This window comes from Reyranella sp. CPCC 100927 (genome assembly GCF_007859315.1).
Taxonomy (GTDB): domain Bacteria; phylum Pseudomonadota; class Alphaproteobacteria; order Reyranellales; family Reyranellaceae; genus Vineibacter.
On the sequence record NZ_VOHA01000020.1, the window covers coordinates 1 to 115,343 of the forward strand.

102 protein-coding genes (1 of these 102 running past the window's edge) are annotated in these 115,343 nt (G+C 66.3%); 52 read left to right on the plus strand and 50 right to left on the minus strand.

What is annotated here, in order from left to right; translation table 11 throughout:
• Positions 1–212: 212 nt before the first annotated feature.
• Positions 213–1,091, minus strand: coding sequence for a transcriptional regulator GcvA (gene gcvA, locus FQU96_RS32805; protein WP_146545618.1), 879 nt, complete (start codon positions 1,089–1,091; stop codon positions 213–215).
• Between the two features lie 112 nt (positions 1,092–1,203).
• Between gcvA and FQU96_RS32810 the strand changes: the two genes are divergently transcribed.
• Both FQU96_RS32810 and FQU96_RS32815 read left to right on the plus strand, forming a co-directional pair.
• Positions 1,204–2,958, plus strand: coding sequence for an acyl-CoA dehydrogenase family protein (locus tag FQU96_RS32810; RefSeq protein ID WP_146545619.1), 1,755 nt, complete (start codon positions 1,204–1,206; stop codon positions 2,956–2,958).
• A gap of 143 nt (positions 2,959–3,101) precedes the next feature.
• Entirely contained in the window at positions 3,102–4,094 is a 993-nt protein-coding gene (locus FQU96_RS32815; protein WP_146545620.1) for a tripartite tricarboxylate transporter substrate binding protein, read from the plus strand.
• A gap of 98 nt (positions 4,095–4,192) precedes the next feature.
• On the opposite strand, the gene FQU96_RS32820 is transcribed toward FQU96_RS32815, so the two are convergent.
• The 5 genes from FQU96_RS32820 to FQU96_RS32840 form a co-directional block, all read right to left on the minus strand.
• Positions 4,193–5,692, minus strand: a complete 1,500-nt coding sequence (locus tag FQU96_RS32820) for a sugar ABC transporter ATP-binding protein (protein WP_146545621.1) — start codon at positions 5,690–5,692, stop codon at positions 4,193–4,195.
• Positions 5,689–6,786, minus strand: coding sequence for an SMP-30/gluconolactonase/LRE family protein (locus tag FQU96_RS32825; protein WP_146545622.1), 1,098 nt, complete (start codon positions 6,784–6,786; stop codon positions 5,689–5,691). Before FQU96_RS32825 ends, FQU96_RS32820 begins: the two co-directional genes overlap by 4 nt.
• Positions 6,783–8,900, minus strand: coding sequence for an SMP-30/gluconolactonase/LRE family protein (locus tag FQU96_RS32830; protein WP_146545721.1), 2,118 nt, complete (start codon positions 8,898–8,900; stop codon positions 6,783–6,785). Before FQU96_RS32830 ends, FQU96_RS32825 begins: the two co-directional genes overlap by 4 nt.
• A 187-nt stretch (positions 8,901–9,087) precedes the next feature.
• Positions 9,088–10,113, minus strand: a complete 1,026-nt coding sequence (locus FQU96_RS32835) for a sugar ABC transporter substrate-binding protein (protein WP_146545623.1) — start codon at positions 10,111–10,113, stop codon at positions 9,088–9,090.
• 42 nt (positions 10,114–10,155) lie between these two features.
• Complete coding sequence (locus FQU96_RS32840) at positions 10,156–11,127, minus strand: ABC transporter permease (protein ID WP_146545624.1); 972 nt, start codon at positions 11,125–11,127, stop codon at positions 10,156–10,158.
• Positions 11,128–11,596: 469 nt separating this feature from the next.
• Between FQU96_RS32840 and FQU96_RS32845 the strand changes: the two genes are divergently transcribed.
• Together FQU96_RS32845 and FQU96_RS32850 are read left to right on the plus strand one after the other, a co-directional pair.
• The gene (locus FQU96_RS32845; RefSeq protein ID WP_255468682.1) at positions 11,597–12,004 is read left to right on the plus strand and encodes a MarR family winged helix-turn-helix transcriptional regulator; all 408 of its coding nucleotides are present in this window, start codon (positions 11,597–11,599) and stop codon (positions 12,002–12,004) included.
• Positions 11,997–13,532, plus strand: coding sequence for an MDR family MFS transporter (locus tag FQU96_RS32850; RefSeq protein ID WP_218574971.1), 1,536 nt, complete (start codon positions 11,997–11,999; stop codon positions 13,530–13,532). Before FQU96_RS32845 ends, FQU96_RS32850 begins: the two co-directional genes overlap by 8 nt.
• A 3-nt stretch (positions 13,533–13,535) precedes the next feature.
• On the opposite strand, the gene FQU96_RS32855 is transcribed toward FQU96_RS32850, so the two are convergent.
• Positions 13,536–14,492 (minus strand): alpha/beta hydrolase, encoded by a 957-nt coding sequence (locus tag FQU96_RS32855; protein ID WP_218574972.1) that lies wholly within the window; start codon positions 14,490–14,492, stop codon positions 13,536–13,538.
• Positions 14,493–14,601: 109 nt separating this feature from the next.
• Here FQU96_RS32855 and FQU96_RS32860 point away from each other — a divergent pair, with 109 nt between their 5' ends.
• The 10 genes from FQU96_RS32860 (at position 14,602) to FQU96_RS32905 (ending at position 23,503) form a co-directional block, all read left to right on the plus strand.
• Positions 14,602–15,579: an ornithine cyclodeaminase family protein gene (locus FQU96_RS32860; protein ID WP_146545626.1), complete on the plus strand. Its 978-nt coding sequence runs from the start codon at positions 14,602–14,604 to the stop codon at positions 15,577–15,579.
• 154 nt (positions 15,580–15,733) lie between these two features.
• Entirely contained in the window at positions 15,734–16,276 is a 543-nt protein-coding gene (locus FQU96_RS32865) for a hypothetical protein (RefSeq protein WP_146545627.1), read from the plus strand.
• Positions 16,277–16,351: 75 nt separating this feature from the next.
• The gene (locus tag FQU96_RS32870; RefSeq protein WP_146545628.1) at positions 16,352–16,900 is read left to right on the plus strand and encodes a GNAT family N-acetyltransferase; all 549 of its coding nucleotides are present in this window, start codon (positions 16,352–16,354) and stop codon (positions 16,898–16,900) included.
• 197 nt (positions 16,901–17,097) lie between these two features.
• Positions 17,098–18,114 carry a putative 2-aminoethylphosphonate ABC transporter substrate-binding protein gene (locus FQU96_RS32875; protein ID WP_146545629.1) on the plus strand — a complete coding sequence of 339 codons (1,017 nt, stop codon included), beginning with the start codon at positions 17,098–17,100 and terminating at the stop codon, positions 18,112–18,114.
• 17 nt (positions 18,115–18,131) lie between these two features.
• Positions 18,132–19,253 carry a putative 2-aminoethylphosphonate ABC transporter ATP-binding protein gene (locus FQU96_RS32880; RefSeq protein WP_146545630.1) on the plus strand — a complete coding sequence of 374 codons (1,122 nt, stop codon included), beginning with the start codon at positions 18,132–18,134 and terminating at the stop codon, positions 19,251–19,253.
• A gap of 19 nt (positions 19,254–19,272) precedes the next feature.
• Entirely contained in the window at positions 19,273–20,979 is a 1,707-nt protein-coding gene (locus FQU96_RS32885) for a putative 2-aminoethylphosphonate ABC transporter permease subunit (protein ID WP_146545631.1), read from the plus strand.
• Positions 20,976–22,133, plus strand: a complete 1,158-nt coding sequence (locus FQU96_RS32890) for a TIGR03364 family FAD-dependent oxidoreductase (RefSeq protein ID WP_146545632.1) — start codon at positions 20,976–20,978, stop codon at positions 22,131–22,133. Before FQU96_RS32885 ends, FQU96_RS32890 begins: the two co-directional genes overlap by 4 nt.
• Positions 22,134–22,144: 11 nt before the next feature.
• Positions 22,145–22,945: a phosphonoacetaldehyde hydrolase gene (gene phnX / locus FQU96_RS32895; protein WP_146545633.1), complete on the plus strand. Its 801-nt coding sequence runs from the start codon at positions 22,145–22,147 to the stop codon at positions 22,943–22,945.
• A gap of 106 nt (positions 22,946–23,051) precedes the next feature.
• The gene (locus FQU96_RS32900) at positions 23,052–23,351 is read left to right on the plus strand and encodes a CopG family ribbon-helix-helix protein (RefSeq protein WP_146545634.1); all 300 of its coding nucleotides are present in this window, start codon (positions 23,052–23,054) and stop codon (positions 23,349–23,351) included.
• Complete coding sequence (locus FQU96_RS32905) at positions 23,348–23,503, plus strand: type II toxin-antitoxin system RelE/ParE family toxin (RefSeq protein WP_255468683.1); 156 nt, start codon at positions 23,348–23,350, stop codon at positions 23,501–23,503. Before FQU96_RS32900 ends, FQU96_RS32905 begins: the two co-directional genes overlap by 4 nt.
• Before the next feature lie 57 nt (positions 23,504–23,560).
• Here FQU96_RS32905 and FQU96_RS32910 read toward each other — a convergent pair whose 3' ends face one another.
• Positions 23,561–24,535 carry a LacI family DNA-binding transcriptional regulator gene (locus tag FQU96_RS32910; RefSeq protein ID WP_178130848.1) on the minus strand — a complete coding sequence of 325 codons (975 nt, stop codon included), beginning with the start codon at positions 24,533–24,535 and terminating at the stop codon, positions 23,561–23,563.
• Positions 24,536–24,692: 157 nt separating this feature from the next.
• Between FQU96_RS32910 and FQU96_RS32915 the strand changes: the two genes are divergently transcribed.
• A complete protein-coding gene (locus tag FQU96_RS32915; protein WP_146545637.1) occupies positions 24,693–25,568 on the plus strand; it encodes a phytanoyl-CoA dioxygenase family protein in 876 nt (291 codons plus the stop codon).
• Positions 25,569–25,642: 74 nt separating this feature from the next.
• Entirely contained in the window at positions 25,643–26,971 is a 1,329-nt protein-coding gene (locus FQU96_RS32920; protein WP_146545638.1) for an MFS transporter, read from the plus strand.
• Between the two features lie 12 nt (positions 26,972–26,983).
• Here FQU96_RS32920 and FQU96_RS32925 read toward each other — a convergent pair whose 3' ends face one another.
• Both FQU96_RS32925 and FQU96_RS32930 read right to left on the minus strand, forming a co-directional pair.
• The gene (locus FQU96_RS32925; protein ID WP_146545639.1) at positions 26,984–27,646 is read right to left on the minus strand and encodes a 2-dehydro-3-deoxy-6-phosphogalactonate aldolase; all 663 of its coding nucleotides are present in this window, start codon (positions 27,644–27,646) and stop codon (positions 26,984–26,986) included.
• Positions 27,646–28,599: a 2-dehydro-3-deoxygalactonokinase gene (locus FQU96_RS32930; RefSeq protein WP_146545640.1), complete on the minus strand. Its 954-nt coding sequence runs from the start codon at positions 28,597–28,599 to the stop codon at positions 27,646–27,648. The genes FQU96_RS32925 and FQU96_RS32930 overlap by 1 nt, the downstream gene beginning before the upstream one ends.
• Before the next feature lie 113 nt (positions 28,600–28,712).
• Between FQU96_RS32930 and FQU96_RS32935 the strand changes: the two genes are divergently transcribed.
• The gene (locus tag FQU96_RS32935) at positions 28,713–29,687 is read left to right on the plus strand and encodes a hypothetical protein (RefSeq protein ID WP_146545641.1); all 975 of its coding nucleotides are present in this window, start codon (positions 28,713–28,715) and stop codon (positions 29,685–29,687) included.
• 7 nt (positions 29,688–29,694) lie between these two features.
• On the opposite strand, the gene FQU96_RS32940 is transcribed toward FQU96_RS32935, so the two are convergent.
• Both FQU96_RS32940 and FQU96_RS32945 read right to left on the minus strand, forming a co-directional pair.
• Entirely contained in the window at positions 29,695–30,363 is a 669-nt protein-coding gene (locus tag FQU96_RS32940) for an O-methyltransferase (protein ID WP_146545642.1), read from the minus strand.
• A 9-nt stretch (positions 30,364–30,372) separates the two neighbouring features.
• Positions 30,373–31,563: an MFS transporter gene (locus FQU96_RS32945; protein WP_146545643.1), complete on the minus strand. Its 1,191-nt coding sequence runs from the start codon at positions 31,561–31,563 to the stop codon at positions 30,373–30,375.
• Between the two features lie 252 nt (positions 31,564–31,815).
• Between FQU96_RS32945 and FQU96_RS32950 the strand changes: the two genes are divergently transcribed.
• Positions 31,816–32,556, plus strand: a complete 741-nt coding sequence (locus FQU96_RS32950) for a helix-turn-helix transcriptional regulator (protein WP_255468684.1) — start codon at positions 31,816–31,818, stop codon at positions 32,554–32,556.
• A gap of 19 nt (positions 32,557–32,575) precedes the next feature.
• On the opposite strand, the gene FQU96_RS32955 is transcribed toward FQU96_RS32950, so the two are convergent.
• Together FQU96_RS32955 and FQU96_RS32960 are read right to left on the minus strand one after the other, a co-directional pair.
• On the minus strand, positions 32,576–33,940 hold the full coding sequence (locus tag FQU96_RS32955) for an FAD-dependent oxidoreductase (RefSeq protein ID WP_178130850.1): 1,365 nt from the start codon (positions 33,938–33,940) through the stop codon (positions 32,576–32,578).
• Positions 33,941–34,214: 274 nt separating this feature from the next.
• A complete protein-coding gene (locus tag FQU96_RS32960; protein ID WP_146545646.1) occupies positions 34,215–36,950 on the minus strand; it encodes a valine--tRNA ligase in 2,736 nt (911 codons plus the stop codon).
• A gap of 348 nt (positions 36,951–37,298) precedes the next feature.
• Between FQU96_RS32960 and FQU96_RS32965 the strand changes: the two genes are divergently transcribed.
• A complete protein-coding gene (locus FQU96_RS32965) occupies positions 37,299–37,679 on the plus strand; it encodes a TadE/TadG family type IV pilus assembly protein (protein ID WP_255468685.1) in 381 nt (126 codons plus the stop codon).
• A 43-nt stretch (positions 37,680–37,722) separates the two neighbouring features.
• Complete coding sequence (locus tag FQU96_RS32970) at positions 37,723–39,426, plus strand: pilus assembly protein TadG-related protein (RefSeq protein WP_146545647.1); 1,704 nt, start codon at positions 37,723–37,725, stop codon at positions 39,424–39,426.
• 12 nt (positions 39,427–39,438) lie between these two features.
• Here the strand turns inward: FQU96_RS32970 and FQU96_RS32975 are convergent, their stop codons facing one another.
• A complete protein-coding gene (locus FQU96_RS32975) occupies positions 39,439–42,627 on the minus strand; it encodes an AsmA-like C-terminal domain-containing protein (RefSeq protein ID WP_146545648.1) in 3,189 nt (1,062 codons plus the stop codon).
• 221 nt (positions 42,628–42,848) lie between these two features.
• On the opposite strand from FQU96_RS32975, the gene FQU96_RS32980 reads away from it, so the two are divergent.
• Together FQU96_RS32980 and bcp are read left to right on the plus strand one after the other, a co-directional pair.
• Complete coding sequence (locus FQU96_RS32980) at positions 42,849–45,815, plus strand: bifunctional [glutamine synthetase] adenylyltransferase/[glutamine synthetase]-adenylyl-L-tyrosine phosphorylase (protein ID WP_146545649.1); 2,967 nt, start codon at positions 42,849–42,851, stop codon at positions 45,813–45,815.
• Entirely contained in the window at positions 45,812–46,276 is a 465-nt protein-coding gene (bcp, locus tag FQU96_RS32985; RefSeq protein ID WP_146545650.1) for a thioredoxin-dependent thiol peroxidase, read from the plus strand. Before FQU96_RS32980 ends, bcp begins: the two co-directional genes overlap by 4 nt.
• A 38-nt stretch (positions 46,277–46,314) precedes the next feature.
• On the opposite strand, the gene FQU96_RS32990 is transcribed toward bcp, so the two are convergent.
• The 8 genes from FQU96_RS32990 to FQU96_RS33025 all read right to left on the minus strand — a co-directional run bounded on the left by FQU96_RS32990 (position 46,315) and on the right by FQU96_RS33025 (position 53,747).
• Positions 46,315–47,127, minus strand: a complete 813-nt coding sequence (locus tag FQU96_RS32990) for a nitroreductase family protein (RefSeq protein ID WP_178130851.1) — start codon at positions 47,125–47,127, stop codon at positions 46,315–46,317.
• Positions 47,128–47,170: 43 nt separating this feature from the next.
• Positions 47,171–47,644 carry a DUF1772 domain-containing protein gene (locus FQU96_RS32995; protein ID WP_146545652.1) on the minus strand — a complete coding sequence of 158 codons (474 nt, stop codon included), beginning with the start codon at positions 47,642–47,644 and terminating at the stop codon, positions 47,171–47,173.
• 71 nt (positions 47,645–47,715) lie between these two features.
• A complete protein-coding gene (locus FQU96_RS33000) occupies positions 47,716–48,438 on the minus strand; it encodes a GntR family transcriptional regulator (protein ID WP_178130852.1) in 723 nt (240 codons plus the stop codon).
• Positions 48,439–48,606: 168 nt separating this feature from the next.
• Positions 48,607–49,602: a tripartite tricarboxylate transporter substrate binding protein gene (locus tag FQU96_RS33005; protein ID WP_146545654.1), complete on the minus strand. Its 996-nt coding sequence runs from the start codon at positions 49,600–49,602 to the stop codon at positions 48,607–48,609.
• Positions 49,603–49,732: 130 nt separating this feature from the next.
• Positions 49,733–50,266 (minus strand): RNA polymerase sigma factor, encoded by a 534-nt coding sequence (locus FQU96_RS33010; RefSeq protein WP_146545655.1) that lies wholly within the window; start codon positions 50,264–50,266, stop codon positions 49,733–49,735.
• A 246-nt stretch (positions 50,267–50,512) separates the two neighbouring features.
• Positions 50,513–51,622, minus strand: a complete 1,110-nt coding sequence (locus FQU96_RS33015) for an LLM class flavin-dependent oxidoreductase (RefSeq protein ID WP_146545656.1) — start codon at positions 51,620–51,622, stop codon at positions 50,513–50,515.
• A 186-nt stretch (positions 51,623–51,808) separates the two neighbouring features.
• Complete coding sequence (locus FQU96_RS33020) at positions 51,809–52,804, minus strand: tripartite tricarboxylate transporter substrate binding protein (RefSeq protein ID WP_146545657.1); 996 nt, start codon at positions 52,802–52,804, stop codon at positions 51,809–51,811.
• Between the two features lie 25 nt (positions 52,805–52,829).
• Positions 52,830–53,747 carry a TauD/TfdA family dioxygenase gene (locus FQU96_RS33025; RefSeq protein WP_146545658.1) on the minus strand — a complete coding sequence of 306 codons (918 nt, stop codon included), beginning with the start codon at positions 53,745–53,747 and terminating at the stop codon, positions 52,830–52,832.
• Positions 53,748–53,866: 119 nt separating this feature from the next.
• On the opposite strand from FQU96_RS33025, the gene FQU96_RS33030 reads away from it, so the two are divergent.
• Positions 53,867–54,586, plus strand: coding sequence for a GntR family transcriptional regulator (locus FQU96_RS33030; protein ID WP_255468699.1), 720 nt, complete (start codon positions 53,867–53,869; stop codon positions 54,584–54,586).
• A 6-nt stretch (positions 54,587–54,592) separates the two neighbouring features.
• On the opposite strand, the gene FQU96_RS33035 is transcribed toward FQU96_RS33030, so the two are convergent.
• The 5 genes from FQU96_RS33035 to FQU96_RS33055 form a co-directional block, all read right to left on the minus strand.
• Entirely contained in the window at positions 54,593–55,543 is a 951-nt protein-coding gene (locus tag FQU96_RS33035; RefSeq protein ID WP_218574973.1) for a tripartite tricarboxylate transporter substrate binding protein, read from the minus strand.
• Between the two features lie 97 nt (positions 55,544–55,640).
• Positions 55,641–56,891: a CaiB/BaiF CoA-transferase family protein gene (locus FQU96_RS33040; protein ID WP_146545661.1), complete on the minus strand. Its 1,251-nt coding sequence runs from the start codon at positions 56,889–56,891 to the stop codon at positions 55,641–55,643.
• A 34-nt stretch (positions 56,892–56,925) separates the two neighbouring features.
• A complete protein-coding gene (locus FQU96_RS33045) occupies positions 56,926–58,641 on the minus strand; it encodes an amidohydrolase family protein (RefSeq protein ID WP_146545662.1) in 1,716 nt (571 codons plus the stop codon).
• A 231-nt stretch (positions 58,642–58,872) separates the two neighbouring features.
• Positions 58,873–59,850: a D-2-hydroxyacid dehydrogenase gene (locus FQU96_RS33050; RefSeq protein WP_255468692.1), complete on the minus strand. Its 978-nt coding sequence runs from the start codon at positions 59,848–59,850 to the stop codon at positions 58,873–58,875.
• Between the two features lie 68 nt (positions 59,851–59,918).
• The gene (locus tag FQU96_RS33055; protein ID WP_146545663.1) at positions 59,919–60,392 is read right to left on the minus strand and encodes a cupin domain-containing protein; all 474 of its coding nucleotides are present in this window, start codon (positions 60,390–60,392) and stop codon (positions 59,919–59,921) included.
• 99 nt (positions 60,393–60,491) lie between these two features.
• Between FQU96_RS33055 and FQU96_RS33060 the strand changes: the two genes are divergently transcribed.
• Positions 60,492–61,337 carry a hypothetical protein gene (locus FQU96_RS33060; RefSeq protein WP_218574974.1) on the plus strand — a complete coding sequence of 282 codons (846 nt, stop codon included), beginning with the start codon at positions 60,492–60,494 and terminating at the stop codon, positions 61,335–61,337.
• Here FQU96_RS33060 and FQU96_RS33065 read toward each other — a convergent pair.
• Positions 61,334–62,053, minus strand: coding sequence for a hypothetical protein (locus FQU96_RS33065; protein ID WP_146545664.1), 720 nt, complete (start codon positions 62,051–62,053; stop codon positions 61,334–61,336). The genes FQU96_RS33060 and FQU96_RS33065 overlap by 4 nt on opposite strands.
• Before the next feature lie 126 nt (positions 62,054–62,179).
• On the opposite strand from FQU96_RS33065, the gene FQU96_RS33070 reads away from it, so the two are divergent.
• Positions 62,180–62,674: a MarR family winged helix-turn-helix transcriptional regulator gene (locus FQU96_RS33070; protein WP_218574975.1), complete on the plus strand. Its 495-nt coding sequence runs from the start codon at positions 62,180–62,182 to the stop codon at positions 62,672–62,674.
• Between the two features lie 48 nt (positions 62,675–62,722).
• Here FQU96_RS33070 and FQU96_RS33075 read toward each other — a convergent pair whose 3' ends face one another.
• The 4 genes from FQU96_RS33075 to FQU96_RS33090 form a co-directional block, all read right to left on the minus strand.
• On the minus strand, positions 62,723–63,334 hold the full coding sequence (locus FQU96_RS33075; RefSeq protein ID WP_146545665.1) for a hypothetical protein: 612 nt from the start codon (positions 63,332–63,334) through the stop codon (positions 62,723–62,725).
• Between the two features lie 50 nt (positions 63,335–63,384).
• Positions 63,385–64,504 (minus strand): peptide chain release factor 2 gene (gene prfB / locus FQU96_RS33080; RefSeq protein WP_146545666.1). Its coding sequence is split into 2 segments (ribosomal slippage): positions 63,385–64,434 and positions 64,436–64,504, totalling 1,119 coding nucleotides; the frame shifts between segments, so codons are not numbered across the junction.
• 30 nt (positions 64,505–64,534) lie between these two features.
• Positions 64,535–67,054, minus strand: coding sequence for a penicillin-binding protein 1A (locus tag FQU96_RS33085; RefSeq protein WP_146545667.1), 2,520 nt, complete (start codon positions 67,052–67,054; stop codon positions 64,535–64,537).
• Between the two features lie 70 nt (positions 67,055–67,124).
• On the minus strand, positions 67,125–68,012 hold the full coding sequence (locus FQU96_RS33090; protein WP_178130854.1) for an N-acetylmuramoyl-L-alanine amidase: 888 nt from the start codon (positions 68,010–68,012) through the stop codon (positions 67,125–67,127).
• A 543-nt stretch (positions 68,013–68,555) separates the two neighbouring features.
• Here FQU96_RS33090 and FQU96_RS33095 point away from each other — a divergent pair.
• Positions 68,556–71,411: an Rne/Rng family ribonuclease gene (locus tag FQU96_RS33095; protein ID WP_146545669.1), complete on the plus strand. Its 2,856-nt coding sequence runs from the start codon at positions 68,556–68,558 to the stop codon at positions 71,409–71,411.
• A gap of 97 nt (positions 71,412–71,508) precedes the next feature.
• Here the strand turns inward: FQU96_RS33095 and FQU96_RS33100 are convergent, their stop codons facing one another.
• The 3 genes from FQU96_RS33100 to FQU96_RS33110 form a co-directional block, all read right to left on the minus strand.
• Positions 71,509–72,132, minus strand: coding sequence for a hypothetical protein (locus FQU96_RS33100; protein WP_146545670.1), 624 nt, complete (start codon positions 72,130–72,132; stop codon positions 71,509–71,511).
• Between the two features lie 72 nt (positions 72,133–72,204).
• Positions 72,205–73,272: an acyl-CoA dehydrogenase family protein gene (locus FQU96_RS33105; protein WP_146545671.1), complete on the minus strand. Its 1,068-nt coding sequence runs from the start codon at positions 73,270–73,272 to the stop codon at positions 72,205–72,207.
• A 12-nt stretch (positions 73,273–73,284) separates the two neighbouring features.
• Positions 73,285–74,442, minus strand: a complete 1,158-nt coding sequence (locus tag FQU96_RS33110; RefSeq protein ID WP_146545672.1) for an acyl-CoA dehydrogenase family protein — start codon at positions 74,440–74,442, stop codon at positions 73,285–73,287.
• Between the two features lie 132 nt (positions 74,443–74,574).
• On the opposite strand from FQU96_RS33110, the gene FQU96_RS33115 reads away from it, so the two are divergent.
• The 3 genes from FQU96_RS33115 (at position 74,575) to FQU96_RS33125 (ending at position 76,892) form a co-directional block, all read left to right on the plus strand.
• Positions 74,575–75,375 (plus strand): crotonase/enoyl-CoA hydratase family protein, encoded by an 801-nt coding sequence (locus tag FQU96_RS33115; protein ID WP_146545673.1) that lies wholly within the window; start codon positions 74,575–74,577, stop codon positions 75,373–75,375.
• Positions 75,376–75,408: 33 nt separating this feature from the next.
• Positions 75,409–75,876 (plus strand): nuclear transport factor 2 family protein, encoded by a 468-nt coding sequence (locus FQU96_RS33120; protein ID WP_146545674.1) that lies wholly within the window; start codon positions 75,409–75,411, stop codon positions 75,874–75,876.
• A 167-nt stretch (positions 75,877–76,043) separates the two neighbouring features.
• The gene (locus FQU96_RS33125) at positions 76,044–76,892 is read left to right on the plus strand and encodes a hypothetical protein (protein ID WP_146545675.1); all 849 of its coding nucleotides are present in this window, start codon (positions 76,044–76,046) and stop codon (positions 76,890–76,892) included.
• Positions 76,893–76,986: 94 nt separating this feature from the next.
• Here FQU96_RS33125 and FQU96_RS33130 read toward each other — a convergent pair whose 3' ends face one another.
• The 3 genes from FQU96_RS33130 to FQU96_RS33140 form a co-directional block, all read right to left on the minus strand.
• Positions 76,987–77,271, minus strand: a complete 285-nt coding sequence (locus FQU96_RS33130) for a hypothetical protein (protein WP_146545676.1) — start codon at positions 77,269–77,271, stop codon at positions 76,987–76,989.
• Between the two features lie 186 nt (positions 77,272–77,457).
• Complete coding sequence (locus tag FQU96_RS33135) at positions 77,458–78,606, minus strand: pyridoxal phosphate-dependent aminotransferase (RefSeq protein WP_146545677.1); 1,149 nt, start codon at positions 78,604–78,606, stop codon at positions 77,458–77,460.
• A gap of 15 nt (positions 78,607–78,621) precedes the next feature.
• Complete coding sequence (locus tag FQU96_RS33140) at positions 78,622–79,761, minus strand: gamma-glutamyltransferase (RefSeq protein WP_178130855.1); 1,140 nt, start codon at positions 79,759–79,761, stop codon at positions 78,622–78,624.
• A 175-nt stretch (positions 79,762–79,936) separates the two neighbouring features.
• On the opposite strand from FQU96_RS33140, the gene FQU96_RS33145 reads away from it, so the two are divergent.
• The 3 genes from FQU96_RS33145 (at position 79,937) to FQU96_RS33155 (ending at position 83,003) form a co-directional block, all read left to right on the plus strand.
• On the plus strand, positions 79,937–81,313 hold the full coding sequence (locus tag FQU96_RS33145) for a M48 family metalloprotease (protein WP_178130856.1): 1,377 nt from the start codon (positions 79,937–79,939) through the stop codon (positions 81,311–81,313).
• An 82-nt stretch (positions 81,314–81,395) separates the two neighbouring features.
• On the plus strand, positions 81,396–82,124 hold the full coding sequence (locus tag FQU96_RS33150; RefSeq protein ID WP_178130857.1) for a DsbA family protein: 729 nt from the start codon (positions 81,396–81,398) through the stop codon (positions 82,122–82,124).
• Positions 82,125–82,136: 12 nt separating this feature from the next.
• Complete coding sequence (locus FQU96_RS33155; RefSeq protein ID WP_146545681.1) at positions 82,137–83,003, plus strand: hypothetical protein; 867 nt, start codon at positions 82,137–82,139, stop codon at positions 83,001–83,003.
• On the opposite strand, the gene FQU96_RS33160 is transcribed toward FQU96_RS33155, so the two are convergent.
• Together FQU96_RS33160 and FQU96_RS33165 are read right to left on the minus strand one after the other, a co-directional pair.
• A complete protein-coding gene (locus FQU96_RS33160; protein WP_178130858.1) occupies positions 83,000–83,422 on the minus strand; it encodes a GNAT family N-acetyltransferase in 423 nt (140 codons plus the stop codon). The genes FQU96_RS33155 and FQU96_RS33160 overlap by 4 nt on opposite strands.
• A gap of 31 nt (positions 83,423–83,453) precedes the next feature.
• Positions 83,454–84,329 carry an alpha/beta fold hydrolase gene (locus tag FQU96_RS33165; protein ID WP_146545682.1) on the minus strand — a complete coding sequence of 292 codons (876 nt, stop codon included), beginning with the start codon at positions 84,327–84,329 and terminating at the stop codon, positions 83,454–83,456.
• A gap of 102 nt (positions 84,330–84,431) precedes the next feature.
• On the opposite strand from FQU96_RS33165, the gene FQU96_RS33170 reads away from it, so the two are divergent.
• The gene (locus FQU96_RS33170; RefSeq protein WP_218574976.1) at positions 84,432–85,379 is read left to right on the plus strand and encodes a GlxA family transcriptional regulator; all 948 of its coding nucleotides are present in this window, start codon (positions 84,432–84,434) and stop codon (positions 85,377–85,379) included.
• On the opposite strand, the gene FQU96_RS33175 is transcribed toward FQU96_RS33170, so the two are convergent.
• The 5 genes from FQU96_RS33175 to FQU96_RS33190 form a co-directional block, all read right to left on the minus strand.
• Positions 85,380–88,550 carry an efflux RND transporter permease subunit gene (locus FQU96_RS33175; RefSeq protein ID WP_146545684.1) on the minus strand — a complete coding sequence of 1,057 codons (3,171 nt, stop codon included), beginning with the start codon at positions 88,548–88,550 and terminating at the stop codon, positions 85,380–85,382.
• Positions 88,547–89,512, minus strand: coding sequence for an efflux RND transporter periplasmic adaptor subunit (locus FQU96_RS33180; RefSeq protein WP_255468694.1), 966 nt, complete (start codon positions 89,510–89,512; stop codon positions 88,547–88,549). The genes FQU96_RS33175 and FQU96_RS33180 overlap by 4 nt, the downstream gene beginning before the upstream one ends.
• Complete coding sequence (locus FQU96_RS42885; RefSeq protein WP_255468695.1) at positions 89,509–89,664, minus strand: hypothetical protein; 156 nt, start codon at positions 89,662–89,664, stop codon at positions 89,509–89,511. Before FQU96_RS42885 ends, FQU96_RS33180 begins: the two co-directional genes overlap by 4 nt.
• A 219-nt stretch (positions 89,665–89,883) precedes the next feature.
• Positions 89,884–91,404, minus strand: a complete 1,521-nt coding sequence (locus FQU96_RS33185; protein ID WP_146545685.1) for a hypothetical protein — start codon at positions 91,402–91,404, stop codon at positions 89,884–89,886.
• Positions 91,405–91,469: 65 nt separating this feature from the next.
• Positions 91,470–93,005: a S10 family peptidase gene (locus tag FQU96_RS33190; RefSeq protein WP_146545686.1), complete on the minus strand. Its 1,536-nt coding sequence runs from the start codon at positions 93,003–93,005 to the stop codon at positions 91,470–91,472.
• Positions 93,006–93,276: 271 nt separating this feature from the next.
• On the opposite strand from FQU96_RS33190, the gene FQU96_RS33195 reads away from it, so the two are divergent.
• Positions 93,277–93,831 carry a peptidoglycan-binding domain-containing protein gene (locus tag FQU96_RS33195; RefSeq protein ID WP_146545687.1) on the plus strand — a complete coding sequence of 185 codons (555 nt, stop codon included), beginning with the start codon at positions 93,277–93,279 and terminating at the stop codon, positions 93,829–93,831.
• Between the two features lie 42 nt (positions 93,832–93,873).
• Here FQU96_RS33195 and maiA read toward each other — a convergent pair whose 3' ends face one another.
• Together maiA and hppD are read right to left on the minus strand one after the other, a co-directional pair.
• On the minus strand, positions 93,874–94,530 hold the full coding sequence (maiA, locus tag FQU96_RS33200; RefSeq protein ID WP_255468696.1) for a maleylacetoacetate isomerase: 657 nt from the start codon (positions 94,528–94,530) through the stop codon (positions 93,874–93,876).
• 151 nt (positions 94,531–94,681) lie between these two features.
• Entirely contained in the window at positions 94,682–95,776 is a 1,095-nt protein-coding gene (hppD, locus tag FQU96_RS33205) for a 4-hydroxyphenylpyruvate dioxygenase (protein ID WP_218574978.1), read from the minus strand.
• 122 nt (positions 95,777–95,898) lie between these two features.
• On the opposite strand from hppD, the gene FQU96_RS33210 reads away from it, so the two are divergent.
• The 7 genes from FQU96_RS33210 (at position 95,899) to hpnK (ending at position 102,733) form a co-directional block, all read left to right on the plus strand.
• Positions 95,899–96,372, plus strand: a complete 474-nt coding sequence (locus tag FQU96_RS33210) for a MarR family winged helix-turn-helix transcriptional regulator (protein ID WP_146545688.1) — start codon at positions 95,899–95,901, stop codon at positions 96,370–96,372.
• 274 nt (positions 96,373–96,646) lie between these two features.
• On the plus strand, positions 96,647–97,099 hold the full coding sequence (aroQ, locus tag FQU96_RS33215; protein WP_178130859.1) for a type II 3-dehydroquinate dehydratase: 453 nt from the start codon (positions 96,647–96,649) through the stop codon (positions 97,097–97,099).
• Positions 97,100–97,138: 39 nt separating this feature from the next.
• Positions 97,139–97,597 (plus strand): acetyl-CoA carboxylase biotin carboxyl carrier protein, encoded by a 459-nt coding sequence (accB, locus tag FQU96_RS33220; protein WP_146545689.1) that lies wholly within the window; start codon positions 97,139–97,141, stop codon positions 97,595–97,597.
• Between the two features lie 55 nt (positions 97,598–97,652).
• Complete coding sequence (gene accC, locus FQU96_RS33225) at positions 97,653–98,996, plus strand: acetyl-CoA carboxylase biotin carboxylase subunit (RefSeq protein ID WP_146545690.1); 1,344 nt, start codon at positions 97,653–97,655, stop codon at positions 98,994–98,996.
• Between the two features lie 159 nt (positions 98,997–99,155).
• Entirely contained in the window at positions 99,156–100,301 is a 1,146-nt protein-coding gene (gene hpnI / locus FQU96_RS33230; protein WP_146545691.1) for a bacteriohopanetetrol glucosamine biosynthesis glycosyltransferase HpnI, read from the plus strand.
• Positions 100,302–100,312: 11 nt separating this feature from the next.
• Entirely contained in the window at positions 100,313–101,740 is a 1,428-nt protein-coding gene (gene hpnJ / locus FQU96_RS33235) for a hopanoid biosynthesis associated radical SAM protein HpnJ (RefSeq protein ID WP_146545692.1), read from the plus strand.
• Between the two features lie 150 nt (positions 101,741–101,890).
• Entirely contained in the window at positions 101,891–102,733 is an 843-nt protein-coding gene (gene hpnK, locus FQU96_RS33240) for a hopanoid biosynthesis-associated protein HpnK (RefSeq protein WP_146545693.1), read from the plus strand.
• 3 nt (positions 102,734–102,736) lie between these two features.
• Here hpnK and FQU96_RS33245 read toward each other — a convergent pair whose 3' ends face one another.
• Positions 102,737–103,681, minus strand: a complete 945-nt coding sequence (locus tag FQU96_RS33245) for a LysR substrate-binding domain-containing protein (RefSeq protein ID WP_146545694.1) — start codon at positions 103,679–103,681, stop codon at positions 102,737–102,739.
• 188 nt (positions 103,682–103,869) lie between these two features.
• Here FQU96_RS33245 and FQU96_RS33250 point away from each other — a divergent pair, with 188 nt between their 5' ends.
• The 11 genes from FQU96_RS33250 to FQU96_RS33300 all read left to right on the plus strand — a co-directional run bounded on the left by FQU96_RS33250 (position 103,870) and on the right by FQU96_RS33300 (position 115,189).
• Positions 103,870–104,514, plus strand: a complete 645-nt coding sequence (locus tag FQU96_RS33250; RefSeq protein ID WP_146545695.1) for a hydrolase — start codon at positions 103,870–103,872, stop codon at positions 104,512–104,514.
• 44 nt (positions 104,515–104,558) lie between these two features.
• Complete coding sequence (locus tag FQU96_RS33255; RefSeq protein ID WP_146545696.1) at positions 104,559–105,248, plus strand: hydrolase; 690 nt, start codon at positions 104,559–104,561, stop codon at positions 105,246–105,248.
• 207 nt (positions 105,249–105,455) lie between these two features.
• Entirely contained in the window at positions 105,456–105,893 is a 438-nt protein-coding gene (locus FQU96_RS33260; RefSeq protein WP_146545697.1) for a YqaA family protein, read from the plus strand.
• A 447-nt stretch (positions 105,894–106,340) separates the two neighbouring features.
• Positions 106,341–107,324 carry a lysylphosphatidylglycerol synthase domain-containing protein gene (locus tag FQU96_RS33265; RefSeq protein WP_178130860.1) on the plus strand — a complete coding sequence of 328 codons (984 nt, stop codon included), beginning with the start codon at positions 106,341–106,343 and terminating at the stop codon, positions 107,322–107,324.
• Positions 107,321–108,319: a hopanoid-associated sugar epimerase gene (hpnA, locus tag FQU96_RS33270; protein ID WP_146545699.1), complete on the plus strand. Its 999-nt coding sequence runs from the start codon at positions 107,321–107,323 to the stop codon at positions 108,317–108,319. The genes FQU96_RS33265 and hpnA overlap by 4 nt, the downstream gene beginning before the upstream one ends.
• Positions 108,316–109,464, plus strand: coding sequence for a glycosyltransferase (locus tag FQU96_RS33275; RefSeq protein ID WP_146545700.1), 1,149 nt, complete (start codon positions 108,316–108,318; stop codon positions 109,462–109,464). The genes hpnA and FQU96_RS33275 overlap by 4 nt, the downstream gene beginning before the upstream one ends.
• A complete protein-coding gene (hpnC, locus tag FQU96_RS33280) occupies positions 109,461–110,342 on the plus strand; it encodes a squalene synthase HpnC (RefSeq protein ID WP_146545701.1) in 882 nt (293 codons plus the stop codon). Before FQU96_RS33275 ends, hpnC begins: the two co-directional genes overlap by 4 nt.
• 26 nt (positions 110,343–110,368) lie before the next feature.
• The gene (gene hpnD / locus FQU96_RS33285) at positions 110,369–111,202 is read left to right on the plus strand and encodes a presqualene diphosphate synthase HpnD (protein WP_146545732.1); all 834 of its coding nucleotides are present in this window, start codon (positions 110,369–110,371) and stop codon (positions 111,200–111,202) included.
• The gene (hpnE, locus tag FQU96_RS33290) at positions 111,199–112,446 is read left to right on the plus strand and encodes a hydroxysqualene dehydroxylase HpnE (protein WP_146545702.1); all 1,248 of its coding nucleotides are present in this window, start codon (positions 111,199–111,201) and stop codon (positions 112,444–112,446) included. Before hpnD ends, hpnE begins: the two co-directional genes overlap by 4 nt.
• 35 nt (positions 112,447–112,481) lie before the next feature.
• Entirely contained in the window at positions 112,482–114,422 is a 1,941-nt protein-coding gene (shc, locus tag FQU96_RS33295) for a squalene--hopene cyclase (RefSeq protein WP_146545703.1), read from the plus strand.
• Positions 114,423–114,529: 107 nt separating this feature from the next.
• On the plus strand, positions 114,530–115,189 hold the full coding sequence (locus tag FQU96_RS33300; protein WP_146545704.1) for a phosphorylase: 660 nt from the start codon (positions 114,530–114,532) through the stop codon (positions 115,187–115,189).
• Here FQU96_RS33300 and hpnH read toward each other — a convergent pair.
• On the minus strand, positions 115,133–115,343 hold the final stretch of the coding sequence (hpnH, locus tag FQU96_RS33305) for an adenosyl-hopene transferase HpnH (RefSeq protein WP_146545705.1). Its footprint extends 938 nt past the window's final position; the window shows 211 of its 1,149 coding nt (coding positions 939–1,149); its start codon lies off the right edge, out of view; its stop codon occupies positions 115,133–115,135. The two genes, FQU96_RS33300 and hpnH, sit on opposite strands and share 57 nt — an antisense overlap.

A 115,343-nucleotide genomic window follows, 5' to 3' on the forward strand; every position in this document is an offset into this window, starting at 1 on the left:
CTCGGGGTCGTTACCATCGCCGCCATGACCTTGTGGTGGCGGTAAATGTCAACACAACCTAGTACCCACTATCGCTCAAGTGTGACTCGGAACCGTCATCCCGAGCGGAGCGAGGGATCTTTTGATGCAGGCGCACCCGTGCATCACTTGCAGAAGATCCCTCGCTCCGCTCGGGATGACAGTCGCGACTCGCATTCGAGCGATAGCCGGTACTAAGCTTCGGCCTCGGCCGCGAGGAAGGCACGGAACGCCGCCAGCCGCGGATCGGACTGCCGCGACAGGGGATACACCAGATGGAACTCGCGCCGGCTGCGATGGGTGAATGACAGCGACCGCACGAGGCGACCCAGCGCGAGGTCCTCCGCCACCAGGCAGCCCACGCCCATCGCCACGCCGACACCTTCGATCGCGGCCTGGAAGGCAAGACTCATGGTCTCGAAGCGCGGGCCGCGCGTGGCATCGATACCGCCGGCGCCAACCGCCTTCAGCCAGCGCGGCCAGTCGTCCGGCCGCGGATCGTTGTGGATCAGCACATGGCGGCGCAGATCGGCCGGCTGGCGCAACCGGGCAGCCAGTTGCGGGCTGCAGACCGGGAAGACCTCGACCGGCGCCAGCCACACCGCGCCATGACCGGGCCAGTTGCCGTCGCCGATGCGCACGATGGCGTCGAAACCGTCGCGCGCCATGTCGACCGGCGCCAGCGACGTGGTGAGTTGCAGGTCGATGTCGGGATGCTGATCGTGGAAGCGTCGCCAGCGCGGCATCAACCAGCGCATGGCGAAGGTCGGATAGGCGCAGATCGACAATGGACCGTGCCGATCGCGCCCGCGCACCTGCTCGGTGGCCAGCACCAGCCGGTCGAAGGCTTCGCGTACCTCGCGCGCATAGGTCCGTCCGCGCGCCGTCAGCTCGACATTGCGATTGCCACGCACGAACAGCGTCACATCAAGGATTTCCTCGAGCGCCTGGATCTGCCGGCTGACGGCGCCCGGCGTCACGGCCAGATCATCGGCGGCGCGCGCGAAGTTCAGCCGGCGCGCGGCCGCATCGAAGGCCCGCAGGGCGGTCAGCGGGGGCAGTTTGCCAGCCATGTCAGCGTTGATGTCAGATCAACTCAGACAGCGCAATAGTCGATTGTCGCGCCGCCGTCCGTGGGCCATGCGTGAACGTGGATTTCACCAGAACGAAGCCGAGGCAACGACCATGAACGCCATCGCCAAGCCCGCCGCTCCACGCCCGAAATCGGGCTCCGATTTGATCGCGCCGGATTGCCGTGGCCTCAACTTCTGGTCCATCGACCGTTCGCTGCGCGACCTGCTGGCGCTGCATCTCGATCAGGCGGCGCTGGCGCATTTCGCGCCGCACTTCGAGCGGCTGGGCGGCCTCGCCGGCGGTCGCCTCGACGAACTCGCAATGCAAGCCGACAAGCGCACGCCGATCCTGCATTACCGAGACCGTTTCGGCCGCGACGAGGACTGGGTGGAGTATCACCCGGCCTATCGCGAGATGGAGAAGATCGGCTTCGGCGAGTTCGGCCTGCACGCCATGTCGCATAAGCCGGTGCTGGGCTGGTCGACACCGGTGACGCCACTGGTGAAGTACGCCTTCCAGTACCTGTTCGCGCAAGCCGAGTTCGCGTTGCTCTGCCCGCTGTCGGTCACCGACACCTCCACCATGCTGATCCAGAAGTACGCCGATGAGTCGGTGAAACGCCGCTTCGTGCCGCGCATGACCACGCAGGACATGGACACGCTGCTGAAGGGCGCGCAGTTCATGACCGAGAAGGCCGGCGGCTCCGATGTCTCGGGCAACGCGCTCACGGCGAAGCCGGCCGGCGACCACTGGGAACTGTGGGGCGACAAGTGGTTCTGCTCCTGCGTCGATCATGACGTGGTGCTGCTGCTGGCGCGCTGTGAAGGCGCGCCGGCGGGCAATGCCGGCCTGTCGCTGTTCGCCATGCCGCGGCGGCTCGACGACGGCAGCCGTAACCGCTACCGCGCGGTGCGGCTGAAGGACAAGATGGGTTCGCGCTCGATGGCGGCGGGCGAGACCATCATGGAGGGCGCCGTCGCCTATCTGCTGGGCGAACAGAACCGCGGCCTGAAGCAGATGATGGACCAGGTGAACCTGTCACGGCTGTCGCACGGCTTCCGCGCCGCCGGCATGATGCGGCGCTGCCTCAACGAAGCGCTGCAGGTGGCACGCCACCGCAGCACGTTCGGCCGCACGGTGATCGAGCATCCGATGGCGCGCCGCCAGCTCTTGAAGCTGATGCTGCCCACCGAGCAGGCATTGACGATGGCGATGGCCGCCGCCGTGGCGATGACGCGCGGCGATGAGGGCCAGCTGCGGATCCTCACACCCATGCTGAAGTACCGCGCATGCCGCGACAACGTCACGGTGGCGACCGGTGCCATGGAGATGCGCGGCGGCAACGGCTACATCGAGGACTGGGGCAACGCCAAGCTGGTGCGCGATGCGCATCTGGGCCTGCTGTGGGAAGGCACCAGCAGCGTCAACGCGCTCGACATCGTACGCCGCGCCGTCGGCCGCGAGCGGGCGCACGAGGCGCTGGCCGAAGCCCTGCACAAGGATATCGCCGACGCGCCGATTCCCGGCCAGTTCCGCAGCCGCATCGCACAGCTGGTCGATCGCGCCGTCGCCTTCGCCGACACGGTGGCGCGCCAGCCCGATGCCGAGGCGTCCTGCCGACGCGCGGCGAGCGGCCTCTACCACACCACCAGCGCGGCATTGATGGCAGCCGAGGGCGCACGGCTGGGGGCGCAGGGCGGCGACGCGCGGCGCCTGCTGCTGGCGCGCCTGGTCATCGACCACCGCCTGGGCAACGCCGATCCCTTCAGCCTGCCCGACCATCGCTGGGAGGACGCCGTCACCGCGCGCCTACTGGATGATGCCGTGGTGACGCTGGACGACGCCCAGCAGCTGCTCGCCGGCTGAACAACGATCCTTCATCGCAAGCGAGCGTCATCCCGAGCGCAGCGAGGGATCTCCTGCGAACGGAGCCTCCTGTCGCGGGAGATCCCTCGCTGCGCTCGGGATGACGGCTTGCTCGCAGGACACATCAGCACAGGACCAGACTCATGACTCCTCCCCTCGCCCGTCGGCGACTGCTTGCCCGCGGCGCCGCCCTGCTCGCCACGCCCTTCGTCTCGCGCCCCGGCCTTGCCGCCGACGCCTATCCGAGCAAGCCGATCAAGCTCACGCTGGGCTTCGCGCCCGGCGGCATCACCGACATCCTGGCGCGCATCGTGGCGGTACACCTGGCATCCGCGCTGAAGACGCAAGTGATCGTCGACAATCGCCCGGGCGCCGGCGGCAACATCGCCGCCGCCCAGGTCGCGCGTGCCGCACCCGATGGCTACGCCCTGCTGTTCGGCACGCTGGGCACCGCCGTCACCAACCAGTTCATCTACAAGGACATGCCGTTCGACACGGCCAAGGACTTCGCGCCGGTCGGGTTGGTGGGCAGCGTTCCCAACGTGCTGCTGGTGCATCGCGACGTGCCGGCCGCGACCGTCCAGGAGTACATCGCGCTTGCCAAGGCCAAGCCCGGCAGCCTGAGCTACGGCTCGGCGGGACTGGGCAGTTCCACCCACCTGGGCATGGAACTGTTCAAGACCATGACCGGCATCGCCGTCGAGAACGTGCCCTACAAGGGCAGCGCGCTGCTGCTGCAGGACCTGCTGGCAGGCCGCATCCCCTCGGCGATGGACAGCATCTCGATCCACCTGCCGCACATCCGCAGCGGTGCCATCCGCGCGCTGGGCGTGACCTCACCGACGCGCGCGCCTGATCTGCCCGACGTGCCCACCATCGCCGAGGTCGCGGTGCCGGGTTATGACGCGGTGGTATGGCTCTACGTCTCGGCGCCGGCCGGCACGCCGCAACCGATCGTGAGCCGCCTGAGCGAGGCGATCGTGGCCGGCGTGCGCTCGGCCGACCTGCAGCGTCAAATCCGCGACGTCGGCGCGGTGCCGCTGCCCGGCACGGCCGACGATCTCGCCCGCCACGTCGCGGCGGAGACCGTGAAGTGGAAGAAGATCGTCGATGCCGCGGGGCTCAAGCCGGAGTGAGGCGGTAGCCTGTCATCCCGAGCGCAGCGAGGGATCTTCTGCGACGGAGTCTCCCTTCGTAGAAGATCCCTCGCTCCGCTCGGGATGACGAGCGTGTCTCAGTGAATCGCGGCGTACATGATTTTTTCTTCGGTGGCCTCGAGGGCAGAGTATTCCTCCACCACCTTGCCCTGGCGGCTCACCAGGATGCGGTCCGACAGCGCCATCACTTCGGGCAGGTAGGACGAAATCACCACCACGGCCTTGCCCTGGTCGGCAAGGTCATTGATCAGGCGGTGGATCTCGGCGATGGCGCCGACATCGACGCCGCGCGTCGGCTCATCGAAGATCACCAGCTCCGGTTCCTGCACCAGCGACTTGGCGATCACCATCTTCTGCTGATTGCCGCCCGACAGCTCGACCGCCTTCACGTCGGCGCTGATGGCACGGATGTTGAGCGCCTTGGCCCAGGTCTCGCCCAGCGCCTTGGCGGCCGAGCCCGAGATCAGGCTGCCACCCTTGGCGCGCAGCTTGGCGAGCTGGCCGATGTAGATGTTGCGCGCGATCGACATGGTCTCGAAGAAGCCCTCGATCTTGCGATCCTCGGTGATGTAGGCGATGCCGTCGCGCACCGCCGGCGCCGGCACGCGGTAGCGCACCGGCTTGTCGTGCAGCAGGATCTCGCCACCGTGGAAGAAGTCGCGTTTGATGACGCCTGACACGACCTTGAACGTCTCGGTGCGGCCGGCACCGACCAGGCCGAAGACGCCGGTGATCTGGCCGGCGAACACCGACAGCGAGTTGTTCTTCACCATCGAGGCCATGCGCAGGTTCTGCACCGAGAGCACGCGCTTGCCAGCCGGCCGCACGGTGGTCTTGCGCTGGCCGTAGAGCGTCTGCGACAGGTCGCGCCCGACCATGGCCTGCACGATGCGGGCGCGATCGAACCTGGCGACATCGTCGGTCACGACATGCTTGCCGTCGCGCAGCACGGTGATGCGGTCGGCGATCAGCAGCGCCTCCTCCAGCGCGTGCGAAATGAAGATCACCGACACGCCGCGTTTCTTCAGATCGCGCACCAGGTCGAAGAAGTATTTCTTCTCCTCCGGCGTCAGCGATGCCGTCGGCTCGTCGAAGATGATCACCTTGGCGTTGTGCAGCACGGCACGCGCGATCTCGACCATCTGCTTCTTGGCGGCGCCCAGCAGGCTGACGGTCGCGGTCGGCGCCACGTCGAAGTTCAGCGACTGCAGAAACTGCTGGGCCGCGATATAGATGCCGCGCAGGCGATTGAAGAACTTCTCCTGTCCCAGGAACAGATTCTGGGCCACCGTCATGGTCGGCACCAGGCTGTTCTCCTGGAACACCATCGCCACGCCCAGGTCACGGGCTTCGTTGGGCGTGCGCGGCATGGCCTCGCGACCCTCGACCAGCATCTGGCCCGACGTCAGGGTCACGACTCCGGCCATCACCTTGGTCAAGGTCGACTTGCCGGCGCCGTTCTCGCCGACCAGGGCGTGGACCTCGCCCTGGAGCAAGGTGAAGTCGACATCCTCGATCGCCGGCACGCCGGCATATTTCTTGGTCGCCTTGCGCAGTTCCAGAATGGGTGTGCTCATGCCTGGAGACTCCGCTCGATGTCGGCCACGTCCAGGCGCAGGACGCGCCGGCGTCCCTTGGACAGGACCGTCAGCGCGCCGCCGCATTCGACCGCCGCCACGACGCCATGGTGCGTACCATCGACGCGGCTGTGCAGCGAGTAGCGCACCAGCCCTTCGGTTGAGAGCCGCATCACCAGCCCATAGGAGCGCGGCGGCGCCCACGGCTTGAGGATGCCCATGGTCTTGATGTGGGCACCCTGCATCGGCTCCAGAAAGCTGGTGCTGGCACTGAGCGACGGCGCCATCCAGTAGCGCGGGTCGATCTCGGCCATCATGCGCTTGCGATAGGCCGGCTCGCGCAGGATGAACTCGATGAGCTGGGTGCGCGCCGTGAAGGCGGTCAGCCAGTACCCGCCGCCCGTTGCCGGCGTCAGCCGCGACGGATAGGCCGGCAGGCGATCGACAACGACGGCGCCCGCCCCGGTGCCGTTGTACCGCACGACGCGGTGCCGCCAGCTTTCGCAGACCCAGGCCGTACCGTCGGCGGCACAGGCGCCGAAGGAATAGGCCAGCCCGCTTGCGATCTCGCGGGCACCGCCGTCCGCCGGTGACAGTTGGATCAGCCGGCCACTGCGGCCCAGTTCCATCAGGTCATGCGACCATTGCCCATAGGGTCGCGCTTGCGATCCGTCGGTGGCCAGCAGGCCGCCATCCGGCGCCGCGCTCAGCGCGTTGACGGCCTTGAACGCGCGGCCGCCCGCGGCATCCCAGGTCCGCCCGTCATGCGCGCCGCCCATCAGGCGCACGCGCTCGCCATCCAACGCCACGGCAAAGCCGCCGCCCGGCAGGCAGGCCAGCGCCGTGATCGTGCCATCGGCCGCCGCCACCTCCGCCGGTCCGCCGGCATCGAGCCGCAGGATCCGGGCGCCATCGGCGACAAAGACCGCCTGGCCGTCGGTGGCGAGGTCCTCCGGTGCCTCGAGTTCGCAGACGACAGCCGCTTCCTCCAGCAGCTGGTTGGGCTTCAGCGCGCCGTCGAACGGCGGCACGGTGATGGCCGCATCGCCGCGACCGAAGACGCGATCGGTGAAGTCCTTCAGCGCGGCGATCACGATGCCTTCCCCCACCGCTTGTCGTACTGCACGAAGTTGGGGTCGGCGTCGGACAGCTTGTAGCGGCCGATGCGGTTGTTGAGGATGCCGCCGAGGTAGAGGTGACCACGGTGCTCGCGCATCGACGTGATCATCGGGTGGTTCTGACCACCCAGGTCCCACATCGACTCCAGCACCTCGCCCTTCTCGTTGAACTTGATGACGCAGCCGGTGTTGATGTTGGCGAACAGCCACTCGTCGACCGGCAGGCGCTTGGCCATGCGACGGCGGAAGCCGGGCATACGCCAGGCAAGATCGAGCGCCGGGCAGCGCATGCCCACCATGGCCAGCCAGTAATTGCCGTCCGACGCCAGGTTGATGTTGTCGGGATAGCCCGGCAGGTTATCCATCACCATCTCGACCTGGCCCTTCTTGGGGCCATCGAACCAATAGCGCTTGACGGTGCAGCCGAAGGTCTCGGCGAACAGGATGGATTGTCCGTCGCTGGCGATACAGATGCCGTTGGGGAACTTCAGGCCGCTGACGGCGGTATGCGTGGTGTTGGTGTTGGGGTCATAGCAGATGATGCGGCCGTTGCCGCGCGCCTCGACGCTCTCGACCGGCCATTCGTCCATCTCGTAGCGCACGGTGGCCTCCGAGAAGAAAACACGGCCGTCGTCGGCGATATCCAGATCGTCGGCCAGCCGCAGGCGGCTGTCGTCGTTGACCGAGCGCCAGCTGCGGTTGGTCTCGTCGGTGGCCTTCTCGACCTTGCGATCGGGCGTGATGCGATAGAGCCCCATGCCGCCGATGCAGACATAGAGGTTGTCCTGGCGATCGAACGCCATCCCCAGCGGCTGGCCGCCGATATGGGCATAGACCTCCCAGCGTTCGTAGTTGGGCGGAAAGAAGCGCACGACGTCGCCGTGCCGCGAGCCAGCGTAGAGATTGTCGTGGCGATCGAGGATCACATCCTCGGGCGCCTCGATCTCGCCCAGCCCGATCGCCGAGACGTTGCGCAGCTTGTCGTTCTGCGCGAACGGCGTGCCGCTGTCGGGCGCCGTGCTCGGGCATGGCGGCAGCGCATGGTAGGTCGGGCTGACATAGACCTTGCTGATGATGCGATGGCGGTTCTTCAGCCAGCGAATGTCGATCACCGCCGCCAGGATGAGGATGCCGGCCAGAACCATGCGGTTGATGCCGCCCGGCGCCGACAGCGACACCAGGCCGTTGGTGATGAAGAGCACGATCAGCGTCCCCACCAGCGCCTTGGCCACCGAGCCCTTGCCGCCGCCCAGGCTGATGCCGCCCAGCACCGCCGCGGTCAGCACCGTCACCTCCAGGCCAAGGCCGATGTCGCTCCCGGCTGTCGCCAGGCGCGCAGCGAAGAACAGACCCGCCACCGCGGTCAATACGCCGCAGGTGACGTAGCACATCGCCACGGTACGCCGCACCGCGATGCCGGAGTTATAGGCCGAGCGCCGCGACCCACCGATGGCCGTGATATGCCAACCGGCCCGCAGGCGGGTGAGGAAGACGTGACCGAAGATCGCGACTGCGGCGTACACCAGCACGATCAGCGGGACACCCAGGATGTCGCCGTCGCCGATGAAATTCCAAGCCTCGGAATCCGGCATGTAGCCGGCGATGGCATTGGAATATTGCAGGATCAGAAGATCGTAGATCGAGCGGTAGACGATCAGCGTGATCAGCGTGGTGATGAAGGCACGCAGGCGCAGGTAGCCGATCAGGATGCCGTTGACGGCCCCCAGCAAGGCGCCGAACAGGAGCGTGATGGGAATGGCGGCGGCGACCGGCCACTTCAGTACATGGATCAGGAACAGCGCGCAGAAATTCGTCAGCGCGAAGGTCGACCCGACGGACAGGTCGATGCCGCCCACGATCATGACCAGCGCCATGCCCAGCACGATGAAGCCGATCTCGCCGGCCTGGCGCGAGGCTGCCGTCAGGCTGGCCGGCGACAGGAAGCCGTCGATCGCCTGGTTGAGACCGAAGGCCACTGCGATCAGCACCATCACCGGGATCGCCGTCTCGGTCCAGCGCTTGGACAGGATCTCACCCAGCATGTGGTCGGGCCAGTAGCGATAGCGCAGGCGCGTGAGTGTCTCGCCCATGCTCTCCGTGGCGGCAGCGGCTTTCGTGCCCGCAGCACCGCGACCGCCCTGGAGGCCCGGTGAGTGGTCGGTCTCGGTTGCTGTGACCATGGCGGAGTCCTCGGTGTCCCACTCTGTCGGCCCTGCCGGCGCGCGCGCCGGCAGGCCTCACACGGTTGTCGTCTCCGCTACGCGGAGGCGGATGGGCTTACTTGCTCAACGTCCAGCAGGTGCCGGGCAGTCCGGCGTTCTCTTTCGTGATCGGAAGCAGCGTCGTATAGATCGAGGCCTTGGCCGTACCCGCCTTGATGCCCGACTGCAGCAGGAACTTGATCATCGTCACCATGCTGCCGCTCTGTGACGGCACGTCATAGCTGAAGTCGACGTCGAAGGCGCCGCTCTTCACCAGGTCGCACGAGCGCGTCTGCTCGCCGCCGCCCGACGTCGCCAGGAACACCTTGCCCGTCAACCCGGCTTCCTGGATCGCGGCCGCCGTGCCGACGTCCATGCCGTCCCAGAAGCCGACCACGCCGCACAGATCGGGATGCTGCTTCAGCACCGTCTGCATGATGCCCTTGGCCTTGGTGGCATCCCAATCCGCCGCCTGGCTCGACACCACCTTGATTTCGGGATGCTTGGCAAACACCTTCTCGACGCCGGTCAGCGTGTAGGCGCTGGCCGCAGCCGACAGCTGGCCCTGCATGATGGCGACCTTGTTCGACTTTCCCTTGCAGGCGTTCACGACCGCTGCCGCCTGCTTCTCGCCCATCTCGATCCAGTCGGCGCCGACATAGGCCGACGAGTTGTAGCTCGAGCGCATGTTGACCTGGATGACATGAATACCGGCAGCTTCGGCCCGCTGCAGCAGCTTGGCATAGGTCGTCACGTCAGGGTTCTGCACCACCATCAGATCGGGTTTCTCGGTGAGCAGCGTGGTCACGGCCTGGGCGCCGGCGTTGGTGCTCCAGTTGGCGTCGCGCAGGACGAACTTCACGCCCAACGGCTCGAGCTCGCGTTTCATGCCGGCGTACCAGCCCTGCATCAGGTCGACATTCATGGCCAGCGGCACATAGGCCACCGTCTTGCCCTGCAGCGCCTTCAGGTAAGGCTCGCGGAAGGGCTCGTCGAGCCCCTTGCCCTGCGCCAGGGCCTGCCCGGCACTCGTGATCAGTCCGGCACACAGCACGCCTGCGGCCAGCGACCGCGACAATTGACGATGATGATGGAACGGCATGGTCTTTTCCTCCTCCAGACGTTCGTTACACAGACGCGAGCCTCAGATATCGCCCTGCTGGGCCGTCTCTTCGTTGCGGGGATTCATGATGGAGTCGATCAGGATGGCGATCAGCAGGATCAGACCCTTGATCAGGTTCTGCGCCGAATAGGACATGTCCAGGATGGTCATGCCGTTGAGCAGCGTGCCGATGAGCAAGGTACCCGTGACGGCGTTGAGCACGCCGCCGCGGCCGCCGCTCAGGCCGATGCCACCCAGCACCACGATGAGGATGACATCGTAGATCATCGTGGAATTGTAGATGCGGGTCTGCATGGTGCCGATCGACGCCGCCATCACCATGCCGGCAAACGCTGCGATCAACGCCGCAAAGACGTACTGGCGCAGGATCAGCGGCCGCGTCGGAATGCCGATGGTGCGGGCGCCCTGAGGGTTGTCGCCGGTGGCATACAGATAGGTGCCGAAGCGCGTGTAGCGCAGCAGGAAGACGCAGATCAGGATCGTGATCCCGAACATCACCACCGGCAGCGGGATGCCGGCAACGGTGCCGCGACCGAACCAGGCCACGACATCAAGCTGCGGCGGCCACGGCACGAGATCGAGCGTGAACCAGGCGACCTGCCCCAACCCGGCCAGAAAGAGTCCCGATGCGAGTGTCGTGAAGAGCGACGGCACCTCGGCGTAAGCGATCAGCCAGCCGTTCACGAGGCCGAAGATCACGACCAGTGCGATCGCCGCGGCGAAGGCCACGCCCACCGAATAGCCGCCGTTCACCATCTGCAGCAGCAGTCCGGGCGGCACCGCGAGCGCCGCGATCATCGAAATGTCGATGCCGCGCCCGATGACCACGATCGCCATGCCCAGTCCAAGAATGCCCAGGATGGCCACGTTCTGCAGCAGCGCCACGATGTTGCTGGCGCTGAAGAAGCCCGGCAGGAATAACGAGAACGCGAGAAACAGAACGATGAAGATGGCGAAGACGATGGTCTGCTGTGACAAGCGGATACTGCTCATCGACGATCCTCACCCGATTCCTGCCCTACGCTATGAACGATCGTTCATATTCAGTCCGTTATGGGGTGCCGACGGCTGACCCGTCGTCGGCACCGATCGCGCCGCGTAAGATCCATGCGGTTGATGCGCTGCTTCCAGGCCGCAGTCGGGTTGCAGCGGGTTGTTGTCTGCCACCATCGATCGGAGTCGATGCCGACAGCAACAATGAACCGTAGAGCGTTCCTGTAAATGAATGCAATTCATTTTTAGAATCCACCGCACGTTCGCTGTGCGAACAAAAACATCGCACCACGTTTTGCGGTTTGATTCCTGACGGCGGACTGACAACAACCCACCGAAGCCGCATGGCGTCATCCGGCAATCGACATTGCGTCGAACTGATCAGCCCATTACATAGATCATCTATCTATTGACCGACCAGACAGTGATGCCCCGGGCGAAGGGACCCCAGACGAAAACAGAGGCCGCCGTGCTGGCGGACCAGTTGCGGCCGATCCTGCAACGCCTGCAACGCCACCTGCGACGCCAGAACCAGGCAGTGGGTGCTTCGCCGCTGCACATGGGCCTGCTGAACACGATCGCGCAGCAGGAGGGGGTTGGCATCGGCGACCTGGCGGCCCAGGAGAAACTGCGCGGCCCGACGATCACCGCCCACATCAACCAGATGGCGACGGAAGGCTGGGTGGAGCGCCGTCCGTCGGCGGACGACAAGCGCCGCGTGGGCCTGTTCATCACCCGCAAGGGCCGGGCTCTGATGAACGCGACCCAGCAACGACGTGCCGACTGGCTGGCCATGCGCCTGGCCGCCCTGTCGCCCGAAGGCCGCCGCGCCGTGGCCGCCGCGCTGGCACCGCTGGAGGCGCTCTGCCATGACTGAGCCCGGCCCGCCGGACGACAGGAACGACGACGCGCAGGCGCCGACGCACCGCGAGATCCGCACGGTCTATATCGGCCTGATGATCGTGATGGCGCTGAGCGCCATCGACCAGAGCATCGTGGCCACCGCCTTGCCCCGCATCCTCTCCGACCTGGGCGGCGTGCAGCATCTGTCCTGGGTGGTGACCGCCTATGTGCTGGCCACGACCACCACCATGCCACTCTACGGCAAGCTGTCGGACCAGTACGGACGCAAGCCGATGCTTTACACGGCCGTCGCCCTGTTCCTGGTCGGCTCGATCCTGAGCGGTCTGGCGCAAAGCATGCCGCAGTTGATCCTGTTCCGCGCCATCCAGGGCATGGGCGCCGGCGGGCTGCTGCCGCTGGCGCAGATCATCGTCGCGGACCTGGTGCCGCCGCGACAGCGCGGGCGCTACCAGGGCTGGATCGGCGCCGTGTTCGCGCTGTGCAGCGTGCTGGGACCCGTGGTGGGCGGCATCATCACCGATGCGCTCTCCTGGCATTGGATCTTCTTCTTCAATCTGCCCATCGGTATCGGCGCCCTGGTGGTGATCGCCATCACGCTGCGGTCCTCGCGCCGCGGTGTGCCCGGCAGTCGCCTTGACTATCTCGGCGCCATGCTGCTGTCGGGCGCCACCGCCTGCTTCCTGCTGACCCTCACGCTGGGCGGCACGCAACTGCCCTGGGGCTCGCTGGCGCTGATCGGGCTGGCCGCGGCGGCGGTCGTGCTGGCGGTGCTGTTCCTGATGTGGGAGCGCGTCGCGGCCGAACCGATTCTGCCGCTGCATCTCTTCCGGGAACGCGTCTACAGCGTCGGCAGCCTGGTGCTGGCGCTGACCTTCATGGCGCTGCTGGGCAGCAGCACATTCTTTCCGCTGTTTTTCCAGGTGGTGATGGGGCTGTCACCGTCGAGTTCGGGCCTGCTGATCGCGCCGCAAGCCGTCGGCATCTTCATCTCCGCCCGCATCAACGGTCGTATCCTGGTGGCCAAGGGCCGCTACAAGCCGTTACAGATCTGCGGCCTGTCCACGGCGCTGGTCGCTTTCGTCTGGCTGGCGTGGGCAGCCGGGGCGGCGCAGCCCCTGGTGATACTGGCGCCGGCCATCCTGCTGCTGGGCCTCGGGTTGGGCTTCGTCACGCCCAACATGAACGTCGCCATCCAGAACGCGGCACCGCCGGCCGACATGGGTGCCGCCACGGCATCGGCCAGCTTCTTCCGTTCATTGGGGGGCGTGGTCGGCGTGGCCGGCTCCGGCGCCATTCTCACCAATCATCTTCACACTGCGCTGGCCTCGGGCGCCTTCGCCGGAGTCCTGCAGCCCGACATGCTGATGAAGGGCGCCCTGCAGGACATCGCCAACCTGCCGGCGGCGGCGCACGATGCCGTGGCCGCGATCTACCGCCATGGCATCGCGACCACGTTCTCGGTCGGTGCCGCTATCGTGGCGCTGGCGCTCGTCGCCCTGCTGTTCCTGCCCGAACGGCCGCTGCGCACGACGCATCGCTGAACATCACCGCGCTGCCAGGCGCCGCAAGAACGCATCGACATCCGTCGTGTAGCTGCCGGGCAGACCCAGAGTCCGGTTGATCTCGCCGTGTGAGAGCGCCACCGGCAAGACCATCACACGGCCACCCATCCCGTTTGCCTTGGCGGCAAAAGCCCGCGCCTGCGGACAGGCATTGGCACGCTGGCTGGAGCAAACGAGCAGCATCGGCGATGGCGCCGAAGTGAGGCGATGGATCGGCGAGGCCTTGCGCCACACAGCCGGATCGGACCCGAACGCCCTGTCGTACAGCGGGAAATGGCGCGCGTTCATGATTTCCACGACATCGAGTGCCGCTGAGTCCAGAGCCACGGTTCCCCGCCACGGGGTTGCCCCCTGCCGGGCAGCGATAGCCGGATCCGCCGCCAGCAACGCGACAAGGTGGGCGCCGGCGGAATGTCCCATGAGCACGAGCCGCGCCGGATCGCCACCCCAGGACGGTGCCCGCGACTGCGCCGCGGCCAGCGCCCGAGCAACGTCATCGGCCTGTCCGAGCGGACCGGTGCCGGGCAGCAGACGGTAGTTGATCGAGACAAAAATGAAGCCTTCGGGCAACCACCTGGCAATCTTGTTGGCAACGACACCGGCCGACGCCTTGTCGCCGATCGCCCAGCCGCCGCCATGGACCATGAGCAGGATGGGCGCGGCGCGGGGTTGCGCCGGCAGATAGATGTCCATCCGCTGCGCCGGATCAGCGCCATACGCGACATCGCGCAGGAGGCGGCTGCCGGCAGGCAACGCGATTGGCCCGTCGCGCCCGCCCGCGTCATCGAGATCCGACGCCGGCGATACGGCCCCGGGACGAGAGCCTGTGCGACCTTGCGCCAGGGCTTGCGGGCCCGCCAAAAGCACCACCGCGATCGCCATGATCGTCCTGCGCGACAGACGGCGGTCACCGGCGAGAGGCGAAGGATCAACAGTCATGATACTCCAACGTCGGCTCACGCGATGGGTACGGACCGGAAGGACCGTTCATCCCTGGCCGCGGCATCGACTTGCCGACGCCCAGGGTGGTGCCTGATACAAGGAAGCCATGGCGGAAACTCTGCTGCTCACCCGCACCGACGTTGTGCGCCTGCTCGATCAGCAAGCCCTGCACACGGCATTGCGTGAGGCCTTCATTGCCTACTCGCTGCGCCGCAGCGTGGCGGCGCAGCGCTTTGTCGTGCCCCTGCCGGCGACTGCCCCAGCCGGTAGCAACGGCATGCTGCTGGCACCCGGCCTGATCGACGGCATCCCCGCGTACAGCGTCAAGGTCCATGCCAAGTTCCCCGCCCAGAAACCGGCCATCAAGGGTGTCCTGGCCCTGCACGACCTGCAGACCGGCGACCTGCTGGCGCTGATGGATTCGACGTACCTGACGGCGATGCGCACGGGCATCGCCGGTGCCCTGGGTACGGACGCGCTGGCCCGTCCCGATGCCGGTACCATTGCCATTATCGGCGCCGGCGCCCAGGGCGAGCTGCAGTTGCGCGCGCTGGCGGCGATCCGCCGCCTGGAGCAGGTGGTGGTCTACGACACCTACCACGCCGCGGCCGTCGCCTTTTGCACCAAGCTGGGCCCTGCCCTGGACCTGCCGATGCGGGCCGAAGCCGACCTGCGCAAGGCGGTGCTGGCCGGCGACATCGTCATCACCGCCACGTGGGCCGCCGCGCCTTTCATCGATGCCGCCATGCTGCGGCCCGGTACCCATGTCACGACCCTGGGTCCCGATCAGCCCGGCAAGGCCGAGGTCGCCGCCGATGCACTGCGCGCCGGCTTGTTCGTGTGCGACGACCCCGACCTGGCACTGTCCATGGGTGCGCTCGGCGGGGTTGGCCTGGGCCGCGACGCCATCCACGCCGAGCTGGGCGAGGTGCTGGCTGGCCATAAGCCGGGCCGCCCGCACGCGCGAGCCATTACCATCTTCGGCAGCGTCGGGCTGGCTTTCCAGGATCTCGCTGCCGGCTGGCTGGTCTACCAGCGCGCCCGAACGGAAGGTGTGGGAACAACCGTCAATTTCGCCCAGTGATATATCAAGAAATTGATTTAATTATTTGAAATATATGAAATAAATTTCGTTTCTTAAAGTTATTGATGAACTTTTTGCGACATCACTTCAAAATCTCCCTTCATCTCCGCACCGTCCCGGTGGTAGGGTACTGCATATTTTGGGGCGTCATGGGATGCCCGCCGATTTTAAAGCAAGCCATTCAGTCCATACATGGAGAGCCGTAGTGCGTCGGCATATTGTTGTGGTGGCTGATGATGATGTGGCCCGTCGTTGCGAAACTGTCGAGGCGCTGAGGGCAAGCAACATCGAGGCCTATCCGCCTCCACCGGATGACAAAAACCCGGATAGGCCGGTGATGGACCTGATCCGCGAGCTCAAGCCGCGAATCGTGGTGTGTCGCCAGAGCCTGAGCAGCATGTCGATGTTCTACCCTCTGCGGGCGCTGAAGGAACCACCGATGGTGGTCGTGCTGTCCAATGGCAGTTCGGCCGAGGACGAGGTCCATTACGTCGATCGTCTCATCATCGCATCGATCCGCGCGCCGGTGCGGATGGCCGCCCTGTCCCGCTTCATCAGGACGGCGCTCACCATCACCGCGCGCCTGGACGACCCCGAGGAGCAGGCTTCCGCCGAAGTCCTGATCCATCCCGCCGTCGGGCGCTATACCGACCCGGTCCTGCGCCTGGCGCGCCCGCGCACAGGCTCCGGATCGTAGCTCGCCCCAGAGCGACTCGACAGGGAACCAACGCTGCGGCAGGTTCGGCCGCTGCGTTGATCCTGATCTGTCCGAATGCCGCCGCCGACTTTCATCCGCGATTCGCGCGACGACGACGTCGCTGCCATCACCCGCATATACGCCCACCACGTCCTGCACGGACTGGCCTCGTTCGAGGAAACCGCCCCGCCGCCTGAGGAAATGGCCCGCCGACGCGCCGACTACCTGGCGCAGGGCTATCCCTACATCGTGGCCGAGCGCGATGGCCGAGTGGTCGGCTATGCCTATGCCGCCGCCTATCGCACACGGCCGGCGTATCGCTTCGCGGTCGAGAATTCGATCTACATCGACCAGGAAGACCGCCAGGGCGGCATCGGCTCGGCCCTGCTGCCGGCCCTGATCGAGCGCTGCGAGGCCCTCGGCTTCCGCCAGATGATCGCTGTCATCGGCGACAGCGCCAACGCTGCCTCGATCGGCCTGCATGCCAAGTTCGGCTTTCGCACCGTGGGCACCCTCGCCGCCATCGGCTGGAAGCACGGCCGCTGGGTCGACAGTGTCCTGATGCAGCGCGCCCTGGGTACGGGCGACAGCGCGGCGCCGGCGCACGGATCGCCCCGCACGTAATCTACACAGCCGTTGTCATAAGACTGTTACAGGCGCGCCCTAGGTTGCGCCTGCGTTGGAGTACCGCTTCGCACGTGGGCGCCCCGGGGAATCGCATGGCGCGTGATGCGTTGCGCGGCAGCAGCTGACCATCGTTGTTCGAGACCGGTCCCGGCGTTGGCTGGCTGAAGCGCAGCCGCAAACGAGACGGAGAGATCATGTCGATACGCAACCTGTGCACCGCAGCGGCCTTGGCGCTTTGCGGGCTGTCCACCATCGCCCGGGCGCAGGAGCTGACGGTCTATACGGCGCTGGAAGCCGACCAGACCAAGGCGTACCAGGCCGCGTTCGAGAAGGCCAACGCCGGCGTCAAGATTCGCTGGGTCCGTGATTCGACCGGCGTGGTCACGGCCAAGCTGCTGGCCGAAAAGAGCAATCCGCAGGCGGACGTGATCTTCGGCCTAGCCGCGACCTCGATCATGCTGCTGGACAAGGAAGGCATGCTGATGGCGTACGCGCCCGGCGGCCTCGACAAGATCAAGCCCGCCATGCGCGATGCGGCGCAGCCGCCGAAATGGGTGGGCATGGACGTCTGGGCGTCGGCGCTGTGCTTCAACACCATCGAAGCCGGCAAGAAGAAGCTGGCGGCGCCGACGTCATGGGCGGACCTCGCCAAGGCCGACTATCGCGGCCAGATCGCCATGCCGAACCCGGCATCGTCGGGCACCGGCTACCTCATGGTGTCGGGCTGGCTGCAGCTGATGGGCGAGGACAAGGGCTGGGCCTTCATGGACGCCCTGCACCAGAACATCGCCGCCTATACCCATTCCGGCTCCAAGCCGTGCCGGCAGGCCGCGGCTGGCGAATACACCGTCGGGCTGTCCTTCGAGTACCGCGCCAACCGCACCAAGAAGGACGGCGCACCGATCGACGTCGTGCTGCCGAGCGAAGGCCTGGGCTGGGACATGGAAGCCGCGGCGATCATGGCGACAACGAAAAAGGCCGACGCGGCCAAGAAGCTGCTCGACTGGTCGGTCACGCCCGAGGCCAACCAGCTCTATGCCCAGAATTTCGCCATCGTGGCCGTGCCCGGGATCCAGGCCAGGCTCGAGCACATCAAGGGCGACGTCGAGAAGATGCTGGTGAAGAACGATTTCACCTGGGCGGCAACCAACCGCGAACGCATCCTCAACGAATGGTCACGGCGCTACGGCGGCAAGACCGAAAAGCAGTGATCGCACGCGGAGGCACCATGCAGACGCAGACTCCATCTGCCGCATCGTCATCGCCCGAGCCCTATCTGAAGATCCGCGGTGTCACCAAGCGCTTCGACAAATTCACCGCGCTGCAGGCGATCGATCTCGATATCTATCCCGGCGAGTTCGTGTCGTTCCTCGGCCCGTCGGGCTGCGGCAAGACCACGCTGCTGCGTGCGATCTCAGGATTGGACGTTCAGTCGGAGGGCACGATCAGCCAGGGCGGCAAGGACATCTCGACGCTGCCGGTCAACCAGCGCGATTTCGGCATCGTCTTCCAGTCCTATGCATTGTTTCCCAACCTGCGGATCAAGGACAACGTGGCCTATGGGCTGGTGTCGGCCGGTCGCAGCCGATCGGAGATTTCCACCCGGGTGACCGAACTGCTGGCGCTTGTCGGCCTGTCGGACCAGGCCATGAAATTTCCGGCGCAGCTGTCGGGTGGCCAGCAGCAACGCATCGCTCTGGCCCGCGCGCTGGCGCTGTCACCCGGCCTGCTGCTGCTCGACGAACCCCTGTCGGCACTGGATGCCCGCGTGCGGGCACGCCTGCGCGGCGAGATCCGCGATCTGCAGCAGCGCCTGGGCATCACCACCATCATGGTGACGCACGACCAGGAAGAGGCGCTCACCATGTCCGACCGTATCGTGGTGATGAGCCGCGGCCGCATCGAACAGGTCGGCACGCCCGACGAGGTGTACAGCCGCCCCGCCTCGCCTTTCGTCGCCGATTTCGTCGGTCGCATGAATTTCCTCGACGGCCGGCTGGTGGCGCCCAACCAGGCCAACTGCAAGGGCGTCGATCTCACGTTCGCCGGCGAAATGACCTACGCCGCCGAAACGCAAGTCACCGTCTGCGTGCGCCCGGAAGATATCGTGGTCCGCAACATCAACGGCGCGAACACCAACGTCTTCGACGCTGATGTCGGCGTCATGGAGTTCGTCGGCAACCATTTCGCCACGACGCTGCATATCAACGGCACCAACCTCAATGTTGCCGCCGACCTGTCGATGAACGACGTGCGCGATCTGGGCGTCAAGCCGGGCGGCACGATCAAGGCCCTGCTGCCGGCCGACCGGCTGCGGGTCTTCGCGACCCCCGGTGCAGCCGCGCAATGACCTATCGCCGCGCGCCGTCATGACCGCCGTGGCCGTCGAAGCCGCGCCGGCGCGGCCCGTGCGCCAGCGCATGAGCCGCGACGACGTCATCATGCGCGTGGTGCTGACGCTGTTGGCAGCGTGGCTGCTGCTCACGGTGCTGCTGCCGTTATGGAGTCTACTGGCCAAGAGCTTCGAGTCGCCTGACGGCCGCTTCGTCGGGCTGGCGAACTTCGTCCAGTATTTCGCCAATCCTCAGCTCACCCAGTCGATCCTCAACAGCGTATGGATCGCCTTCGTGAGCACGCTGCTCTGCGTGTTCCTGGCCTTTCTCTATGCCTACGGTGTCACGCGCACCTGTATGCCCTGGCGCGGCGCCTTCAAGATCGTGGCGCAGATTCCCCTGCTCGCCCCGTCCTTGCTGCCGGCCATCAGCCTGGTTTACCTGTTCGGCAATCAGGGCTTTGCCAAGGACATCCTGTTCGGCCACTCGATCTACGGACCGATCGGGATCGTGATGGGGGAGGTGTTCTGGGCCTTCCCGCACGCGCTGATCATCGTCACGACGGCGCTGGCGACGGCCGACGCCCGGCTTTACGAAGCCGCCGACGCGCTCAAGGCTGGGGCATGGCGCACGTTCTGGACGGTCACCGTACCCGGTGCGCGCTATGGCCTCATCAGTGCGACGTTCGTGGTGTTCACGCTGATCATCACCGATTTCGGCGTGCCCAAGGTGATCGGCGGTCAATACGACGTGCTGGCCACCGATATCTACAAGCAGGTGATCGGCCAGCAGAACTTCCAGATGGGTGCCGTGGTCGGCCTGATCCTGCTGTTGCCGGCGGTGCTTGCCTTCGTCATCGACCAGGTGCTGCAACGCCGTCAGTCGGCACTGCTGTCGGCGCGCGCCGTACCCTATCAGCCCAAACCGAATCGCGCGATCGACACGGCCCTCTTCGCGGCCTGCGGGCTGATTGCCGTCGCCATCCTGGTCATCATCGGCGTCGCCTTCTTCGCCTCGATCGCGACCCTGTGGCCCTACAACCTCACGCCGTCACTCAAGAACTACAACTTCGACGATGTCGACGGCGGCGGCTGGGAGAGCTTCTTCAATTCGCTTCAGATGGCGGCGCTGGCGGCGGTCTTCGGCACCGCCGTCGTATTCCTCGGCGCCTACCTGGTCGAGAAAACCCGCGGATACCGGCCCGGACGGGCAATCTACCAGTTCCTCGCCTTGCTGCCGCTGGCGGTGCCCGGCCTGGTGCTGGGGCTGGGTTACATTTTCTTCTTCAATGCGCCGGGTAATCCGCTGAACCTCGTCTACGGCACGATGGTCATTCTGGTCATGTGCACGGTGGCGCACTTCTATTCGGTGGCGCACCTGACGGCGGTCACCGCGCTCAAGCAGATCGATCAGGAGTTCGAGACGGTGTCGGCGTCCCTGCGCGTGCCCTTCTACCGCACCTTCTTCCGGGTCACGCTGCCGGTCTGCCTGCCGGCAGTGCTCGACATCGCCATGTACCTGTTCGTCAACGCTCTGACCACGGTCTCGGCCGTGGTCTTCCTCTACGCGCCGCAGACCACCCTGGCGTCGATCGCGGTGCTGAACATGGACGATGCCGGTGATGTGGCCCCCGCGGCAGCCATGGCCATGACGCTGTTCTTCACCGCGGTCGTCGTGCGCGTTCTCTACACCGCCGCGACACGGCGCCTGCTGGCCCGTTCGCAGGCCTGGCGCTTGCGATGACCACGACCGCCCTTTCCCTCGGTACATTCGACGTCGCCGTTGTCGGCGCCGGCATCGTCGGCCTGGCCCATGCGCTGGCCGCCGCGCGGCGCGGCAAGCGCGTCGTCGTGATCGACCGCGACGCGCAGGCCAACGGCGCCTCGATCCGCAATTTCGGCTTCATCACCGTCACCGGCCAGCAGGCCGGCGATTGCTGGCGCCGTGCCAAACGCTCGAGTGAAATCTGGGCCGAGGTGGCGCCACAGGCCGGCATCGCGATCGAGCAGCGCGGTGCCTGCATCGTCGCCCGCCGGCCGGAAGCCTATGACGTGCTGGCTGCCTTCCAGCAGACCGAGATGGGACGTGACTGCCGGTTGATCACGCCGGCGCAAGCCGCCGAGCATGTGCCGGCATTGCGGCGGGATGCCCTGCAGGCCGCGTTGTGGTCGCCGCATGATCTGCGGGTCGAAAGCCGCACGGCAATCCCGGCGCTGGCGCGGTGGCTGGCCGAGGCACTTGATGTCACCTTCCTGCGGTCAACCCTGGTCAGGGACATCGCGCCGCCGCACATCGATACGACGCGCGGGTGGATCGACGCCGATGTCGTCATCGTCTGCCCGGGGACGGATTTCCAGACCCTGTACGCCGACCGTATCGCCGCCCAGGGCGTGCGCACCTGCCAGTTGCACATGCTGCGGCTCGAGCCGGCGCAACCCATTCCCCGCCTGGCCACGCCGGTGATGTCGGATCTCAGCATGGGCCGCTACCTGGGCTTTGCCGAGCTGCCCCAGGCGGCCGCGCTGAAACAGCGGCTGGCGGCCGAACAGGCGGCGGCACTGGAGCACGGCGTGCATCTGATCGTGGTGCAGTCTGCCGACGGCAGCCTGGTGGTCGGCGACAGCCACCACTACGGCGAGACGGTCGCGCCTTTCGCGCCGGCGCTGGTCGACGACGTCATCCTGGAAGAATTCGACGCCGTCTTCGACCTGCCCGGCAGACGCGTGCGCGAGCGCTGGGTGGGTTCCTATGCCTCGGCCGACGACAAGCTGATGTTCGTCGATCGCCCCAGCGACGACGTGCGCATCGTGATGGTCACCAGCGGCACCGGTGCCTCGACGGGCTTCGCGATCGGCGACGAGGTCATCGGCGAGCTTTTCGACTCGCAGAACCAGTAACGGAGCGTTCCATGCACCTGAAAGCGGTCGTCTTCGACTGGGCGGGTACGGTCGTCGATCACGGGTCGCGGGCGCCGATGGGCGCCTTCGTCGAGGTGTTCACCCGGTTCGGCGTGCAACTCACGATCGCCGAGGCGCGTGGGCCCATGGGACTACCCAAATGGGATCACATCAAGGCACTGACGGTGCAGCCCGATATCGCCGAACGCTGGCGCCAGGCGCACGGTGCGCTGCCGACCGATGCCGACGTCGATCGGATATACGAGGTCTTCGTGCCGTTGAACGCCAAGGTCGTCACCAACTACGCCGACCTGATTCCCGGCGTGCTCGAGACGGTCGCGGACGCACGCCAGCGCGGGCTCAAGATCGGATCGACCACCGGCTATACGCGCGACATCATGGAGCCGCTGCTGCCGGTGGCGGCGGCGCAGGGCTATGCACCTGACAACCTGGTTTGCGCCGGCGACCTACCCCATGGTCGCCCCACGCCCCTGATGATGTACAAGTGCTTTGTCGATCTCGGCGTGTGGCCGGCATCAGCGGTCGTCAAGGTTGACGACACGACACCGGGTATCGCCGAAGGTCTCGCAGCGGGCACCTGGACGGTGGGCCTTGCGATGTCGGGCAATGCTCTGGGTCTTTCGCGCGAGGAACTGGATGCGTTGCCGGCGCCGGAGCGCGCGACGCGACGCAGCCACGCAACGCGCGAGCTGATCCTGGCCGGCGCTCACTATGTCATCGACAGCGTCGCCGACCTGCCCCCCATTCTCGACCTGATCGAAGGTCGGCTGGCCCGCGGCGAGCGGCCCTGATCCTCGCCCCGTTGCGACGCGGGCTGGTCGGGTCATCACATGGCATCATGTTGCTCAATCAGGTACTGATATTGGATAGTCATCGTTAGTACCTTGAGGCCGCCCCGTGCCAAAAGAAGCTGTGTTCACACTCAAACTGGAAGCGGATCTGCGCGACCAATTCATGGCAGAAGCGGCTGCGACCGATCGACCCGCTTCTCAGCTTGTTCGCGAGTTCATGCGTGAATTCGTCGAGCGTCAGCAAAACGCTCGCGAACACGATGCATGGTTTCGCGCCGAGGTCACGCGGTCGCTGGATGAGGCGAAAGACCCGACGGTCGAACGCATCTCCCATGAAGAGATTCGGAGACAATGGCGCAGTCAGCGCGCTGCATTCGAAAAGCGTACTCGCCGGAAAACAAAATGAGAGTCGAGTGGCTGTCGGTTGCCGCCCGCAATCACACCAGCCAGCTCGTCGTAAGCAGCACGCCCTTTGTCATCGTCTATCGTATCGAAGGCAAAGTGATCATTATTTTGCGCCTTCTCCATGGTGCACAACAGTGGCCGCCTGCGTCGTAGCCCGCCCGCCGCGCCACGGTCTGCAGAGAGAGTTCCATCAGCCCCTTCCTCATCGGTTCACGTCGTGGCGCGCGCAATCAGCTGCACGCCAAGGTCGATGCGCTGGGCGCCGCTGGGCTTGCCGGCAACTGCCGCCAGCAGCAGGTCGGCGGCGCGGCTGCCGATCTCCAGGCCACTGATGCGCACGGTGGTCAGCGGCGGCACCATTTCGCGCGCCAGGTCCTGATCACCGAAGCCGGCGATCGCCAGACGCTGCGGCACGGTAACGCCGCGGCGCTGACATTCCAGCAAAGCGCCGATGGCCAGCACGTCGGTCGACAGGAAGACCGCGTCAACCGGCTGGCCGTCATCGAGGATCCGGCTCACGGCGTCGCGGCCGTGCGCGACCATGCCGGGACTGGGAACCGTGATGGCCGGCGGCGGCGCCACGCCGGCGGCGGCCAACGTGGCTTCGAATCCCTCCCGCCGAGCCTTCGATCGCGCATCGGCGCCACCCACGAACCGGATCCGGCGATAGCCCCGGGCGACAAAATGCTCGGCCACCACACGCCCGGCGGCAGCATTGGAAAAACCGACAACATGATCGATCGGACGTCGCATCATCTCCCAGGTCTGCACGATGGGAATCCCGGCCGCCGTCAGCATGCGCCCCGTTGCCGCTGACAACGGCGCGCCGACCAGCATCAGCGCATCGGGCCGGCGGCCCAGCATTGCGGTCACCAGGGCTTTTTCACGTTGCGCGTCGTAGCCGGTCTGCCCCAGCAGGATCGTGTATCCCGCTCCTTCCAGGCGGTCCGACAAGCCTTGGATCGTGTCGGCAAAGATCGAGTTGGCGATGGTGGGCACGATCGCGGCGATGATCCGGCTGCGGCTGCCGGCCAGCGCCCCGGCGGTCAGGTTGGGCACGTATCCAATGCGGCGGACCGCCGCCATCACCGCCTGCCGCGTCGCCGGTGTCACCGCATCGGGCGTGTTGAGCACGCGGCTCACGGTCACAAGGGACACGCCGGCCAGCCGGGCAACGTCTTCCATGCGTGGACGGCCAGGTGCAGCAGCTCGCGTTCGGGTTTTCGGTTTCATGGCGCCACTCAAGCACGACCGGCGACGGACAGACAGGGGCTGTTGCGCCGCTTGACAATGAAAGCGCTTCCACATGAATATGGAAGCGCTTTCATTCGGGAGGCCTCCGATGATCTCCGAACGCGACGTCGAAATCTATCGCCGGGAAGGCTACATCGTCGTTCCGGACGTGCTGGATGCCGACGAGATCGCACAGCTGCAGGCGGTGATCGACGGCCTGATCGCGCACGCCGCCACCATCGATACGCATGACGACGTTTACGACCTGGAGCCCTCGCACAGCCGGGCGCAGCCGCGGGTGCGACGCATCAAGACACCGCACAAGATCGACCCGCGGTTTGCCGCCCTGGCGCGCCACCCCAACGTGCTGGCGATCCTGTCAAAGCTGATCGGTCCCGACCTGCGCCTGCACGGCTCCAAGCTCAACATGAAGGCGCCGCACTACGGTTCGCCCGTCGAGTGGCATCAGGACTGGGCCTTCTACCCCCATACCAACGACGACATCCTGGCGATCGGCGTCATGCTGGACGACATGGAGCTCAGCAACGGTCCGCTGCTGGTGGTACCCGGCTCGCATACGGGACCGATCTACGATCATCACGCCGATGGCGTCTTCTGCGGCGCGATCGCGCCCGACGAGGTCGGACAGGAGGCCAGCCGCGCCGTGCCGCTCACCGGGCGCGCCGGTTCGATGTCGTTCCATCATGTGCGCCTGCTGCACGGCTCGGCGCTCAACACGTCCAACCGGCGGCGCCAGCTGCTGCTCTATGAGGTGGCGGCCGCCGATGCCTGGCCGCTGGTCGGTGTCTCGAGCCTCGCCGAGTTCGACGGCCGGATGATCGCCGGACAACCGACGATCACGCCTCGGGTGACACCGGTGCCGGTACGCATGCCGCTGCCACCCGCCGCACATCAGGGATCGATCTACGAGAACCAGACCGGCAGCCGGCAGCGGTTCTTCGCCACCGCCGACGCGGTGAATTGAACGCCCTCCCCTTCAGCCTTCGAGGGCCCCTCCCCAGCAAAGCTGGGGAGGAAAAAACGATCAGGAGGAAACGCATGGCCATAGCAACGGCGGGCGCCATCGCCAACCCCGAGGCGCAGAACCGAACCCGCGTGATCCTGGCGTCGGCGATCGGCTCGGCGCTGGAGTGGTACGACTTCTTCATCTACGGCATGGCCGCCGCCCTGGTCTTCGGCGAGCTGTTCTTCCCCAAGAGCGACCCGACGGTGGGCACGCTGCTGGCATTCGCGACCTTCGGCGTCGGCTTCTTCGCCCGCCCGCTGGGCGGCCTGGTGTTCGGCCATTTCGGCGACAAGATCGGCCGCAAGCCGATGCTGGTGATCACCCTGTTGCTGGTCGGCTTCGGCACGATGCTGATCGGCTTCCTGCCGACCTATGACCAGATCGGCATCTGGGCGCCGATCCTGCTGATCCTGCTGCGGCTGATCCAGGGCTTCGGCGCCGGCGCCGAATACGGCGGCGCCGTGATCCTGCTGGTCGAGAGCGCGCCGCACGGCAAGCGCGGCTTCTGGGGCAGCTGGGCACCGATCGGCGTCAGCGTCGGCAACCTGCTGGCGGCCGGCGTCTTCTACATCGTGTCGGAACTGCCGCGCGACCAGCTGCTCAGCTGGGGCTGGCGCATCCCCTTCCTGGTCAGCATCGTGCTGATCCTGGTCGGCCTCTACATCCGCGCCAACGTCATGGAGACACCGGTCTTCACCAAGGCGGTGGCCAAGCGCCAACCGGAAAAAGCACCGGTCTGGCAGGCGCTGCGCCGCCAGCCCCGCAACTTCTTCGTCCTGGTCGGCGCCCGCATCGCCGAAAACGGCCTGGGTTACCTGATCCCCGTCTTCGGCCTGAACTACGTCGTGAACAATCTCGGCGTGCCGCGCTCGACGGCGCTGACGGCACTGATGGTGGCCTTCGGCATCGAGCTTGTCGCCCTGCTCGGCTTCTCGATGCTGTCGGATCGCATCGGACGACGGCCGGTCTACATCTTCGGCGCCCTGTTCTCGGCGGCGCTGGCCTTCCCCTTCTTCTGGCTGGTGGGCACCAAGGAGGCCTTCTTCATCGCCATCGCCTTCATCCTGGCGCGCGCCGTCGGCACGGCGGCGATGTTCGGGCCGCAGGCAGCGTACTTCGCCGAGTTGTTCGGACCGACCCGGCGCTTCAGCGGTTTCGCCTTCGCCCGCGAGCTGGGATCGATCATCGCCGGCGGTCCGGCGCCCTTCCTCGCCGCCTACTTCGTTCTGCTGGCCGGCGGCCAGACCTGGGCGGTGTCGCTTTACATGATCGTGCTGTCGCTGATCACGGCCGTCGCGGTGTGGATGGGACCGGAAACCTACCGCGACGACATCAGCGAGGACGCACCATCGTCGCGCTAGGGTTTCAGGAAATCACCGACGCAAGGCGCCGGCGGACTCAACCAGAAGACGGGCGCGCTCGGTAACGTCTGCCGCCGTCGCGTCCGGCTTGTAGAGCGCCGAGCCGATGCCGAAGCCGTCGGCGCCGGCTGCCCAATAGTCCGGCATCGTCCTTTCGCTGACGCCGCCGACGGGGATCATCAGCACGTCGCGGGGGAAGACGGCGCGCAGCGCCTTCAGCACGGCCGGGCTCACCATCTCGCCCGGAAACAGCTTCAGCCCGTCGGCGCCGGCCGCCAGCGCCATGAAACCTTCCGTGGGTGTCGCCACGCCCGGCACGCAGGCCAGGCCACGCGCCTTGGCGTGGCGCACGATCGCCGGATCAGCATGCGGCATCACGATCAGCCGACCGCCGGCTGCCGCAACGGCATCGACATCGCCGCTGGTCATCACCGTGCCGGCGCCGACCACGGCGGTCGGATGTGCCGCCGCCAGCAACCGGATGCTGTCGATCGGCTGCGGCGAGTTCAGCGGCACCTCAAGCACGGTGAAACCCTGGCCGATCAGCGCCGCGCCGATGGCCGGTGCGTCCGCCGGCGTCAGGCCGCGCAGGATCGCGATCAGCGGACAGGCGCCGAGCGCGGCGCGAAGATCAATCGAGGTGTGCGACACGCGAACCCGTCCCTGCTTCGACATCATCCGATCATGCCCGCCGCCCGCGCCAGGCGCCACAGCCCGCGCGGCGTGACATCGCTGTCGGCTTGGCGGGCATCGACACCTGCCCGGTGCAGGACATCGGCATAGCGCTGGCAGAGCGTCGTTTCGCCGATCAGGACGACCCTCGAGGCGTCATGCCCGATCTTGCCGGCCGCTCGCGCTGCCGCCACTTCGGCGCCGATCAGCAATCCGGACAGGAAGCTGGGGGCCGCATCCGACGTCAACGCGCCGAACAGTCCTTGCGTGCGTACCCCGAACAGTCGGCGCAGCAATTCGCCGCCGCCGCTCAGACCATCGCGTGCGCCATGAGCAAACGCCGCAGCATCGTGCGTCATGGCGCCATCGGCTGCCATCATGCGTCCCAGGATCGAATGGGCCCGCAGAACGGCGAACAATTCACCGGTCATATAGGTCGCGAAGGCGACGACACGACCAGCCTCGACCCGCGCCCACTTGCTGTGGGTGCCGGGCAGAATGAACAGGCCATCCCGCTCGCCGTCGGCCAGCGCACCGAGGAGCTGCGTCTCTTCGCCGCGCATGACATCGGTCATGGCGTCAGGCGCCTGCCATGACAGGCCCGGCACGATGCTGAGGGATGCGTCGCGCGCCCCGGCCAGGACACAACGACCCGCCAGATCGGCGAAATCGGCCGGGCACGCTACGTAAGGTGCCTCGACCCACCCTTGACGGCTGCCGATCATGCCGGCGGCCAAAGCCGGCAAATTTGGCCGTGTTGTCCGCCAATCGGCCGTAAATGCACGGTAGACCGTGTCAAAGTCGCCGCCGGGTACCGCCATGATGCCGTGCGCGCTGGCGCGCCGATCGAGCACCTGTCCGTCATGCGACAGCAACCATCCCCGCAGCGCACTGGTCCCCCAGTCGATGGCGATGAGCGCCGATGCGATGCTGGTGGTTTCACCTTGAACAGTCATGCAAGCTCCCCAAGCAGTTGCTCACCAGCGGCATGCACCATGCTAGACTCAGCACCGGACTTTGCGGCACTTTGCGCGCCCGAGACCGGCCAGGGGAAGGTTGGGGGGTCGGCATGACCACGAAGAAGATCAGGAAAACTGCCGTGAAGAAAGCGGCGCGCAGCGGCAGCAAGGCTGCCCGCGCGAAGGCACCGCCGACCAAGCAGCAACGCGCAGCCAAGAAGGCAACACGGCCAGCACCAAAACCGGCGACACGACGCCCGGCGACAGCGGCCAAGCCCAAGGCCAAGGCCAAACGTGCCACGCGACGTCCTGTGGCGAGCGCCGCACCTGGATGGGCGCCGCAGGTTTCATGGGGCGCCCTGGTCGATTCCCTCAATGCCCGCGTCGCTATCCGCAGTGTATCGCTGGCCGAGTTTCTAGCCCGGCCCATGCCGTCGCTGACGACGCTGCCGCCGCCGCTGGCGCCGACGGGCAACGTGGACACGAACGCCCCTGACGCACAACGCGCCCGGCGTTTCCTGTCCATGGCGCGCGCCTGCGTTGGGGATCTGCACGGCGACCGGCCGCTGGCGGCCCGCGAAAACATGGCCCGCCTGCTGCTGCACATGGCATGGAACGGCAGCAAGTTGCGCTTTCGTCGTCAGGGCGGCGGACAGGTCGATGACGGCACCGGCCCAGGCCGCGGCCTGATACCGTTCGAGGCTCATCGCGCCAAGGACACGCTGATCCGCCTGACGCGGGCCTCCGCCGATCGCACCGTGCACCGGTTGGGTGACCTTGCCGGCTTGGGATGGCCGGGTCTTGTCCGCTGCGCCCTGTCGCTGCCCGAGTGGGCGCCTGGTGGACGCGGCGCCGCTTTTCCGGACGGACACATCCTGGCCGGCCTGCTGGAGCGTAACGACCAGTTCGCGCTTTATCTGGCACGGGCCGCGCTGCTGCTGCTGCCGATGGCGGTACCGGTCGGCAACAACAACCACGCCGAGTACTGGTACAAGTTCTGGCGGATTTCGGCGCCCGATCCGGCGGCCGCGTCGTTCGCGTTCCGCAGCGACGCCGACGAGGTCGACGCGCTGGTCGACGGCTGATTCCCGTCTAGATCTTCACCGTGACTTCCAGCCCGCCCTGAAACGGCAGGGTTTGCGTCGTGAAACCGTTCTTCGGGTCCTCCACGAACTCGAAGAAGTGGCGATAGGCGTGGCGGAACTGGGCGGTGTTGTCGGTGACGATCGTGGCTCCCGGGCGCAGGTGCGGCGCAACGAGTTCCACGGCGGGGCGTGCCATCTCGGTCCAGATGTCCATGAGGACGAAGTCCACCGGCCCATCGATGACCTTCAGGGTTTGGCGCAGATCACCCTCGCGCAGGTCGATGAACGGCGACAGTCCGGCAGCATCGAAATGGGCGCGTGCTGCCGCCGCCTTGGCGGGCTCGTACTCTGTGCCGATGACGGTACCGCCACCGTTCGCCCTGACGGCATCGGCCAGATAGAGAGTCGAAACGCCGAAGGAGGTTCCCACCTCCACCACCCGCCGGGCCCGCAGTGCGCGACACAGGAGCCAGCAGAACTCTGCCTTGGCGGGCTCGAGCGCGACCATCTTGTCGGCCATGAAGCGGTTGGCGCCCTCGTCCAGCCCGTCCCAGGAAAGGTCACCCTTCTTCGCCCGCTCGGCGAAGTACCGGGTGGTTTCCGCCTCCTGCGCGGCGCTCTGCGCCTGCAGATCGCTGAGCAGGGCCTGCAGTGCGGGATCGGCGATGACGTTCATGACCGCGCCCTACTCCGCCGGCTTGGGCGCCAGGGCCTGCGTGACAGCCCGCTCGTCAGGCAGGAATGACAACGCCACCAGCGCCACCGCGGCGACGCCGGCCAGCATCATCAGCAATGTGGGAAAGCCGGCCGCTTTCACCGATGGGCCGATCAGGGCGACGACGATCGAACTGATGCCGAAGCCGATCGCCAAACGCACGCCGGTGACGCGCGAGCGCAGCCGGTCGTCGATGTAACGCACGATCATGGCGTCGGTGAACGGGATGGCGCCGAAGACGAACACCATGAAGGCGACGACGGTCGCCAGCAGTGCCCAGCCGGTGGCATAGGCCGCCAACAGGAACAGCGGGATCTGGCAGAGCACGATCGGCAGGTAGATCCATTTCAGCGGATAGCGATCGATCAGGGCGCCCACCACGAGCTGCGCCAGCGACGCGACCGCGAAGACGACCAGCAGCGCGATGCTGAGCGCCAGCGGGTTGTCCGCCAGCTCCTTGACGCCGGCCTTGAGGAACTCGCCGTTGCCGTTGGTGGTGAAGTTGAACACGATGCTGCCGGTGACGGCGGTGATGGTCATGATCAGGAACACGCGCGCCATCACCGACGGCGGCAGATCCAGCAGCTTCTGCTTGCGTCGCGCCGGCGCCTCTTCCTCACGCGGCACCACGACGGCGAACGCAACTGCCGCCAGCAGGCAGATGATGCCGGGTACGATATAGGCCGTCTGCCAGCCGAAGCGTGTCGCGAGCCACACCGATACGCTGGCACCCAGCGCGACACCGAGGTTCCCGACCAGGCCATTGACCCCGATCGTGAAGCCGGGCTTCTCCGCCTTCTGAACCAGCATCGGGATGCCGACGGGATGGTAGATCGAGGCGAAGGCACCCATCAGCGTCAGCGCCACGCCGATCTGCCATTTGTCCTGGCACAGCGCGATCAGCAGGCTGGATACGCCCAGACCGGCGAAGAAGATGATCATCATGCTGCGCCGGCCCCACTGGTCGCCCAGTTTGCCCGACACGAGCGAGCCGGCGCCGAACATGAACGACGCGCCGAAGGCATAGGGCGTCAGCTCGCGCCAGTCGGTGCCCCAGACGCCGGCGAGCACGCTCACCGTGTAGAGGAAGATCACCAGGACCCAATGGTCCATGGCGTGGCCGAGATTGAGCAACAGCGCAGTGGGACTGGTGTTCTTCATACCCTCCTCCGGTCGCGACCTGAGGATTGCCGCAACTCGTTCGCAACGGACTGTAGACCGCACCGGCTTGTCGGGCATTCTGCAAAATGACAATGATTGTCGCGAATCGGACAAATCAGGCCTGACCGCATGACGCAGCGCGCGACAGCAGAAGAACAGCCGGTCCTCCGTCCTGGCGGAGCGCGCCGGGATGGCGCCAACCGATCCACCAACCCCCTGGACTACCAACAAGTGCCGCGGCCGGTCGCCGCGATGGCCAAGGAGTTCGCTGACGGCAACCACATCACGCCGCACAGGCACGAACGGGCACAGCTGATTTTCGCTGCCCGTGGCGTCATGACCATCTCGACGGCACAAGGCGCCTGGGTCGTGCCGCCGCAGCGGGCGTTGTGGATGCCGGCCGGCACCGTGCACGAGATCCGCATGGCGGGTCCCGTCTCCATGCGCACGCTCTACGTGCGCGCCGACGCCGAACTCGGGCGGCTGCCGGCGGCGATCCGCGTCATTGCCGTCTCACCGCTGCTGCGCGAGTTGATCCTGCGCGCCTGCGCGCTGCCCCTGCTCTACGACGAGCGCGGTGCCGCCGGCCATGTCATGGCCCTCATCCTCGACGAAATCGCTGCCCTGCCCTCGCTGGCACTCGACCTGCCCATGCCGACCGATGCCCGGCTGCTGGGCCTATGCCAGCGCCTGCAGGCCGAGCCCGGCGATGCCCGGACACTGGACGACTGGGCGCGCGAGGCCGGCGCCAGTGCCCGCACGCTGGCCCGGCTCTTCCACAAGGAGACCGGGCTGAATTTCGCCGACTGGCGCCAGCAGGCACGCCTGCTGGCTGCCATGGCACGTCTGGCCGAGGGTCAGCCGATCACGCGCATCGCGCTCGACCTCGGCTACGATTCACCGTCGGCGTTCGCCGCCATGTTCAAGCGCGCGCTGGGTACGCCGCCCAGCCGCTATTTCGACGCCGACCATCATGTCGTGACCGCGGATTGACGATTGCAAGCAGACGGTTCTACGCGAGAGACGCCAGCACTTCATCGACGGCGCGGTCGGCGGCCTGCACCGCGCCTTCGAGGAAACTGTTCCAGCACGTGGCCGTATCGGCGCCGGCCCAGAAGATATGGCCGACCGGCGCCGCGAACGCAGGGCCGAACGACGTCCAGACACCGGGCCCGAACATGGGCGTGGCGCCGCCACGCGTGAATTCTTCATCGCTCCAGTTTCGTTCGACGTACTCCAGGTAGCGGGCCGCAGCCGGGCCAAAGGCACGTACCAGGATGTCGATGGTCTGCTTTTCCCGCGCCTTGGGCGTCAGTTTCCAGGCCTGGCGACCGGCCGCGCCGTCGCTGTAGGCCGCCAACACGCCGCACGTCCCGTCCGCCGGCGAATTGTCGACGACCAGCAGCGGCGCCAGATGATCGGTCAGCGCCGTGCCGCTCAGGCCTTCCTGACGCCAGAACGGAGTTTCGTAGCGGACAAGGGCCCGGCTCAACGTCGGCAGGGCTGCCCGTTGAACGATCGCATCCCGGGCCGCCGGCATTGGCGGCACATAGCGAATGCGCCCCGTCAGATGAAGGGGCAATGCCACGATCACCCGTTTGGCGCGCACCAGCACATCGTCGGCGAAAATCCGCACGACGGCGCCGTCATGTTCGATCCGATGAACAGGTTTGCCCAGGATCACCCGATCGCCCAGCGCCCGAGCCATGGCATTGGACATTTCCTGAGCGCCATCGCGCAGCGAATAGTCCCAGCCACCGTCGCGGTTCGTGATCGCGGTCGCGAAGCTGTCGGTCGTGCCGTAGAACCAGGCTACGTGCAGCGCCGACATCTCGCTGGAAGCCACACCCAGGATCGCCGTCACCATCTTGTTGAAGACCCGCCTGCCGCCCTCGGTGTGCAGCGTACGCTCGATCCATTCCGCGAAGTTGATCCGGTCGAGCGTCTCGGCGTCGGGATGTTGCCACGGTGCCGTCAGGTCCATCGACTTGCCGATGGCATCGAGGCGCTCGAGTCCCTGAGCGATATCCGCCTCGGCCTCGTCATCGAGGTTTGCATCGTAGCTCGCGTAGCGCACCGCCTTGCCGCCGATCCAGGCCATGGAATCGCCCAGCCCCGGGTGCTTGTCCATGGCAAGACCGAGTTCGGCAACCAGCGCCATCAGCTTGTGGTGCGGACCGCCCAGGAAGGCGGCCCCCAGGTCGCCCACCGCGCCGTTGCCCAGCCGCACACTCTCGGTGCGCCCACCCACGCGATTGCGTGCCTCCAGAACGATGACCTTCTTGCCGCGGCCAGCAAGCCGCCGTGCCGCGGTGAGACCGGACAGTCCCGCCCCGACAACGGCCACGTCACATTCCCGCGAAACCGTCGATGCCATGAGTCCCCTCCCGAACGCGGCACCGCCGGAATTAAACACTGGGGTGTCCGCCATGCGCCTGTGTTGCAGGCATCGTAGGCGGCGCTTGCGGCATCGCTACAGGTTAGCGGTGGCCAAAGGCGAACAATTGGATGCGCGCAGCGGCCGTCCTGGTTCGCCTCGAAACGGACTCGAGGCGAACGGCACCGCAGCGAGGGATCTTTCGATGCAGGCGCACCCGTGCATCACTTGCAGAAGATCCCTCGCTGCGCTCGGGATGACAGCTGTCCGGATACTAGGCGGTCAGGTGCGTCAATGCCTGCTTGAGACGCGCGATGGTGGACAGCGCCTCCGCGCGGCGCTCGCGCTGCTCTTCGACGACCTCTTCCGGTGCCTTGGCAAGGAACTGAGCATTGCCCAGCTTGGCATCGATCTTGGTGACCTCGCCCTCGAGCTTGCGTATCTCCTTCTCGAGCCGCAGCCGTTCGGCCTTGAGATCGATGACGTCGGCCACCGGCAGCGCGTAAGTCGCCTCGCCGACCACCAGTTGCAGAACGCCCGACGGCACAGAGCCATCGATCTCGACACCATCGACGCGGGCCAGCCGCTCGATCGCGTTGCGGTGCGTCGCCAGTCGCGCGCGGGTCGCGGCGCTGGCATCGCGCACAATCAGCTTCAGCTTGGCGCCGGCCGGCACATTCACCTCGGCGCGCGCCGAGCGGACGTCGGTGATGAGCTTCACCAACCACTCCATCTCGTCGCCCGCCGCCTGGTCCGGTGACGGCAACCGGTCCGGCCACGCCTGTCCGATCAACGCGCCCTGTTCGGCGCGGTGACCGAGCTTGTCCCAGATCTCCTCGGTGATGAAGGGCATGATCGGGTGCAGCAGCTTCACCGTCTCGCGCAGGACGACGCCAGTGACGGCACGCGTTTCCCGGATCGCGGCCTCATCGCCACCCAGGAAGATCGGCTTGGTGAACTCGACATACCAGTCGCACACCGTGCCCCACACGAATGCGTAGAGTGCGTTGGCCGCGTCGTTGAAACGGAACTCCGCGATCGCCTTGTCGACCGTGGCCGCGCAATGCGCCAGTTCCCCCAGAACCCACTTGTTCACCGTCAGCGTCGCCGACGTGGGCTCGAAACCGGTCGGAATCGCCACGCCGTTCATCTGGCTGAAGCGGGTGGCGTTCCACAGCTTGGTCGCGAAGTTGCGATAACCTTCGACACGCGCCGGCGCCATTTTCATGGGCTGACCCGGCCTGCCCTGCACGGCAATGGTCGCCAGCGTGAAGCGCAGGGCATCGGCGCCGTATTTGTCGATGAGATCGAGCGGGTCAATGATGTTGCCCTTCGACTTCGACATCTTCTGGCCCTTCTCGTCCACAATCAGCCCATGCAGGTAGACCGTGCGGAAAGGCACCTCCTTCATGAAGTGCATGCCCATCATCATCATGCGGGCGACCCAGAAGAACAGGATGTCCCAGCCTGTCACCAGCACGCTTGTCGGGTAGTAGCGTGCCACCTCCTTGGTCTGCTCGGGCCAACCCAAAGTCGAGAACGGCCACAGCGCCGAGCTGAACCAGGTGTCGAGCACATCGGGATCGCGCGTCAGCGTCACATCGCGGCCATGCTTGGCGCGAGCAGCGGCCTGGGCATCGGCCTCGTTCAGCTCGACGAAGACGTTGCCCTGCTCGTCGTACCAGGCCGGGATCTGGTGACCCCACCACAGCTGGCGTGACACGCACCAGGGCTGGATGTTCTCCATCCAGCGGAAGAATTCATCCTTGCCATGCGACGGCACGAAGGCGACGTCGCCCGTGCGCGCAGCCTCGATCGGCGCCTTGGCCAGTTCCTTGGCGTTCACGTACCACTGTTCGGTCAGGAACGGCTCAATGGGAACGCCGCCGCGATCACCATACGGCACGCTGTGCGTATGCGGCTCGATCTTCTCGATCAGCTCGAGCCCCTCGAGCTCGGCCACCAGCTTCTTGCGTGCCGCGAAGCGATCCAGGCCATCGTACTTCGCGACCACCGCCTCGGCCGCGTCCGCCGGCAGGCCTTCGAGAAAGTCGGCATTGCCGGCGAGCGCCAGCTGTGCCGACCGATCGAGCACATTGATCGCCCGCAGCGCATGGCGGCGACCGACCTCGAAGTCGTTGAAATCGTGCGCCGGCGTGATCTTCACGGCGCCGGAGCCCTTCTCCGGATCGGAGTATTCATCCGCCACGATCGGAATTCTGCGGCCAGCCACCGGCAGGATGGCATGGCGGCCGATCAGGTGCTTCCATGTCGGATCCTCGGGATGCACCGCGATCGCGGTATCGCCCAGCATGGTCTCCGGCCGTGTCGTGGCCACGACGATGAAGCGGCCCTCGTCGCCCTCGATCGGATAGCGGATGTACCAGAGGCTGCCCTTGACCTCCTGCGACTCGACCTCGAGATCCGAGATCGCGGTCAGCATCTTGGGATCCCAGTTGACCAGCCGCTTGTCCTTGTAGATCAGGCCTTGCTTGTAGAGGTCGACGAACACTTTCAGCACGGCTTGCGAGAGGCCCTCGTCCATGGTGAACCGCTCGCGCCGCCAGTCGCACGAGGCGCCCAGCCGCCGCAGCTGGCGCGTGATGGTGCCGCCTGACTCGGCCTTCCACTCCCAGACGCGGGCCAGGAACGCCTCGCGGTCCAGAAGCTGCTGGTTGCCCTCCTTCGCAGCCTGCCCCAACGCCAGCCCAATGCCCTTCTCGGCCAATTGCCGGGCCACCACCATCTGGGTGGCGATACCGGCATGATCGGTGCCGGGCTGCCACAACACGTCGTCGCCCTTCATGCGGCGCCAACGGATCAGCACATCCTGCAATGTATTATCCAGCGCGTGCCCCAGATGCAGGCTGCCGGTAACGTTGGGTGGCGGAATGACAATGCAGTATGGCGGCTTGCCCGAGTCCGGGTTGCATTCGAAAGCACCCGACTGCTCCCACTCGGCGTAGCGTCGGGCCTCGATGTCCTTGGGGTCGTAAGTCTTGTCCAGCATGTCATTTTCCGCGAAAGGACCGGCCCTATAGCACAAATCGCGCGGGGTCACGGATGGTGTGCTGGATCGCCCTCCGGTGCCAAACGTGCAGCACCCCTGCGGCAACTCAACCGCCAGTGTCCAGTTTGAACTCTTCGATTCTTGGGGTTTTGGCACTCGCCTGTTAGATTTGGACGCTGTCTCATAAAATAATTAACCATCCGTCCAATAGACTAAAAAATGATTCGCAGTGGAGGACTGCCGGCCCGGATTTGTGGGCTTCCGGCAGCTCATAAACTCGCCCAGGCGAAACGTCGGCGCTGGTTGTCCGCCGTCACGTCGTTCCGCCGCGCGCAGGATGGCGCCAGCATGATCGAGTTCGCGCTTGTCGCGCCGATCCTGCTCCTGGTGTTGTTCGGCATCCTGTCGTACGGCCTGTATTTCGCCGTGATCCACAGCGTGCAACAGGTGACCGCCGAGGCTGCCCGCGCCTCCGTGGCCGGGATCACCCCCGCCGAACGCCAGCAGATCGCCGCCAATACGGTCAATGCGGCCATCGGTTCCTATCCGCTGCTGCGGCGGGATCGCCTGACCTTGAACGTGGTGCCCGCGGCCGGCGACCCCAGCCTGTACGACATCCGGGTGACCTACGACGCGCGGCATCTCGGCATCTGGTCGATGCAGGGCATCGTGCCGCTGCCGTCGTCGACGATTCAACGAACATCAACCGTTCGCCGTGGGGGACTGTGACGCCGCGAGCGGCGTCGTCAATCAATCAACAAGGGGAATACAAATGAACCTGTATGGGCTGCTGTCCGCCCACCTCCATCGCCTGCGTGATGACACGCAAGGCAATGTGATGATCATGACCGCCGCGTTCATGACGGTCGTGATCGGCTGCCTCGCCTGCGCCGTCGACCTGGGGAGTCTCTATTTCGAGAAGCGCCGCGCGCAGGCGGCCGTCGACCTGGCCGCCATGGCCAGCGCCCAGGCGCTGAGCAATGCCCGGCCGCGGGCGGTCGATACGCTGACTCGCAACCGCTATCCCACCCCGGCCGCGCTGACCGTGGAGACCGGAACCTACACGGCCAACATCGCCATTCCGGTCGCCAGCCGCTTCACGGCGGGCGCCACGCCCGCCAATGCCGCACGGGTTACCATGACCACGCGTGCACCGCTCTATTTCGGCAGCGCGATCCTCGGCCGCAACTCGACGGAGGTGCGCACCACGGCGGTAGCCGTCAACTCGCAAATGGCGCAGTTCTCGATCGGCACGCGGCTGGCGGCGGTCAACGGCGGCATCGCCAACGCCCTGCTGTCGCGCGCGTTGGGGACAACCGTGTCGCTGTCGGTGATGGACTATAATGCGCTGGCAGGTACCAAGGTCGACGTCTTCAAGTTCTCGCGGGCGCTTGCCACGCAGCTGAACCTGCAAGCCGGCACGTACAACGAGTTGGCCGCCACCGTGGTGCGGGCGAGCGATGTCTACACGGCGCTCACCGTACTGGCGCGCAACGGCGATCTCGGCCCTGGTCAGCAGCTGATCGATGCCCTCACGCGCCTGGCCGACGCGGCCGCCAACACGACGTCGTCCGTCACGCTGGGCCAGCTGATCGGCTACGGCCCCTACGGCAACCAGCCTGTCGCCGAAGGTCCCGGTGCCGGCGTCATCGCCAAGCTTGGCGCGCTCGATCTCGCGAACATGACGGCCTTGGTGGCCAACGGTCAGCGGCAGATCCAACTCGACCTCGGCGCCACGATACCCGGCCTGGCACGAACGGTTGTCACGGTCGTGGTCGGCGAGCGCATGGTGACCTCGCCATGGCTTACCCTGGGTGGCAACGATGCCGTCGTGCGCACGGCACAGACCCGGGTGTACCTCGACGTTCAGGTCGGCGGCACCGGCCTGTTGTCCATCACGTCGGTTTCCATCCCGCTCTACCTGGAGGTCGCTTCGGCCGAGGCACGACTCAGCAACGTCGCCTGCGGTAACTCTACCGCCGACACCAGCGTCGCGCTCGCGGTTCAGCCCAGCGTCGCCGAGGCCTGGCTGGGAACCGTCAACCCGGCGGCCCTGACGAACTTCCAGATCCGGCCGACCGTCAGCCGGGCCACGCTGGTGAATGTGAACCTGCTGCTGGGATCCATCAACATTACGGGTTCGGGCCACGTCCGCTCCGGCTCGCCCACCCCGCAAACGGTGAATTTCACCTATGACGAGATCCAGGCGCTGACGATGAAGACGGTCTCCAGCACCAACATCGCCGGCTCCCTGATCGGCAGCCTGCTGGGCAATCTCGATCTCTCGGTGTCGGTTCTGGGCCTGGGGCTGGGTGTGCCCGCCATCCTCTCGTCGCTCAACGGCGTGTTGGCGGCGGCGCTGACGCCGATCGATTCGGTTCTCCAGTCGGTGCTGACGCTGCTGGGCGTGAAGCTCGGCCAGGCCGATGTGGTGGTGAACGGGGTACGCTGCGACGGCTCGATCCTGGCGCAGTGATGCGCCCCGGAGTCACTGACCGATCCGGTCTTGCTGGCGCTCTTCCAGCGAACGAATGGGTTCGGGGTTGCCGGCCTGGTTGGCGGCACCGGAGACTCCGCAGCTGCCTTCCATCATGCGCCGCAGGAAGCCCGGGGTGATCGCCGTCGCGGCATTGACCTCGCCCTTGGGCTGATCGATGGGTCCGCGCACGGTATAGTTGATCGCGAACACGCCCCGGCCCTCGCCGCCGGTCAGGATCCAGCCGATGATCGGAATGTTGGACAGGAAGGCGTTGAGCACATAGGCCGGGGTCACCGCACCCGCCAGGCAGATCTCCTCGCGGTCGAGCAGGTATGTGCCCTGCGCCGTGATGCCGACCGAGTTGCCGCTGGTCTGTGCGTTGCGAATGATCAGCTTGTCCCCCGCCTTGTCGACGCGGGCTTCCAGCTTGTCGAACACCTGGCCGGCATTACCGGCCTTGTTGAGCTGTTCGACGACGCCGTCGAGAGTCGCGACATCCCGACCGGCGACGGCGGGCGTCTGGGCCATCCGGAACTTCTTCATCTCCACCTTGATGGCCATGGGTGGATCCGCTTTCGAATCGTCGATCTGGCCGACGACATCGAGATCACCGCCCACCAGACCGTCGAGCCACCCGGCAGCGCGCAGCAGTCCGCCGGCATCCGGTGATCTGACTTCCAGTTGCCGGCCATTGCCCTGCGCCTTGAGCGTCACGCGCGTCGGTCCGGCTGTGCCGGCAGTGAGCTGCAGGTCGGCCGCCAACGTGCGCTCGCCCCGACGAGTCACTGTGCCCTTCACGGCCGGCAATGCGCCCTGCTTCAGCAGAACCTGGCCGACATCGAGTGTCACGGCCACGATCGGCCCGCTCAGCGGCCGGGCCGGCGCGTTGGGATCGATGCGCGGCGCTTGCTTTTCCTCTTCGAGGAAGCGCGCGATGTCGAGTGCCGGCCCCTTGACGTCGACCGCGTAGCCGGTGTCGGTACGCCGCAGTTCGCCGCTGATGTTGGTGCGGCCCAGCACGACACGGCTGAGTGTCGCCCGCGCGAACTGGCTGTCGGGCGCGCGCAGCTCGACACGGCCGGCGACGGACAGATCAGCCGCGCGCACGTCGAAGTCGGTGGCCGCCGGCACCGGGCTGCCGCTGAAGCGGGCACTGACCGTAGCCTGGCCGTCAGCACCAATGGCCTTCTCCCACTTGATCTCGGGGATGGCGAGGCGGGCCTGCTTGAGGTCGGCTTTGACGGTGAGTTCACTGGGGCCCGCCGCCGGCACCTGGTAGACCAGTGGCGCCAGCATCACGGTGCCCGCGATGTAGGACGACATTGTCCCGATGCCGGCCTTGGACAACACGGCCTGCGAGATCGGTCCCTTGACCTCGTATCGGCGCCGGAAGGCGACCTTCGATCCGAACAGTTCACGCCACTGGACGTCCAGGACCTGCCCCTCGACCTTGCCCCTGCCGGTCACCTTCATTTCGCGCGGATTGACTTCCAGGCGCGCTGTCGCATCGCTCAGCGTCATGCCGAAAACAGCATTCTGCAGCGTGAAGCGCTCGATATCGGCGGTGGCCGAATAGTCGATCTCGCTCATGAGCACCGTTTTCACCAGCGGCAGCTTGAGGCGCAGCGTGGTTGACACCTCACCCGCCGTGCGCTTGGGATTGAACAGCAGATCCTTGGCGAGACCGATCTTGGGGTGCGCCAGGAACGCCATCGTGTCGGGTACGCCGGCGCGGGTCCGTACTTCGATGTCCGCGCTGTGATTTTCGGCCCCTTCCAGACCGAGAACATCGATACGGGCACCGACAAGCTTGATGGCATCGGCGGCGCCCGAGGCGACCTCGAAACGCATCAGCTTGCCGTCGAACGTCATGGTGCCCGACACGCCGCGCAACGGCGGCATCGGATCGAGATAGCGGACGGTGAGACCCTCGTAGCGCATCTCGGCCAGCGATCGCTCGACCTTCAGATCGTCCGGATGATCGAGATTGCCGAACACGGCGAAATCGAGCGTGATGGCGTTGATCGTCCCCTCGCTGATATTGGCCAGGGTCCAGGCGCGCCCGCCCTTGGCCAACGGCTCGAGCCAGAATTCCGGCAGCCGCCGCACCGGCACGTCTTTCAAAGCCGCCTTGCCTTCGAACTGGAAGGCACGATCCTTCAGATTCAGCAGACCGGTGAGGGTTGCCGTTGGGCCATGGAAGCCGACGCTGAATTCCTCGACCCGCACCTGGTTCTCGGCCGGCGCGAAGGACAGGCGCATGGCCACCTTGTCGACGTCGCGTGCCGGACTGAGCACGCCGGGGATGCCGACGCGGCCGGCGCCGCCAAAGAGATCGAGCTTGATGTTGCGGATTTCGCCCTGGCCGGATGCCGTGACGTGGATCACGCCTTCCATCGGCAGGTCGAGCTCCGCCAGCGGCGCCAGTTGGGGCGCCGCCGTGGCGAACGCAGACAGCCGCAGATTCTGACCACGCAAGGTGATATCGAGCTGTTCGCGGGAGCGGCCGTACAGCGCCGACAGCTGGAACTCGGCCTTGTGGCCCCCCGCCTGCACCGTCAGCGCGCCCTGCATGCGCACACCGGCCTGGTCGCGCACCATCACGCCGCGCGCCGCCGGGGCATCCCACACGAACCCGGTGGTCTTGTCGTCGATGCGCAGACGCGCCGAGCCGATGCGCACCTGGTTCAGTTGACCGAGAGGATGGTCCGGATCCGGTTCGCGCAAAAGCTGCTCCAGCAGGACCGGCAGCATGCGGGATGAGGAGGCTTCTTCATCCTGCGGCAGGAACGTTTCGATCAATCCTTCCCGGCTGATCACAACGTCGAGTCGCACATTGTCGATATCGATCTCCGTCGGCTGCAGGACGCCGCCGGCCAGGGCCCGGAGATTGAGATTGATCACCACCGCCGGCACGCTCGCCACCCGCACACCGTTGGCGTCGGTCGCCGCAATGTCGCCCAGCACCAGCTGCACGGGTTCCTGCCAGCCGCCCCAGACCAGCGATACCCGGCGCGCCTCCAGCGCCATGCGTCCTTCCGACGTCTCGAACGATCGGCTGGCATATTCGCGCGCGAACGGCAGCTCGAGCGGCCCCATCGACAGGCGCCAGAGCAGCAGCACGGCGATCACCGCGGCGCCGATCACGGTGGCGCCAATCCAGCGCAACAGGCGGAAGGCGAAGCGAACGTGCGTCATGCCGGCGACCGCCTGGTGCCAGGTGATCGCTGCGCGCCGACCGGCAACGGACCAGCCCGGAAGCGTTCACAGGGCCAATTTGCATGGCCACGATGCTTCGCGCAGGCCTCGTCCGGGTTTGAAGTCACTGCGATCATACTCTCACGGAAACCTTGACGCGGTGCGCCCAGGTGCGCACACGGTGGCGACGTTCCACGCACCATAAACCGTCCGCGTTGTCGATGACATTCCCCTGGCCAACGACCGCCCTGCCCCGCCCCCATGACGGCGAGCGCCGACGAACCTACCGCGAGCGCTGGCGCGAACGCGGCGAGCGTTGTGCCGACCCGAGCGTTGCGCGTGACATGGAAGCCGACAGCCAGGGAGCTGCCTTACTCGACACGCTGTTTGGCAACAGCCCGTTTTTGTCCGAGTTGGCGCTATCCGACCCGGTTTTCACGGCACTTTTGTGGCGCCAAGGTCCCAGCGCGGCGACCGGGGTCGCACTGGAGGGCATGAAGAGCAACAGCAGCGACACCTTGTCGCTGCGCACCAGCCTGCGCCAGGCCAAGCGGCGCGTCGCCCTGGTCACGGCGCTGGCCGACATCGCCGGCGTCTGGCAGCTGGTCCAGGTCACCGGCACGCTGTCGCATTTTGCCGAGCAGGCGCTGCGCCATGCCACCGACCGGGCATTGCTGGACCTCGAGGCGATGGGCCAGCTGCAGCTCGGCGGCGATGCGGCGGCGGCCGGGCTCACGGTGCTGGGCATGGGCAAGCTCGGGGCCGGGGAACTGAACTACTCCAGCGACATCGACCTGATCGTGTTGTACGACCGGGAGCTGCCGGCCGTGGTCGGCGACGACGGTCTGGGTGCCAAAATGGTGCGCGCCACCCGCGCCCTGGTCGGCAGCATGAGCGAGATCACGGCCGACGGGTACGTTTTCCGCACCGATCTGCGGCTGCGGCCCGACCCCGGCTCGACGCCGCTGGCGATCTCGACCATCGCGGCGGAAACCTACTATGAGAGCGTCGGACAGAACTGGGAACGCGCCGCGATGATCAAGGCGCGCCCCGTCGCCGGCAATATCGAGGTCGGCGATGCTTTCCTGCGCATGCTGCGGCCGTATGTCTGGCGCAAGCATCTCGACTTCGCCGCCATCCACGACATCCACTCCATCAAGCGCCAGATCGATGCCCACCGCGGCACGGGCACCGTCAAAGTCGCCGGCCACAACGTGAAGCTGGGGCGTGGCGGCATCCGCGAGATCGAGTTCTTCGTCCAAACCCAGCAGCTTATCTATGGCGGCCGCAACCCGGCGCTGCGGATGCGCGGCACGGTCGGTGGCCTCAATGCCCTGGCCGAAGCGGGCCTGATCCAGGACAAGGTCGCGCGCGAGTTGGCCGAGTGCTACGGCTTCCTGCGGCGCGTCGAGCATCGCCTGCAGATGGTCGATGACCGCCAGACCCATGTCCTGCCCGCCGACGAGGCCGGCCTGGCTGCCATCGCCACCTTCATGGGCTACGCCGGGGGCGAGCCGTTCGCGGCCGACCTGTTGCGCACCTTCCGCACCGTCGAAAGCCACTATGCACGCCTGTTCGAGGATGCGCCCAGCCTGGCGGCGCCGGGCGCCGGCAGCCTCGTCTTCACCGGCATCGATGCCGATCCGGAGACGCTGACGACGCTGACCGACCTCGGCTTCCGCGAGACTGCTGTTGCCTGGCAGATTGTCAGCCGGTGGCACCATGGCCGCTATCGCGCCACCCAGACGGCACGCGCGCGCGAATTGCTGACCGAGCTCAAGCCGGCGCTGCTGAAGGCGCTGGCCGCGACCGTCGACCCCGACCAGGCGCTGCTGCGCTTCGACACCTTGCTGGCCAATCTGCCGGCCGGCGTGCAGCTGTTCTCGCTGTTCAAGTCCAATCCGTCGCTGCTCGACCTGGTGGCGCGCATCATGGGCAGCGCGCCGCGCATCGCCAACCACCTGGCGCGCCGGCCGATCCTGCTCGACAGCGTCCTGTCGGCCGATTTCCTGGCGCCCTTGCCCGACGCCGAAATCCTCGCGGCTGATCTTGGCCGCATCCTGGACGGCGCCGGCGATGAACAGGATCTGCTTGATTTCGCCCGCCGCTGGACCAACGACCGGCGCTTCCAGGTCGGTGTGCATTTGCTGAGCGGCGCCGTCACGCCGCGCGATGCGGCACGCGCCTACAGCGACGTCGCGACAGCGGTGGTCGCCGAACTCACGACGCGGGTCGAGGCACTGTTCGCACGCCAGCACGGCGGCTTCGACGGACCGCGCATGGCCGTGGTCGCCATGGGCAAACTGGGCAGTCGCGAGATGACGGCAACGTCGGATCTCGATCTGATGTTCGTCTACGACATACCCGAGGGACTCGAGCAATCCGACGGCGCGCGGCCACTGCCACCGCCCCAGTACTACACCCGTCTCAGTCAACGCGTCCTCAATGCGCTCACGGTGCAGACCAATGACGGCGCCCTGTACGAAGTCGACATGCGCTTGCGGCCGTCCGGCAATTCAGGGCCCATCGCCTGTTCGCTGGCCGCCTTCGACGCCTACCAGGCCACCCAGGCCTGGACCTGGGAGCACATGGCGCTGTGCCGTGCCCGCGTGATCGCCGGCTCGCCCGCGATTCGCGAGCGCGTCGCGACTGCGATTGAAGGCACCCTTCGTCGGCCGCGCGATGCCGACAAACTGCTGCGCGACGTCGCCGACATGCGGGCCCGCGTCGCCACGCACCGGCCGCCCAAGGGTCCGTGGGACTTCAAGCTGATCCGCGGCGGCCTGTTCGACGTCGACTTCGTCGTGCAGTATCTCTGCCTGCGCCACGCTGCGGCACACCCCGGCATCCTGCGCCCAGACCCGCTGCAAGCGCTGGCACAGTTGGAGCAGGCCGACCTCGTCGCCGTCGACCACGCGGACCGCCTGTCGCGTGCCTACCGGCTGTTCACCGACCTGCAGGGCCTGATGCGCCTGGCGATCGACGGCTCGGAGGCTGACTTCGACGAGGCCAAAGCGCCGGAGGGTCTGCGCCAGTTGCTGGTCAAGGTCGACGGCGTGGCCCGCATCGAGGACCTCAAGCGACAGGTGATCCTGGCCGCCGAAATGGCGTATGACGTCTTCGTCGCGATCATCGAAAAACCGGCGGCGGCGCTGCCCGCGCCGGCACCAGCGGAGGACAAGGCATGAGCGTCGTGGAAGGCAAAAAGGCGCCGGATTTCACCGCGGCGACCGACGGCGGCGGCAAGCTGAAGCTGTCGGACCTGCAAGGCAAGGCCGTGATCCTGTATTTCTATCCCAAGGACGACACCAGCGGCTGCACCAAAGAAGCCTGCGGGTTTCGCGACAACCTGCCCGACTTCTCCAAGGCCAAGGCGACGGTGATCGGCGTCTCCAAAGACAGCGTCGAGCGTCACGACAAGTTCAAGGCCAAGTACGACCTGCCCTTCACGCTGGTATCCGACACCGATGGCAAGATCTGCGAGAAGTACGGCACCTGGATCGAGAAGAGCCTGTACGGCCGCAAGTACATGGGCATCGACCGCGCCACCTTCCTGATCGACAAGACCGGCACCGTCCGCAAGGTCTGGCGCAAGGTGAAAGTACCGGGCCATGTCGAGGCGGTGCTGGAGGCGGCGAAAGGGCTGTGAGAGAGTGTCCCTCCCCCAACGTTCGTTGGGGGAGGACGTTACCCCTCGCCCGGCGTCGCGCCGGTGAACGCCGCCTTCCACCGTCCCAGCTTTTCATCGGCGTCGTCCCAGTTCAGCATGCTCTCGTGCCCGCGATACATGGCGAACGGGCGCAGATCCTCGACATAGTAGTCGAGCATGGCGTCGGGCCGCTGCTGGCGGCGCTGGTAGCCATTCCAGTGCACCAGCTGATCAAGCGGCCGGCGATAGCGCGATCCGACGTCCTTCTCGGGATAGCCGACCGGGATCGTGCCAATCGCCTCGAGCGGCGCCGGATAGCCCAGCACGGACGCCAACTCGCGGTTGGTCGTGTCCTCAGCACCGCCGGAAAGCCATGCCGACGTCAGGCCGCAGGCCGTCACCGCCAGCTGGATGTTCTGCACGACGGCGCCGATGGAGGCGAGGTAGATGCGCTCGTTGTTCTCGGCATATTCGCGCTCCCACGCAGTGCTGGTGGCCTGCGGAAAGCACGCCTTCCAGCGCGGGTCGCCGAGCACGACAAAGATCGCCACGGTGTTGGCCAGGTACGTCTTCTTCACGGCCGGGAATCCCTTGGCGTGATCGACCAGACGCTGCGACTGGCGCAGAAAGACATCCAGCACCTGCTGCTTGACCTCGGGTTCATCAACGATGATCAGATCCCAACACTGGGCGTTGGCGCCCGTCGGTGCCCAGCGGCCGGCCTCGGCAATCTGCTGCAGCGTCTCGCGCGGAACGGTCTTGCCCTTTTCGAACCGACGCACGCTGCGGCGGCGACGGATTACGTCGATCAGGTGGTCATAACGCGTGGTCGTCGGTGTCGCGGTGTCCATGGCGCAGACCTCATGGCGTTCGATCGCCACCATAACACCACATCTATTCGCGACCGAGCCAGACGAGCGCCGCGCTGATGAAGCAGGCGTAGGCCACGATCGCCAGAGCGGTGCGCAGGTGATGATGCGTTGCCCACCGATCGCGCACCCGTGACCAGTCGGCAGGAATGGTGGTGATCGTCCATTTCTGGATCTGGTCATTGAGCGGCATCTGACGCGTCACCGTCAGCGCCATGTCGACCAACAGCGTCAGCGCGCTGATGCCGCCAAGCGTGCGGGCGGTGCCTGGCGCGAACAGCAGGATCGTGCAGACCATCACGAGAAGCCAGGTCATCATCCATAGCCCCGGCATGACGCGACGGAACGTGCGATCACGCATCTGATGCATCGCCACGTAGTGATTGGGCCGCAGTTCGCCGATCCGATGGTCGTGCAACAGGACGCTGACATGGATGCCTGTCACGATCCCGAGCAGACTGAGGGAAGCTCCCAGCAGAAGGCTGGGCATCATCGCCATGTGAATCTCCGACAACGGTAAGTCTGCTGCAGCGAACACCGCGTACAGCCGGCCATTCCCGGGATCGGATGTCACATGGCGACGTCGGTCTGCCAGCTGCCGGTTTCCAGGTTCATCGTTTCACACGGGTTCGGCTCGTTCGGGTGCACGTAGATCCGCACCCATTCGATCACCGCGTCCTTGTCATCGCCAATGGTGAACGTGAACACCAAGGTCGGATCGTTGAGCGTGATGCCGAGATGGGCGGCCACGTGCGGCGTCGGCATGCTCACGGCAACGCGGCGTGTCAGGCGCGCCAAACGATATCCGGCCTGGCGCAAGATGATCGGCATCGGCATCTGGCGCAGGCTCGACAACGAGTGTCGCTCGCCGACAGCAGCATGTTGCACGTTGAGCGTGACGCTGTGGCGACGCCCTTCAAAGCTGCGCAGACGGCTACACAGCCAAAGATCCGAGCCGGGCGGCGTACCCAGCGCCTGGCATGCCTCCGCCGGCGCGGTGCCGATCTTCCGCGACAGCACCCTGTAGGTGAAGGGCCGCAGGCGGCCGGTCGGAAACGTCTCGACCGGCACCTTCAGCGGCGGCGTCTCGGGCCGGGCCACCGCGATGGTACGCCGGCCACGCCCGCGATCGATCCAGCCTTCGGCAGCCAGACGCTCCAGCGCTTTGCGCGAGGTGATGACGCTGACATCGAACCGGTCGGCGAGCTCGATTTCACCGGGGAAATCGCGGTGACCGATCCACAGTCCATCTTTGATCTCGGCCCGCAGCTGGGCGTAGATCTGGTAGTGCATCGGAACATTCGCGTCGAACGCGATCCGCTCGCTCGCCGGCTGCGACTCGCTCTGTTTTCGTGGCGATGCATCGCCTGCGTCCGGCGCTGGCGCTTTCATGTCGCGATCGGGTCCCATTCATGCGGCCGCGGCCACTTAATCCCAGCTTCCGCCGACATGCAATGCGTGTCACTCGACGCCCGCCTTCACGCCGGCCGCTGCAATGACATCCCGCCAGACCTGATCGTCGCGCCGAAGCATCGCCGCGAAGTCATCCGATGTCGTCGACCATGGCTGCATGCCGTAGTCACCAAGCCGGCGAATCAGCGCCGGCTTTTTGAGCACGTCGGCCATCGTCGCGGCCATCCGACGGACCATGGCCGGCGGCGTACCGGTCGGCGCAAACAAGCCGAACCACCCCACCGTGTGGAACACGGGATGATCGAGCCCCACCTCGCCCATCGTCGGCACACCGGGGATGTCGGGCATGCGTTGCGGCTGGGCGACAGCAAGGATCCGCAAGCGCCCGCTGGCGACATGCGGCTGCACGGATGCGATGGCAAAAAAGCCGCAGGCGACGTGACCGCCCAGCAGATCCTGCACCGCGGGCGCCTCACCCTTGTAGGGAACGTGATTGAGGTTCAACGCCGCGATCTTGCCCAGAGTGAAACCCGCCAAATGAGTCGCCGTGCCGGTTCCCGCCGATGCGTAAGAGACCGCTGCAGGCTGCTGGCGCGCATGGGCAACGAATTCAGCCAGGGTGGTGGCCGGGTGGTCGGCGTTGACCGCAAACACCGCGAACGTTGTGCCGACCCCCGACACGGCCACGAAGTCCCTGAACGGATCATAGCCCGGTTTCTGATGGATGATGGCGTTCTGCAGGAAAAACGTCGGGGTCAGCAAAAAGGTACCGCCGTCGGCCGGCGCACGCGCCACCGCCTGCGTGCCAATCAAGCCGCCGGCGCCAGGCTTGTTGTCGATGATCAATGTGCGGCCATAGCCCTCACCCAGGCCGGCATCAATCAGCAGACGAACCATCGTGTCGGCCGGACCACCCGGCGGAAACGGCACGACGATGCGTGCCACATCGGCTTGAGCCGACGCCGATAGCGGTGGACAGGCCACCAGGCTCGCCATCGCCGCCATCAGAAACCGGCGTGTCGGTTTCATGTCTGGGCTGGTCATCTTGTCTACCTTTCGTCGCAGCGATTGCGGGCTGGTGCGCCCAGCGCCATGTTGCAATATCGATATAATTATATAAACATATATGATTATATTTTCCAGAGCAACCGCCTCTTAATGATGCAGCCACGGATCAGGCCGCGTTGGTCTTGGCTGTCCGTACGGCGGGTTCCTCGCCGGTCAGGCGGCGCAGGTGATCACGGGCCCGCGACAGACGGGACATCACTGTGCCGGGCGGCACGCCCAGAACCTCGGCCGCCTCGGCGTAGGCCATGCCTTCGATCGCGATCAGGATCAGCACCTCGCGATGATCCACCGAGAGCTGACGCATCGCCGCCAAGGTCTGGTTGGCCGCCAGTCGCTCGATCTGCCCGGCCGGCCATGACGGCTCGGGCACGTCCTCGACCGCCGTCAGCCGCGGGCGCGAGGCCCAGCGCCGGCAATTGTTGGCATGGAGGTTGTGCATGATGGTGAAAAGCCAGGCGCGCAGATTGCCCGGCTGGCGCCAGAGATGGGCCCGCGACAGCGCCCGCTCGGCGCAGTCCTGCACCAGATCGTCGGCAGCCGTCGCATCGCCCGTCAGGGCCCGAGCATAGCGTCGCAGCGCCGGCAGATGTTGTGGCAGCTGGTCGCCCACATCGCTTGCATCCACAGTTTGGTCAGCCATCGCCCTCTACTCCCGACCCAGCGGCGGCGCGCCGCGGCTTCACAGCCGCCCGGCACCCGGATTGCGGCCTTCATGCCGCGGGACGGCCACTACGCGTGGATCGTGTGAAGAGGCGTTGGAAGGTTCGTCGAAAATAATGGAAGAACGGAAGAAGTTGCGGATTTCACCGCGCATCCGGCCGATTGCACAAGAAAACGGCGTCGACCCTGGCCGACGCCGACGATCTGAGACGCTTGCGGGCGGATCTTATTCCGCCGCGCGCGCCGTTGGCCGCTTGGGCTTGAGATGCTGGACCTTGGGCAGGACGTCCTTGGACAGCAGTTCCAGGGACCGGCGCCAGGCCTGCGGATTCTCGGTGTAGTCGAAGCCGAACACCAGCAGACAGCCGAAGCCGCCCACCTCGTCGTAGATCTGCTCGATCTTGCGCGCGACGGTCGCCGGCGAGCCGATGATCCAATTGTGCTGCGCGCAGTATTCCGGGGTGACGTCGGAATCGGCCACGTCAGGCTTGTGCTTCAGGTATTCGAGGAACCCGAAATTGCCCAGCAGCGGCAGGAAGTACTCCCGCATCATGCGGCCCATCATGGCGCCGGCGGACAGTTTCATCGCCTCTGCGTCGGTATCGGCAACGAAGACCTCGCGCACCATGCGCCATTCGTTGCGATCGGGCGTGCGACCGGCCTTGGCGGCGCCGATCTCGACCGACTCCCAGTGACTGCCGACATAGGCCGGGTTGAGGTTCAGACTCATCGGGATGAAGCCGCGCTCGCCGGCGAGCTTCAGCGTGTCCGATCCCTTGCTCAGTCCGGCGACGCCGATCGGCGGATGCGGTGTCTGCAGCGGCCGGATGTGCGGCTTCAGGAAGCCGAACATCGTGTCGGGTGCCGTCACGTGCCAGTACTTGCCCTTGTAGTCGAACGGCTCGGTCGAGGCCCAGAGCTTCAGGATGATGTCGAGTGCCTCGCGGGTCATCTCGCGGTTCACGCCCGACATGCCGTCGACATTGAACATCGCCCAGTCGCTGGGCAGGCCGCTGGCGGCGACGCCGAAGTTCAGTCGACCACCGGAAATGTGATCGAGCATCGCGACACGATTGGCGAGCTCGGCGGGATGGTGATACGGCAGCAGGAAGCCGCCGGGCCCCAGCCTGATGTTCTTGGTCTGCAGCAGGCCCTGCGCCACCAGCAGATCCGGTGCCGGATGCGGCTCCCAGGGCGCGGTGTGGTGCTCGCCGATCCAGCACTCGCTGAAGCCCAGTTCGTCGAGCCAGCGGATAACCTGCAGATCCCACTCATGGCCGGCCTTCAACGACCGTTCCGGCGGGTGCGATGGCATGGTGAAATAGCCGAACTGCATGTTTCCTCCATCCCGATCGTTGATCATGTGTCGGGTCATGGAAGTGTTCCGCCGATACCGGCGTGAGTCACGCCAAAAACCGCCCTGAAACGACCGGGCATGGCGGTTTTACAGGTGCGCGGCGTGCGCCATCATTTCGCTGTGCAGGATTACGCAGCAGCGACGCACCAGGCCGCCGCGCACGCATCAGCTCTTCTGCGTCACCTGCACGCCGGCGTCACGGATCAGCTGCCCCCATCGCTTGTACTCGGCGTGGATGAAAGCGGCAAACGCATCGGGTGTATTTCCCACGGTGGTCGCGGCCAACGGCTCGAGCTGTTGTTTCACCGCCGGCATGCGGGCGATGGCGGCGATCTCGTGATTGAGTTGGGTCACGATCTGCGGCGGCGTTTTCGCCGGCGCCAGCACGCCATACCACGCCGCGGCGTCGTAGCTGGCGACACCGGCCTCGGCAACCGTCGGCACATCGGGCAGCCCGGCGAACCGTGTCGCCGTGGTCACGCCGATCGCCCGCAGGGCGCCGCTGCGCACGTGCGGCAGGAACGAGCTGGCATCGCCAAGGGACACGTTGACCCGGTTCTGCAGCAAGTCCGGGATCATCGGCGCGACGCCAGCATAGGCGACATGCTCGAACTTCACCTTGCCCAGGCTTTCGAACAGCAGTGCCGCCAGATGCGGCGAGGAGCCGACGCCGGCCGTTCCGCAGTTCAGGCCGCCAGGCGCCTTGCGCGCCAGCGCGACGAGATCGGCGATCGAATGGATCGGCTGACTGGGGTGCACGACGACCAGCATCGACACGACGGCGAACAACGTCACCGGTGCAAAATCGTTGAGCGTGTCGTACGGCATGTTGGGGATCAGGCTGGCGTTGGTGGCATTGGTGCCGACCGTCCCCAGCAGCAGCGTGTGTCCATCAGGTTCGGCGCGGGCGACGGCCGACGCACCGATCGTGCCGCTGGCGCCGATGCGGTTCTCGACGACAACGGGCTGGCCCCATCGCTCGCCCAGACGCTGCGCAATGATCCGGGCGCACGTATCCGTCGCAGCACCCGGCGCAAAGGGCGCAATGATGCGGACCTGGCGCGTCGGAAACGACGGCGTTGCGCGTGCCCGCGACATGCCGGCGATGGCCGGTGCCGCAGCGATCATGCCGCGTGTCAGTCGGCGCCTGGTGATCATCATGGTCCTCCCCTGTCGTTGTATTTGCTCAAGCGACCGCGGCCAGCGACTGCATCAAGGCCTCGCGATCGCTGATCGCCGATGTCGCGGTTTCCAGCACACGCCCTGTCGCCTCCCCCTTGAGCGAGCAGCGCAGCATGAGGCGCGGCTGCCTCTGGTCGAAATCCGGCAGGGCGATATGCTGCGTACAGCGATTGTCCCACATCACCAGGTCGTTCACGCTCCAACGGTGGCGGTAGACGAACTCGGGCGACTGCGCGTGCTCGTTGAGGAAGCCGAGCACCGCGGCGCTCTCGGCGTCGGAGAGCCCGATGAGGCCACGGATGCGCTGGCCGACCAGCAGCGACTGGCGGCCGGTTTCCGGATGCACCCGCACCAGGGGGTGCACCACCGGCGGGTTGAGGCGCTTCAACTCGGCGACCTTCTCCGGATCGCGCTGCTCCAACCCCTTGACCAGCGAGGCATCATGGATGGCCTCGAGGTCGTCGATGAACTGCCGCATGCGCGGTGTCAGCGTCTCGTAGGCCAGATACATGTTGGCCCACATCGTGTCGCCGCCGACCGGCGGCTTCTCGCGACACAGCAACAGCGCGCCCTTGGCCGGCCGCTGCGTGAACGTGAGGTCGGTATGCCAGTTGCGGCCGGTGTTGCGGGTGTCGGAGGGCTTGCCGTCGATCGGCTTGTTGGTGACGAGCAGGATCTCGCGGTGATCCGGATGGGTGTAGCGCGGCTGGAAGGCGTGATCGTCCAACTCGCCGAAATTCCGCGAGAACGCGATCTGCTCCGCGGTCGACAGGTCCTGGTCCGGAAACACCAGCACCAGGTGCTGCAACCAGGCGTCGTTGATCGCCTGTCGCGTTGCGCTATCGAGCGACCGACGCAAATCGACGCCCGTAACCTGTGCGCCCAGCGCATAACCCAACGGCCTGATGTCGAGCGACGCCATTCGTTTCCTCCTGCTTGTCCATCGTCGTTTAACCCGATTGTCGGGTGTCTGACAATAATGGATTGGACGGTCACGGAGAGGTCTGCCAGTGTGCAGACCCCTTGAGTGCCACCCCAGCGATGACAGTGACCGTCCCCAGCCCGACCGCGGACGCCCCCTTACCCCTTGGCAAAGCTGCGAAATCGCTGCCGGAACTGCTGGCGGAGCGGATCCTCGGTGAGATCATGGCCGGCCGGATCGAACCGGGTCATCGCCTCAAGGAACTGGCCCTGTCCCAGCAGCACGCGGTCAGCCGTGCCACAGTCCGCGAGGCCCTGATCACCCTGGCCAAGCGCGGGTATGTCGAGCAGATCCCCCGCTTCGGGGCGCGGGTCGCGGCTTTCGCCAAGGAAGACGTGTTCGATCTTTTCGAAATCCGCGCCGCCCTGTTGTCGGTCGCCGCTCGCCGCTGCGCGTTGGATCCCGATGCGCCGCGCGCGGCGCTGGCCGGTCTTGTTGCGGAGATGGAAACCATGGCGGCGGCGCCGGAGGTCGACCCGCAATCATTCTCCGATCGATCGGTCGCGGCGCAGAACCTGCTGATCTGCGCCAGCGGCAACCGCCGCTTGCCCGAGCTCTACGCGCACCTGGCCAACATGAGCACCTGGCGTCTGATCCGCGGCCGCGCGACCAGCTTCCTGCGGGCCGAACGCCGACGCGAGTCGGCTGCCGACTGGCGTCGGCTCGAAACGGCGGTCCGGCTGGGCGATGCCGATGGCGCCGAAACGGCTGCGCGCCAGCTCATTGCCCACTCCGCCGCCGGCGTGCGCGCGGAGCTGCAGAGCGCGACGCCGGCGTAGGCCGGATCACTCCTTCGGCAGGCCGAGGTCGGTGGCTAGTTTCGCGGCCCGTGCCGCGTCTTTCCTGAGGAAGTCCGTGAACTCATCCGGCCCGAGCGCGAACGCTTCATAGCCCTCACGCCGGAAACGATCGGCGATATCCTCGCTGGCGAGGGCAGCGCGAAGAGCGTGCGAAAGCCGCTGCACCACGTCCCTGGGCGTGCCGGACGGCGCCACCAGTCCCAGATAGACATAGAAACTGTAGCTGGGCAGTCCCTGCTCCGCGATGGCCGGAATGTCCGGGAAGGCCGCTGAACGCTGGGGCGACGAGATGCCGAAGGCCCGCAACCGCCCTTGCTGCACCAGAGGACCTGCCAGGTTGGTCCCGTCAAACATCATGTCGACGCGGCCCGTGAGAAGATCGGACAGCGCCGCCGAACTGCCTTTGTAGGGCACATGCATCAGCTTGATGCCGGCCTGGTTCATCAGCAGCGCGGCCGTGATGTGGGTTGTGGTGCCGACTCCGCCGGAGGCAAACGTCAACGCGTCCGGATTGGCTTTCGCGCGGGCAATCAGATCGGCAAGCGTCTTGTCCCGGCCGTTGGGCGCGCCCACCATGATGAGGGGCGCACGCAGCATCGGACCGACGCCGACGAAGTCCTTTTCAAGGTCGTAGCCGGGATCAAGTTTCAGCGACGGTTGCTGGGCGATGGTGTTGGCGGTGGCGAGCAGCGTGTATCCGTCGGCCGCAACGCCCCTGACGAAGCGGATGCCCAGCAAGCCGTCCGCACCGGTCTTGTTCTCGACGACGACAGGCTGGCCCAGAATGTCCCACATCTTCTGCGCGACGCGTCGTGTTGTGGCATCGAGCAGAGCGCCGGGCGCCGAGTTCACGATGATCCGGACCGGCTTGCTCGGAAAAGGTTCGGCGGCCACCACCGCGGCAGGACCGAACGCGAGCGCAACAGCGACCAGCACGCGTAGCGACCGCGTCGCATGCCAAAGCGGCTTCCAGTGTTCTGTCATGTCGCGTCCACCCAGTGTTCACGATCGCCCGGGAAGATCTGAAGCGCGTTCAGATCACGCCCTTGGCCTTCCAGGCCGCCAACCGCGCATCATCGAATCCCAGCCAGTCCCGATAGATGGCCTCATTGTGCTGGCCGAGCCGCGGCGCCGGCGCACCGTGACCATAGTCCGACGTCCGCAGGCGTGTCGGCAGCCCGATCGTCTTCAGGCCTGGCAGAACGCCGAAATCAGGGTGGGTCACCGCCATGACGTCTCGACGGTCATTGAGCGAAGGATCGTCAAGGGCGGCGGCTGGCTCACGCACCTTGGCGGCAGAGATGCCGGCCGCCACCAGCTGCCGTTCGACATCCTCGACGGCGCGGTCGTTGCACCAGGCATTCACCATCTGCACCAACTCGGCCTCACGCGGGATGCGGGCCGCCGTGGTGGCGTAACGCGGATCCGCGACCATCTCGGGCTTGTCCATGAGCCGGAAGAGGCTGTGGACGAAATGATCGCGCCCGCCGGCACCGATCGCGATATGGCCGTCCCGGCAGCGGAAGACGCCGAAGGGCGCCGCTCTCACCAACGTGTTTCCGGTACGGGTCGGCATGCCCAGCCCGCTCATGGCCTGCCAGTCTTCCACCGCCAGAAGCGCGGTGAGCGCACCGAGCATGGAGACGTCGATATGCTCGCCTTGCCCCGTACGCTCGCGACGATAGACGGCGGCATTGATCCCCATCACGGCAAACAACGGGGCGACGGCGTCGGCGATCGGCACGCCGATCCGCACCGGCGGTTCGCCCTCCTTCCCGCTCGCCATCATCATCCCGCTCATCGCCTGGATGACGGCATCCAGCGCCTTGCGCCCCGGCTCGGCGCCGACACCGAAGCCGTTGAGGGAACAGTAGATGATGCGCGGATTGACGGCGCGTGTGGCATCGAAGCCGATGCCCAGGCGGTCGGCGGTGCCGTCGGCATAGTTTTCCACGACGATATCGGCACGACTGACCAGCGCACGGTAGATGGTCATCGCCTCCGGCGCCTTGAGGTTCAACGTTATGCTGTGCTTGCCGCGATTGCGGTTGAGGACCGGCAGCGACATCGCGCCGGGATGCTCGCGCGTCATGGTCACGGTGCCGTCGGGATTGGCGAACGGAGCGTAGCCGCGCACCGAGTCGCCCTTGAGTTCCTCGATCTTGATCACCGTGGCGCCGAGGCCGGCAAGAAAGTAGGTCGCCAGGGGGCCGGACAGCTGGGTCGTAAAATCCAGGACGACGAGCCCTTCGAGCGGGCCGCGATTGGGAACCGGAAACGGCATGGACGCCTCGCCTCTGGGCCAGCTGTGCTCCCGATCAGGCCGCGGCCTGCGGGCCACGCACCAGTTTGCCCGGCAGAGCGCCGGTATGCTCGCCGTCGCGATAGGTGATCACGCCGGATTTCACGGTGACGCGATAGCCGCTGGCCTTCTGCAGCAATCGCTTGCCGCCCGCCGGGAGATCGAATTCCATCCGCGGGGGCGACAGCCTGAGCTTGCCCAGGTCGATGACATTCAAGTCGGCCTTCATGCCGGCGGCCACCACGCCACGATCCATCAGACCCACGCTGCGCGCGGCATCGGATGTCTGGCGCTTGATCAGCCAGCTCAGCCCGAAACCGTCCTTGCGACCGCATTCCTCGGCCCAGTGCGTCATCAGGAAGGTCGGGATGCTCGAGTCGCAAATCGTGCCGACATGGGCGCCACCGTCGCCCAGAGCGATCACAGTGTTCGGATCGGCCATCATCTCGCGACAGACCTGCAGGTCGCCGTACCTGTAATTGGCCGCCGGCGCATACAGGAACGCCCGCCCCTCGTCGGCCAGCATCAGATCATACGCAACCTCGTTCGGGCTCTTGCCGAGGCGTTGCGACTGCGCGGCCACCGAGGTGTCGGGATGCGGTTCATAGTCCGGCGGATCGCCCAGCGGGAAAACAAGGTTCAAATCCAGCCGGCTGCGCTTCCTGCCGTCCATTTCCCGGATCAGGCGGGCTCGGAACGCCGGATCACGCATGATCGCGACGCGCTGTTCCAGCGACTTGTCCGCGATCGCGCCATACGTTTCCGACCGCGTGAACGGATTGAGCGTCGCCTGCAAGCCCAGCAGCATGCCGACCGGACGCGGCGCCACCTGTCCCATCATTGGCAAGCCGTCTTTGACGGCCCCGTCGATCAGCTTCAAGAGCTTGCGCCAGCCTTCCGGATCATCGTGCTTCTGGATGACCGCGAACGACATCGGCCGGCCCGACTTCGCGACGATGCGGCGCATCATCGCGAACTCCTCTTCCATCGACGGCATGTCGAAATCCGACAGCAACTGGAACACGCCATGACCCGCCTCACGCAACGCCATGGCGATCGCCGTGAGTTCATCCTCGGTCGCGCGCAACGACGGCGTCGGATCACCCTTGATGGTACGATGATTGATCGACCGCGAGGTACTGAAGCCGATGGCACCGGCCCGCATCGCGTCGATGGTCAGCTTGCGCATGCGCTCGATATCATCTGGCGTTGCCGCTTCGAGGCGCGCCGCCCGCTCACCCATCACATAGACGCGCAGCGCACCGTGCGGCAGTTGCGCGCATATATCCATGTCATGCGATCGCCGTTCGACCGCGTCGAGGTAATCCGCAAAGCTTTCCCATCGCCAATCCAGGCCTTCGCGCAAGGCAACGCCGGGGATGTCTTCGACTCCCTCCATCAGCTCGACCAGCCGATCGCGATCCTGCACGCGGACCGGCGCGAAACCGACGCCGCAGTTGCCCATCACCACCGTGGTGACGCCGTGCCAGCTGGACGACGCCAACTGCGCGTCCCACACGGCCTGGCCATCGTAATGGGTGTGGATGTCGACAACGCCTGGCGCCACGATGGCACCTGAGGCGTCGATCTCCTCGCGGCCCGTACCCGCAATGCTTCCCACGGCTGCTATGCGACCGTCCTGCACCGCAACATCGGCGTCGAACAATGGTGATCCCAGACCGTCCGCGATGCGTCCGCCACGGATCACAAGATCATAGTCTGCCTTCGCCATGATGATCTCCATGAGGTCGTGCGCGGAGCCCAGCCAACCTGACGCAGCGACATTCCCTGGACCGTCACGAAGCATATCAGGCCAAGCCAACGCGGTGTCGCAACCGGTGTCTGCTTCTCCTCAGGCCAGGTAATCCTCACAAAGTCTAATTATATTTACAATTACAAATCACCTCGAAATTCCGAGACGCGCTGTCTGGCCTCATTTCTGCGAGCGACAGTTTGTGCCTTTCTAGACGACCTGGTTCTTCAGCACCGTCTCGCCGCGCCACAGCCGGTCGAGATTTTCCTGCAGCAGATCGAGAACGTTGTCCTCGTAGCGGCGTGTTTCACCGGCGGTGTGTGGCGTGATCAGCACGTTGGGCATGCCCCACAGCGGCGAGTCCTGCGGCAGCGGCTCCTCGACCGTGCAGTCGAGTGCCGCACCGGCGATGCTGCCGCTGCTCAGCGCCACGATCAGTGCCGCCTCATCGACGCAGCGACCGCGCGCGACGTTGATCAGGAACGCTGACCGCTTCATGGCGCCGAGCGCCTTGGCATCGACCAGCCGCTCGGTCTGCGGCGTCAGCGGGCAGGTCAGCGCCACGAAGTCGGCGCGCGGCAGTACGTCCAGCAGCTTGCTGTCGGGAACCACCTCGTCGGCGGCGCCCTTGCCCGCCGACACGTCGCGCCGCGTGCCGATCACGTGCATGTCGAACGCCTTGGCAAGCTGCGCCAGCCGACCGCCGATGCGGCCGAGGCCGACGATCACCAGCGTCTTGCCGCCCAGTTCGTCCTCGCGCTGGGCGAGATCGCCGATCATGCCGCGCCAGTGGCGCTGGTGCTGGTTGTCGCGCCCGAGATGGATCTGGCGCGCCATGGCGAGGATCAGGGTGATGGCGTGCTCGGAGACGGCCCGCGCATTGGCGCCCTGGGCGCTGGCCAGACGCACACCCGCCGCCTTGAGCGCGTCCTTGTCATACTGATCGACGCCGGCCGAGATCGACTGGATCAGCTTCAGCTTGGGCGCACGCTTGAGCAGCTCGTTGCGCCAGAGGCCCGAGACCAGCACCACGTCGGCTTCCGGGATGCGCGCCTGGAAGTCCTCGAGCGTGCGCACCTCGATATGGCGGATATTGGTGCCGCGCAGCGCGAAGCGCTCGGCCATGCGATAGGCGACATGGGCGAAGCAGATCGTAAGGTCCTCGCGCGACGGCAGGCCGGTGGCCATGAGCTGCTCCCTGGTGGCTGGTCGACGTCCCGGCTTAGCAGGCGGTGCGCACCGAGAGCAACGCCTGTTCATCCCGGCCGCCCATCGTGCGCCCCCAGCGGTCGTGCCGGCGCATCGTGCCAGTAATCCGGCCGGCCGCGGAATTCCGGGTTGACCGGATAGGCAATCCGGTCATCGCCGTGATTGTCGCCGACGATCAGCAGTCGCACGAGCGTATCGCTGTTGTTGATCAGGCAGTGCGCAATGCCGGTCCCGGCGGGAAAGGCAACGCCATCGCCCGGCTGCATCGCATGGAGCACGCCGTCGATCCAGACGTCGGGATGGCCGTCGACGACATAGACGAATTCATCCTCGTGGCTGTGTGCGTGCGGCTCGGACGTGCGGCAGCCGGGCGCTATGGTTTCCTGATTGACACCGACTCGATGCAGGCCCAGGCGGCGACCGAATGGCGCCAGCATGGCCCGCAGATCGCCGCTGCCGGTGGCCTCTTCGAGGTCGCTGTAGTGGCGAAGGAATGCCGGACGGGTGGCATCCTTTGTCATGACGGACTCCTGTTTTCCTGCGAGCAGATGCCGTCATCATGAACTTGAACTTGGTTCGCGAGGGGCGTCACACTGCCGCCCCTGTTCAACGGAGGTGTCATGCCGGAAGAGACGTACGCCGTTGTTCTCGGCGATCGCCGTTATGCCGTGCGACGCAAGTGGGCGCGCCTGCCGCCGGACATCCGCTTCGGTTTCATCTCCGACCTGATGGTCGATGCGGCGGGCCGCGTGCATGTGGCACAACGCGGTACCGACCTGCCGATCCTGACGTTCGAGCGGGACGGCACCTACGCCGGCGCCTGGGGTGCCGGCGTCGTCAGCGAACCCCACTACATGACACGCGCCGGCGACGGCTCGGTGCTGGTGGTCGATCGCGACAGCCATCAGGTCCTGCGCTTCGATCGGAACGGCAAGCTCGTCCAGACGCTGGGCCGCCGCCATTTCCCGGCGCTGGGTGCGCCCTTCAACCATCCGACCAGCGCCGCCATGGCCGATGACGGCGAGATCTATGTCGCCGACGGCTACGGCAACGCGAACGTCCACCGTTTTGCCGCCGATGGAAGCCTGCGCCAAACCTGGGGCGAGCCGGGTCAGGCTCCCGGTCAATTCACCACGCCCCATGCCGTCTGGGTCGATCGCGGCGGCCGGGTTCTGGTCGCCGACCGCGAGAACAATCGCATCCAGGTCTTCGATCGCGACGGTGGCTTCGTTGCCGCCTGGGGCGATTTCTACCATCCCATGAAAATCTGGGTCGACGATCGCGACCTTGTCTTCGTTACCGACCAGATCCCGCGAATCACGCTGCCGTCGGCCGACGGCAAACTGGTGGGCCGCTGTCGCGGTGCCATCAACGGCGCTCACGGCATCGGCGGCGACAGCGACGGCAACCTGTATCTTGCCGAGCTGCCGCCGCAGGAAATCACCAAGCTGGAGCGGATTGACTAGGTCCCACGGACCGCCGCCAGGGTGTGCGGCGCGCCCTGCATGGACTTGAGTCTCACCGCGATCGTGACGTGCACAAGCAGGAAAAGCGGCACCAGGGCTGCCGGTATCAGCGTCCAGGGCAGCGTGCCGATCGCTTGCGTCCCGGCCCCTTCCGTGAAGACGCGAAACGGCGTGCCGGGCGCCGACAACGCACCCAGCGATACGGCGCTCAGCAGATCCAGCGTGCCCAGCGCGTTCCAGGTGCCAAGCCAGATGGGACGCACGCTGCCGCGCATCATCGTCATCACGAGCACAATCGCGGCGATGCCGACTGCAATGTCGCCCCAGCCGGCCGATGGCGCAAACGGTGCCGACAGCCGTCCCTCGGCCGCCAGCAACAGGAAGAAGATGCCGACAAGCCGCGTCGCGTTCACGCCGACCAAAGCGGCAAGCGGCACGGCCAGCAGGGCCTCACGGAAGCCCGGCAGCAGCCGCCAGCCGCCAAACAACAGGGCGAGCATCGACACGAGCAGCAATACGGGCACAGGCACCGGTCCCGTTGCTCCCGGTGCGAGGCCGCCCGACACCGCGACCAGGATGATCGCCGCCGGCCAGAGCGCCGCGACCGCACAGGCAACCAGTTTTGTCGGTCGCGATAGCGGCGAGAGGCCGACCAGCAGGCCGACGATGGCTGCGTAGATCGCCGTGATGACGATCGCCCCGATGATATCGAGCATGTGACTCCTCCCGAAATCCATATATCTGTAGTTACAGATATATGCGCTTGATTGATGCCCGCGGAAAATTGACGTCCAACGATAGAGGATGCATATACAGATAAATCACTTGAACGGACGAAGTCAATGCCATCCCGGGACCGCAAGCCGGCCAGCGGCGCCATGAAACTCGATGTCGACCTGCGGCATCTGCTGGGCTGCACCTGCTTCAGCCTGCGGCGCGCGGCGCGGCAGGTTACGCAGATCTATGACCACATGCTGGCGCCGGCCCAACTCACCGCCAATCAGTTCACGCTGCTGGTCCAGCTCTACGGTTTTGCCGCGGCCGGGCGACCAGGCTTGTCGATCGGCATGCTGGCCGAGCGCGTCGGCATGGATCCGACGACGTTGACCCGCAACCTGCAGCCGTTGGAGGCGCAGGACCTCGTGGGCCGCGCCGCCAACCCCGACGACGGCCGCAGCCGCATCATCACCATCACCGACAAAGGGTTCCGCCGTCTACAGAAGGCGGTACCGCTCTGGCAGCGGGCGCAGACGCATGTCACGGAGGCCCTGGGCGAACAGAACCTGCTGGCCCTGAAAGGCTTTCTCGATCTGTCCTTCGAACGGCTGTCGGCTTAGCCGCGGCAACGCACCAGGCCGACGCTTCCACGTGCCGGCCGCTCTACCTCAGCGCGTGTAAATCCAGCCCGGCCCCGTCACGGGCCATTTGCCCTCGAAGCTCAGCCATTGCTGCGCAGCACCGGGCTTGTAGAGGCCGGGAATGTAGAGCTGGTTGAGGCGCCAAGCGCTGATGTCGTTGCGCGCCGCGATGTCGGTGCGCGTACGGTCGACAGCACCACGGGTTCCCTCCTGCATGCCCACGGCGCTGTTGGCCAGTCCGCGATAGGTCGCCAGCACACCCTGCGGGCGCGCCGCGATCAGCAGGTCCAGGGCCGAGCCCCACTCCGGCGGCACGCAGCACAGCACGCGCACCGCGCGGCTCAGTGCCACGCCGTGAACCTCGGAGAAGCGGATCAGGTGATCCAGTTCGCGGCGCTGCACCCACCAGCCGCCGCCCATCACCCGCTGTGGGCCGTCCGCCTGGGTGCCGAAGCGGTAGATCGTTTCGCCCGGATGAAGGTCGAAGCGCACCGGGTTGATCATGCCGCCGTTCTGCAGGGCCAGGGTCTGATTGCCCTTGGGATCCAGCCACAGGAACTTGCTGGGATTGCGTTCAAGCCCCAGCGCCATCCGGCGGCTGGTCGGGTCGGCAAAATCGCTTTCGTTCAATGCCGGCATGCCTCACCTCCATGAGCGCACGACGGCTGTGAGCGCGCCGGCGCCGTTGATCAGGTGACCGTATCGGCCTGCTGGCCCACGCGTTGCGCCAGACTCGCGGCCATGAAGCCGTCGAGGTCACCGTCGAGCACCTTCTGTGGATCAGTACGCTCCACGCCCGTCCTCAGATCCTTCACCATTTGGTAAGGCTGCAGCACGTAGGAGCGGATCTGGTGGCCCCAGCCGATGTCGGTTTTGGCCGCTTCCTGGGCGAGCCGCTCGGCCTCGCGCTTTTGCAGCTCGACCTCGTACAGCCGCGCCTTCAGCATCTGCATCGCCTTGGCGCGGTTCTGGTGCTGCGAACGCTCCTGCTGGCAGGCGACGGCAATGCCGCTGGGAAGGTGCGTGATGCGCACCGCCGAGTCGGTCTTGTTGATGTGCTGACCGCCGGCGCCGGAGGCACGGTAGGTATCGACCCGCAGATCCTTGTCGAGGACCTCGATCTCGATGTCGTCGTTGACCTCGGGGTAGGCCCAGACCGAGGCGAAGCTGGTGTGGCGTCGCGCGTTGGAGTCGAAGGGCGAAATCCGCACCAACCGGTGCACGCCGCTTTCGGTCTTCAGCCAGCCATAGGCGTTGGGCCCGTCGATCTTCATGGCGCAGGATTTGATACCGGCACCCTCGCCCGGGCTTTCCTCGAGGTAGGTCACCTTGTAGCCGTGCTGCTCGGCCCAGCGCATGTACATGCGCGCCAGCATCTCGGCCCAGTCCTGCGCTTCGGTGCCGCCCTGCCCGGCATTGATTTCGACGTAGCAGTTGTTGGTGTCGGCCTCACCCGACAGCAGCGACTCCAGGCGCATGTGCGCGGCCTCGTCGCGCACGGCGCGGATCGCCGCCTCGGCCTCGGCGACCAGCGATTGGTCGCCTTCAGCCTCGGCCAGCGCAATCATCTCGATATTGCTGGCGGTGTCGCCTTCCAGGCGCCGCACGGCGCCGACCGCCTTGTCGAGGCGGTCGCGCTCGCGCATCAGGCTCTGGGCCTGCTTGGCGTCGTTCCAGAGATTGGGGTCCTCGGCGCGGGCGTTCAGCTCGGCCAGACGATCGACGGCGCGATCGAAGTCAAAGATGCCTCCTCAGCAGTTCCATGGACTGCTTGATTTCATCGACCAGAGCTTCGATCTCGGCGCGCATGGTTCCGTCATCCCTGAAGGGAGCGGCGTCTTAGTAGGTCTCGCCGGTGCCCGTCAAGGTGGGGCGACCTGGCCGCGGCGGTGGCGGAATGGTGCCCGGCGGCAAGGTGGGGTCGCCGCCATCCGCTGACGGATCAATCGACCATGCCGGCGGCATGCCCGCGTTGGGGTCGACCGGCTCGTCCGATCCGGGCCCGCCGCCCGGCACGAAACGGCTCATGCCGTCGACGACGCGATAGTCGTAGCCGGTCGGCTCCGTACCCGGCTTGAAGACTTCCCAGATCGCCGACGGATCGCCCGGCGCCGGCATGCCATCCGCCAGGTTCACCCGCATCAAACGCAGGCCCGGCGGAATGCGAAACGGCGTCGGCGCCTTGTCCTTGTAGAGCTGGCGGGCGACGCGCTCGTAGATCGGGAGCGATACCGAACCGCCGGTCTCGCGGCCGCCCAAGGTCTTGGGATCGTCGAAGCCGACGAAAACGCCGATCACATATTCGGGCGTCGCGCCGATGAACCAGACGTCGCGCGAATCGTTGGTGGTGCCCGTCTTGCCCGCGATCGGCCGGCCCAGCTTGGCCAATCGTGCCGCCGTACCGCGCACGGTCACACCCTGCATGATGTGCACGATCTGGTAGGTCGAGGCCGGGTCGAAGAACGGCTGCCGCCGGTCGACCACGGTGGGGATCTTGTCTGCCGCTGCAGTCGTGGTGTCGCAACCGACGCACGTGCGCGGGTCATGGCGGAAGATGGTGCGACCGTCGCGGTCCTGCACACGGTCGATCAGGCTGGGCGTGATGCGCCGCGCGCCGTTGGCCAGCATGGCGTAGGCCGTCGTCATGCGCAGCAGCGTGGTCTCGCCGGCGCCGATCGCCATCGGCAGGTAAGGCTTGAGGTTGTCATCGACGCCGAACTGCTTGGCGACCGCAGCGACCTTGTCCATGCCGATGGATCGTGCGAGGCGCACAGTCATCAGGTTTCGTGACTGCTCGATGCCTTGGCGCAACGTCATCGGCCCGCCGGCGGAGCCGCCGCCGTAGTTCTGGGGCCGCCACGGCGCCTGGCCCGGCCCGCCCGGCAGTTCGATGGGCGCGTCCAGCACCAGGGTTGACGGCGTCATGCCCGCGTTCAGGCCGGCCAGATAGACGAACGGTTTGAACGAGGAGCCCGGCTGGCGCATCGCCTGTGTGGCGCGGTTGTACTGGCTGCGCTGATAGCTAAAGCCGCCGCTCATCGCCAGGATGCGGCCGGTCTGCACGTCCATCACGACGACGGCACCATCCACTGCCGGGACCTGGCGCAGCGAGAACGTGCCCGCCGGCTTCTGCCGCGGCTCCACGGCAACGATATCGCCGGCACTCACCGGTCGCACCCGGCCCGCCATGTCGCCGTGGGGGATGACCCCCTCGCTGCCATCTTCCAGGCCGATCTTGGCGCCGGCATTGGTGTAGCCCAGCACGACCGCAGGCCGCCATGTCTTGAGGCCTGCGAACGGGTGCTTTTCCAGATAGCGCGGCAGGGCGTGCTGCCAGTCGTCGATCGATGGCAGCTTGTCCTTCACGCCGCGCCAGCCATGGCGGCGATCATAGTCGACCAGCCCCTCGCGCAGTGCTTCGTCGGCCATGCGCTGGATCTCGAAGTCGACCGACGTGCGGACGGTCAGTCCGCCTTCGTAGACCCCCTTCTCGCCATAGGCCGCCAGCAGGTTGCGGCGCACTTCCTCGGTGAAGAACTCGGCCTGCGCGAATTCCGGCGCCGCCCGCTTGCGCAAGGTCAGACGCTCTTCCTTGGCAGCGCGCAACTCCTCGGCCGTGATGTAGCCGTCCTCGTGCATACGGCCCAGCACGTAGTCGCGCCGGTCATGGGCGCCCTTGGCGTTGCGCGTGATGCTGTAGCGGTTCGGCGACTTGGGCAGCGCCGCCAGGTAGGCCATCTCCGACAGCGTCAACTCGTCGAGCGACTTGTTGAAGTAGTTCAATGCCGCCGCCGCCACGCCGTAGTTGCCGCCGCCGAGGTAGATCTGGTTGAGGTAGAGCTCGAGAATATGCTCCTTGGTGAACGCCGATTCGATACGGATGGCCAGGATCGCCTCGCGGATCTTGCGGCGGATCGTGGTCTCGTTGCCGACCAGGAAGTTCTTCGCCACCTGCTGGGTGATGCTCGACGCACCTTCCGGACGGCGGCCCGGGTGTTGCAGGTTGGTCAGAAGAGCGCGACTGATACCGATGGGATCGACGCCAGGATGCCAGAAGAAGCGCTGATCCTCAGCCGCTACGAATGCGTAGATCAGCCGCTTGGGCATCTGGGCCGCCGGCACGAAGGCCCGCTTTTCCTTGGCGTATTCGGCCAGCAGGCGACCGTCCCCGGTATAAAGCCGGGTGGTCATCGCCGGCTGGTAGTCGGTCAGCTGCTTATGATCTGGCAGACCGGGTGCGAAATAATAGTAGACGCCCGCCACGGCGGCAACGCCGAGCACCAGGGCGGCAAAACCCAGCCGCAGCATCCATCGTACGATTGCCAGCACCGCGATCCCCGTCGCACGTTCACCGAACATACTCTACGCGTCGGCGGATTGCGTGGCCGGCCGACCAAACATCCCGCGACAGACAAGAGATGCCGCGCGACTACGCCTTTTTCGAGGCTGCCGGCGACGGCCGGGCCGGCGCCCGCGGCGGTGGCGGCGACACGCTGGGCGGCTCGACGTCCGGTGGCCGACTGGCGAAATAGCGGTCGACGGCATCGACCACCGCACCGGACAGGCGCCGCAGGTGAGCCGCCTGGATCAGCAGCCGCTCGTCCTGCGGATTGGAGAGATAGCCCATCTCCAGCAGGACAGCCGGCGTATCCGGCGCGGTCAGTACGGCAAACCCGGCGTGACGGTGGCTGCGTGCCAGCAGCCCGATGCCGCCATGTGCAAGTGAATCGATCAGCATGGCGGCGAACGTACGCGACTGGTTGATGGTGTCGCGCTGAGACAGGTCGATCAGGATGCTGGTGACATCCGCCGTCTTGTCGCGGAAATCGACCCCGGCAATGATATCGGACTTGTTCTCCTTGGCCGCCAGGGCCGCCGCTTCGCGGTCGGACGCGCCTTCCGACAAGGTGTAGACGCTCGCCCCGCGGGTCCACCGATCGGGGTGCGAGTCGGCATGCACGGAAATGAACAACTCGGCCTTGGCTGTACGGGCACGCGCCACCCGGTCCCGCAGCGGGATATAGGTGTCCCCATTGCGGGTGAACACCGGCCGGTAACGGCCGGTCGCCGTCAACTGGCGGGCCAGCTCGCGCGCGCCGGTCATCACGACATTCTTTTCATAGAACCCCGAGACACCGATTGCCCCCGGATCCTGGCCGCCGTGCCCCGGATCGATCACGATCACCCGCCGCTTGGGCGGCTGAGGCGCCGTTTTACGCGCCGGTGCCGCCCGCTTGGTCGGCCGGCCAGACTTCACGGGATCGGCCGCCCGGCTTGCCGTCGACAGCCCGAGAACCCCGACCAGGGCTGTCGTCATCAGCCACACGGCGCGCCTGCGAGTCAGGTCGAAATTATGCGACATGGCCTTGTAAATTACCGCCCAATCGCGGGCTATTCACCCATAGCGATATAATAACCGAAACATATCATATGATTAAAGGCCTTTCTTAAGGCAAAATAGCGGCAAGTGCCGACAGCTGAAGTTCAGGTTGTCGCGGACCGCCGCGAGGCGTATGGTCCGAATCGCGAACAGTCGTCGTCGTTCGGTATCGTTGCTTGATGCGACGCTGCCGACGGCGTCGGATACCAAGCCCTGCAACTTGCCGACTATCGGAAGGTGCGGTCGATGCGACCGCTCGGGGCGAGAAGGGTCCGGCGCTTTGGTGACGGCGGCTTGAAGAAACCCCCGAGATCGGCGCGGGCTCGTCCACGCCGAGGGGTGCCGACAACGTTCCCGTCCTGGCGTGCAAACGCCGTTCGACGGAAAACGCCGGCGCTGCCGATCTCGTGACAGAGCGACGGACGTCACGCCTGCCGGTTCGCACGGGCGTTTCCGCGGACGTCGCGGAGTCTTTTGGCAATGGCCAAGCGTATGCTGGTCGACGCCACACACCCCGAGGAGACTCGGGTTGTCGTGGTCGATGGGACCCGTCTCGAAGAATTCGACTTCGAAACCGCGAGCAAGAAACAGCTCAAGGGCAATATCTATCTCGCCAAGGTCGTTCGTATCGAACCGTCGCTGCAGGCGGCGTTCGTCGAATACGGCGGTAACCGCCACGGTTTCCTGGCGTTTTCCGAGATTCATCCGGATTACTACCAGATCCCGATCGCCGACCGGGAAAAGCTGCTCGCCGAGCAGGCCCGGCGCGCACAGCACGACGTCGATGACGGGCCCAACGGCGACCATCACGGACGGATCGACCGCAGCGACATCGAGGATGCCCGTGAAGAGCGGGCCCATTTCACCGTCGATCGGACCGAGCCGACGTCGGGCGATGCTCACGGCACCGAACCGGAATTGCCGCACCTCGATAGCGCAATCGAGGCGCCGAGTGAGGCCACGGCGGCTGAACCGGCCGAGGCGACCACCCCGCCCGCCATCGAACCGCCCACGGTCGCGGCAGATCAACCGGCAGAGTCCGAAGCCGTCAGCGCACCGTCGCTTCCGGCGGCGGCCGCCGCCGACAGCCTTGCCGGCCCGACGGTCGACGAAGCCCTGGAAGCCCATGTCACGGCCGGAAGCGATGCGGCGAGCGAGCCGCCCGCGCCGGAGAGCGAGGCTGGTCCTGCCGAAGCGCCGTCCGAGTCGCCTTCGGCGGAGGTGCCATCGGAGGCCACGAGCCCACAGGATCCTGCCGAGGCACCGCAGCCGGAGATTCCGGTCGAGACCCTGGGCGGCGACGACTACGAACCGCGGCCGCGCCGCAGCCCGCCGCCGCGCCAGTACAAGATCCAGGAAGTCATCAAGCGCCGGCAGATCCTGCTGGTGCAGGTCGTCAAGGAAGAGCGCGGCAACAAGGGCGCGGCGCTGACGACCTACCTGTCGCTCGCCGGCCGCTACGCGGTGTTGATGCCGAACGCTGGCCGAGGCGGCGGCATCTCGCGCAAGATCACCAATGCCGGCGATCGCAAGCGCATGAAGGACATGCTGGCCGAGCTCGAGGTACCGAGCGGCATGGGCGTGATCCTGCGCACGGCCGGCCTGGAGCGGTCAAAGGCCGAGATCCGCCGCGACTACGACTACCTGATGCGGTTGTGGGATAGCATCCGCGACCTGACGTTCCAGTCGAAGGCGCCGGCGCTGATCTACGAGGAAGGCGACATCATCAAGCGGTCGATTCGCGACCTCTACAACAGCGATATCGAAGAGGTGATGATCGAGGGCGATGCCGGGTTCGACCGGGCCCAGGATTTCATGCGCCAGCTGATCCCCTCGCACGTACCGAAGGTAAAACAGTACCGCGACGGCATTCCCCTCTTCCACCGCTACCAGATCGAAGCCCAGCTCGATGCGATGCATTCGCCCATCGTGCAGCTGCGCAGCGGCGCCTACGTGGTGATCAACCCGACCGAGGCGCTGGTCGCGATCGACGTCAACTCGGGCCGCGCCACCAAGGAGCGCAACATCGAGGAGACGGCGCTGCGCACCAACCTGGAGGCGGCCGAGGAAATCGCCCGCCAGGTGCGGTTGCGCGACCTTGCCGGCCTCGTGGTGATCGACTTCATCGACATGGAGGAGTCCAAGCACCAGGGCCAGGTCGAACGCCGCCTCAAGGAGGCGATGAAGTCCGACCGGGCGCGCATCCAGATCGGCCGTATCAGCCCGTTCGGCCTGCTGGAGCTGTCGCGCCAGCGTCTGCGGCCCAGCCTGCTGGAGAACGTGACCGAGGTGTGCCCGCATTGCGAGGGCACCGGGCGCGTACGCTCTGTCGAATCGACGGCGCTGCACGTGCTGCGCGGGATCGAGGAGGAAGGCGTCCGTCGCCGCGCCGGCGAGATCGTGGTCAAGGTGCCGGTCGCCGTCGCGCTCTACATCCTCAATCACAAGCGCCTCAACATCGCCGATGCGGAAGAGCGCTATGGCTTTCATGTGATCATCGCCGGTGACGACGATCTCATTCCGCCGCACTACGAGATCGAGCGCACCCGGCCACGCAGCGCCATCGAACCGTCGGCGGCGGCACGCCAGACCGCCTCGGCGCAGTATGACGAGTTCGAGGACGTGGCCGAGGCCGATGACGCCGGCGCCGGCGCCGGCGCCGATGTGGCCAGCGACGCGCCTGCCGGCGGCGACGACAGTGACGAGAGCCGCCGCCGACGCCGGCGGCGGAGACGGCGGCGGCGTGGCGAGGGCGACGTCGAGAACGGATCGACCGACGCCGTCACATCGGATGACGTGGGATTGCCGCCGGTGATGGAACTCAACGGTGATGCCCGCCCGCACACGGACGACGAGCCGCGTGACGAACCCGTGGCCGCGGGCGACGCGACCCCCGACACCGACCGTGAGGAAGACGCCGAGGCCGGTGGGCTCTCAGCCGAGGCAGATGACAGCGACGGACATCGCCGCCGCCGGCGTGGTCGCCGCGGTGGACGCGGACGGCGCCGGGATCATGACGGCCCGGCAGCCGAAGGAAGCGACGAAACCAGCACCGCTGCCGACGGTCATGGCGAGAACGGCGCGGAGGCACCATCCGTACCACCAGCGCAGCCCGAAGCCGTTGAGCTTCCCTTTGCCGCCCCAGCAGTATCGGAAGAGCCGCCTCCGGCGGTCATCACACATCGGGCCGAGCCCGAGCTGATCGCGGAACCGCAGCCGTCAACGATGCCGGAATCGACCCCGGAAGCACCGCCGGCGCCGGTGATCCCGTCCATCGCTGTCGAGGCGCCGCCGGAGAAGCCCAAGCGCGGCTGGTGGTCCCGGATCACGAGTTGACGCGACACTGCCAGGACATGCTCAGGGCCGTCATCGCAAGCGATGACGGCCCTGCTCTTTCGGCCGCCAGTGCCGTCGCTGGATACCCGACGTCCTGCTAGCGCACGAAATAGCAGCGCGCGATCGCCTGGATCTGGGTCTTCACGATCGTCGTGCGTTTCTGCTTCGCCGGCGAATCGTGCATGATATTGCCCAGCGTCGGCAAATGATTGGGCGAGTTGGTCGCGGCATGCCCGATCTCGTGGATCAGAACCGACTCATCGCCGTTGATGACGCCGCTGACCAGGCAGTATGGCAGCCACGGCGATCCCGTTGTTGTTCCCACTGGGCGGGTCAGAACCGTAAGGCCCACGCCGGTGTCCTTGAACTCGCAGAAGATCACTGGCAGGCGCTGGCGCTTGTCGGCCGTTTTCTGGTCGTCGAAGATGGCTCCCATCTTGAGACGGAGATCGTTGTAGTCCTCCGGCAGGAGCAGTTTGTCCGGCACCTGTATCGTGTGCTTGTCGGTGCGGGTTTTCCCGGGATAGACGTCAAAACCGATATTGTGCTCCGCGAGCAGCTTCTCCGCATAATCGAGCACGGTCTTGGACGTATCGATCTTGTAGTTCGACGCCCAGAACAGCGTCAGCCGCGCCTTCGCCGCACCGGGATTTTTATAGTTCGGATCCCAATCTGAACTGGCCATGATTCTCCCCCCAAAGACACTGACGTGAAGCGCCACTCCTTTCGATTTCAACGACTGCGCGAGGGCGCCCCCACACCCGCGCATGTCATTGCCATGATACCTGATACTTCAGGCCGCGACCTTGCTTGCGGTCAGCGACGGCCACAGTGCGTCCGGCCCGGCTTCGGCCAGCGCCCGCCCCAGCTTGGCGCCCCAATACGATTCGCTGCCGTAGTCCCGGCGCCACACCCAGAGGCGTCGCGTGTAATGGTGCAGCACGTGCTCATAGGTGAAACCCATCGCGCCCATCGACTGGTGGGCAATGGCGCAGATCTTGTGGGCCGCCTCGCCGGCCTGGGTCTTGGCCGCCATGATGGCGAATGACCCGTCACCTTCCTCCGCATCACGCGCCGCCGTGCGGGCCGCGGCACCGAGCACCGCGACGTAGGTCGCGAGTTCGGCCAGCATGTGCTGAATCGCCTGGAAGGTGCTGATCGCGCGGCCGAACTGCACGCGCTCCTTGGTGTATTGCGTGGCGATCGCCAGCACCCGGTCGGCGGCGCCGCTCATCTGGCTCACCCGGGCCAGCGCCGCCAGCTCGCTGGCGCGCTCCGGCTTGATGGCTGTGGCCGCCACGGCCGTCGCCACCGCACCGTCGAAGCTCACGTCGTCATAGGGCTCACCGCTCTGTCCCCGCTTGGCCTCGACCGTCGTCGCCGCGCGCGGCACGATGGCCACCACCGGCCCGCGCTCACCGGGTGCGATGACCACGATGTTGTCGACCACCGATGCGAACGCCACGCGCTGCGCGCGCCCCGTCACCTTGCCGCCGGCAATCCGCACCGACGATCCGGCGTCGGCGATCACCAGTGCCATCGGCCCGGCCGGCGGCGTCAGACCCGCCTGGGCGGCGATCATGGCACCCAGCCCGGTTTCAGCCAGTGGCAGCGGCACGGCATGACGGCCCGCCTCGCGCAAGACGGCAGCCAGATCGCCGATGGTGCCGCCGGCACCGCCGGCGCTCTCGGGTACCGCGGCCCACGGCAGACCCGCCTCCTCGACCTGGCGCCACAACGCGGTAGGCCAGGTTCCCTTCTCGAAGTCGTTGATCACCTCGCGCGTCGCCTGCTCCTCGAACAGGCGCGCGGCGGTCTCGATGAACATCTGCCGTGTTTCGTTTTCCGTTTCCGTCGTCATGGCTCGTGTCCCCTAGCGCAGGCCCAGGCCGCGCGCGATGATGCCGCGCAGGATCTGCGTGGTGCCGCCCTGGATGGAGTAAGCTGGCGCCTCCAGCGTCGCCATCTGGCACATGTCGAGAAAGTCGGCGATGTCATCGGCATCGGCGGCATCCGACTCCGCCAGGATACGAGCGATTTCCGGCAGGTCCTGCTGGAAGTGCGTGCCGAGATCCTTGGTCGCGGCGCCTTCCGTGACCGGTGATTTGCCGGCCTCCAGCATGCCAGCCACCGACAGCGACATCTGGCGCAGGCTCCACAGCCGCGCCACCAGCTTGCCCACGGTCTCCTGGGCCTGCCGTCCAGGCTGGCGCCCAACCAGTTTCGCCAGCTCCTTCAGCACGTGCACGTTGGTCAGAAAGCGTTCGGGCCCGCTGCGTTCGTAGGCCAACTCCGACGTGACCTGCATCCAGCCGTCACCTTCATTGCCCAGCAGCATCGTGTCGGGCACGAAGCAGTCGCGGAACACGACCTCGTTCCAGTCGTGCTTGCCGTTGAGGTTGATGATTGGACGGATGGTGATGCCCGGCGACGCGAGATCGATCACCATCTGGCTCAGCCCGCGATGCTTGTCCTCACGGGTGCCCGAGGTGCGCAGCAAGGTGATGACGTAATGGGCGCGATGCGCGCCGCTGGTCCAGATCTTGGTGCCGTTGACCAGCCAGCCGCCATCCACCTTGTCGGCGCGGGTGCGTACCGAGGCGAGGTCGGAGCCCGAGTCCGGCTCGCTCATGCCGATGGCGAAATAGCACTCGCCCTTCACGATGCGCGGCAGGATCGAGTCCTTCATCTCGTCGGTGCCGAAACGCAGGATGTTGGGGCCGCTCTGGCGGTCGGCAACCCAGTGCGAGCCGGCGGGGGCGCCGTTGGCCAGCAATTCCTCCGTGATCACATAGCGGTGGAGAAAGCTCTTTTCGCCGCCGCCGTACTTTTTCGGCCAAGTGACGCCGATCCACCCCCGGGCCCCCATCTTCTGGCTGAATTCCGGAGAGCGGCTGCTCCAGGTTTTATAACGGTCGCCGCCCTTGATGGTGGGCAGCGTTTCCTTGAGGAAGGCGCGGATTTCCGTACGCAGCGCCTCGGCATCCGGCGGCAGCCGGAATGGCGGAAAGTCGAGCGCAGGCGCAGTCATCGCGGGCATCCTCCAACCTGGGTGCAGGGCAGCCTGCCCCAATCTCACGGTTGGAAAGGCGGCCGCCGTCGATTAATCCTAGAGCCCGCACTGCCAAAGTAAACGCTGAACCAACCGGCCGAGGTGACGCACATGAGCGACAAACTGCTGTACGAAAAAAGCGACAACATCGTCACCTTGACCTTGAACGACCCCGACGTGCGCAACGCCATCTCCGATGAGGAGATGATCAGCGGCCTGGTCGACGCCCTGCATCGCATCAACGACGACTACGACGTGCGCTGCGTGATCCTGACCGGTGCCGGCACGGCCTTCAGCTCCGGCGGCAACGTCAAGAAGATGCAACGCCACGACGGTATGTTCGCCGGCGGCGTCTATAACGTGCGCGTCGGCTATCTGCGCGGAATCCAACGGATCCCGCTTGCGATGTATGAGCTGGAAGTCCCCATCATCGCTGCCGTCAACGGACCTGCGATCGGCGCCGGATGCGACCTCGCCTGCATGTGCGACATCCGCATTGCCGGCAAGAACGCCCGCTTCGCCGAGAGCTTCGTGAAGCTGGGCATCATCCCCGGCGACGGCGGTGCCTGGTTCCTGCCGCGTGCCGTCGGCAACTCCAACGCGCGGTTGATGGCCTTCACCGGCGAGCAATTCGACGCCGAGCAGTCGCTGCAGATGGGACTGGTCTCCAAGGTCGTCGCTGACGACAAGCTGATGGACGAGGCCCGCGCGCTGGCGCGCCGGATCGCCGTCAACCCGGCCTACGGCCTGCGCATGGCCAAGCGCCTGCTGCGCGAGGGCGAACGTACCGAATTGCAGACGCTGCTGGACATGTCGGCATCGATGCAGGCGATCGCGCACCAGGGCGAGGATCACAAGGAGGCCGTCAATGCCTTCGTCGAGAAGCGCAAGCCGGTGTTCAAGAACCGCTGAACATCGCGGCATGCGACGGGGAGCTGAACCGACATGCGTGGCCCACGCTTCACGCCGTTGATCGGCGGCATCGAGGACGAAGACCGCGACGGTGTCGCCGAGGCGAACCGGGCCTTCTATCGCGCCTTCATGCGCCGCGACCTGGAGGCGCTCGATGCATTGTGGGCCAGCGCGACGCCGGTGGCCTGCCTGCATCCCGGGCAGGCCCCCCTGTTCGACCGCGCCGCGATCATGGCCAGCTGGCAGGCCATCACGCGCAACCCGTCGACCCCGCACGAGATCAGGATCATCGAGGATCGGGTCGTCGTGCGCGGTCGCATGGGCATCGTGATCTGCCGGGAGGTCCTGCCCAACGCCCACCTGATGGCAACCAACATGTTCGTGCGCGAGGGCGACGCCTGGAAAATCGCCCATCATCAATCGGCTGTGGCACCACCGCCCAAGGATCGCCCGACCCAGCCGACCGCCGCCCCCAAGCGCGACCGGCGCCAGTTGCACTGAGCGTCGCGTCCCTGGGCCACTCAAAGAGCGCCTTATGGAACGGATGAGGACGTTTTATTGGGTGGACGCGGCGGCAAGGCATATCGTCCTCGCTGGAGAGCAGGCCACCATCGAGCCATAGCCGGCGCGCGCCCGCAGCCCTGTCGATGGGGCGGGAGCATGCAGCGATGTTCGAAGATGCCTTCAAGCTGAAGATCAGACCGGACGGCTTGGAAAAGGCTGCCGCCAGAACCTACGTGACGGCCGTCCGTGATGTTCTCGAAAAGATCCACCGGACCGCCTGCGGCAAGGCGCTGCTGCAATCGATCCGCTTCCACGGCTATGTCGTCAACATCATTCCTTATCCGGGCGCCGATGTCTGTGGCGCGGATGTCGATGGCGACTACGACGCGGCCACCGGCATCGTGATGCCGACGGTCCGTTACACGCCGGGCAACTTCGCCAAGGGCGGATCATGCTCGCACCTGCCCGGCCGCGGCTGGGCGGAATCGATTCTGTTCCACGAACTGGTGCACGCACTGCGGGACATCGCGCAGGGCAAGCGCCGTGTCTACAAAGGTGTCGTGATGACCGGCGGTCTCCACCGCTACGACACGTTCGAGGAGTTCATCGCCGTGCTCTGCGAAGACATCTACGTGTCCGAGCGCGGCAACCCGCACCGATTGCTGGGTGATCACCGCGGGATCGCCCCGCTCGATCCGGCGCTGGCGGACTCCTTCCGATTCTTCGCCACCGGATCCCAGACCTTTCGCTTCGTCGAACGCTTCTGCCGCGAAAATCCGGGTTTCACCAAGATGCTGTCGCGAGTGCCGGCCCGCTTCAATCCGATCGCGGCCTACTACAAAGACCCACGGAAGGCACAGAGCTTCTCCAATTCACCCGCCGCCCATGAGCGCGACGCCGACGGCGTCTGGGGCAAGCTGTTCGAACGCGAGCGCTCCCCGACACTGCCAACCGGAAGCCCGGCGAACCTGCCGCCGCCCCGCCCCGCCAGCACGCCGATACGGCGGCCTTAGTTCCGTAAACTATTGGACGAGGCGTTGGCTGAGCTGGCCACAGTCTCCTGCAGGCGCTGCCCGACCCAATCTATGCCCAGGCCGCCTCTGCCGATCAGTCAGTCGGTGGATTTAAGCCATTCTCGCGGATCGCCTGCTCCAGCAACGCGACGGCCTCGCTAAAACGACCCGCGTGGTAAGCCTCTTGTCCCAAGGCGCGATTGAGCTGGGCCTGCGGCGCGTGATGATGGTCCACCCTGCCACCGTGGCCGTCATAGTACGCGGCCAACTTTTCGTACCGTGCTGCGTCGGCCGACGAATGACTGATATTGTCGGCATGAGCCTTCGTGGTCAGGCCTAAGGTGAGGAGGCTCGCGACCAGCAAACGCGATATGATCATGTGAGGCTCCTTGCATAGGTACATGGCACCTACCAATCGGACATGGGGCGGGCGATTGACGGGTCTCTGACGATGGCCCTGCATCACCAGACCGTGATCAGAATCGAAGCTCCACCGCCCTGCGCCGATACGCCATCGCCAGGCACGCCGCAGCGATGCCGATCACACCCGCCGGCGCGCTCATGATCACCGCTTCCAGTTCACCAGCCGGCGGACGGCTTCCTCCATGTCCTCCGTCGAGCCCGCGAAGGAAAAGCGCAGGGTGCGCTGGCCACGCTGCGGATCGAAATCGACGCCCGGTGTTGCCGCCACACCGGCCTCGCGCAGCATGCGCTGGCAGAACGCCACGCTATCGTTGGTGAGGTGCGCCACATCGGCGTAGAGGTAGAAGGCACCGGTCGGCCGCGTCAGGTGATCGAAGCCGGCCCTGGGCAGGCCGGCCAGCAGGAGATCGCGATTGGCGCGATAGCGGCGGATATGCGCCTGAAGCTCCTCGGTGCAGTCGAACGCCGCGACGGCAGCGAACTGCGACAGCGTCGGCGTCGAGATCAGGAGATTCTGCGTCAGCCGTTCGATGGGACGCACCAGCTCAGGCGGCACGACCATCCAGCCGATGCGCCAGCCGGTCATCGAGAAGTATTTCGAGAAGCTGTTGATGACGATGGCATCGTCGGTCACCTCCAGCGCGCTCACGCCGCGATCCTCGAAGGTGAGGCCGTGATAGATCTCGTCCGAGACCAGCCGCACGCCGCGCTCGCGGCAGGCCGCCGCCAACGCCGCCATCTCGGCGCGCGACACCATGGTGCCGGTGGGATTCGACGGGCTGGCAACGATCAGACCGGCGAGATCGCCTGCGGCGGCCAACTCCGGTACGGTGGGCTGATAGCGTTCGGCCTCGGTCGTGACGATGTCGACGGGGACCAGGCCGAGCGCGGCCAGGATGTTGCGGTAGGGCGGGTAGCCGGGTGCCGCCATCGCCACACGGGCACCGGCATCGAACGCGGCCAGGAACGCCATCAGGAAGCCGGCCGACGATCCTGTCGTCACGATGATGCGTTGCGGATCGAGCGCCACACCGTACCACTCGGCATAGTGCCGCGCGATGCGCTCGCGCAGCGGCGGCATGCCCAGCGCCTCGACATAGCCGATGCGATCACGTGCCAGCGCCGCGTGCGCCGCCTCCAGCGCTCCCTTGGGTGCCGGCGTGCTGGGCTGCCCTACTTCGCAATGGATGACCCGCTCGCCGCGGGCCTCCATCTCGTTGGCGGCGCGCACCACGTCCATCACGATGAACGGCGGCACGATCTCGGCCCGCTTGGATATGCCCTTGGTCATGCGCGCCTCTTGCCGTCAGCGGCCGGCGGTCAAAGCGAGACCGTAGCTCTTCGGATCGACACCGAGCTGGCACAGCGTGCGATTCTCGCGCATGCCCCGCGGACAGGCGATCATGCCGATCTGCACGCCGCCGGTGGCCGCTAGCGCCGGCGACAGCGGTATCCCTTCGCGCATGACCTGCCGCGCCACGGTGCCCACCGCGGCAGGCGCCGCCGAGCCGCCCGAGGCGACGCCCACCAGCATGACATCACCCGTGTTGGGGTTGGAGATCAGTATCGGGCCCATCAACGGGTTGCTGCCACCGCCCGGCGCCCCCATCATGATGCCGGTCCCCGGCGCAACCTTGCGCGCACCGAACAGCTGGCCCATGCCGACAGTGCAGGCCACCGCATTGGCGCGACGATCCATGGCGGCGAAGCCGGCTTCGCCGCCGCTGTAGGCGCCGCTGCCGGCGATGCCCTGCCCTGTGAACGCTGCTTGCGTCACCGGCCCCGCGAACGGCGGCGGCGCGAAATAGGCGGTGTGGTCGCCCACCGGGGCCTTGATCGGTTCGACGACGCTGGCCAGGGACTCGCGCAGGTTCTGCTGCGTCAGGCCACCGCCGACCGACTGCACGGATTCGGCCAGTTGGCGCGCGAACACGCCCTGGAAGAAATCGACACCGCCACGGGCGCGAACAGCGGCCAGCGTGCTGGCGAGATCGCGCTGCACGAGAGGATCGCCCTCTCCGACCGCGACACCGCCGCTCTTCTCGTAGATGCGCCGAGCCGCCGGATCGAGGCCGATCTGCGACACGCCGGCCTGCAGGTCGCGCGCCAGGGCTCGCGATACCGACGCGCCGTCGCGGGCCAGCCGCTCGCCCGGCGCCACCAGCGCCTCCCATCGTGCCTGGCCATGCCGGACATGCAGCAGGGTCATGCCGCGAACGGCGGTCGGCGTCGCCACGCTGCCGGCCGGCGTCGACGGAAAGACGATGGCTTCGGCCTTGCGCGTCTGGGAATTATGCACGAGGCAGACACCACCGGCCCCCAGGCTGGCCGCCGACGGCAGGGTCGCCGACAGGGCGAAGTACATGGCCACGGCGGCATCGGCGGCGCTGCCGCCGGCGACCAGGATGTCGCGGCCGACCTCCGCTGCCCGCGGTTCGTCCGCCACAACTGCGCCAAAAAAGCCCTCCACAAATGCTGGTTGGCTGCGCTGAGGCGCGGAGTCGCAGGCTGTCAGGGCCAGGACGCCCGCCACCATCGCCGCGGCGGCGCGTTGACGCGGAGAACGCCTATCCCTAGCTTCGCGGGATAGTCGGGGAGTGACGAGATTGCCCGGACGCATCGTGTCTTCGATCCTTGCCGTGACGACAATTTCGCTGTCGTTGCTGGGATCGGTCATGCCGGCCGCCGCGCAACGGGGCGATCCCGTCGTTTTAGTGCGGGATGCCGAGATAGAAAACGCGATTCGCACCATGGTTGCCCCGATTCTGCGGGCGGCCAACCTGGATGCCAATGCGGTCGAAGTCCACCTGGTGCAGGATCGCCGCATCAATGCGTTCGTCGCGGGCGGCCAGCGCATCTTCATCAACACCGGCCTGATCATGCGTACCGAGAGCGCCAACCAGCTGCTCGGTGTCATCGCGCACGAGACCGGTCATATCCGCGGCGCCCATTTGGTGGCCCTGCAGGACGCGATCCGCGGCGCCACCGCCCAGATGATCCTGGAGACCATCCTCGCCGGCGCCGCCATGGCGGCGGCGTCATCCAATCGCCGCCCCGACGGCTATGCCGGCGCCGGCGGCAACACCAGCGGCAATGTGCCAACGCCGCCGGACGCACCGGGCGCGTTGAAGTCGCTGCTGGCCTACACCCGCGCACAGGAACAGGCGGCCGACCAGGCCGGCGTCACGTTCCTCGAGCGGGCCGGCATGTCGCCGCGCGGCATGCTCGAGGTGATGCGCATGCTGCAGCAGCAGGAGCGCATCTATGTCGGCAGCGGCGCCGATCCCTATCTGCGTAGCCATCCGATGTCGGGCGAGCGCATCGCCTTCCTGGAAGAAGCCGTTCGCCGCTCGCGGTCCGCCAACGCATCGGACTCGGCACCGTTCCGCGAGATGCACGCTCGCATGGTAGCCAAGACGATGGGCTACTTCGAGCCGCAACGCGCCATGCAAAAATACCAGAACGACAATTCGACCGCCGGCCGCTACGGCCGTGCCATGGCGATGTTCCGGTCGGGCCAGACCCAGGCTGCCGTCGCCTTGGCCGACCAGCTGATCCGCGAGAACCCGCGCGATCCCTATTTCCACGAGTTCAAGGGCGACGTGCTGCGCGACAGTGGCCAGCCGGCAGCGGCAGTGGGCGCCTACAGCCAGGCCGTAGCGCTGCTGCCGCGCGATCCTGCCCTGCGGTTCGGCCTCGGCCAGGCACAGTTCAATGCCGGCCAGCAGGCGGCCGCGACCAAGACCCTGGAAGCGGTGGTGCAGACCGAGCCGACCAACGTCGCCGCATGGGACCTGTTGCAGAAGGCCTATGACGCCTCGGGCAACACCGCCATGCGTGACCTGGCCGCCGCCGAATTCTTCTATCTTCAGGGCCACAAGAGCCAGGCTCGGTACAAGGCCGAGGCGGCCAGCCGCAGCCTGCCGCGCGGCACACCCGCCTGGATCCGGGCGCAGGACCTCAAGGTGGCCCTTGAAGCCGACAAGCCGCGGCGATGAACGACCGTGGTCGCATCAAGTTGATCGTCACGGGCCGCCCTCCGTGCTACGCCCTGCCCCAGCCCCTCTGTTGGAGACATCCATGCGCCTGACGCGCTTCCTGATCGCCCTTACCCTGGTCGCGCTGCCGGTCGCAGCCAGCGCGCAATCGACACCGCCGGACCGTGAAGCGATCGAAAAGATCATCAAAGAATACCTGATGAAGAACCCCGAGGTGATCATCGAGGCCGTGCAGGAGCTGGAGAAGCGCCAGGCATCAGCCCGTGACCAGGCGGCGCAGCAGACGATCGCCCAGCGCAAGGCCGAACTGGTCAGCGACCCCGGCACGCCGGTCGGCGGCAACCCGGACGGCGACGTCACTATCGTCGAGTTCTTCGATTACCACTGCGGCTATTGCAAGCGCGCGCACCCGACCATGCAGAGCGTGGTCAAGGGCGATCCCAAGATCCGTATCGCCTACAAGCAGATGCCGATCCTGACGCCCAACTCGCGCGTGGCGGCCGCCGGCGCGCTGGCCGCTGCCCGCCAGGGCAAATACATGGAGATGCACAACGCGTTGATGGAAGCGCGCGGTGAGCTCACCAAGGACCGGGTGATGCAGATCGCCGCCGGCATCAAGCTTGACACCGACAAGCTGGCCAAGGACATGGCGGCACCCGACATCGTCCAACAGATCGACCGTTCGCTGGAACTCGCCAAGGCGCTGGGGATCGACGGCACGCCGGCCTTCGTCATCGGCAACAAGGTCATCCCGGGTGCCGTGGATGCCAGCACCATCCAGGCCGCCGTCGCCGAAGCGCGCAAAGGCTGAGACGGAGCAGCCATGTCCGGGACGATGCTCGGCGCGACCCTGGTCGCGCCCGCGGGCGCCGTCCCGCTTTACGTGCGGCGGTTTCAGATCGACGTCGACTACGCCGAGGCCTTTGCCGCCTCGGACAGTTTCGCCGATCACCGCCGGACGGTCGCCGATGCCGTCAAGGAGATGCAGGGCGCGCTGCGGCTGGGATTCTTCGCATGGTCTTTCTTCGCCGAGCGCGCCTCGGCATCGATGACGGCGGATTGGTCGCGAGCGGGTGGCTTGACGCTCAAGGGAAAAGCTGACGGCCTTCATCACAATGTTCTGACGGCAAGCCTGCGGCTGATCATCGGCTTGCACCACACACCGCTGGCCGCCTTTGAAGAACTGCGGCGTTTGATCGGGCCCGGACCCGATGCCGATGCCCTGCCGCCACGCACGATCTTTTCGGAGATCGTGCGCGGCATCCGCTTCTCTCTCGTCGAGGGCGCGGACGAACGCACCACGACGCGCACCGATTTCACGGACTACGTGAAGGACGACGAGATCCGCCTGCCACGATCCGCGATGCCCCTGACCGACCTGACGGAGATCTGCGACGGCGAGCGCCTTGTCGTCACAGGCCAGGGCCTCGATCCCTTCCCTTCCGCTGCCTTCGGCAAGATCGAAAACCGCTTTCTTGAACTGGCCAATACGGGTTGCTTCCGCGGTCCCGCCCGAGTCGATGACGGCGTGAGCGACGAAGCCCAGATTTTCGCTCGCAACAAGAAGACGCCACAGGCCGAGGTCGTGATCGACGACTATGAGGAAGAGGCCTACGGTCTGGTCGAGTTCCTCAACTGCGTGTCGGACGGCCGCGTCGATGCGCTGTCCATCGCCGGCAGCCAGAACTAACGCAACGCGATAAGGCCGGCGTCCGTCGGACGGAAGCCGCAACGTTTCCAGTAGAAGTCGCGCAGGTGCGGATCGAAGTCGACGTGCAGCCACTCGCAGCCGGCAGCGCGGGCGTGCTGGACTGCCTCTTCAACCAGCGCCGATGCCAAGCCTTGTCGGCGGCACGCAATCGTCACCAGGGTATCGAGCAGGAAGGCATGCACACCGCCGTCCCAGGCCACGTTCACAAAGCCGATCAAGCGGCCTGACTTTCGCGCGCAAACCCAGCCGAGGCTGTGGCGGTTGACCTGCCCCCACCAGTCATCTTCCAGAACACGATGCTCGAAGCCCTCGGCGTGAAGAGCGTTCAACTCCGCATTGTCGAAGGCGCCACGCCATTCAATAGTCGGCGTTATGCTGGGATGGCTGTCGTCCGGCATCGCGCTGTCTTACAGCGTCGTCGCAACGGCTTCAAATCGCCCGCTCGACAGAGCGACGTTCCGATCTCGACGAACGGAACCAGTCAAGCACGCACGTCATGAATTCATCAGGTCGTTCCCGATGCGGCCAATGCCCCACATCGGGCATGACGATCCGCTTGTAGGGTCCCTTGAAGTAAGCTGCCTCCATCGCCGAATACTTCGCCGTGGGATCATGCGCGCCGAAAATGGACAGCGTGGGCACGCTGATCTCGGCCATCGGAAACGTGCGGGCGCCGGCTGCCTGATAGAGACCGTCATAGTACCTGAGCACGACCGGCAACACGCCTGGCGCCGCGAGCGTGGCTTTGACCGACACGACGTGCTCGCCGGGGTCGTAGCCGGGTGACCAGAGCTTCCATAGATAATCGACGATGGCGAGGTCGCTGGCCGCGAGTGCGCGGGCCGCGACGTCGGCCTGAAAGAACCAGAAGTGGAAGACCGACCGCACCTGGTCGGGATCAGTCGCGAACTTCGACAGTGTCGCCGGATGCGCGGCGTTCATGACCACCGCCGCTTCGATCAGTTCCGGGCATTGCACCAGCGCTGCCTGGATCGCGGTGCCGCCCCAATCCATGCCGATCACATACGCCCGGCCACCCGGGTTGAGCGCCGTGATCAGACCCTTGACGTCCTGCGCCAGGGTCTTTGGATCGCAATTCCCCTGCGACGGGATTTCGGTCGGCGCATAGCCGCGCAGGTACGGCGACACGGCCCGATAACCGGCGGCGGCAAGCGCATCCATCTGCGGCAGGTATGTATGGGCGTTGTCCGGGAAGCCGTGGAGCATGAGCACGAGTGGCCCCTCGCCTCGCTCCAGGTACGCGAATCTCAGGCTGTTGGCTGTCACGAAGCGAGGCTCGATCATCGTCGTTGTCCCATACCCAGGTCAGTGCGGCCCCTTGTGTAGCCAGGACATGGTTTGGCATAAATGACATACTTTCGCGTTTTCTTGCCAACCGGACCGACCGTGCGCACCGTTGTTTTTCTTGTCTATGAAGGCGCCCAGCTTCTGGATGTGAGCGGCGTGGCGTCCGTCTTTGCCGAAGCGGCGGAGTTCATGCCTGAGCCACCCTACCGGGTCGTGATGGTCTCGGAGGATGGCGGCCCCGTCACAACACGCGGCGGCGTAGCGCTGATGACGCTGCCCCTGGCGACGCTGACGGAAACCGATGTCGACACCGTGCTGGTGCCGGGTGGTCTGCTCCAGGCGCTGGGGCGGCTGATCGCTCGTCCCGCTGTCCAGGACTGGTACAAGGCGACGGCCGCCCGCGCGCGACGCTTCGGCTCAACCTGCACCGGGGCCTTCGCGCTCGCCGCCTGGGGACTTCTCGACGGCAGGCGGGCGGCCACGCACTGGCAGGCGGCCGACGAACTCGCGCGGCGCTTTCCGACCATCGCCGTGGATCCCGAGTCGCTTTTTGTCGAGGACGGGCCGGTATGGACATCAGCGGGCGTGTCGACCGGCATCGACATGGCGCTGGCACTGCTGGAGCGGGACCTCGGGCGCGACACGGCCGTGACAGTGGCCCGCCGTCTGGTGCTGCAGATGCGACGCGCCGGCCATCAGTCGCAGTTCTCTGCCGTGCTGGAGGCGCAAGGCGGTGGCTACGCCGATCTCGTCGCCTGGCTGGGCGATAACCTGAGCGCAGACCTGACGCTGGACGCGCTCGCCGCGCGCGCCGGTCAGGCGCCGCGCACCTTCCATCGCCGCTTCACGGCCGATGTCGGTGCGACGCCAGCGGCCTTCGTCGAGCGGCTGCGCCTGGATCGCGCGCGCACGCTACTGGAGGCCGGCCGCACGCCCAAGCGTGTGGCGATGGCAACAGGCTTCGGTTCGCTCGATCGGCTTGGCCGCGCATTTCGTCGAGCCTATGCGCTGAGCCCGTCGGCCTATCGCGCCCTGCACGCTGGTTGATCAGGTCGAGGACGTCTCCTGCGTTTCGGCGGCCGGCTTGCGTTTGCTGAACAGGCCGGCGGCCAGGCGCGCCTTGGCCTTCTCGCGACCAGCCTGGAATGTCACGTACAGCATCGGGATCACGAAGATACCCAGCAGCGACGCCGCCAGCATGCCGGTGAACACCGGCGTCGACACCGACCGTCGGGCGACCTCCGATGCGCCGCTGCCCCACACCAGCGGCACCAGGCCAAGAATGAAGGCGAACGACGTCATCATCACCGGCCGGAACCGCAGGCGCGATCCCTCGGTCGCCGCCTCCAGCAGCGGCACGCCCTTCTCGCGCTGTTCCTTGGCGAACTCCACGATCAGGATGCCGTTCTTGGCGGCGAGCGCGATCAGCACGACGATGCCGATCTGAGCATAGAGATCCAGCGTCAGGCCAGCGAGGATGATGCCGGCGAAGGCACCGAGGACCGCCACCGTGACCGACAGCAGGACCGGCACCGGGATGGTCCAGCTCTCGTAGAGCCCCACCAGGAACAGGTAGGCGAACAGCACCGCCATCGCCAGGATGGCGCCGACCTGGCCGGATGCGCGTCGCTCCTGGAACGCGATCGACGTCCATTCGTAGCCGTAGCCGGCCGGCAGGTAGCGGTCGGAGAGCCGCTCGACAGCCAGCAGTGCATCACCCGAGCTCACCCCGGGCGCCGGCGTGCCCGAGATGTTGATGCTGCGGAAGTTGTTGTAGCGCGTGATGGTCTGCGGTCCCTGCACCACCCGCAGCTCCGCCAGGCTGCGCATGGGCACCATCTGGCCGCTGGCGTTGCGCACCTGGATGCGGAAGATGTCGTCGATGTCGTCACGGTCCTGCGCCTCGGCCTGCAGCTGCACCTGCCAGGTGCGGCCGAACAGATTGAAGTCGTTGACGTAGAAGCCGCCCAACGTCGACTGCAGCGCCGCGAAGATGTCGTTGATCCTGACGCCCAAGGTCTGTGCCTTGTCGCGATCGACGTCGAGGAAAAGGCTGGGCGCCGTCGGCGAGAAGGTCGAGTTCACCCGTGCCAGCTGCGGATCCTGGTTGGCGGCAACCACAAAGGCGCGCATCACGGCCGCCATGTCGGCGGCATCGCGGCCTTCCAGGTTTTGCAGCTGATACTCGAAGCCGCCACCCGTTCCCAGTCCCGCGATCGGCGGCACGTTGAACGGAAAGGCCACCGCGACCCGCACCGACTGCAATGCGCCAGCCGTCTGGCGGATGGACGCAAAGACGGTATCGGCTGCCGTCTTGCGGTCGGCGAACGGCTTGAGCGTCACGACGAGGAACGCCGCGTTGGACTGTGCCGATCCGTCGATGAAGTTGTAGCCGACGACCGACAGCACGTCCTGCTTGGCCGGCAGGGCATTGACGATCGTCTCGATGTCCTTGACGGCGGCTTCGGTGCGGCCGGTGCTCACGCCGTCGGGCAGCTGGACGTGGATGAAGAACGCGCCCTGGTCCTCTTCCGGCAGGAAGCCGCTGGGAGTCATCCGGGCAGCGAAATACGTCACCGCAGCGAACACCACCGTCGCCACGAGGCTGAAGATGGCCAACCGCACGAGGCGGCCGACGACACGGCCGTAGCCGTCGCGGATGCGATCGATCCAGGTCTGGATGAAGCGGATCGGCGCCGGCTTGGTGCCGCCGTGCTTCAGCAGGACCGAACACAAGGCCGGCGACAGGGTGAGCGCGTTGACCGCCGAGAACAGCATGGCGACGCTGATCGTGACCGCGAACTGGCGGAAGAGCTCGCCCGTAATGCCGGGGATGAACCCGACCGGTACGAACACCGACAACAGCACCAAGGTGATGGCGATGATGGGCGCCGTGATTTCGCCCATCGCCTTCTTGGTCGCCTCGGCCGGCGTCAGCGTGGGCTCTTCCTCCAGCACCCGCTCGACGTTCTCGACCACGACGATGGCATCGTCGACCACGATGCCGATGGCCAGCACCATGGCCAGCAGCGACACGGTGTTGGCGGAATAGCCCATCGCGTTGAGCACGATGAAGGTCGCCACCAGGCTGACGGGCACGGCGATCGTCGGGATCAGGGTGGCGCGCAGGTTGCCCAGGAACAGGAACACGACCAGCACGACCAGGACGAACGCCTCGAACAGCGTATGGATGACGACCTCGATGGTCGCCGTCACGAACAAGGTCGTGTCGTAGATCGGTTTCCACGCCAGGCCTTCGGGAAACCGCCGCTTCAAGCCGTCCATGGTTTCGCGCACCTTGGCGGCGGCCTGCACGGCGTTGGCGCCCGGCGCCAGGTAGGTGCCAATCGCCAATGACGGCCCACCGTCCAGCCGCGTGGTCACGTCCTGTGACTTGGCGCCCAGTTCGATGCGTGCCACGTCGCGCACGCGCAGGAGCGATCCGTCGGCGTTGGCGCGGATGACGATGTTGCCGAATTCCTCGGCCGTCGTCAGTCGGCCCTTGACCTGGATGTTGAGCTGGAACTGCTGGTCGTCGGCAATCGGACGTGCGCCGATACGGCCGGCCGCCGCCTGGGCGTTCTGGCTCTGGATGGCGGTAATGACGTCCGCCGGCGTCAGGTTGAGTCCCGTCAGGCGATCGGTCTCGAACCAGATCCGCATCGCATAGTCGAGTTGGCCGAACACGAAGACATCACCGACACCGGGGACGCGCTTCAGGGCGTCGACGACGTTGATGACGGCATAGTTGCTTACAACCAGCGGATCGAGTTTGCCGCCGGGCGAATAGACGCCGATGAACTGCAGGATGGCGGACGATCGCTTCTGGACCGTCACGCCGGCGCGTTGGACCTCGGACGGCAGCCGCGAGAGCGCGGCCTGCACCCGGTTGTTGACGTTGACGGCGTTGATGTCGGGATTCGTGCCCAGTTCGAAACTGATCGTCAGCGAATAGGAGCCGTCGTTGGCACTCGACGACTTCATGTAGATCATCTGGTCGACACCGACGACCGCCTGCTCGATGACCTGCGCCACCGTCTCCTCGACAACCGATGCCGGTGCGCCGGGGTAGGCGGTACTGACTTGGACCTGCGGCGGCACGATGTCGGGCAGCTGCGAGACCGGGATGCGCGACATCGACAACAAGCCGGCGATGGTCATGACGATCGCGATGACGATCGCCAGCCGTGGCCGGTCGACGAACAGCGCGGCGATCATCGCGGTAGCCGTTCCTGACGAACGGCCGGCGTCACCGGTGCCGCCTGGACCGGCTGACCCGGCCTGATGCGCTGAATGCCCTCGACGACCACCGTCTCGCCCGGCTCGAGGCCGGACTCGATGGCCACGATCTCGGCCGTGCTCTGGCCCAGGCGTACGCGGCGGATCTGTCCGCGCGACTCCTTGTCAACCACGAACACGTACGGCCCCTGCTGATCGACCAGCAGGGCGCTGCGCGGGATGGTGACGACCAATGCAGGCTCCCGGCCCTCAAGCCGCACAGTGACAATCGCCCCGTCAATGAGGTCGCGTTCGTTGCCGCTGCCCTGGCGCTTCATCGGATTGGCAAGCGTCGCCCGCACCAACACCGTATCGGTAGCGCGATCCACCTGGCTGTCGACGAAGTCGATCTTGCCGAGGTGCGGATAGTCCGAGCCGTCGGGCAGCTTGATCCGCACCTGCACGTCGTTCGGCCCGGCGCCGGCGCCCAGGCGGTCCCTGATCGCGAAGCCTTCGCGCACGGAGATCGGAAAGGCAACCCGCATCGGATCCTGGCTCACGATCGTCGCCAGGGCACCGGAATCCGGCCCGACCACGGCGCCGACGGTAAAGATTGATCGGCCGATCTTGCCGGCCAGCGGGGCGCGGATATCCGTGTAGCCGAGATTGATCTCGGCCTGCCGCAGCGCCGCCTGCGCACTCTGGACCTGGGCGTCGGCTTGGCGCTCGGCCGCCTGGGCGTCATCGACGCGCGCCTGTGGTCCCGCCTGCGTGCGCGCCAGTTCCCGGGCGCGGCCCAGCTGGATCTTGGCGTTCTCGAGCGTGGCCTGGGCCGACGCCAGCTCGGCCTTGCGCCGCTCGACATCGGCCTCGAACTGCGCCGGTTCGATGCGAAACAGCGACTGATTCTCCGTGACCTCGGTGCCTTCCTCGAAGGTGCGCGCCTGGAGAAAACCAGTCACCCGGGCGCGAGATCGACCTTGCCGATCGCTTCGATGCGTCCCACGAAATCGAATGACGTCGTGATCGGCCGGCGCTCGGCCTGCACGACGCCAACGACCGGCGCCTGCTGTTGTTGTTGAGCTATCACGGCCACCGGCAACGCGGCGGCCACGCACGCCACCAGCACCGTGCGAACCAATCTACGGCGGCGGGACCCGCGACGCCTCGCCGGCTTCGAGGAATCGTTCAATTCGCCCCTCCCCCGTTGCGCGCGGCAGCTGCCGTTCGGTCAGCAGCATCCTTCGATATCGACAGATTGGCTTATCGTTGTTTCAGTATCAAGCACTGCCCTGGCGGCCATTTCGGTGGACGGGACCTGGCGCGGCCGACGCTACGGTGCATGCGCTCCTGTCAGTCCCAGCCGATCGGCAGCCACCGCGGGATCGGCCAGCAGGCCGAGATCGACACTACCGAGCGCGACAGGTGCGCCCGGTTCCAGCGCGATGGTCAGCGTGCCCGGGCGATCGATGAAGGCCGACACGGCATCCACGACCCGACGCACGCGCGGCGAACCGCCGCCATAGGCATCGGCGCCGTCGCGGATCTGCGCGGCCAGCGCCCGCCGGAACGCATCTTCGGGCTGGCCTGCCGATCGCGATCCATGGGCAATGGCGCGATCGGCCACGCCTTCATCCTTGAACGCAAGCCGGAGCCAGTCGAATGACGCGGTGGCAAGCGACTCCATCAGAGCCTCGGCGCCGTCCGCGCCGGCAGGCGCACTGATGTCGAGGCCCGAAAAAGCGTAGGTCAGGGACAGTGTCCCGGCACCGGGAACCGACAACGCACAGGGCTGCACCGTCCAGTTCTTGCGGCTGTTGTCGGAGTCGCTGGTGCACGCGATCGTGCCCGTCAGTGCCGGATAGCCCAGCGCCGAGAGGATGCGCGCCACCGGCGATTCTGCCTGACCAGGAGTCGCCAGCCGGATTCCATCAGCGTAAAAGCCGACCCGTTCGATCGCGCCGTCGACCGGCCGCGACACCGTCGCACCGACGCGCGCCAGGCTGAAGCCGTGCGCCGCCAACGCCCGACCACCAACGGCCAGCACTTCCCAGCGATCAAACCGCGGCCGTCGCTCGGGATCGGTCGCCGACACCGCACGGCCGGCTGCCATGTCAGGCAACGCCGGCGTCAGGTCAACGCCGGCGATCGTGATTGACCCGATGGTGACAGCGCCCTGCTCCCGCGCGTCATCCTTGTCGATGAACCGCAGGTCATCGACCCGGGCCTCGCCCACGCGGCCCGCATCGATGCCGCGCACCGTCACGCGCGCCGCGCTCGCGCCGCCGGAATCCTTGCGCGCGGCAACACCGCTGACGACGATTTCCGTCGCCCGAATGCCGGGCAGGATGACCCCGACGATCTTGCCGGCATCGTCACTGAAAAGCTGAGCGGTCGGTACCCGCGTGAATTGACGCAGCGCAACGGCACCGGTGGCCACCGTCGACACAGTCGCTTCGCCGTCGGTCGATTCGATCCCGATGTTGCGGGCCTCGATCTGACTGGCGACCTGAGCGAAGTCGCCTTGCCCTCTGCCGTCCTTGTAACGGCCCGGGTTGATGGCATTGTCGAGAGCAAACGGCTGCGGATCGACAACCGATACCGACTCGATCGTCACGCGCTCCGTATCCGGCGCACCTGTCAGTTCGATCTCAGCCACCGTGAGGCGGCGCGCTACCAGATCGAAGCGCACTGCACCGTACTTGAAACCCGTGAACGGCGCCGGCGGCGTGCGCACCCAGGCGTCGAGCAGGGCACGTGCCTCGCGCTCGACCAGGTTCTGCGCAACAGCAATCGCGCTCCAGACCAGCACAGCGATCGCCGACGTACCCACCACGAACCGCCGCCACCGCATCCCGGCCTCCGCCTACTCAGGGACATTCTCACGCCGGATGTCATACACGACCGACAAGCGCCCTTCTATTTCATCAGCGCCTGGACTTCCGCGCGAAACGCCTGGCGGGAGGCGTCGCGAGTATAGAACATGTGGCCGCCGGGATAGACCACGAGCTTGACGCGGTCGGGTGAAGCGTAGGCCGGCAACTGATCAAGCACGATCTTCGAGCCAAAATACGGCGTCGCCAGATCGAACAGGCCATGCGCCACCAGCAGCCTCAGTTTGGGGTCCAAGGCGAGAATCCGCCGCAGGTGACCGACCGACTCGGCCGGATCGATGCCGCGGCCGTAGTTCCAGGCCCGCAATACCGAAGGATTGAACAGGTGGTACGATCCGGTCGGCCGCCAGTTGAGCTTGCGCGTGTAGAGATCGACCGCGGCACTGGTCAACGGTGCCGCGAACGGATCCCCGGACGGATCATCGAACAGAAACCAGCTCGACCCAGGATAGGGGTCGATCCCCGACACCGACGCATCGTAGCGCCCCAGGACACGGCCGCTGCGGCGATCGAATTCACGGCGGAATTCGGCCTGGTCGAAACGACCGGCGAGGCGGCGGCTGACGGCCTGGTCGATCCCCGTCAGGGCCGCGACACGGTCGGCCAGCCGCGTGGTCGCCTCAGCATCGGCCTCGCCCTTGACGAGGTCGACAAGAAATTCAGTCCTGGCGAATTGCTCGACATCGGCCATGTCGGCATGCGTGACAGGCCCCTTCTGCTCGCGCGCGACGGCCGCCATGGTGGGCAGCCGCGCGACATACTGCAGGAGGCTGGATCCGGAAAAGTCGCGAAAGTCGAGTACCGGCGACACGAGGGCCAGGCCCTTCACGCCGACTCCCTGCTCCGTCTCCAGGGTGCGCACCACCCGCGGACCGCGGATGCCGCCATAGCTCTCGCCGACGACGAATTTCGGCGACGTCAGGCGGCCAGCTTTCTCCAGCCAGCGGCGGATGGTTAGCGCCACCGACGCCGCATCGCCGTCGACGGACAAGAACCGGTTGCGCACGGCATCGCCGCTGGCCAGGAACCGGCTGTAGCCGGTGCCGACCGGATCGATGAACACCAGGTCGGTAAAGTCGAGCCAGGTCTCGGCGTTGGGCAACAGGTCGGCCGGCGCTGACGGCACCGCGGCGTCCTTGCCCATGTCCAGGCGCCACGGACCGGCGGCGCCGAACTGGAGCCACGCGGACGCACTGCCCGGCCCGCCGTTGAACAGGAACGTCACCGGGCGGGCGCGCGGATCGCCACCGTCGAGTAGATAAGCGGTGAAGGCGACGTCAGCCTGCGGTTCGCCTTTGTCGTCATAGTGACGAATCGAGCCGGCAGTCGCCGTGAACGACAGCTTTCGATCGGGAAGATCAAGGACGTGCTGCGTCGAGGCATCGGCTGGCAGACGGAGCCGCTCGGCGGCTGCCGGTGCGTCACTGCGTCCATCCGGCGCCGCGGTCTTCCGGCTGGCTGATGGCGGCGGCGCGGCGTCCTGCGCGACGGCGATTGTTGACCAGGCGAGCCCGACACAGAAGGCGACGCACATTGCGCGCGCCGAGTAAGGACCAGCCATCGTTGCCCTGCTCCCCGTAAACCGACGCGTCATGTCCGCGCGTCATCACCCTGCGGTACGCCGCTCTTGGGCGCAAGCGCGCTCTGGGTCATCTCGTTGTGATCATCCGGACGAAGCGCCTCGGAAATCGCAGACGCCGTCAACCTCTGGGTTGACGCGCGGGAACGAGGGGAACCGCACAGTGCAGCAGCGCGCGCAGTGTCGACGGGCCATGTCGCCGAAGATTCCTGTCGTGTGCCGATACCTCTGGCAAGACGAGAGGAAGTGGCTCATGCCCTATGCTCAGCCTGTCACCGGCAATCCGGGCTTCACGGTCATCTACAACGTCGAGCAGGCCGTTGGACTGAACGCGCCCAATGCGCGCGATGACGTGAAGCTGGTGCAATACTTGTTGCGTGGCATCTACCGCGAACAGGCTGCGAGCCTGGCAATGGATGGGTACATCGGCCCCATCACCGTCAGCTGGATCAAGCGGTTCCAGATGGACGCGAAGAGCGCCGGCAACAGCATGCTGGTCGACGGGCGCGTCGATCGCGCACAGGGTTACCGATCCTCCGTCTCCAGGACGGTCTACGCCATCATGCTGATGAACATGTACCTCAAGCGCCACAACCCGGCGGCCTTCTCAAGCCTGCCGGCCACCGTTCCCATCAGCGCCCATCCCCGGCAGAACCCATACAACCCCAAGCCCGAAAGTCCGAAGAAGAAGGTGTGGACGATCTCCACCAGGGACAACAAGCGGTTCACCATCACCTACGACGACGGGAGTGAAGAAACCGTCATCGTGCAGGGCACGATGTTCATTGGCAGCGAGGGATGGGCGTGAGATCGACCTGGGCGTCCTGGCAGCGGGCCGGTACGCCCGCCATCACGGCTCGGCGTCGGGCTGCTGTGAGGGTTGTGCCCGGTCGAAGGCCGGATGCGCCATGCAGGTGTCGAAGATGCGCATCAGAGTCGGGTACTTCGCAAGATCGTTGCCGAAGCGCTTGGCATTGAAGACCTGCGGCACCAGGCACATGTCGGCGATGGTGGGCGTATCGCCATGCGAGAAGCGGCCGGTCTTCGGATGGCCGGCGACGGAGGCCTCGTACGCCGTGAAGCCGACATCGATCCAGTGCCGGGCCCAGGCCTGCTTGCCGGCCTCGTCCTGGCCACACGCTTGGCCCAGGTAGCCCAGGACCCGCAGGTTCTGGATCGGATGGACCTCGCAGGCCGGAATCATGGCGAGCGACCGCACGCGGGCACGGCCAGCCGGATCTTTCGGCAGGATCGGCGGTTCGGGGTGTGTTTCCTCGATGTACTCGAGGATCGCCAGCGACTGCGCCAGTGCCGTGCCATCATCCAGCACCAGGGTCGGCACCAGCTGTTGCGGATTGATGCGGGTGTAGTCCGGCGAGGTCTGTTCCTGGCGCCGCAGGTGGATGAACGCCAGGTCGGGCGTGATGCCCTTGAGATTCATCGCGATGCGCACGCGAAACGCCGCCGACGAACGGAAATAGCCGTAGAACTTCATCGTGCTCCCCATGGCTCACCTCTCCCGCATGCGGGAGAGGTCGACGAGCGCGCCGGCGCTCGGCGGGTGAGGGCCCAAGGACGAGGTCCCTCGTGTGAGATCCCTCACCCTCCCATCGCTGGCGCGATGGGCCCCTCCCTCTCCCGCATGCGGGAGAGGGACGTCAAGCCTTAAGCACGCCGCGGCGGATCTGGTCGAGTTCGATCGACTCGAACAGCGCCCGGAAATTGCCCTCGCCGAAGCCGTCATCGCCCTTGCGCTGGATGATCTCGAAGAAGATCGGACCGATGACCGTGGTGGTGAAGATCTGCAGCAGCCTGCCGCCGTCGGCGGTCGGCGCGCCGTCGATCAGGATGCTGTTGCGCTTCAACCGCTCGACGTCCTCACCATGCTGCGGCAGGCGCTTGTCGATGCCCTCGTAATACGTGTCGAGCGTATCCTGGAACACCACGCCCTGCGCGCGCAGCGCTTCGACAGTGGCGTAGATATCGTCGCTGCCCAGCGCCACGTGCTGGATGCCCTCGCCGTGATAGGCCGACAGATATTCCTGGATCTGTGACTTGTCGTCGGAGCTTTCGTTGATGGGAATGCGGATCTTGCCGCACGGGCTGGTCATCGCTTTCGACTTCAAGCCGGTCAGCTTGCCCTCGATGTCGAAGTATTTGATCTCGCGGAAATTGAACAGCCGTTCGTAGAACGCCGACCACTCGTCCATGCGTCCGCGATGCACGTTGTGGGTGAGGTGGTCGATATAGGTCAGTCCCTGGCCGGCGGGATTGCGCTCGACGCCGGGCAGGAAGTCGAAGTCGACGTCATAGATCGTGCCCTTGGCGCCATAGCGGTCGACCAGGTAGATCAGGCTGTCGCCGATGCCCTTGATGGCCGGGATGTTGAGCTCCATCGGCCCGACCTTGCCCTCGACGCCCCAGGCACCCAGCGACAGGGCCCGCTTGTAGGCATGCGCAGCGTCCTTCACGCGAAAGGCGATGGCGCAGATGCTGGGTCCGTGCACGCGCGCAAAGCCCTGGGCGAAGCTCGCCGGTTCGGCATTGACCACGAAGTTGATGTCGCCCTGGCGGTAGAGCGTCACGTTCTTCGAGCGGTGGCGGGCGACGGCGGCGAAGCCCAGGCTCTCGAACAGTCGGCCCAGCGCCGCCGGATCAGGCGCGGTGTACTCGATGAATTCGAACCCGTCGGTGCCCATCGGGTTGACCGTATCGGTGTCCTTGCGTGCAAGATCGGTGACGCTCGCAGCCATGTCGTCCTCCGGAAGCCGGGCGCCGCAACGGGTTTGACCGGCCGCCCGAATTAGTTTCAAATGAAACTACCAGCCCGCTTAATTGGTTTCAACTGCAACTAACTCATGGAATTGCGGCTCCAATGACCTCCCCCAAGCCCGCAGGCCCGACCCTGGCGCTCGAGCGCTTCCTGCCCTATCGCCTGTCGATCCTCAGCCAGCTCGTCAGCGCCTCGGTCCATGACCAGTATTTCGAGCCCTCGCGGCTTACGATCCCGCAGTGGCGGGTGATGGCCGTCCTGGGCCGCTACGCCCCGCTGTCGGCCAGCGCGGTCTGCGAGCGCACCATCATGGACAAGGTCACCGTCAGCCGCGCCACGGCCGGACTGTTCGACCGCGGCCTGATCGAACGCGCGACCGACGACAGCGACCGTCGCAAGTCGGCACTGCGCCTGTCCACCGCCGGCCGCCGTCTGCACGATCATATCGCGCCCCTGGCGCTGGGGTACGAGGCCCGCCTGCTGAAAGGGCTGACGCCCGGCGAGCGCAAGACCCTGGATATGCTGCTGGACAAGCTGATGGACCATGCCCGCGCACTCCGCGTAACGACGGCCTGAGTCTACTACCTTTCCCCGCTTGCGGGGGAAGGTGCCGGAAGGGCGGATGAGGGATGCCCACGCCAAACATTACCCCTCATCGACGCCCTGGTTCCGTCAAACCATCCCCATCCGGCGCTGCGCGCCACCTTCCCTCGCAAGTGGGGAAGGGTAAAAATCCCCTGCCGATCTCCCAGGCGACGCCACCCCGCATGCCTTGCCGGGCCGAAGCGCCATGCTATAAGGCCAGCGGCGGCTATACACGGCTGTCGGCAGGGAACCTCAAACGGTTGAAATGGCTGGACAAATCAAGCCCGTCCTGATCCTCAACGGGCCCAACCTGAACATGCTCGGCAAGCGTCAGCCGGAAATCTACGGCCGCGAGACGTTGGCCGACGTCGAGGCCGCCTGCCGGACCGAAGCCCAGCGCCTGGGCCTGGAGGTGGAGTGCTTCCAGAGCAACCATGAGGGCGCCCTGGTCGACCGCATCCAGCAGGCGCGCGAGACCAATGCCGCCATCGTGATCAACGCCGGTGCCTATACCCACACCTCGATCGCCATCCTCGATGCGCTCAACGCCGCCGAGCTGCCGGTGATCGAAGTGCACCTGTCCAACATCCATCGCCGCGAGCCGTTTCGCCACCACTCCTACGTCAGCCAGGTGGCGATCGGCATGATCGCCGGCCTGGGCAGTCAGGGCTACCTGTTCGCCTTGCAGGCGCTGGCGCGCCGGCTGATCCCTTCCTGAAAACAACCTGGCCACTTCCCCCCTCGAAGGAACCAACACATGTCGAAGAACCAGGACGATCTCGACCTCGTGCGCAAGCTGGCCGGAATGCTGAGCGAGACCGGGCTGAGCGAGATCGAATACGAGGTCAACAACCGCCGCATCCGGGTGTCGCGGACGATCACCCAGGTCGCGGCACCGATGATGCTGCCCGGCGCGGCGATCGGCGCCGCCCTGCCAGGTGCGGCGGCATCCGCTGCCGCGGCTGCCGACGACAGCAACCATCCTGGCGCCGTGAAGTCGCCGATGGTCGGCACGGCCTACCTGGCGCCGGAGCCGGGCAAGCCGGCCTTTGTCGCGGTCGGCGACAAGGTGGCGGCTGGACAGACTCTGCTGATCATCGAGGCCATGAAGACCTTCAACCCGATCAAGGCGACGAAAGCCGGCACCGTCACCAAGGTGGTTGTCGAGAACGCGCAGCCCGTCGAGTTCGGCCAGGTCCTGATGGTCGTGGAGTGATCGGAATGGCGCCGGCCGCCCAGTCCGTCCGCTAGCCCGCTCCGGAGACGATCGCATGTTCGACAAGGTGTTGATCGCCAACCGCGGCGAGATCGCGCTGCGCATCCACCGTGCCTGCCACGAGATGGGTATCCAAACGGTCGCGATCCACTCGACCGCCGATAACGACGCCATGCATGTGCGCCTGGCCGACGAATCGGTGTGCATCGGGCCGCCGCCGGCGAAGGACAGTTACCTCAACATCCCGGCAATCCTGTCGGCGGCCACCATCACGGGCGCCGATGCGATCCATCCTGGCTACGGCTTCCTGTCGGAGAACGCCCGCTTCGCCGAACTGGTCGAGGAGCACGGCTTCACCTTCATTGGCCCCACGCCCGAGCACATCCGCATGATGGGCGACAAGATCGTCGCCAAGCAGACGGCGGCCAAGCTCGGCCTGCCGCTGGTGCCGGGATCGCCCGGACCGGTCGACAACCTCGACGAGATCAAGGCGCTGGGCCAGGAGATTGGTTATCCGGTGCTGATCAAGGCGGTCGCGGGCGGCGGCGGCCGCGGCATGAAGGTGATCGACAGCGAAGCGCAGGCCGAGGAAGCCTTCACCCTGGCGCGCCAGGAAGCCACGGCCGCGTTCGGCAATGGCGCCGTCTATGTCGAGAAGTATCTCGGTAAGCCGCGCCACATCGAGATCCAGATCCTGGCCGACACGCACGGCAACGTGGTGCATCTGGGCGAGCGTGACTGCTCCCTGCAACGCCGCCACCAGAAGGTGCTGGAGGAGACGCCCTCGCCGGCGCTCAACCGGGAAATGCGCGAGCGCATCGGCGGCCTGGCGGCCGATGCGATCCGCGAGATGGGCTACCGCGGCGTGGGCACTCTGGAATTCCTGTTCCAGGACGGCGAGTTCTATTTCATCGAGATGAACACGCGCCTGCAGGTCGAGCATCCGATCACCGAGGCCATCACCGGCATCGACCTGGTGCGTGAGCAGATCCGGGTCGCCACCGGCGGGACCCTGGCCTTCACCCAGGCCGACATCAAGTTCGCCGGCCACGCGATCGAGTGCCGCATCAACGCCGAGAATCCTGAGACCTTCGTGCCCTCGCCCGGCCGGGTCACCGACTATCATCCCCCCGGCGGCCTGGGTGTGCGGGTCGATTCGGCTCTCTACGCCGGCTATCGCATGCCGCCCTACTACGACAGCCTGGTCGCCAAGCTCATCGTCGCCGGCACCAACCGCAACGAGTGCCTGATGCGCCTGCGCCGCGCGCTCGAGGAATACGTCGTCGGCGGCATCGACACCACGATCCCGCTGCACCAGCGCCTGATCGCGCAGCCTGATTTCGTCAACGGCGACTACAACATCCACTGGCTCGAACGGCTGGTGGGGCTGAAGAAGTAGTCCGCAGGGGCGGGCGAGAGGCAACGACCGTCCTGGTGACGGGTCGGACCGCGCCGCTCCAGCGGCGCCTCATGGCGCGCATCGACAAGAGCGCCGCTGGAGCGGCGCGGTCCGACCCGTCACCAGCACCACCGGTCGACGGACACGAGGAACGGCACGTTGTCGCTCGTCACCGCTTACGTCGGCTGGATCGTCATGGCACTGGCGCTGTGCGGTGGCATCTACACCGTGGCGACAGCGCTCCTTGCCAGCCGCCTCTTACGCCGTGCACCTGATCCCGCACCGACACCGCTGCCCGCCGTCACGGTCCTGAAACCCCTGCACGGCGCAGAGCCAGGACTGGAAGCGGCACTGGCCAGCGTCCTGACCCAGGCCTACGGCGCGCCGGTGCAACTGGTCCTGGGGCTGCACGCCGCCGATGATCCGGCTCATGCGGTCGCACAACAGATCAGGAACCGCTTCCCTGACCGTGACATCACGATCGTGGTTGATCCGCGCGTGCACGGCTCGAACCTCAAGATCTCCAACGTCATCAACATGATGCCGCACGCCAGGCACGATGTGCTGGTGCTGGCCGACAGCGACATCACGGCGGGCCCAGGCTGGCTGCAGGCTGTGGTCAGCGGCCTGCACCGCCCCGGCGTGGGCGCGGCCTCGTGTCTCTACATAGGCCAGGGGTTGACCAATGCCTGGTCGCAACTCGCTGCGATGGATGTCAGCTACCGGTTTCTGCCCAACGCGATCTTCGGCATCGCCAGTGGGCTCGCCCATCCCTGCTTCGGATCCACGATCGCGCTCACCCGCGACACGTTGTCCACCATCGGCGGCTTTGGGGCGTTCGCCGACTTCCTCGCCGACGATTTCGAGATCGGCCGGGCGGTCCGTGCCAAGGGCCTTACCGTGTATTACCCCGCCCTGACAGTGAGCCACGGCAGCACGGAAACCACCGTCGGCGCGGTGATCCGCCAGGAACTGCGCTGGGCCCGCACCATCCGGACCATCGATCCAGCCGGGCACTGGGGCAGTACGCTAACCCACGCCTTGCCGCTGGGCCTGGTGGGCGCCCTTCTCCTGACATTTTCCCCTGCTGCTTGTGTGGTTTTGGCGCTCATTGTGATCGCGCGGCTTTTCTTGAAGCGTCGGCTGGACCATATAGTCGGCGCGAGCGCCGGCCCGCTCTGGTTCCTGCCGGTGCGGGATGTGTTATCGTTCGGGTTGTTCATGGTGTCCCTGTTCGGGCGCACGGTGGACTGGCGCGGCAAACGACTCCGCATCGGCAAAAGCGGGGCGATGTCGTCATCATAGGAATGCAGGCAATGCGAACCCTCTTTCTCCAGGCCCCCTCTTTCGACGGTTTCGACGGCGGCGCCGGTTCGCGCTACCAGGCCCGGCGCGAGGTCAAATCCTTCTGGTACCCGGTGTGGCTGGCTCAGCCGGCGGCGCTGGTCGAGAATTCCAAGCTGATCGACGCGCCCTCGCACGGCACCACGCTGGATGAAGTCCTGGCCCAGGTGAAGGACTTCGACCACGTTGTGATCCACACGTCGGCCCCCTCGTTCTCGTCCGACGCGAAGGTCGCGGCGGCCCTGAAGGCCAAGAAGCCCGACCTGCTGATCGGCATGATCGGCGCCAGGGTGGCGGTCAATCCGGAAGGGTCGCTGCGCGACGGGGCGCAGATCGACTACGTCGCGCGCAACGAGTTCGACTACACCATCAAGGATGTTGCCGATGGCATCCCGCTGAAGGACATCACCGGCATCAGCTATCGCAACGACCAGGGCGTCATCGTGCACAACGCCGAGCGCGCCATGATCGAGAACATGGACGCGCTGCCGTTCGTGACACCGGTCTACAAGCGCGACCTCGAAATCGAGAAGTACTACAACGGCTATCTGCGGCATCCCTACCTGTCGCTGCACACCGGCCGCGGCTGCAAGTCGCGCTGCACCTTCTGCCTGTGGCCGCAGACCATCGGCGGCCATCGCTACCGCACGCGCAGCATCGAGCGCGTGATGGAAGAGATCCGCTATGCGCGCGAAGCCCTGCCCCAGGTGAAGGAGTTCTTCTTCGACGACGACACCTTCACCGACAACGCGCCGCGCACCGAAGCGATTGCGCGCGAGATGGGCAAGCTGGGTCTCACCTGGTCGTGCAATGCCAAGGCCAACGTCTCGCGCAAGACGCTCGAGATCATGAAGGACAACGGCCTGCGCCTGCTGCTGGTGGGCTATGAGTCGGGCAACCAGCAGATCCTGCACAACGTCAAGAAGGGCATGCGGGTGGATGTGGCCGAGCGGTTCACGCGGGACTGCCACGAACTCGGCGTCCTGATCCACGGCACCTTCATTCTCGGCCTGCCGGGCGAGAGCACGGACACGATCCGGGAGACCATCGAGTTCGCCAAGCGCGCCAACCCGCACACCATCCAGGTATCACTGGCGGCGCCCTATCCCGGCACTTTCCTGCACAAGCAGGCGACGGAGAACGGCTGGCTCGACGAGGCCAACGCTGAGTTGGTGGACGAGCACGGCATCCAGATCGCGCCGCTGCACTATCCGCACCTGTCGCACAAGCAGATGTTCGACTCGGTCGAGCACTTCTATCGGCAGTTCTATTTCCGCCCCAGCAAGATCGCCTCGATCGTGGGCGAGATGATGCGCTCGACCGACGCCATGAAGCGCCGCCTGCGCGAGGGCGTCGAGTTCTTCCGCTTCCTGCGCGAACGCCGCGACCAGGTGGTGTGATCCCTCCGGTGTCATCCTGAGCGAAGCGAAGGATCTTTTATACCGTCGCTTCGCACGGGAGAGTTCACTGAAGCGCAATGCGTCATCGGTAGGCCCGTGCGATAGGCCCGCTCAAGAGATCCTTCGCTTCGCTCAGGATGACAATTGGGGATGAAACACCTCATCGTCACCGCTGACGACTTCGGCGCCGCGCGCGAGGTCAACGACGCCGTCGAGCACGCCCATCGCCACGGCATCCTGACCGCGGCCAGCCTGATGGTCGCTGCGCCGGCTGCCGCCGATGCGGTGGCGCGCGCCAAGGCAATGCCGTCGCTGCGCGTGGGGTTGCACCTGGTGCTGGTCGAGGGCCGCCCCACCCTGCTGCCCGACGCGATTCCCGACCTGGTCGATGCGACAGGCCATTTCCGTACCGACATGGCGCGCGCGGGCGCCGCGATGTTCTTCCGGCCCACGGTGCGCCGCCAGCTCGATGCCGAGATCGCAGCCCAGTTCGAGGCGTTTGCCGCCACAGGGCTGCCGCTCGATCACGTCAACACCCACAAGCATTTCCACCTGCACCCCACCATCGCCGGATCGATTCTGCGCATCGGCACGGCCTTCGGCATGCGCGCGATGCGGGTGCCGCTGGAGCCGCGCGCCGTACTCGCCGCCGCCGAACCCGGCGCGTCGACGCCGCCCGCCGTCATCACATGGCCCTGGGCTGCTTTGTTGCGTCGGCGGTTGCGCAACGCCGGCCAGCGCGTTCCCGATGCCGTGTTCGGCCTGGCGTGGTCCGGCGCCATGACCCCCGCACGCATGCGCGGCCTGCTCGCGCACCTGCCCGATGGATTGTCCGAGATCTATCTCCACCCCGCTACCTCAGGCGGCTTTGAAGGCGCGGCGCCAGGCTATCGCTACAAGGAAGAGCTTGACGCTCTCAGCGACCGCGAGGTCGTGAGTGCGGCACGCCATGACCAGATACGCCTCGGCGGCTTTGCGGATTTTCTCGCCTAGTATCTATTCGGCGGCTTCTCTGCGAGCAGGTTGCCGAACGCGCGACTGGCTTCGGTACGGCTCGCAGTCGTCGGAGAGAAAGTCGAGCAGCGCCCGGATCGACGGCAAGAGTCCGCGACGTGAGGGGAAGATCGCACACACGGTGTCGGCACGCGGCCGCCAGTACGGCAGAACATCGACCAGCCGGCCAGCCTCGATATCAGCTTTGACCAGCAGGATCGGCAACTGCACGATACCGATGCCCTGCAGTGCCGCTTCACGCAGCGCCGACAGATCGTCGCTGACCAGCCGCGGGATATGCGGCACGAGCGCCGCGCGGCCGTCGGCATGCTCGAGGCACCATTTGTGATCATCCTGCGACATGCCGAAGGCCAGGCTCGGCAGATCCGAGAGATCCTTCGGCTCGACGGGTTCGAGCATGCCGTTCAACAGAGTCGGGCTGCTCACCAGGCACTGCGGATTCTCGCCCAGCTTGCGCATCATCAGACCACCCTGCTCCGGCAGCGAGCTGCCGACGCGGATGGCGAGATCGTAGCCCTCGGCGATGATATCGACACGGCGATTGAAGGCCTTGAGGTGGACTTGAACGCGCGGATGCTCAACCATGAAGCGCGCGATCAGATCGCCGAAGTGATAGTTCAGCAATCCCGGCGGGCACGTCATCTTGATCACGCCCTGCGGCTCCGACCGCACGGCGTCGATGACACCCTGGGCGGCTTCGGCGCCGGCCAGCATGGCAACGCACTGTCGGTAGTATTCCTGGCCGATCTCCGTCACCGAAAAGCTGCGGCTTGATCGCTGGATCAACCGCACGCCCAGCCGCTCCTCGAGCAGGTTGATGCGCCGGCTGAGCTTGGATTTCTGCATGCCCAGCGCTCGACCGGCGGGCGCGAAGCCGCCATGGTCGACCACGTGAACGAAGTAAACGAGGTCGTTCAGGTCCCGCATGGTCCTATGGATAGGACGCAGAGTGTCATTTGGCAATCTTCAGGCATCAGCGTCCGAGGCTTACTGTCTGTCCCGCGTCGCAAGACGCCTCACGGCCGTAGCGTCAATTCAACCACCGCCCCGCCACCGCGCTGGCCGGCAGCGCTTGGATTCCGGTTGGGCGGACATCCAACAAGAGGAACAGGACCATGACCAGCGAAGCCATCCGCGATCCCGTCAAGGATCACCTGCTCACGCCGCAAAACGCCGCCTTCATCATCATCGACTACCAGCCGGTCCAAGTGAACTCGATCGCCTCGATGGATCGCCAGTTGCTGGTGAACAACATCGTCGGCGCCAGCAAGGCGGCGGTCGCCTACGGCCTGCCGATCGTCCACTCGACGGTGAACGTGAAGACCGGGCTCAACAAGCCGCCGATTCCGGCGATCCAGAAGGCGCTGAAGGGATATCCGACCATCGATCGCACGACGATCAACTCATGGGAGGATGTCGAGTTCCGCCAGGCCGTCGAGAAGACCAGTCGCAAGAAGCTGATCATGACGGCGCTGTGGACGGAGGCATGTTTGACCTTCCCGGCACTCGATGCGCTGAAGGAAGGCTACGAAGTCTTTGTCGTCGTCGACGCCGTGGGCGGCACCTCGGTCGCGGCCCACGAAGCAGCGCTGCGGCGCATCGAACAGGCTGGCGCCCAGATGATCAGCGTGCCGCAGCTTTTCTGCGAACTGCAACGCGACTGGGCGCGCCAGGCAACGGTGCCGGCCTTCATGAACCTCTTCATCGAGACAGGCGGCACCGCCGGCCTGCAGTTCTCCTACGACCGCGCCGAGTCGTGATCGACCGGATGATGGCTCCAACACCAAGCAGAGGGAGAAAGGCTATGGCTGCCTTCCCGAACGTCGCCAATTTCAATGGCGCCGCGCCGATGATCGATGCCAAGGATGCGGCAATGCTCCTGATCGACCATCAGAGCGGCCTGTTCCAGACCGTCAAGGACATGCCGATGACGGAGCTGCGCGCCAACGCCATCACCTTGGCCAAGGTGGCGACCCTGGCCAAGATCCCGGTCATCACCACGGCCTCGGTGCCGCAGGGCCCCAACGGCCCGCTGATTCCCGAGATCCACAAGTTCGCGCCGCACGCCCAGTACATCGCGCGCAAAGGCCAGATCAACGCCTGGGACAACCCGGATTTCGTCGCCGCGGTCGAGGCCACGGGCAAGCGCACGCTGATCATCGCCGGCACCATTACCAGCGTCTGCATGGCGTTTCCCAGCATCAGCGCCGTCGCGGCCGGCTACAAGGTCTTCGCAGTGGTCGACGCATCTGGCACCTACTCCAAGATGGCGCAGGAGATCACGCTGGCGCGCATCGTGCAGGCGGGTGTCGTGCCCATCGACACCGCCGCCGTGTGCTCGGAGATCCAGCAGACCTGGAGCCGGCCGGATGCCGCGCAGTGGGCCGAGGCCTACGCCACCGTGTTCCCGCCCTACCAGCTGCTGATCGAGAGCTACGCCAAGGCGCAGGAAGTCGTGACCAAGCACGAGATCCTGGACTCGCAGCGCACATGAGACGGGGTGGGCATGGCACCCACGCGTGAGGCCATGCCCATCAGCCGAGGAGCTGTCCGCTTTCGGCATGGACAATAGGTGCTGCGACCCGCTAATCGCCGTGCGATTGCACAATGAAGGCCGGGACGACACCGTCATGTTACAGCGCGCCGCCAACCGCATACGCGGCCGCCCTTCCCCCGGGCCGTGCCCGGGCGACGTCGCCGGATGACTGACCTTGCCGTCTACGCCGGACTTTTCATCGCCGCGCTCGCCGCCGCCACGATCCTGCCAATGCAGTCGGAGGCCGTGCTCGCGGGCCTTCTCCTCACCGACGCCCATTCGCCAATCCTGCTCATCGCCGTGGCGAGTTTCGGCAACGTACTCGGCTCAACCATCAACTGGATGCTAGGGCGCGGGCTTGAGCGTTTCCGCGATCGGGCGTGGTTTCCCGTTAAACCCGTGGCGCTGGCACGCGCCCAGCACTGGTACCGGCGCTACGGCAGGTGGTCTCTGCTGCTCAGCTGGGTGCCGATCATTGGCGATCCTCTCACCGTCGTTGCCGGCGTCCTGCGCGAACCGCTCCCGGTGTTTCTGCTCCTGGTCACCGTGGCCAAGTCTGGACGGTACATCGTCCTGGCGGCCATCGTGCTGGGCTGGGTGTGACGGGCGTCCATCAAATTTTTCATTTTGAGATTATTTGAATTGATCTTCCAATAGGAACATTATATCAGGTGCGATGACCGCGAAGGCCCCGGGCTGGACAGTTCGACTTTCCGCATTTTCCGCAACCCAGTTGAGACAGCAACATAGAAACAAAATTGCCCAATGAAGGTAATTCACGCATTTTTCGGTATTTCCGCAATTCGCGCTAGTGCAAATGATCGAAAGAATCGCGCGTGGCCGGAGCGACTTTCTGTCGTCGTTGTCACTCAGTTCACGACGGCGACCTGTTTCCAGCTATATGGCGCAGCCGGCCGCCGCCCTGCGATGGTGTCGTGAGATGAGAGTGGAGAGAAGAACGTCGCCCTGTGCGAACCCGCCGCAGCGGACGCGCCCTCGAACGAGCGTCCGGGTCATCGCGCGAGACGCCGTGCTGTCATGAAACGAAGCGTGGTTCTGATCGCCCTCGCCGGTTTGCTGGGGGCGGCCTACCTGATCTATGTCGTGGGCTTCGGTGCCGTCGCCGACGCCGCCATTTCTGTCGGGTGGTTCGGATTCGCCCTGCTGTGGCTCTATGGCGCCGCCAATTTCGTGTTGCTGGGGTTCGCTTGGTGGCTGCTTGTGCCACCTTACGATGCGCGCGGTGCGGTCACTTTCGCCTGGGCCCGCGCCGTGCGCGACTCGGTGGGCGACGTCCTGCCCTTCTCCCAGTTCGGCGGCATGGTGATCGGGGCGCGCGCCGTCATCCTGCGCGGCGTCTCGCGAGTCGTCACCTTTGCCTCGCTGATCGTCGACGTCACGGTGGAGATGGTGGCACAGATCGCGCTCACCATCCTGGGCATCGTCATCCTGGTGGTCCACCTGCCCGGGCAGGCATCGAACAGCACCGTCGTGCAGACCACCATCATCGGCATCGTGGTCGCGATCGTGTCCGCTGGCGCCTTCGTTGTCCTGCAGCGTCGCGGCTTCGCGGCACTCGAGAAGGTCGCCGAACGATTTGTGCCGGCAGCCGCCGCGCCGGCGGCCGCCGTGAGCGAGGCGGTCGCCAAGATCCACGCCGCGCCCTGGCCGATGGCAGGCGCCTTCGTTCTGCACTTCCTGGGCTGGATCTCCACCGCCTTCGCGACATGGCTGGCGCTGAAGCTGATCGGCCAGCCGATCAGCTTCGCCGAGGCTATCGCCATCGAGAGCCTGTTGTGCGCCGCCCGCAGCGTCGCCTTCTTCGTGCCGGCCGCCATCGGCGTCCAGGAAGCCGGCTATGCCGTGATGATGCCGTTGTTCGGCCTGTCGCCGGAGATCGGCATCGCCGTCTCGCTGCTCAAGCGTGCCCGCGAGATCGCGCTGGCCGCCCCGGTTCTGCTGAGCTGGCAGATCGCCGAGGGCGCCCATGCCGTCGGCCGCAAGCCGGCCAATACGCCGACCGGCGACGCATGATGGACAAGGGCCGCGCCCTGGTGACCGGCGCCTCGGGCTTCGTCGGCTCGGCCGTCGCGCGCACCCTGGCGGCGCGTGGGTTTGCCGTGCGGGTCCTGGTACGGCCGTCCAGCCCGCGCGGCAACGTCGCCGACCTGGGTGGCGAGATCGTCGAGGGCGACATGCGCGACCCGGCATCCATCGCTGCGGCGATGCGCGATGTCCGCTACGTCTTCCACGTTGCCGCCGACTACCGGCTGTGGGCGCGCGATCCGCAAGAGATCGTGCGCAACAACAGGGACGGCACGCGCACGGTGATGTCGGCCGCGCGCGCGGCCGGTGTGGAACGCATCGTCTACACCAGCAGCGTCGCGACCTTGAAGCCGCGCGACGATGGCGCAGATGCCGACGAGCGTGACCGTGCCGAGGAGGCCGATGCCATCGGCGCCTACAAGAAGAGCAAGGTCGCCGCCGAACGCGTCGTCGAAGCGATGGTGGCGGACGGACTGCCCGCGGTGCTGGTCAGCCCCTCGACGCCGATCGGCCCCCGCGACATTCGGCCCACGCCCACCGGCCGCATCATCGTCGAGGCGGCGAGCGGCCGCATGCCGGCCTATGTCGACACCGGCCTGAACCTCGTGCATGTCGACGACGTCGCCGAAGGCCACGTGCTGGCGCTGGAGAAAGGCCGTATCGGCGAGACCTATGTCCTGGGCGGACAGAACGTAAGCCTGAAGGCGATGCTGGCGGACATCGCAGCGCTGGCCGGACGAAAACCGCCTCGCATCCGCCTGCCGCGCGGCCCGATCTATCCGCTGGCGTATGCGGCCGAGGCCGTCGCGCGCCTGACCGGGAAGGAGCCGTTCGTCACCGTCGATGCGCTCGACATGTCCCGGCATCTGATGTTCTTCAGCTCGGCCAAGGCGACGCGCGAACTGGGCTATGCCGCCCGTCCGCATGGTGCGGCGCTGAAAGACGCGCTCGCCTGGTTCAAGCAGGCCGGCTACGTCCGATGATCTGGCTCCTGCTCCTCGGCATCCTGCCGCTGCTCATCTGGCTCTATCTGTTGCTGGGCCGCGGTCTCTATTGGCTGACGCGCGAGTGCGATGATCGGCAGGGGCCATCGCTCGCCCTGCCGCAATGGCCGTCGGTCACCGCCGTCGTGCCGGCGCGCAACGAAGTCGACGTGATCGCGCGCACGATCGGCAGTCTGCTGGCACAGGATTATCCAGGCGCCTTCCGCGTGATCCTGGTCGATGACGAAAGTGACGATGGCACAGCCGCTACCGCGTCGGCGCTGGATGGCAGCGGTCGGCTGACGGTGATGACGGGTCCGAAGCGCCCGGTGGGGTGGACCGGCAAGCTGTGGGCGGTATCGCAGGGGATCGCGCGCGCGACGGAGACGGACGCGCCGGCGTACCTGTGGCTCACCGACGCCGACATCGCGCATGCGCCCGAAACGCTGCGACACCTGGTGGCGCGTGCCCAGCACGACAAGCGGGTGCTGGTCTCGCTGATGGCGAAACTGCATTGCACCAGCTGGACGGAACGCTTCTACATCCCGGCCTTCGTCTATTTCTTCAAGATGCTCTACCCCTTCGCCTGGGTGAACGATCCTGCGGCCAGGACCGCCGCCGCTGCCGGCGGCTGCATGCTGGTGCGGCGGGCGGCTCTCGAGGCGGCCGGCGGCATCGCGCAGATCCGCAGCGCCATCATCGATGACTGCGCGCTGGGCCGCGTGCTCAAGAGGCAGGGCCCCGTATGGCTAGGCCTCACCAACCGGTCCGTCTCGATCCGGCCCTATGCCGGCGCCCCTGAGATCCGCCGCATGGTGGCGCGCTCCGCCTACGCCCAGCTCGGCTACTCGCCGCTGTTGTTGCTGGGCACTCTGCTGGGGCTTGCCCTGGTTTTTCTGGCACCGGCGGCCTGGGCCGTGCTCGGGCCATCGGGAAGCTGGGTCGCCGGTGCCGTCGCCTGGGCCCTGATGGCGATCAGCTTCGTGCCGATGGCACAATTTTACGATCGCTCGCCGCTGTGGGGCCTTGCCCTACCCGCGATCGCCCTGCTTTACGCACTGTTCACGCTCGACTCGGCGATCCAGCACTGGCGAGGCCGCGGCGGGATGTGGAAAGGTCGCGTTCAGGCTATGAGACAGGCATGACATCGGCATCCGCATTGCAGTCGGGAAAGGGCCACCGGGACGAGAATTTCCCCGTGGCGTCGATCCTGATTCGCCCCCAGCACCGGCCGGTGATCCTGGCGTTCTACCGCTTCGCGCGCGCTGCCGATGACATCGCCGACCATCCGACGGCGTCCTCGGACGAGAAGCTGCGGCTGCTGGAGACATTCCGCGCCAGCCTGATGGGCGAGGCCGACAGCGCCGAGGAGGCCGTGACGCTGCGCACCGCGCTTGCCGCCCGCGCCCTGACACCGCAACACGGCATCGATCTCCTGGAAGCTTTCCGCCGCGACGTCACGGTTCAGCGCTACCAGGACTGGGATGCGCTGATGGACTATTGCCGTTACTCGGCGATGCCGGTGGGCCGCTTCGTGCTCGATGTGCACGGCGAGGACAGGAGCACCTGGCCAGCCAACGACGCGCTCTGTGCCGCGTTACAGGTGATCAACCACCTGCAGGATTGCCAGAAGGACCACCGCGCCCTCGATCGCGTCTACATCCCGCTGGACACGATGTGGGCACAGGGCATCGGACCGGAGGCGCTGATGGCAACGGCCGCCTCGCCCGAGCTCAGGCGTGTCATCACCGGCCTGGCGCAGCGCACGCGCAAGCTGCTGGATCGCGCCCGTCCCTTCACCGCGCAGATCAAGGACGCACGGCTCGCCTACGAGGTCACCGTGATCCAGCGTCTGGCAGAAGATCTGGCGGCGATGCTGATGCGCCATGATCCGCTGTCGCAGCGCGTGCATCACCGCAAGCGCGACCTGGTGCCGCTTCTGCTGGGCGCGACGGGCCGCTTCATCGGCACCCGGCTCGGCCGCCGCAAGAGCCCACAGCCCCTCGCCGCCGGTCAACGATGACAGCGGCGGACATCCGGTCCGGCGATATGGCGCCCGAAGTTCGCGCGGTCCAGGAACGCGCCGCGGGCAGCTCGTTCTATCTGGCGATGCGGCTGATGCCCAAGCCCGAGCGCGAGGCCATGTTCGCGATCTACGCCTACTGCCGGGCCGTCGACGATATCGCCGATGACGGCATCGGCGCGCCGGCCGAGCGACGCGCGGCGCTGGGCCGCTGGCGCACCGACCTCGATGCGCTGTACGGCGGCGGCAACCCGACGCTGACGGCATTCCTGGCTGCGATCGTCACGCGCTATGGCCTGCGCAAGGAAGACTTCGTCGCCGTGATCGACGGCATGGACATGGACATCGACGCGCAGACCCAGGCGCCAGACCTGGCGACTCTCGATCTCTATTGCGATCGCGTCGCCAGCGCCGTGGGCCGGCTTTCGGTCAAGATATTCGGCATGGACGAGGAGCCGGGATTTGCGCTCGCCCATCATCTGGGTCGCGCCCTGCAGCTCACCAACATCCTGCGCGATCTCGACGAGGACGCCGGCCTGGGCCGACTGTATCTGCCGCGCGAATATCTCAGTGACGCCGGCCTGCAGGATCGCGATCCGACAGCGACCATCGCCGATCCCGCCATCGACGGCGTCTGCCGCAAGGTGGCGGTCCTGGCGCGACAGCACTACGACGACGCCGATCGCATCATGCGCCAACGTCCGCGCGGCCGCATCAAGACGCCACGGCTGATGAGCGCCGTCTATAACGCCATCCTGCGGGAGACCGAAAAGGTTGGCTGGGCACCGCCCCGTCACCGCGTCAGCCTCGGCAAGGCACGGCTGATCGGCATCGCATTGAGCGTCGGATTGTTGGGATGACGCGCGCGACGGTCTATGTGGTGGGCGCCGGCCTGGCTGGCCTGTCCGCCGCCGTCACGGCGGCCGCCAAGGGCGCGCGCGTGACGCTGATCGAGAGCGCCGAGCAGGCCGGCGGACGCTGCCGTTCCTACTTCGATGCTTCGCTGGGCCACGTCATCGACAACGGCAATCACCTGGTGCTGTCGGGCAACCAGGCGACGGAAGCCTACCTGCGCACCATCGACGCTGCCGATCGATTAACCGGTCCCGATCACGCCCACTTCGCTTTCGCCGATGTCACCAGCGGCGAGCGCTGGACCATTGCACCGAACGACGGCTGGTTGCCCTGGTGGGTGTTGGCCAGATCGCGCCGTGTACCGGGCAGCGCGCTCGGCGAGTATCTGGCGATCGCCAAGTTGCGGAATCCCGGCCGCGGCCGACGGATCAGCGACGTCATTGCCTGCAGAGGCCCGTTCTGGGACAAGCTGCTGCGTCCCTTCCTGCTCGCCGCGCTGAACAGCGAACCCGAAACCGCCTCGGCTGACCTCGCCGCGGCCGTGATCCGCGAGACCTTGGTCAAAGGGGGACAGGCATGCCGCCCCCGCATCGCATCGCCCAGCCTGGACGCTGCTTTCGTCGCACCGGCGCTGGCCTATCTCAAGGCGCGCGGTGCCGACGTGCGCCTGGGCCAGCGGCTGCGCGGCATCGGGCTGGCCGAGCAACACGCCGCGCGCCTCGAGTTCGCAGACGGGCCGCTGGCGCTGGCATCCGGCGATCGCGTGGTGCTGGCGACCCCGCCATGGGTGACCCGTGACCTGCTGCCCAGCGTTTCAGCACCGGATGAATTTCGCTCGATCGTGAATGGGCACTTCTCGATCGCGCCGCCGGCCGGCGTCGCGCCGATGACGGGTGTTATCGGCGGCACCGCGGAATGGATCTTCGCCTTTGACGATCGCGTGTCGGTCACGGTCAGCAGCGCCGACCGGCTGGTCGACACCGATCGCGAGGCGCTGGCGCAAACCTTGTGGCGCGACGTCGCGGCGGTCTGCGGCCTGGGACCGACCTTGCCGCCCTGGCAGATCGTGAAGGAGCGCCGCGCCACATTTGCCGCCACGCCCGAGCAGGCGGCCAAGCGTCCGGCGGCGCGGACGGCCTGGGACAACCTTGTGCTGGCCGGCGACTGGACCGATACCGGTCTGCCCGCCACCATCGAGGGTGCCGTACGCTCCGGCCAGCGCGCGGCCGACCTGGTGCTGCGGGCATGAACCGGCCCGCTTCCCTTGATGTCAGCAGGAATGGCATGGATCAGATTTCGGCCCTGGACATGACGACCGTCGAGGACGTGATCGGCAAGGCGACCAAGGCGCTCCTGGAGCAATCGAAGGGCGATGGCCACTGGGTCTTCGAGCTCGAGGCCGACGCCACGATTCCGTCCGAGTATGTGCTGCTGGTGCACTATCTGGGCGAAACGCCCGATCTGACGCTGGAACGCAAGATCGGCCACTACCTGCGGCGCATCCAGGGCGATCACGGCGGCTGGCCGCTGTTCCATGACGGCGCTTTCAATATCAGCGCCACGGTGAAAGCGTACTTCGCCCTGAAGATGATCGGCGACTCGGTGGATGCGCCGCACATGGTTCGCGCGCGCGAGGCCATTCTCGCGCACGGCGGCGCCGACAAGGCCAATGTCTTCACGCGCATGCAGCTGGCGCTCTTCGGCGAGACCGCATGGCGCAACACGCCGACCGTGCCGGCGGAACTGATCCTGCTGCCGCGCTGGTTTCCGGTTCACCTGTCCAAGATGTCCTATTGGGCGCGCACGGTGATCGTGCCGCTGCTGGTACTGCAGGCGCTCAAGCCGCTGGCACGCAACCCGCGCAACATCCACGTGCCGGAACTGTTCGTGCCGGGTGCCACGACGGCATCACAACGCGCGCCGCATCAGAGCGCGGCGTGGTCTGCGTTCTTTGTCGGCCTCGACCGGGTGCTGAAGGTGGTCGAACCGCTGTGGCCCAGGGGCCTGCGCCGGCGCGCCATTGCACGCTGCCAGGAGTTCGTCGTCGAGCGGCTGAACGGCGAGGATGGGCTGGGCGCGATCTATCCCGCCATGGCCAACAGCGTGATGATGTTCGATGCCCTGGGCTATCCGGAAGACCATCCCGATCGCGCCATCGCCCGGCAGTCGCTGGAGAAGCTGCTGGTGGTCAAGGACGACGAGGCCTACTGCCAGCCTTGCGTGTCGCCGATCTGGGATACCGCACTCGCCTGCCATGCACTGATGGAGGCCAAGAGCGAGACCGCCGATGCCGCCGTCAACCAGGCGCTGGAGTGGCTCAAGGCCCGCCAGGTGCTCGATGTGAAGGGTGACTGGGCGGAGGAACGGCCCGGCGTGCGACCCGGCGGCTGGGCCTTCCAGTACAACAACGCCCACTACCCTGATCTCGATGACACGGCTGTCGTCGTCATGGCGCTCGACCGCGCCCGCAAGACGCCCGGTGCCGATCATGCGCTGGCGATCGACCGCGGCACCGAATGGGTCGTCGGCCTGCAGAGCCGCAACGGCGGCTGGGGCGCGTTCGACGCCGACAACAGCTATCACTACCTCAACAATATCCCCTTCGCCGATCACGGCGCGCTGCTCGATCCGCCGACCGAGGATGTCACCGGCCGTTGCATCGGCATGCTGGCGCAGCTGGGCGAGCCGGCCGACAGCCCGCGCATGAAGGCGGCGGTCGACTATCTGGCGCGCGTGCAATTGCCCGACGGCAGCTGGTTTGGACGCTGGGGCGTGAACTACATCTACGGCACCTGGTCGGCACTGGCCGGACTGAACGCCGTGCCGGTCGATCCGCAATCACCGATGATCCGTCGCGCCGTCGACTGGCTGGTCTCGATCCATAACCCGGATGGCGGCTGGGGCGAGGATTGCGAGAGCTACAAGCTCGACTACAAGGGCTATGAGCCGGCGCCGTCGACGGCGTCGCAGACCGCATGGGCGTTGCTGGGATTGATGGCCGCCGGCGAGGTGGATCATCCCGCCGTTGCGCGCGGCATCGCCCACCTGAAGCGCACGCAACAGGACGACGGGCTTTGGGCGCAGCAGCACTACACCGGCGGCGGATTCCCGCGCGTGTTCTACCTGCGCTATCACGGCTACCCCAAGATCTTCCCGCTGTGGGCCGTGGCCCGCTATCGCAACCTGAAGGCCGGCAACTCGCGCCATGTCGCGTACGGGCTCTAACCTTGGCCTGGCCACATCACCCGCCGTCAGCGCAGCGAGGGATCTCCTTGAAATGGAGTCTCCACTCGCGGGAGATCCCTCGCTGCGCTCGGGATGACGCTTAGTCCATGCTCATCGTCGTCACCGGCATGCATCGCGAGGCGCTGGTTGTGGGCCAAGGCGGCACGGTCGTGGTGGCCGGCGGCAGCAACGCAAGCCTCGCGGGCAGGATCGAAGCGGCAGCGCGCGGGGCACGCGCTGTTCTCAGTATCGGTATCGGCGGCGGACTGACGCGCGGCCTGCCGGCCGGCGTGATCGTCATCGCCCGCGATGTCGTGTGGAACGACGAGCGGTTCCTGGCCGATACACGCTGGCGGCAAGACCTGGCGGCGCGCCTGCCCGATGCACGCACGGATACGATCGCCGGCAGCGACGGGGTCGTGACCACGCCGGCTGCCAAGGCGGCGCTTCATCGCGCGACGGGCGCGGCGCTGGTCGACATGGAGTCGCACGTGGCTGCGCGCACTGCGGCGGCGTGCGACCTGCCCTTCGCGGCACTGCGCGTGATCTCGGACAGCGCCGATCGCACCTTGCCGCCGGCAGCGCTCGTGGCCATCGGACCAGACGGAAAGCTGAAGCTGGGCGCCGTGCTGCGGTCGATCGCGGCACGGCCGGGTCAGATTGCGGGCCTCATCCGCACGGGGCGCGACAACCGTCGCGCCATGGCGAGCCTAGGACGCTGCGCCGCCCTTCTGGGGCCCGGCTTTGCCTGCCCGTACCTTGGCTAGCGCCAGTTCGACATGGCGCGAGAAATTGTATTCGGCCGGCCGCTGGTTGGTCAGCGGGATGTCGGGTGCCATCGGCCCGTCGGTCTTCACGCCGCGCACCGCGATCGGCAGCATCTTCCACGGGCGCTTCACCGAGTCGGCCACCGCCGTACCC

Bases quoted from the DNA above. Each gene is read 5' to 3' on its own strand.
- gcvA (WP_146545618.1), bottom strand. From the start codon at position 1,091: ATGGCTGGCAAACTGCCCCCGCTGACCGCCCTGCGGGCCTTCGATGCG.
- FQU96_RS32810 (WP_146545619.1), top strand. From the start codon at position 1,204: ATGAACGCCATCGCCAAGCCCGCCGCTCCACGCCCGAAATCGGGCTCC.
- FQU96_RS32815 (WP_146545620.1), top strand. From the start codon at position 3,102: ATGACTCCTCCCCTCGCCCGTCGGCGACTGCTTGCCCGCGGCGCCGCC.
- FQU96_RS32820 (WP_146545621.1), bottom strand. From the start codon at position 5,692: ATGAGCACACCCATTCTGGAACTGCGCAAGGCGACCAAGAAATATGCC.
- FQU96_RS32830 (WP_146545721.1), bottom strand. From the start codon at position 8,900: ATGGGCGAGACACTCACGCGCCTGCGCTATCGCTACTGGCCCGACCAC.
- FQU96_RS32835 (WP_146545623.1), bottom strand. From the start codon at position 10,113: ATGCCGTTCCATCATCATCGTCAATTGTCGCGGTCGCTGGCCGCAGGC.
- FQU96_RS32840 (WP_146545624.1), bottom strand. From the start codon at position 11,127: ATGAGCAGTATCCGCTTGTCACAGCAGACCATCGTCTTCGCCATCTTC.
- FQU96_RS32850 (WP_218574971.1), top strand. From the start codon at position 11,997: ATGACTGAGCCCGGCCCGCCGGACGACAGGAACGACGACGCGCAGGCG.
- FQU96_RS32855 (WP_218574972.1), bottom strand. From the start codon at position 14,492: ATGACTGTTGATCCTTCGCCTCTCGCCGGTGACCGCCGTCTGTCGCGC.
- FQU96_RS32860 (WP_146545626.1), top strand. From the start codon at position 14,602: ATGGCGGAAACTCTGCTGCTCACCCGCACCGACGTTGTGCGCCTGCTC.
- FQU96_RS32865 (WP_146545627.1), top strand. From the start codon at position 15,734: ATGCCCGCCGATTTTAAAGCAAGCCATTCAGTCCATACATGGAGAGCC.
- FQU96_RS32870 (WP_146545628.1), top strand. From the start codon at position 16,352: ATGCCGCCGCCGACTTTCATCCGCGATTCGCGCGACGACGACGTCGCT.
- FQU96_RS32875 (WP_146545629.1), top strand. From the start codon at position 17,098: ATGTCGATACGCAACCTGTGCACCGCAGCGGCCTTGGCGCTTTGCGGG.
- FQU96_RS32880 (WP_146545630.1), top strand. From the start codon at position 18,132: ATGCAGACGCAGACTCCATCTGCCGCATCGTCATCGCCCGAGCCCTAT.
- FQU96_RS32885 (WP_146545631.1), top strand. From the start codon at position 19,273: ATGACCGCCGTGGCCGTCGAAGCCGCGCCGGCGCGGCCCGTGCGCCAG.
- FQU96_RS32890 (WP_146545632.1), top strand. From the start codon at position 20,976: ATGACCACGACCGCCCTTTCCCTCGGTACATTCGACGTCGCCGTTGTC.
- phnX (WP_146545633.1), top strand. From the start codon at position 22,145: ATGCACCTGAAAGCGGTCGTCTTCGACTGGGCGGGTACGGTCGTCGAT.
- FQU96_RS32905 (WP_255468683.1), top strand. From the start codon at position 23,348: ATGAGAGTCGAGTGGCTGTCGGTTGCCGCCCGCAATCACACCAGCCAG.
- FQU96_RS32910 (WP_178130848.1), bottom strand. From the start codon at position 24,535: ATGGAAGACGTTGCCCGGCTGGCCGGCGTGTCCCTTGTGACCGTGAGC.
- FQU96_RS32915 (WP_146545637.1), top strand. From the start codon at position 24,693: ATGATCTCCGAACGCGACGTCGAAATCTATCGCCGGGAAGGCTACATC.
- FQU96_RS32920 (WP_146545638.1), top strand. From the start codon at position 25,643: ATGGCCATAGCAACGGCGGGCGCCATCGCCAACCCCGAGGCGCAGAAC.
- FQU96_RS32925 (WP_146545639.1), bottom strand. From the start codon at position 27,646: ATGTCGAAGCAGGGACGGGTTCGCGTGTCGCACACCTCGATTGATCTT.
- FQU96_RS32930 (WP_146545640.1), bottom strand. From the start codon at position 28,599: ATGACTGTTCAAGGTGAAACCACCAGCATCGCATCGGCGCTCATCGCC.
- FQU96_RS32935 (WP_146545641.1), top strand. From the start codon at position 28,713: ATGACCACGAAGAAGATCAGGAAAACTGCCGTGAAGAAAGCGGCGCGC.
- FQU96_RS32940 (WP_146545642.1), bottom strand. From the start codon at position 30,363: ATGAACGTCATCGCCGATCCCGCACTGCAGGCCCTGCTCAGCGATCTG.
- FQU96_RS32945 (WP_146545643.1), bottom strand. From the start codon at position 31,563: ATGAAGAACACCAGTCCCACTGCGCTGTTGCTCAATCTCGGCCACGCC.
- FQU96_RS32950 (WP_255468684.1), top strand. From the start codon at position 31,816: ATGGCCAAGGAGTTCGCTGACGGCAACCACATCACGCCGCACAGGCAC.
- FQU96_RS32955 (WP_178130850.1), bottom strand. From the start codon at position 33,940: ATGGCATCGACGGTTTCGCGGGAATGTGACGTGGCCGTTGTCGGGGCG.
- FQU96_RS32960 (WP_146545646.1), bottom strand. From the start codon at position 36,950: ATGCTGGACAAGACTTACGACCCCAAGGACATCGAGGCCCGACGCTAC.
- FQU96_RS32965 (WP_255468685.1), top strand. From the start codon at position 37,299: ATGATCGAGTTCGCGCTTGTCGCGCCGATCCTGCTCCTGGTGTTGTTC.
- FQU96_RS32970 (WP_146545647.1), top strand. From the start codon at position 37,723: ATGAACCTGTATGGGCTGCTGTCCGCCCACCTCCATCGCCTGCGTGAT.
- FQU96_RS32975 (WP_146545648.1), bottom strand. From the start codon at position 42,627: ATGACGCACGTTCGCTTCGCCTTCCGCCTGTTGCGCTGGATTGGCGCC.
- FQU96_RS32980 (WP_146545649.1), top strand. From the start codon at position 42,849: ATGACATTCCCCTGGCCAACGACCGCCCTGCCCCGCCCCCATGACGGC.
- bcp (WP_146545650.1), top strand. From the start codon at position 45,812: ATGAGCGTCGTGGAAGGCAAAAAGGCGCCGGATTTCACCGCGGCGACC.
- FQU96_RS32990 (WP_178130851.1), bottom strand. From the start codon at position 47,127: ATGGACACCGCGACACCGACGACCACGCGTTATGACCACCTGATCGAC.
- FQU96_RS32995 (WP_146545652.1), bottom strand. From the start codon at position 47,644: ATGGCGATGATGCCCAGCCTTCTGCTGGGAGCTTCCCTCAGTCTGCTC.
- FQU96_RS33000 (WP_178130852.1), bottom strand. From the start codon at position 48,438: ATGCACTACCAGATCTACGCCCAGCTGCGGGCCGAGATCAAAGATGGA.
- FQU96_RS33005 (WP_146545654.1), bottom strand. From the start codon at position 49,602: ATGACCAGCCCAGACATGAAACCGACACGCCGGTTTCTGATGGCGGCG.
- FQU96_RS33010 (WP_146545655.1), bottom strand. From the start codon at position 50,266: ATGGCTGACCAAACTGTGGATGCAAGCGATGTGGGCGACCAGCTGCCA.
- FQU96_RS33015 (WP_146545656.1), bottom strand. From the start codon at position 51,622: ATGCAGTTCGGCTATTTCACCATGCCATCGCACCCGCCGGAACGGTCG.
- FQU96_RS33020 (WP_146545657.1), bottom strand. From the start codon at position 52,804: ATGATGATCACCAGGCGCCGACTGACACGCGGCATGATCGCTGCGGCA.
- FQU96_RS33025 (WP_146545658.1), bottom strand. From the start codon at position 53,747: ATGGCGTCGCTCGACATCAGGCCGTTGGGTTATGCGCTGGGCGCACAG.
- FQU96_RS33030 (WP_255468699.1), top strand. From the start codon at position 53,867: ATGACAGTGACCGTCCCCAGCCCGACCGCGGACGCCCCCTTACCCCTT.
- FQU96_RS33040 (WP_146545661.1), bottom strand. From the start codon at position 56,891: ATGCCGTTTCCGGTTCCCAATCGCGGCCCGCTCGAAGGGCTCGTCGTC.
- FQU96_RS33045 (WP_146545662.1), bottom strand. From the start codon at position 58,641: ATGGCGAAGGCAGACTATGATCTTGTGATCCGTGGCGGACGCATCGCG.
- FQU96_RS33050 (WP_255468692.1), bottom strand. From the start codon at position 59,850: ATGGCCACCGGCCTGCCGTCGCGCGAGGACCTTACGATCTGCTTCGCC.
- FQU96_RS33055 (WP_146545663.1), bottom strand. From the start codon at position 60,392: ATGACAAAGGATGCCACCCGTCCGGCATTCCTTCGCCACTACAGCGAC.
- FQU96_RS33060 (WP_218574974.1), top strand. From the start codon at position 60,492: ATGCCGGAAGAGACGTACGCCGTTGTTCTCGGCGATCGCCGTTATGCC.
- FQU96_RS33065 (WP_146545664.1), bottom strand. From the start codon at position 62,053: ATGCTCGATATCATCGGGGCGATCGTCATCACGGCGATCTACGCAGCC.
- FQU96_RS33070 (WP_218574975.1), top strand. From the start codon at position 62,180: ATGCCATCCCGGGACCGCAAGCCGGCCAGCGGCGCCATGAAACTCGAT.
- FQU96_RS33075 (WP_146545665.1), bottom strand. From the start codon at position 63,334: ATGCCGGCATTGAACGAAAGCGATTTTGCCGACCCGACCAGCCGCCGG.
- FQU96_RS33085 (WP_146545667.1), bottom strand. From the start codon at position 67,054: ATGTTCGGTGAACGTGCGACGGGGATCGCGGTGCTGGCAATCGTACGA.
- FQU96_RS33090 (WP_178130854.1), bottom strand. From the start codon at position 68,012: ATGACGACAGCCCTGGTCGGGGTTCTCGGGCTGTCGACGGCAAGCCGG.
- FQU96_RS33095 (WP_146545669.1), top strand. From the start codon at position 68,556: ATGGCCAAGCGTATGCTGGTCGACGCCACACACCCCGAGGAGACTCGG.
- FQU96_RS33105 (WP_146545671.1), bottom strand. From the start codon at position 73,272: ATGACGACGGAAACGGAAAACGAAACACGGCAGATGTTCATCGAGACC.
- FQU96_RS33110 (WP_146545672.1), bottom strand. From the start codon at position 74,442: ATGACTGCGCCTGCGCTCGACTTTCCGCCATTCCGGCTGCCGCCGGAT.
- FQU96_RS33115 (WP_146545673.1), top strand. From the start codon at position 74,575: ATGAGCGACAAACTGCTGTACGAAAAAAGCGACAACATCGTCACCTTG.
- FQU96_RS33120 (WP_146545674.1), top strand. From the start codon at position 75,409: ATGCGTGGCCCACGCTTCACGCCGTTGATCGGCGGCATCGAGGACGAA.
- FQU96_RS33125 (WP_146545675.1), top strand. From the start codon at position 76,044: ATGTTCGAAGATGCCTTCAAGCTGAAGATCAGACCGGACGGCTTGGAA.
- FQU96_RS33130 (WP_146545676.1), bottom strand. From the start codon at position 77,271: ATGATCATATCGCGTTTGCTGGTCGCGAGCCTCCTCACCTTAGGCCTG.
- FQU96_RS33135 (WP_146545677.1), bottom strand. From the start codon at position 78,606: ATGACCAAGGGCATATCCAAGCGGGCCGAGATCGTGCCGCCGTTCATC.
- FQU96_RS33150 (WP_178130857.1), top strand. From the start codon at position 81,396: ATGCGCCTGACGCGCTTCCTGATCGCCCTTACCCTGGTCGCGCTGCCG.
- FQU96_RS33155 (WP_146545681.1), top strand. From the start codon at position 82,137: ATGTCCGGGACGATGCTCGGCGCGACCCTGGTCGCGCCCGCGGGCGCC.
- FQU96_RS33160 (WP_178130858.1), bottom strand. From the start codon at position 83,422: ATGCCGGACGACAGCCATCCCAGCATAACGCCGACTATTGAATGGCGT.
- FQU96_RS33165 (WP_146545682.1), bottom strand. From the start codon at position 84,329: ATGATCGAGCCTCGCTTCGTGACAGCCAACAGCCTGAGATTCGCGTAC.
- FQU96_RS33175 (WP_146545684.1), bottom strand. From the start codon at position 88,550: ATGATCGCCGCGCTGTTCGTCGACCGGCCACGGCTGGCGATCGTCATC.
- FQU96_RS33185 (WP_146545685.1), bottom strand. From the start codon at position 91,404: ATGCGGTGGCGGCGGTTCGTGGTGGGTACGTCGGCGATCGCTGTGCTG.
- FQU96_RS33190 (WP_146545686.1), bottom strand. From the start codon at position 93,005: ATGGCTGGTCCTTACTCGGCGCGCGCAATGTGCGTCGCCTTCTGTGTC.
- FQU96_RS33195 (WP_146545687.1), top strand. From the start codon at position 93,277: ATGCCCTATGCTCAGCCTGTCACCGGCAATCCGGGCTTCACGGTCATC.
- maiA (WP_255468696.1), bottom strand. From the start codon at position 94,530: ATGGGGAGCACGATGAAGTTCTACGGCTATTTCCGTTCGTCGGCGGCG.
- hppD (WP_218574978.1), bottom strand. From the start codon at position 95,776: ATGGCTGCGAGCGTCACCGATCTTGCACGCAAGGACACCGATACGGTC.
- FQU96_RS33210 (WP_146545688.1), top strand. From the start codon at position 95,899: ATGACCTCCCCCAAGCCCGCAGGCCCGACCCTGGCGCTCGAGCGCTTC.
- aroQ (WP_178130859.1), top strand. From the start codon at position 96,647: ATGGCTGGACAAATCAAGCCCGTCCTGATCCTCAACGGGCCCAACCTG.
- accB (WP_146545689.1), top strand. From the start codon at position 97,139: ATGTCGAAGAACCAGGACGATCTCGACCTCGTGCGCAAGCTGGCCGGA.
- accC (WP_146545690.1), top strand. From the start codon at position 97,653: ATGTTCGACAAGGTGTTGATCGCCAACCGCGGCGAGATCGCGCTGCGC.
- hpnJ (WP_146545692.1), top strand. From the start codon at position 100,313: ATGCGAACCCTCTTTCTCCAGGCCCCCTCTTTCGACGGTTTCGACGGC.
- hpnK (WP_146545693.1), top strand. From the start codon at position 101,891: ATGAAACACCTCATCGTCACCGCTGACGACTTCGGCGCCGCGCGCGAG.
- FQU96_RS33245 (WP_146545694.1), bottom strand. From the start codon at position 103,681: ATGCGGGACCTGAACGACCTCGTTTACTTCGTTCACGTGGTCGACCAT.
- FQU96_RS33250 (WP_146545695.1), top strand. From the start codon at position 103,870: ATGACCAGCGAAGCCATCCGCGATCCCGTCAAGGATCACCTGCTCACG.
- FQU96_RS33255 (WP_146545696.1), top strand. From the start codon at position 104,559: ATGGCTGCCTTCCCGAACGTCGCCAATTTCAATGGCGCCGCGCCGATG.
- FQU96_RS33260 (WP_146545697.1), top strand. From the start codon at position 105,456: ATGACTGACCTTGCCGTCTACGCCGGACTTTTCATCGCCGCGCTCGCC.
- hpnA (WP_146545699.1), top strand. From the start codon at position 107,321: ATGATGGACAAGGGCCGCGCCCTGGTGACCGGCGCCTCGGGCTTCGTC.
- FQU96_RS33275 (WP_146545700.1), top strand. From the start codon at position 108,316: ATGATCTGGCTCCTGCTCCTCGGCATCCTGCCGCTGCTCATCTGGCTC.
- hpnC (WP_146545701.1), top strand. From the start codon at position 109,461: ATGACATCGGCATCCGCATTGCAGTCGGGAAAGGGCCACCGGGACGAG.
- hpnD (WP_146545732.1), top strand. From the start codon at position 110,369: ATGGCGCCCGAAGTTCGCGCGGTCCAGGAACGCGCCGCGGGCAGCTCG.
- hpnE (WP_146545702.1), top strand. From the start codon at position 111,199: ATGACGCGCGCGACGGTCTATGTGGTGGGCGCCGGCCTGGCTGGCCTG.
- shc (WP_146545703.1), top strand. From the start codon at position 112,482: ATGGATCAGATTTCGGCCCTGGACATGACGACCGTCGAGGACGTGATC.
- FQU96_RS33300 (WP_146545704.1), top strand. From the start codon at position 114,530: ATGCTCATCGTCGTCACCGGCATGCATCGCGAGGCGCTGGTTGTGGGC.